Source organism: Bartonella massiliensis (assembly GCF_902150025.1).
Taxonomy (GTDB): domain Bacteria; phylum Pseudomonadota; class Alphaproteobacteria; order Rhizobiales; family Rhizobiaceae; genus Bartonella; species Bartonella massiliensis.
In genome coordinates this window covers 1-107,638 of the sequence record NZ_CABFVS010000039.1, presented here as the reverse complement: position 1 = coordinate 107,638, position 107,638 = coordinate 1, and the positions used below count along the sequence as shown (strand labels likewise).

At 38.0% G+C, this 107,638-nt stretch carries 87 protein-coding genes, 5 tRNA genes and 2 pseudogenes; 74 read left to right on the top strand and 20 right to left on the bottom strand.

Annotation, left to right across the window (positions count from 1 at the left end; translation table 11 throughout):
• Positions 1–854 precede the first annotated feature (854 nt).
• Complete coding sequence (locus FNZ60_RS08455; protein WP_142417150.1) at positions 855–2,744, bottom strand: peptidyl-prolyl cis-trans isomerase; 1,890 nt, start codon at positions 2,742–2,744, stop codon at positions 855–857.
• A gap of 155 nt (positions 2,745–2,899) precedes the next feature.
• Here FNZ60_RS08455 and tpiA point away from each other — a divergent pair, with 155 nt between their 5' ends.
• The 15 genes and pseudogenes from tpiA (at position 2,900) to FNZ60_RS08380 (ending at position 17,850) form a co-directional block, all read left to right on the top strand.
• Complete coding sequence (gene tpiA / locus FNZ60_RS08450) at positions 2,900–3,664, top strand: triose-phosphate isomerase (RefSeq protein ID WP_142417149.1); 765 nt, start codon at positions 2,900–2,902, stop codon at positions 3,662–3,664.
• Positions 3,665–3,746: 82 nt separating this feature from the next.
• The gene (gene secG, locus FNZ60_RS08445; RefSeq protein ID WP_142417148.1) at positions 3,747–4,214 is read left to right on the top strand and encodes a preprotein translocase subunit SecG; all 468 of its coding nucleotides are present in this window, start codon (positions 3,747–3,749) and stop codon (positions 4,212–4,214) included.
• 127 nt (positions 4,215–4,341) lie between these two features.
• Entirely contained in the window at positions 4,342–5,970 is a 1,629-nt protein-coding gene (locus tag FNZ60_RS08440) for a CTP synthase (protein WP_142417147.1), read from the top strand.
• Between the two features lie 34 nt (positions 5,971–6,004).
• Entirely contained in the window at positions 6,005–6,841 is an 837-nt protein-coding gene (kdsA, locus tag FNZ60_RS08435) for a 3-deoxy-8-phosphooctulonate synthase (protein ID WP_142417146.1), read from the top strand.
• 67 nt (positions 6,842–6,908) lie between these two features.
• Positions 6,909–8,177 (top strand): phosphopyruvate hydratase, encoded by a 1,269-nt coding sequence (gene eno, locus FNZ60_RS08430; protein ID WP_142417145.1) that lies wholly within the window; start codon positions 6,909–6,911, stop codon positions 8,175–8,177.
• A gap of 112 nt (positions 8,178–8,289) precedes the next feature.
• Positions 8,290–8,697, top strand: a complete 408-nt coding sequence (locus FNZ60_RS08425) for a TM2 domain-containing protein (protein WP_142417144.1) — start codon at positions 8,290–8,292, stop codon at positions 8,695–8,697.
• Positions 8,698–9,077: 380 nt separating this feature from the next.
• A complete protein-coding gene (locus FNZ60_RS08420) occupies positions 9,078–9,488 on the top strand; it encodes a TM2 domain-containing protein (RefSeq protein ID WP_142417143.1) in 411 nt (136 codons plus the stop codon).
• A gap of 371 nt (positions 9,489–9,859) precedes the next feature.
• A pseudogene (locus FNZ60_RS08415) lies at positions 9,860–10,261 on the top strand (TM2 domain-containing protein).
• A 186-nt stretch (positions 10,262–10,447) separates the two neighbouring features.
• Positions 10,448–10,765: an FtsB family cell division protein gene (locus tag FNZ60_RS08410; RefSeq protein WP_142417142.1), complete on the top strand. Its 318-nt coding sequence runs from the start codon at positions 10,448–10,450 to the stop codon at positions 10,763–10,765.
• 130 nt (positions 10,766–10,895) lie between these two features.
• Positions 10,896–11,936 carry a pyruvate dehydrogenase (acetyl-transferring) E1 component subunit alpha gene (pdhA, locus tag FNZ60_RS08405; RefSeq protein ID WP_142417141.1) on the top strand — a complete coding sequence of 347 codons (1,041 nt, stop codon included), beginning with the start codon at positions 10,896–10,898 and terminating at the stop codon, positions 11,934–11,936.
• A gap of 16 nt (positions 11,937–11,952) precedes the next feature.
• Positions 11,953–13,317, top strand: coding sequence for a pyruvate dehydrogenase complex E1 component subunit beta (locus tag FNZ60_RS08400; protein WP_142417140.1), 1,365 nt, complete (start codon positions 11,953–11,955; stop codon positions 13,315–13,317).
• A gap of 14 nt (positions 13,318–13,331) precedes the next feature.
• A complete protein-coding gene (locus tag FNZ60_RS08395; RefSeq protein WP_142417139.1) occupies positions 13,332–14,678 on the top strand; it encodes a pyruvate dehydrogenase complex dihydrolipoamide acetyltransferase in 1,347 nt (448 codons plus the stop codon).
• A gap of 216 nt (positions 14,679–14,894) precedes the next feature.
• The gene (gene lpdA / locus FNZ60_RS08390; protein WP_142417138.1) at positions 14,895–16,355 is read left to right on the top strand and encodes a dihydrolipoyl dehydrogenase; all 1,461 of its coding nucleotides are present in this window, start codon (positions 14,895–14,897) and stop codon (positions 16,353–16,355) included.
• A 68-nt stretch (positions 16,356–16,423) separates the two neighbouring features.
• Positions 16,424–17,386 carry a lipoyl synthase gene (gene lipA / locus FNZ60_RS08385; RefSeq protein WP_142417137.1) on the top strand — a complete coding sequence of 321 codons (963 nt, stop codon included), beginning with the start codon at positions 16,424–16,426 and terminating at the stop codon, positions 17,384–17,386.
• A gap of 2 nt (positions 17,387–17,388) precedes the next feature.
• Entirely contained in the window at positions 17,389–17,850 is a 462-nt protein-coding gene (locus FNZ60_RS08380) for a type II toxin-antitoxin system RatA family toxin (RefSeq protein ID WP_142417136.1), read from the top strand.
• Between the two features lie 798 nt (positions 17,851–18,648).
• On the opposite strand, the gene FNZ60_RS08375 is transcribed toward FNZ60_RS08380, so the two are convergent.
• The 3 genes from FNZ60_RS08375 to rirA are packed head-to-tail and all read right to left on the bottom strand — an operon-like array spanning position 18,649 to position 20,792.
• Positions 18,649–19,137, bottom strand: coding sequence for a CinA family protein (locus FNZ60_RS08375; RefSeq protein ID WP_142417135.1), 489 nt, complete (start codon positions 19,135–19,137; stop codon positions 18,649–18,651).
• Positions 19,134–20,324: a bifunctional 2-C-methyl-D-erythritol 4-phosphate cytidylyltransferase/2-C-methyl-D-erythritol 2,4-cyclodiphosphate synthase gene (locus FNZ60_RS08370; RefSeq protein WP_185913546.1), complete on the bottom strand. Its 1,191-nt coding sequence runs from the start codon at positions 20,322–20,324 to the stop codon at positions 19,134–19,136. The genes FNZ60_RS08375 and FNZ60_RS08370 overlap by 4 nt, the downstream gene beginning before the upstream one ends.
• Positions 20,325–20,357: 33 nt before the next feature.
• Positions 20,358–20,792: an iron-responsive transcriptional regulator RirA gene (gene rirA, locus FNZ60_RS08365; RefSeq protein ID WP_142417133.1), complete on the bottom strand. Its 435-nt coding sequence runs from the start codon at positions 20,790–20,792 to the stop codon at positions 20,358–20,360.
• Positions 20,793–20,965: 173 nt separating this feature from the next.
• Between rirA and FNZ60_RS08360 the strand changes: the two genes are divergently transcribed.
• From FNZ60_RS08360 to FNZ60_RS08325, 8 genes are all read left to right on the top strand, one after another.
• A complete protein-coding gene (locus tag FNZ60_RS08360; protein WP_142417151.1) occupies positions 20,966–23,230 on the top strand; it encodes a sensor histidine kinase NtrY-like in 2,265 nt (754 codons plus the stop codon).
• A gap of 1 nt (position 23,231) precedes the next feature.
• Positions 23,232–24,590 (top strand): nitrogen assimilation response regulator NtrX, encoded by a 1,359-nt coding sequence (ntrX, locus tag FNZ60_RS08355; protein ID WP_142417132.1) that lies wholly within the window; start codon positions 23,232–23,234, stop codon positions 24,588–24,590.
• Positions 24,591–24,594: 4 nt separating this feature from the next.
• A complete protein-coding gene (gene trkA, locus FNZ60_RS08350; protein ID WP_142417131.1) occupies positions 24,595–25,971 on the top strand; it encodes a Trk system potassium transporter TrkA in 1,377 nt (458 codons plus the stop codon).
• A gap of 10 nt (positions 25,972–25,981) precedes the next feature.
• Positions 25,982–26,788, top strand: coding sequence for a glycosyltransferase family 32 protein (locus FNZ60_RS08345; RefSeq protein WP_142417130.1), 807 nt, complete (start codon positions 25,982–25,984; stop codon positions 26,786–26,788).
• Between the two features lie 151 nt (positions 26,789–26,939).
• Positions 26,940–27,572 carry an ATP-dependent Clp endopeptidase proteolytic subunit ClpP gene (gene clpP, locus FNZ60_RS08340; protein WP_142417129.1) on the top strand — a complete coding sequence of 211 codons (633 nt, stop codon included), beginning with the start codon at positions 26,940–26,942 and terminating at the stop codon, positions 27,570–27,572.
• Between the two features lie 184 nt (positions 27,573–27,756).
• On the top strand, positions 27,757–29,031 hold the full coding sequence (clpX, locus tag FNZ60_RS08335; RefSeq protein ID WP_142417128.1) for an ATP-dependent Clp protease ATP-binding subunit ClpX: 1,275 nt from the start codon (positions 27,757–27,759) through the stop codon (positions 29,029–29,031).
• Between the two features lie 181 nt (positions 29,032–29,212).
• Positions 29,213–31,639 (top strand): endopeptidase La, encoded by a 2,427-nt coding sequence (lon, locus tag FNZ60_RS08330; RefSeq protein ID WP_142417127.1) that lies wholly within the window; start codon positions 29,213–29,215, stop codon positions 31,637–31,639.
• A 231-nt stretch (positions 31,640–31,870) separates the two neighbouring features.
• The gene (locus tag FNZ60_RS08325; RefSeq protein ID WP_012231443.1) at positions 31,871–32,149 is read left to right on the top strand and encodes an HU family DNA-binding protein; all 279 of its coding nucleotides are present in this window, start codon (positions 31,871–31,873) and stop codon (positions 32,147–32,149) included.
• Positions 32,150–33,316: 1,167 nt separating this feature from the next.
• Here FNZ60_RS08325 and trmFO read toward each other — a convergent pair.
• Positions 33,317–34,729 carry a methylenetetrahydrofolate--tRNA-(uracil(54)-C(5))-methyltransferase (FADH(2)-oxidizing) TrmFO gene (trmFO, locus tag FNZ60_RS08320; RefSeq protein WP_142417126.1) on the bottom strand — a complete coding sequence of 471 codons (1,413 nt, stop codon included), beginning with the start codon at positions 34,727–34,729 and terminating at the stop codon, positions 33,317–33,319.
• Positions 34,730–34,897: 168 nt separating this feature from the next.
• Between trmFO and FNZ60_RS08315 the strand changes: the two genes are divergently transcribed.
• The 6 genes from FNZ60_RS08315 (at position 34,898) to FNZ60_RS08290 (ending at position 41,336) form a co-directional block, all read left to right on the top strand.
• A tRNA-Leu gene (locus FNZ60_RS08315) sits at positions 34,898–34,980 on the top strand.
• Positions 34,981–35,115: 135 nt separating this feature from the next.
• The gene (tig, locus tag FNZ60_RS08310) at positions 35,116–36,543 is read left to right on the top strand and encodes a trigger factor (RefSeq protein ID WP_142417125.1); all 1,428 of its coding nucleotides are present in this window, start codon (positions 35,116–35,118) and stop codon (positions 36,541–36,543) included.
• 126 nt (positions 36,544–36,669) lie between these two features.
• Positions 36,670–38,169: an Asp-tRNA(Asn)/Glu-tRNA(Gln) amidotransferase subunit GatB gene (gatB, locus tag FNZ60_RS08305; RefSeq protein WP_142417124.1), complete on the top strand. Its 1,500-nt coding sequence runs from the start codon at positions 36,670–36,672 to the stop codon at positions 38,167–38,169.
• A 182-nt stretch (positions 38,170–38,351) separates the two neighbouring features.
• The gene (locus tag FNZ60_RS08300) at positions 38,352–38,750 is read left to right on the top strand and encodes an NADH:ubiquinone oxidoreductase subunit NDUFA12 (protein ID WP_142417123.1); all 399 of its coding nucleotides are present in this window, start codon (positions 38,352–38,354) and stop codon (positions 38,748–38,750) included.
• 107 nt (positions 38,751–38,857) lie between these two features.
• A complete protein-coding gene (locus FNZ60_RS08295; protein WP_185913544.1) occupies positions 38,858–39,283 on the top strand; it encodes a DUF2155 domain-containing protein in 426 nt (141 codons plus the stop codon).
• Between the two features lie 1,327 nt (positions 39,284–40,610).
• Entirely contained in the window at positions 40,611–41,336 is a 726-nt protein-coding gene (locus FNZ60_RS08290) for a rhomboid family intramembrane serine protease (protein ID WP_142417121.1), read from the top strand.
• Here FNZ60_RS08290 and FNZ60_RS08285 read toward each other — a convergent pair.
• A complete protein-coding gene (locus FNZ60_RS08285) occupies positions 41,333–42,163 on the bottom strand; it encodes a TrmH family RNA methyltransferase (protein WP_142417120.1) in 831 nt (276 codons plus the stop codon). The genes FNZ60_RS08290 and FNZ60_RS08285 overlap by 4 nt on opposite strands.
• 205 nt (positions 42,164–42,368) lie before the next feature.
• Between FNZ60_RS08285 and FNZ60_RS08280 the strand changes: the two genes are divergently transcribed.
• From FNZ60_RS08280 to rpoC, 12 genes are all read left to right on the top strand, one after another.
• Positions 42,369–42,452, top strand: a tRNA-Tyr gene (locus FNZ60_RS08280).
• Between the two features lie 31 nt (positions 42,453–42,483).
• A tRNA-Gly gene (locus FNZ60_RS08275) sits at positions 42,484–42,557 on the top strand.
• 201 nt (positions 42,558–42,758) lie between these two features.
• A complete protein-coding gene (gene tuf, locus FNZ60_RS08270) occupies positions 42,759–43,934 on the top strand; it encodes an elongation factor Tu (protein WP_142417119.1) in 1,176 nt (391 codons plus the stop codon).
• A gap of 62 nt (positions 43,935–43,996) precedes the next feature.
• Positions 43,997–44,072 (top strand) — tRNA-Trp (locus FNZ60_RS08265).
• 216 nt (positions 44,073–44,288) lie between these two features.
• On the top strand, positions 44,289–44,507 hold the full coding sequence (gene secE / locus FNZ60_RS08260; protein WP_142417118.1) for a preprotein translocase subunit SecE: 219 nt from the start codon (positions 44,289–44,291) through the stop codon (positions 44,505–44,507).
• A 20-nt stretch (positions 44,508–44,527) separates the two neighbouring features.
• Entirely contained in the window at positions 44,528–45,058 is a 531-nt protein-coding gene (gene nusG / locus FNZ60_RS08255; RefSeq protein ID WP_142417117.1) for a transcription termination/antitermination protein NusG, read from the top strand.
• 148 nt (positions 45,059–45,206) lie between these two features.
• Entirely contained in the window at positions 45,207–45,635 is a 429-nt protein-coding gene (gene rplK, locus FNZ60_RS08250) for a 50S ribosomal protein L11 (protein WP_142417116.1), read from the top strand.
• 4 nt (positions 45,636–45,639) lie between these two features.
• Positions 45,640–46,344: a 50S ribosomal protein L1 gene (gene rplA, locus FNZ60_RS08245; protein WP_142417115.1), complete on the top strand. Its 705-nt coding sequence runs from the start codon at positions 45,640–45,642 to the stop codon at positions 46,342–46,344.
• A gap of 357 nt (positions 46,345–46,701) precedes the next feature.
• A complete protein-coding gene (rplJ, locus tag FNZ60_RS08240; protein ID WP_142417114.1) occupies positions 46,702–47,220 on the top strand; it encodes a 50S ribosomal protein L10 in 519 nt (172 codons plus the stop codon).
• Positions 47,221–47,321: 101 nt separating this feature from the next.
• Complete coding sequence (rplL, locus tag FNZ60_RS08235) at positions 47,322–47,693, top strand: 50S ribosomal protein L7/L12 (protein WP_012231477.1); 372 nt, start codon at positions 47,322–47,324, stop codon at positions 47,691–47,693.
• Positions 47,694–47,981: 288 nt separating this feature from the next.
• Positions 47,982–52,133, top strand: a complete 4,152-nt coding sequence (rpoB, locus tag FNZ60_RS08225; RefSeq protein ID WP_142417113.1) for a DNA-directed RNA polymerase subunit beta — start codon at positions 47,982–47,984, stop codon at positions 52,131–52,133.
• Between the two features lie 171 nt (positions 52,134–52,304).
• Positions 52,305–56,516, top strand: coding sequence for a DNA-directed RNA polymerase subunit beta' (gene rpoC / locus FNZ60_RS08220; RefSeq protein WP_142417112.1), 4,212 nt, complete (start codon positions 52,305–52,307; stop codon positions 56,514–56,516).
• Positions 56,517–57,231: 715 nt separating this feature from the next.
• Here rpoC and FNZ60_RS10670 read toward each other — a convergent pair.
• Positions 57,232–57,664, bottom strand: a pseudogene (locus tag FNZ60_RS10670) (integrase); the annotation flags it as partial.
• A 705-nt stretch (positions 57,665–58,369) separates the two neighbouring features.
• On the opposite strand from FNZ60_RS10670, the gene FNZ60_RS08210 reads away from it, so the two are divergent.
• Entirely contained in the window at positions 58,370–59,059 is a 690-nt protein-coding gene (locus FNZ60_RS08210) for a nitroreductase (RefSeq protein WP_142417111.1), read from the top strand.
• A gap of 353 nt (positions 59,060–59,412) precedes the next feature.
• A complete protein-coding gene (locus tag FNZ60_RS08205; protein ID WP_142417110.1) occupies positions 59,413–60,804 on the top strand; it encodes an L-serine ammonia-lyase in 1,392 nt (463 codons plus the stop codon).
• A gap of 1,536 nt (positions 60,805–62,340) precedes the next feature.
• On the opposite strand, the gene FNZ60_RS08200 is transcribed toward FNZ60_RS08205, so the two are convergent.
• Both FNZ60_RS08200 and FNZ60_RS08195 read right to left on the bottom strand, forming a co-directional pair.
• Positions 62,341–62,619, bottom strand: coding sequence for a hypothetical protein (locus FNZ60_RS08200; RefSeq protein ID WP_142417109.1), 279 nt, complete (start codon positions 62,617–62,619; stop codon positions 62,341–62,343).
• Between the two features lie 32 nt (positions 62,620–62,651).
• A complete protein-coding gene (locus FNZ60_RS08195; protein WP_142417108.1) occupies positions 62,652–64,022 on the bottom strand; it encodes a D-alanyl-D-alanine carboxypeptidase in 1,371 nt (456 codons plus the stop codon).
• A gap of 233 nt (positions 64,023–64,255) precedes the next feature.
• Between FNZ60_RS08195 and clpS the strand changes: the two genes are divergently transcribed.
• Entirely contained in the window at positions 64,256–64,627 is a 372-nt protein-coding gene (clpS, locus tag FNZ60_RS08190) for an ATP-dependent Clp protease adapter ClpS (RefSeq protein WP_142417107.1), read from the top strand.
• A 6-nt stretch (positions 64,628–64,633) separates the two neighbouring features.
• Positions 64,634–66,985 carry an ATP-dependent Clp protease ATP-binding subunit ClpA gene (gene clpA, locus FNZ60_RS08185; protein ID WP_142417106.1) on the top strand — a complete coding sequence of 784 codons (2,352 nt, stop codon included), beginning with the start codon at positions 64,634–64,636 and terminating at the stop codon, positions 66,983–66,985.
• Positions 66,986–67,007: 22 nt separating this feature from the next.
• On the opposite strand, the gene FNZ60_RS08180 is transcribed toward clpA, so the two are convergent.
• Positions 67,008–67,430, bottom strand: a complete 423-nt coding sequence (locus FNZ60_RS08180) for an HIT family protein (protein WP_142417105.1) — start codon at positions 67,428–67,430, stop codon at positions 67,008–67,010.
• Between the two features lie 135 nt (positions 67,431–67,565).
• Entirely contained in the window at positions 67,566–68,027 is a 462-nt protein-coding gene (locus FNZ60_RS08175; RefSeq protein ID WP_142417104.1) for a RidA family protein, read from the bottom strand.
• A gap of 148 nt (positions 68,028–68,175) precedes the next feature.
• Here FNZ60_RS08175 and FNZ60_RS08170 point away from each other — a divergent pair, with 148 nt between their 5' ends.
• From FNZ60_RS08170 to lpxB, 13 genes are all read left to right on the top strand, one after another.
• A complete protein-coding gene (locus FNZ60_RS08170; RefSeq protein WP_142417103.1) occupies positions 68,176–69,012 on the top strand; it encodes an EipB family protein in 837 nt (278 codons plus the stop codon).
• A 165-nt stretch (positions 69,013–69,177) separates the two neighbouring features.
• Positions 69,178–69,957: a 30S ribosomal protein S2 gene (gene rpsB / locus FNZ60_RS08165; RefSeq protein WP_142417102.1), complete on the top strand. Its 780-nt coding sequence runs from the start codon at positions 69,178–69,180 to the stop codon at positions 69,955–69,957.
• Positions 69,958–70,059: 102 nt separating this feature from the next.
• Complete coding sequence (tsf, locus tag FNZ60_RS08160) at positions 70,060–70,983, top strand: translation elongation factor Ts (RefSeq protein WP_142417101.1); 924 nt, start codon at positions 70,060–70,062, stop codon at positions 70,981–70,983.
• Between the two features lie 155 nt (positions 70,984–71,138).
• The gene (gene pyrH, locus FNZ60_RS08155) at positions 71,139–71,858 is read left to right on the top strand and encodes a UMP kinase (RefSeq protein ID WP_142417100.1); all 720 of its coding nucleotides are present in this window, start codon (positions 71,139–71,141) and stop codon (positions 71,856–71,858) included.
• 38 nt (positions 71,859–71,896) lie between these two features.
• Positions 71,897–72,457 carry a ribosome recycling factor gene (gene frr / locus FNZ60_RS08150; RefSeq protein ID WP_142417099.1) on the top strand — a complete coding sequence of 187 codons (561 nt, stop codon included), beginning with the start codon at positions 71,897–71,899 and terminating at the stop codon, positions 72,455–72,457.
• Positions 72,458–73,227: 770 nt separating this feature from the next.
• Entirely contained in the window at positions 73,228–74,043 is an 816-nt protein-coding gene (locus FNZ60_RS08145; protein WP_142417098.1) for a phosphatidate cytidylyltransferase, read from the top strand.
• Positions 74,044–74,058: 15 nt separating this feature from the next.
• The gene (locus FNZ60_RS08140; RefSeq protein ID WP_142417097.1) at positions 74,059–75,207 is read left to right on the top strand and encodes a M50 family metallopeptidase; all 1,149 of its coding nucleotides are present in this window, start codon (positions 74,059–74,061) and stop codon (positions 75,205–75,207) included.
• 209 nt (positions 75,208–75,416) lie between these two features.
• Positions 75,417–77,819, top strand: coding sequence for an outer membrane protein assembly factor BamA (gene bamA / locus FNZ60_RS08135; protein WP_142417096.1), 2,403 nt, complete (start codon positions 75,417–75,419; stop codon positions 77,817–77,819).
• A gap of 65 nt (positions 77,820–77,884) precedes the next feature.
• Complete coding sequence (gene lpxD / locus FNZ60_RS08130) at positions 77,885–78,931, top strand: UDP-3-O-(3-hydroxymyristoyl)glucosamine N-acyltransferase (protein WP_142417095.1); 1,047 nt, start codon at positions 77,885–77,887, stop codon at positions 78,929–78,931.
• A 1-nt stretch (position 78,932) separates the two neighbouring features.
• Positions 78,933–79,400: a 3-hydroxyacyl-ACP dehydratase FabZ gene (fabZ, locus tag FNZ60_RS08125; RefSeq protein ID WP_142417094.1), complete on the top strand. Its 468-nt coding sequence runs from the start codon at positions 78,933–78,935 to the stop codon at positions 79,398–79,400.
• A 24-nt stretch (positions 79,401–79,424) separates the two neighbouring features.
• Positions 79,425–80,249, top strand: coding sequence for an acyl-ACP--UDP-N-acetylglucosamine O-acyltransferase (lpxA, locus tag FNZ60_RS08120; protein ID WP_142417093.1), 825 nt, complete (start codon positions 79,425–79,427; stop codon positions 80,247–80,249).
• A gap of 2 nt (positions 80,250–80,251) precedes the next feature.
• Positions 80,252–81,124, top strand: a complete 873-nt coding sequence (locus tag FNZ60_RS08115; protein WP_142417092.1) for an LpxI family protein — start codon at positions 80,252–80,254, stop codon at positions 81,122–81,124.
• Positions 81,117–82,313 carry a lipid-A-disaccharide synthase gene (lpxB, locus tag FNZ60_RS08110; protein WP_142417091.1) on the top strand — a complete coding sequence of 399 codons (1,197 nt, stop codon included), beginning with the start codon at positions 81,117–81,119 and terminating at the stop codon, positions 82,311–82,313. Before FNZ60_RS08115 ends, lpxB begins: the two co-directional genes overlap by 8 nt.
• A 20-nt stretch (positions 82,314–82,333) precedes the next feature.
• Here lpxB and FNZ60_RS08105 read toward each other — a convergent pair whose 3' ends face one another.
• From FNZ60_RS08105 to gltX (FNZ60_RS08075), 7 genes are all read right to left on the bottom strand, one after another.
• Positions 82,334–83,107 carry an amino acid ABC transporter ATP-binding protein gene (locus FNZ60_RS08105; protein ID WP_142417090.1) on the bottom strand — a complete coding sequence of 258 codons (774 nt, stop codon included), beginning with the start codon at positions 83,105–83,107 and terminating at the stop codon, positions 82,334–82,336.
• Positions 83,108–83,187: 80 nt separating this feature from the next.
• A complete protein-coding gene (locus tag FNZ60_RS08100; protein WP_142417089.1) occupies positions 83,188–83,895 on the bottom strand; it encodes an ABC transporter permease in 708 nt (235 codons plus the stop codon).
• Positions 83,892–84,614 (bottom strand): ABC transporter permease, encoded by a 723-nt coding sequence (locus FNZ60_RS08095; protein ID WP_142417088.1) that lies wholly within the window; start codon positions 84,612–84,614, stop codon positions 83,892–83,894. The genes FNZ60_RS08100 and FNZ60_RS08095 overlap by 4 nt, the downstream gene beginning before the upstream one ends.
• Before the next feature lie 79 nt (positions 84,615–84,693).
• Entirely contained in the window at positions 84,694–85,446 is a 753-nt protein-coding gene (locus FNZ60_RS08090) for a transporter substrate-binding domain-containing protein (RefSeq protein ID WP_142417087.1), read from the bottom strand.
• 460 nt (positions 85,447–85,906) lie between these two features.
• A complete protein-coding gene (locus tag FNZ60_RS08085; protein ID WP_142417086.1) occupies positions 85,907–86,659 on the bottom strand; it encodes a transporter substrate-binding domain-containing protein in 753 nt (250 codons plus the stop codon).
• A 902-nt stretch (positions 86,660–87,561) separates the two neighbouring features.
• The gene (gltA, locus tag FNZ60_RS08080; RefSeq protein WP_142417085.1) at positions 87,562–88,857 is read right to left on the bottom strand and encodes a citrate synthase; all 1,296 of its coding nucleotides are present in this window, start codon (positions 88,855–88,857) and stop codon (positions 87,562–87,564) included.
• Positions 88,858–89,118: 261 nt separating this feature from the next.
• On the bottom strand, positions 89,119–90,549 hold the full coding sequence (gltX, locus tag FNZ60_RS08075) for a glutamate--tRNA ligase (RefSeq protein WP_142417084.1): 1,431 nt from the start codon (positions 90,547–90,549) through the stop codon (positions 89,119–89,121).
• A 112-nt stretch (positions 90,550–90,661) separates the two neighbouring features.
• Here gltX (FNZ60_RS08075) and FNZ60_RS08070 point away from each other — a divergent pair, with 112 nt between their 5' ends.
• From FNZ60_RS08070 to gltX (FNZ60_RS08040), 7 genes are all read left to right on the top strand, one after another.
• On the top strand, positions 90,662–92,950 hold the full coding sequence (locus FNZ60_RS08070; RefSeq protein WP_142417083.1) for a ComEC/Rec2 family competence protein: 2,289 nt from the start codon (positions 90,662–90,664) through the stop codon (positions 92,948–92,950).
• Between the two features lie 307 nt (positions 92,951–93,257).
• Positions 93,258–93,962 carry a ribose-5-phosphate isomerase RpiA gene (gene rpiA, locus FNZ60_RS08065; RefSeq protein ID WP_142417082.1) on the top strand — a complete coding sequence of 235 codons (705 nt, stop codon included), beginning with the start codon at positions 93,258–93,260 and terminating at the stop codon, positions 93,960–93,962.
• Between the two features lie 96 nt (positions 93,963–94,058).
• Positions 94,059–94,616 (top strand): DUF2059 domain-containing protein, encoded by a 558-nt coding sequence (locus FNZ60_RS08060; RefSeq protein ID WP_142417081.1) that lies wholly within the window; start codon positions 94,059–94,061, stop codon positions 94,614–94,616.
• A 196-nt stretch (positions 94,617–94,812) separates the two neighbouring features.
• The gene (gene gor / locus FNZ60_RS08055) at positions 94,813–96,204 is read left to right on the top strand and encodes a glutathione-disulfide reductase (protein WP_142417080.1); all 1,392 of its coding nucleotides are present in this window, start codon (positions 94,813–94,815) and stop codon (positions 96,202–96,204) included.
• 69 nt (positions 96,205–96,273) lie between these two features.
• Complete coding sequence (locus FNZ60_RS08050; RefSeq protein ID WP_142417079.1) at positions 96,274–97,653, top strand: class II 3-deoxy-7-phosphoheptulonate synthase; 1,380 nt, start codon at positions 96,274–96,276, stop codon at positions 97,651–97,653.
• Between the two features lie 119 nt (positions 97,654–97,772).
• Positions 97,773–99,434, top strand: coding sequence for an NAD+ synthase (locus FNZ60_RS08045; RefSeq protein ID WP_142417078.1), 1,662 nt, complete (start codon positions 97,773–97,775; stop codon positions 99,432–99,434).
• A 10-nt stretch (positions 99,435–99,444) separates the two neighbouring features.
• Entirely contained in the window at positions 99,445–100,818 is a 1,374-nt protein-coding gene (gene gltX / locus FNZ60_RS08040; protein WP_142417077.1) for a glutamate--tRNA ligase, read from the top strand.
• Between the two features lie 59 nt (positions 100,819–100,877).
• Here the strand turns inward: gltX (FNZ60_RS08040) and FNZ60_RS08035 are convergent, their stop codons facing one another.
• Complete coding sequence (locus FNZ60_RS08035; RefSeq protein WP_142417076.1) at positions 100,878–102,281, bottom strand: DEAD/DEAH box helicase; 1,404 nt, start codon at positions 102,279–102,281, stop codon at positions 100,878–100,880.
• A gap of 145 nt (positions 102,282–102,426) precedes the next feature.
• A complete protein-coding gene (locus tag FNZ60_RS08030) occupies positions 102,427–103,200 on the bottom strand; it encodes an NAD kinase (protein WP_142417075.1) in 774 nt (257 codons plus the stop codon).
• A gap of 271 nt (positions 103,201–103,471) precedes the next feature.
• On the opposite strand from FNZ60_RS08030, the gene FNZ60_RS08025 reads away from it, so the two are divergent.
• The 9 genes from FNZ60_RS08025 to FNZ60_RS10665 all read left to right on the top strand — a co-directional run bounded on the left by FNZ60_RS08025 (position 103,472) and on the right by FNZ60_RS10665 (position 106,857).
• Positions 103,472–103,548 (top strand) — tRNA-Arg (locus FNZ60_RS08025).
• A 459-nt stretch (positions 103,549–104,007) separates the two neighbouring features.
• Positions 104,008–104,316: a YbfB/YjiJ family MFS transporter gene (locus FNZ60_RS10490; RefSeq protein WP_281280256.1), complete on the top strand. Its 309-nt coding sequence runs from the start codon at positions 104,008–104,010 to the stop codon at positions 104,314–104,316.
• Between the two features lie 7 nt (positions 104,317–104,323).
• The gene (locus FNZ60_RS10485) at positions 104,324–104,524 is read left to right on the top strand and encodes a YbfB/YjiJ family MFS transporter (RefSeq protein ID WP_281280255.1); all 201 of its coding nucleotides are present in this window, start codon (positions 104,324–104,326) and stop codon (positions 104,522–104,524) included.
• A 94-nt stretch (positions 104,525–104,618) separates the two neighbouring features.
• Positions 104,619–105,170, top strand: coding sequence for a YbfB/YjiJ family MFS transporter (locus tag FNZ60_RS10480; protein WP_342774761.1), 552 nt, complete (start codon positions 104,619–104,621; stop codon positions 105,168–105,170).
• 25 nt (positions 105,171–105,195) lie between these two features.
• A complete protein-coding gene (locus FNZ60_RS08015) occupies positions 105,196–105,411 on the top strand; it encodes an FAD/NAD(P)-binding protein (protein ID WP_142417074.1) in 216 nt (71 codons plus the stop codon).
• Between the two features lie 45 nt (positions 105,412–105,456).
• Positions 105,457–105,975: a hypothetical protein gene (locus FNZ60_RS08010; RefSeq protein WP_246054762.1), complete on the top strand. Its 519-nt coding sequence runs from the start codon at positions 105,457–105,459 to the stop codon at positions 105,973–105,975.
• Between the two features lie 234 nt (positions 105,976–106,209).
• Positions 106,210–106,419, top strand: coding sequence for a hypothetical protein (locus FNZ60_RS09770; RefSeq protein WP_185913548.1), 210 nt, complete (start codon positions 106,210–106,212; stop codon positions 106,417–106,419).
• 2 nt (positions 106,420–106,421) lie between these two features.
• Positions 106,422–106,559, top strand: a complete 138-nt coding sequence (locus FNZ60_RS09765) for a hypothetical protein (RefSeq protein WP_185913540.1) — start codon at positions 106,422–106,424, stop codon at positions 106,557–106,559.
• A 163-nt stretch (positions 106,560–106,722) separates the two neighbouring features.
• Entirely contained in the window at positions 106,723–106,857 is a 135-nt protein-coding gene (locus tag FNZ60_RS10665; protein ID WP_425456845.1) for a hypothetical protein, read from the top strand.
• Positions 106,858–107,638: the final 781 nt, after the last annotated feature.

The window sequence follows — 107,638 nt, the reverse complement described above, 5'->3', positions numbered from 1 at the left end:
AAATTTGATCCACACATTCGTCCCGCTTTTGACGAGCAAGGGAATGATTTTGATTGATTCAAGATAGATAAGTTTGAAATGAGAGAATCTTACGTTACTCGGGGTTCTCATTCAATATGAATAACGATAGATTATCATTATAAATCAATATTTTCTTCAATAAGACAAAACATAAGATAAAGCTTAATACATTGTTTTTTTAGATGAAAAATTTTTAAGTATTCTGAGTGTATTGAACGCATTTCATTTGTAAATGAAATATGATTCCTTCTTATGAGAGACGTTATCTTAGCTTTCTATAAACCGATAAAAAACGCTCATTTTTGAGAAATTAAAATGATGAAGTGATAATTGATGACTGTTATGATATATAAAAAGATTAATTGATCATGAGAGTTTTTTCATTCATATTGAATGAAAGCCTTGAAGAGAAGAAGATTTTCTCATTTTCAATCATGTTTAGAATGAATTTAAAAGTGTTTTTCCATATTATAAGTTGGATATGCCAACGAAAATTATTTAAGGAAGAAGCAATAGGTTCCTTATAAATAAATATTAAGAGTAGCAATATGATAAGCTGTAAATGAATGACAATAGGGATGATATTGAGAGCTGAATTGGTGACAACCTTTACAGCTTTTGGATATATAATATTGCTTACTGCGTTGAAAAAAAATGCCTTTACATTCCATTGTCCATTCTCTCGCAAATCCATGAATGCACTGGCTTGCGAGAGGGTTAATTATAATGCCGATCTTAAGATACAAGAAATTTATCTTAACCTTTTCAAGGACAGATGAAATGGTGTGATAGAAACGCTATCAAGTAAGCTCTTTAACTTATGTCCACCTTTTTTATTGAGGAGCATTAAAGATCTGATTATAATTCGTACTATTAATTTTCAAAGGATTTTCCTTATTGGCAATTTGTAGCATTTCTAACTTGAGATCTTCTCTTATCATCATATCTATATTGGTACGGATATCAGGTAAAAGAGTATGAGGTGTGATGTCTTTAGGCATCGTTACAGTCTTTACTTGATAAATGATACGGTTTGTTGCAACTGGACCCTTTATGATGCCATAATGATCTTTGGGACCAGAAAATAATGCTCTCACCCCTTCAACACCAAGGGTTTCAGACGAGTCTTGACGTCGGAGGGCTTGTGTTGTGTGCTTTGTAACACCAAGTGTACGCGCAAGAGCAACAAGACTTTTTCCTTCCCGAAGCTGTTTAAGAGCATTTTGGGATTTTTCATCAAGAAGGCGTTGAGTTTCTTCACTTTTCCATTGAGAAAGAGCATCTATCTTAGCTTCTTCAAGTGTTTTATCTCGAGCAGGGATAATTTTATCGACTTTATACCAGAGATATCCACCCTGTTGAAAAGAGAGAGGATCGAGATCAACACCTTCATTTGCTTGATAAATAGCATTCAGTAAAATATCTTTTTCAGGTAAATCCGTAAGTATGCCACCTTCAAGTGTTTCCCCCTTTTTATCAACGGTAATTGTGCGCAAAGATAATTTGTATTGGTCTGCAAGTTCTTTGAGAGAAGCACCTTCAAAACGAGCATTTTCAATGGCGACATAATTATTACGAATCTCATCAGTAGCACGATTTTTGGCAAGCGTTTGGCGAATATTTTCTTCTACATTTTCAAAAAGAAGAGAACTTGCAGGCTCAATATGTGTGACGCGAACGAGAACAGGTCCCTGTAAGTCATTGATTACAGAGCTGATTTGCCCTTGTTGGAGTTCAAAAATTTCAGATGCGAGATGGTTCGGAAGTTCATTTGCTGCAAGTGGCCCTTTTTTTATGTCATTAAGGGTCTTTTTTTCAGCTTTTACCAGCTCATCAAAACTCAATCCATCGGCTATTTTTTTGGCTGCATTATCAGCTTCTTCGCGTGTGGAAAATCGCAGTTCTTCGAATGTACGTTTTTCAGGCGTTACAAAACGTGAAGCATTTTGGGTATAATAGGCTTTTGTTTCATCTGTTGAGATATCTTGAGGTTTTATGAAATCATTAAGTTCCATAGAGAGTAAAGAGACAGTACGGTATTCTGGAGTACGAAATTCACTTTGATATGTTTCAAACCATTTTTGTAGTGTTTCGTGATCAGGATCAGCAATTGTTTGCTTTTCTTTTAGATCAATAACGAGATAATCAGCACTCCGCATTTCTCCTTGATAAAGAGCAAAGGCTTTATAAAAGAGATCAGGTGCTTTCATATCAGAAAGTAAAGCTGCAATAAGTTGATTACGCTTTTCTTGTTTGGTATAATAATCAAGAAAGGCACTTTCACTGATACGTAAATATTGAAGATAGTTATAAAATAAATTTTTATTAAAAGTGCCATTTACTTGGAACATATTATCAGAACCAATTGTATGAGCTATTGTATCTTTTGAAAGACTTATTTTCATTTTACGAACTTGCTCATCAAGCAATACATTTTGTTGTAATTGATTAAATACAAAAGCGGGAATTTGGTATTGCTGCATTTCATTTGGTGTAAACATTCGTCCAAGATGAGCTGCTTGTGCTAAACGTGCACTTTGATCGGCAAGTGCGAGACGATAATCATCGATAGTTACAGTGGACTTTCCAGAAGTAATGAGATCTCTTTCGCTTTTTGTGTGTATGTGTGGTATTCCCCATAAAAGAATGAAGCATAAGAGTAAAATAGCAAGGAAAGTTCTGGAAATCCAAGAGTTTGTAGCACTTCTTATGACGTCAAGCATTGTTCAATTCCATTTTTAACATAAGTTCTTACCAAAGCAGTAATGGAATTTGCAATAAAGAGACAAAAGATGCAAGCTTTTAAAGACTTGCTTTCGTTTTATAATTTGATACTACAGATAAATTAAAGTGTTATAAGAACTCTTGAGGTAAAAATATGTCTCCAAATATTCGGCCTTTTCTTGCTGGAAATTGGAAAATGAACGGAACGAAAGAATCGCTTGGAGAGTTGCGTGCTATTGCTACAGGTATAAGCTCTGATCTTAGTCATCTCTTTGAAGCGCTCATTTGCGTTCCAGCAACGCTTCTATCGCGTGCTTCTGATACGCTGGATGGTGCAAATCTCCTTTTAGGAGGACAAAATTGTCACTTTGATGATCATGGTCCTTATACGGGAGATATTTCAGCTTTTATGCTTAAAGAAGCCGGAGCAAGTCATGTTATTCTTGGGCATTCAGAGCGTCGTACAGTATATCAGGAAAATGATGCAACTGTTTGTGCTAAAGTGCAAGCTGCGTGGCGTGCCGGTCTTGTGGCTCTTGTGTGTATTGGAGAAACATTGGAGGAGCGTAATAATAATAAAGTGTTGGATGTTCTTGCGCAGCAGCTTGCAGGATCTTTACCAGATGATGCAACAGCAGAAAATACCATTATCGCTTATGAACCTATTTGGGCGATAGGTACTGGCAATACGCCGACTTCAGAAGATATTGCAAAAGTGCATCATTTCATTCGTGATGAGATGTGTGCTCGTTTTGGTGATGAAGGAAATAAGATACGTTTGCTTTATGGTGGATCCGTAAAACCATCCAATGCCTTTGAGCTTTTAAGCCTTGCACATGTTAATGGTGCTTTGATCGGTGGAGCTAGCTTAAAAGCGATTGATTTTTTAACTATTTGCGATGTTTGTCGTAAATTATAGCAGAGAAATTTGAGTTCCCTCTTGGATTGTGTGTTATTTATGTGTAAATAACCATGAAAGAGTTATTTGAAGAGCAGGGTTTATGCAAACAGTACTTATTGTTATTCATCTATTGATTGTGATTACTTTGGTTGGGGTTATCTTAATCCAACCTTCAGAAGGTGGTGGGCTCGGTGTGAGTAATAATAGCTCAGGGTTGATGAAAACCCGTGGGTCTCAGAATCCTTTAACACGTTTAACGGCTATTTTAGCCTGTTGTTTTTTTGTTGTATCCATTGGGCTTAGTGTGGTGGGAAGTATATCAAATTCTGGTTCTGATATTTTAAAACGTATACCTGCTAATTCACAGCATAATTCCACCAATCAAAGTTCAGAATCAGCCCCATCGTCAAATGGTGAGTCTTCACCCTCTATTCTTGAACAGCTTGGAGGAACTTCGGATTCCACGTCGGAACAAAAGCAAGAACGAAAACAGTCTACAACGCCTGAAGCGGAAAGTCCGGTCCCACCTGTTCTTGAAAATACAGTTCCAGATAACAGTAAAAAATAGTTTTTTTAGAAAATGTAGACTTTTTAAAAAGGTGATTTTTTCACCTTTTTTATTGTAGAAGAAAAATTGTTTCTTTTTGCATTTTTTACTGGAAAAATCATTATAAATTGCTTATCAGCATAAGCCCATGGCTCGTTATGTTTTTATTACTGGTGGTGTGGTTTCTTCCCTTGGAAAAGGCATCGCAGCAGCGGCGTTAGCAGCGTTATTACAGGCGCGTGGTTATCGTGTACGCCTTCGCAAACTTGATCCTTATTTAAATGTTGATCCAGGGACGATGTCACCTTATCAACATGGTGAAGTGTTTGTGACCGATGATGGTGCAGAAACGGATCTTGATCTTGGTCATTATGAGCGTTTTACAGGGCGTTCTGCAAATAGCCAAGATAATATTACAACAGGGCGTATTTATCGCAATATTATCGAACGAGAGCGGCGGGGGGATTATTTGGGGGCAACAGTTCAAGTTATTCCGCATGTTACGGATGAAATTAAGCGATTCATTACGACGGGAAATGAAGAATTTGATTTTGTTTTGTGTGAAATAGGGGGAACGGTTGGTGATATTGAAGCTATGCCTTTTCTAGAAGCAATTCGTCAGCTTGGTAATGAACTCTCTCGACAAAATGTCGTTTATCTGCATCTTACATTAATGCCTTATATCTCTTCGGCAGGTGAATTAAAAACCAAACCAACACAACATTCTGTCAAAGAATTGCAATCAGTTGGTATTTCTCCTGATATTTTGCTTGTGCGTGCAGATCGCTCTATTCCAGAAACCGAGCGGTGCAAGTTATCACTTTTTTGCAATGTTCGTTCCAATGCCGTTATTCAGGCATTAGATATGCCAACAATTTATGATGTTCCCATGGCCTATCATAAAGAAGGGTTAGATTCTGAAGTTCTTTATGCTTTTGGAATCGATTCGGCACCTTCTCCTCAGATGGATCGTTGGGAAGATATTACGCATCGCATTCATCATCCTGAAGGAGAAGTTACGATTGCTGTTGTAGGAAAATATACAGGCTTAAAGGATGCTTATAAATCTCTTATCGAAGCGATTGCGCATGGTGGTTTAGCGAATAAAGTAAAAGTTAAGATTGAGTGGATTGATTCGCAACTTCTTGAAAAAGAAGATACCGTTTCAGATTTACAAAAAGCGCATGGAATCTTGGTTCCTGGGGCTTTTGGGGCACGAGGAGCAGAAGGGAAGATTCGAGCAATTCAATTTGCACGAGAGCGTAAAATTCCATTTTTAGGGATCTGTTTTGGAATGCAATTGGCTTGTATAGAAGCTGCACGCAATATTGCAAAGATTGAGAATGCTTCATCAAGTGAGTTTTGCGAAACAGAAAATCCCATTGTAGGTTTAATGACGGAATGGCTCAAAGGGGATGTTCTTGAAAAGCGGACAAGAAATGGTGACCTCGGCGGATCTATGCGCCTTGGTGCTTTTGCTGCTGAATTAAAAGAAGAGAGTCATATTGCCAAAATTTATGGAATGACAAAGATTGTTGAACGGCATCGCCATCGTTATGAAGTTAATATTGATTATAAAGATCAGTTAGAACAGTGTGGTTTGATTTTTTCTGGCATGTCTCCCGATGGTATTTTGCCGGAAACAATAGAATATGCAGATCATCCATGGTTCATTGCTGTTCAATATCATCCAGAACTAAAATCACGCCCGTTTGATCCACATCCGCTTTTTTCTTCTTTTATTGAAGCTGCTGTAGAACAAAGTCGATTGGTTTAATACATAAGTTTTGTTACTTTTTTTGAGGGATAAAATGACGAAACCAAATGCTCGTGTAAAAGTTGGAAATATTATTTTTTCAAATGAAATGCCTTTTTCATTAATTGCAGGGCCGTGTCAGATGGAAAGTCGTGATCATGCTTTTGAAATGGCTGGTCGGATTAAAACAATTACTGATCAGCTTGGTATTGGTTTTGTTTATAAATCAAGTTATGATAAAGCCAACCGGACCTCTTTGAGTGCAGCACGTGGCATTGGTCTTGAAAAAGCAATGGCTATTTTTTCTGATTTAAAAAAAGAGTTTGATTGTCCGATATTGACTGATGTGCATACAGAAGAGCAATGTACAATTGTCTCTTCTACCGTTGATATTTTACAAATACCGGCTTTTTTATGTCGTCAAACAGATCTTTTGGTTGCAGCTGCTAAAACAGGGCGTGTTATTAATATTAAAAAAGGTCAGTTTTTGGCGCCGTGGGATATGGAAAATGTTTTAAAAAAGGTTGTTTACAGTGGTAATCTCAATGTGATGCTTTGTGAGCGCGGCACGTCATTTGGTTATAACCGACTTATTTCGGATATGCGTTCGTTGCCTGTTTTACGTTCATTTGGGGCTCCTGTTATTTTTGATGCAACACATTCTGTTCAAGAACCTGGAGGGCAGGGGGATTCGTCTGGTGGACAGCGTCAGTTTGTTGAAGTTTTAGCGCGTGCGGCTGTTTCTGTTGGGGTTGCAGGTGTTTTCTTAGAAACGCATCAAGATCCAGATCATGCGCCTTCTGATGGCCCTAATATGATTAAAATTGATGATTTACAAAGACTGCTTGAGATTTTAATGGAATTTGATTATCTGTCAAAAAAGCTGAATTAAGAAAAAAATGTTCCATTAATAGGGCATTAGAAATAGACGCGACTTTATATTGAATAGGAAAACATAGATGACTATAATTGTCGATATCATTGGGCGTGAGGTTCTTGATAGCCGTGGTAATCCAACGGTGGAAGTTGATGTTCATTTGGAAAATGGAGCTTTTGGTCGCGCTTTGGTTCCTTCAGGGGCTTCAACGGGGGCACATGAGGCTGTTGAGCTTCGTGATGGTGGTTTGCGCTATCAAGGGAAAGGTGTTGAAAAAGCAGTTGCTGCAGTTAATGGCGAAATTCTTGAAGAACTTGGTGGGCGGGATGCAAGAGATCAAATCGCTATTGATCAAGCAATGATTGCTTTGGATGGAACGCCAAATAAATCCCGTCTTGGGGCCAATGCACTTCTTGGTGTTTCATTGGCTGTTGCAAAAGCAGCCGCAGACTCATTAAATTTACCTTTGTATCGCTATATTGGTGGTACGCAAGCACATATTCTTCCAACACCCATGATGAATATTCTTAATGGGGGCGTTCATGCTGATAATTTGATTGATTTTCAAGAGTTTATGATTATTCCTGTAGGGGCCCCTACCGTAAGAGAAGCCATACGTTATGGTGCTGAGGTTTTTCATGCATTAAAAAAGCGTTTAAAAGATGCGGGGCATAATACCAATGTTGGTGATGAAGGTGGTTTTGCACCTCAGTTTAAAAGTGCTGATCAAGCAATTGATTCTATTATGGAATCTGTCGTCTCATGTGGTTATAAACCAGGTGAAGAGATTGCCATTGGTTTAGACTGTGCTTCCACTGAATTTTATAAAAATGGTTCATATTTTTATAAAGGTGAGGGGAAAAGCCGTGACATTCAAGAACAGGTAGATTATTTGGCACACCTTGTGAAAAGTTATCCTATTGTTACCATTGAAGATGGAATGGCAGAAGATGATTGGGAAGGTTGGAAGCTCCTTACTGACACAATTGGAGAAAAATGTCAGCTTGTTGGCGATGATTTGTTTGTAACAAATTCAGCACGTTTGCGTGAGGGTATCAAAATGGGGGTAGGCAATTCTATTCTCATAAAAGTTAATCAAATTGGGACATTGAGTGAAACTCTTGATGCTGTGGAAGTCGCACATAAAGCAGGTTATCATGCCATTATATCTCATCGCTCAGGTGAAACAGAGGATTCTTTCATTGCAGATCTCGCGGTCGCAACGAACTGTGGACAAATTAAAACAGGTTCTCTTGCACGCTCGGATAGATTAGCAAAGTACAATCAACTTATTCGTATTGAAGAAATGCTAGGGGCCCAAGCATGTTATGCTGGTGATATATATCGTTGATCGTTGTGAGTACAAAATATGAAAGTACAATATCTTTAGATTTGAAATTAAGACTTTTTATCAAAAGCATAGAGCAATCATTTTATAGGCATTTAAATTTATAGGGATCAAGATGAGAGGTATAATTATTAGTCAAGATCAAGGAACATATCTCGTTTCGGGAGATGATGGTAAGCGTTATCAGTTTGCGACTTGGGATTGGTTGGGAAAGAAACCACCAAGGATTGGTGATGCGATTGATTTTGTCTGTGAAGGGGGTGTTGTCAGTTCTGTTTTTCCATTATTGAGACCAAGTGCAGAGAACTCAAAAATAATGTTTGCACTTCTTTGTTGGTTTGCAGGTATCTTTGGTGTTCATCGCTTTATGGTTGGAAGAGTTCGGACAGGTGCTTTAATGCTTGTTCTATCTTTATCATTTTTGGGATTGATAATTTCCGGTATTTGGGCAATTGTTGATTTTATACTCATTGTCGCTGGAAGATTTACGGATAAAAATGGGAATAAAATTACAGATTTGTGAGAATTTTATAATAATGTAACGGGCAGGGGGGGGGCTTTTCATTATTATCAATTATTAAATTCATAATGCCCAGTTATTATATTCTATTTCTCTAATGTGAGATATAAAAAGCTATGCGCAGTTAAATAAAAGTATTGAAAAGACTGTGCTATTTTATGGGCAAAACAAAGACAAAAATCAACTAAGTGTGTTTTGTGTTGCTGCTTATAGCAGTGGAAGACATTAGATTATTGGGGGGAGTTCTGGGCTATTTTAATTTCACGTTTATCACGGCTGCTACAAATTTTATTTACGCCGTGAGGTTAATCGATATATTCTCAAATTGAGAAATAATCTCTTTATGAATAACACATGAGGGACAGCTTTATAGGTGGGCAAGAATGAAGGGTAAGGTTATTGGTGAGGATCAAGGGGATTATTTCGTTTCAGGGGCTGATGGTAAGCGTTATCAATTTTCGAGTTGGGATTGGTTGGGAAAGAAACCGCCAAGTGTGGGTGATACTGTTGATTTTGTATATGAAAATAATGTTGTTAAATCTGTTCTTCCTCTGTTGAGTAAATCGCAGTCAGACAAATCAAGGTTGGCGATAGCACTTGTTTGTTGGTTTTTTGGTTTATTGGGCATTCACCGCTTTATGGCTGGTAAGGTTGGAACGGGTATTGTAATGCTTCTCATGACTATAACATGTGTAGGACTCTTGGTTACTATACCTTGGGCATTTATTGATTTTATAGTTATTTTATCGGGATATTTTAGGGATGATAATGGGGATAAAATTACAAACTGGTAAAATTTTTAGAATAATATAAAACATTAAAGAGAAAGGAACTCTCTTTACTTTTAATATTGTCGATATATCAGGTCCATAATGTTAAATTAATTTAATACATGTCTTTAAAGTGAAATATTATGAATATTTAAATAAAAATATTGAAAACTGAAGTAATATTTCATATAAAAAACAAAAGTGAAAATCGAACAGCGTGCTTTGTATTGCCACTTATAATTGCGGGAATTTTAAGTTGTGGGGGATTTTAAGCTTTTTAAATTGTCATATATCACGGTGAGTACAGATCGTATTCATACAGTGAGGTTTATCCAATATATTATCATATTAGAAGAAAAATTTCTTTATGAATAACAATTTTATAGGTGGTGAAGATAAAAGGTAAGGTTATTGGTGAGGATCAAGGGGATTATTTCGTTTCAGGGGTTGATGGTAAGCGCTATCAATTTGCAAATTGGGATTGGTCAGGAAAAAAGCCGCCGAAGATTTGGTGACGTTGTTGATTTTGTGTGTGAAGGGGATATCATTAAATCTATTTTCCCTATCTTGACTGAAGGTCAGTCACAACAATCAAAAATGACGTTAGCGGTCGTTTGTCTTTTTCTAGGTGGACTAGGGATTCATCGTTTTATGGTTGGTAAAACGGGAACAGGTGTTGTAATGTTTCTTCTAACTATAACACTCGTGGGGGCTCTGGGTTTTGGGCGTTTATTGATTTTATAGTCATTTTAACAGGAAATTTTAGAGACAAAGATGGGTGTAAAATCAAAAGTTAGTGGGATGTCCAATATTTGTCATATAAAAAGTGAGTGATTCAGCTTACTTTGATTATCTTAAAGGGGGATCAATGGAAAATAACAAATTGTTTGCGTATGTAGATTGAGTAATGAGGCGTTAATTAAAATCGTGCATAGTTAGGCAGAATATTAGAAAAACTTGTGCTGTAGAGACTGTGCTATTTTATGTGGACAAAGCAAAAACGTCGATCAATCAAAGTGCGCTTTGTACTCCCTCTTATGACGGTAGGAGTCTTAAGTTATTTCAGTTACCATATTTATCATGGTGAGTATGGATTGTACTCACGCAGTGAAGTTAATCAGCAGATTAGCGAACTAGAAAAGGAGCTTCATAAAATAGAAGCTGAGCGGGAATTCATTAAAAAGCGTATTTCTCTTTTACGCAATGGACATATCGAAAAGGATATGTTGGATGAGTATGTTCGAAAGAATTTAAACGTTTCTAAGCCAAATGAATTGACAATCTTAACACCTTGTAAATAATAACAAAAATGAATGAAAAGTCACTTAATTTGAACGACAATCAGTAATGATATTGTTTAAGCCGATTGATAAGGCTTGTAACTTTTGTTCGTAAAGGTTATTCCTAAATAATCATAAAAGGGAGTTTAATATGGCAGAAAGACTTAAAAAAAATTCTGCGTCGGTAGCGCACATTGCATTATCAAGCACCACAAAGAAAGCATCAATAGTAGATTTTACAAAAGAGGAAGAAATTGATGTTTATCGTGAAATGCTCTTAATTCGCCGTTTTGAAGAAAAAGCAGGACAGCTTTATGGGATGGGGCTTATTGGGGGATTTTGTCATCTTTATATTGGGCAGGAAGCTGTTGTTATAGGGACTTTAAAGGCAGCAAAAGAGGGGGATCAGGTTATTACGTCTTATCGTGATCATGGCCATATGCTAGCCGTTGGGATGAGTCCGCGTGGTGTTATGGCAGAATTAACAGGGCGTCAAGGGGGCTTTTCTAAGGGCAAAGGGGGCTCGATGCATATGTTCTCTAAAGAAAAGAACTTTTATGGTGGACATGGTATTGTTGGTGCGCAAGTTCCCATAGGTTCAGGTTTGGCATTTTCGAATCAATATCTTGGTAAAGATAATGTGACATTGGTTTATTTTGGTGATGGTGCTGCTAATCAGGGGCAGGTTTACGAAAGTTTTAATATGGCTTCTCTTTGGAAGTTGCCCGTTATTTATATTATTGAAAACAATCAGTATGCCATGGGAACATCCGTTTCACGAGCATCTGCAGAAACTGATTTTTCTCGTCGTGGTCTTTCTTTTGAAATTCCAGGTATTGTTGTTGATGGTATGGATGTTCGCTCCGTAAAAGGAGCTGCTGATGAAGCCATTTCTTGGGCACGTTCGGGTAAAGGACCGATCATTCTTGATATGCAAACCTATCGCTATCGTGGTCATTCTATGTCTGATCCAGCGAAATATCGTTCAAAGGAAGAAGTCCAAAAAATAAAAGAGGAACACGATCCGATTGATCAAGTAAAAAGTCGGATTCTTAAAAAAAGTTGGGCGAGTGAAGACGATTTAAAGTCTATCGAGAAAGAGGTTCGTGCAATTGTTGCTGATGCGGTAGATTTTGCACAAAATGATCAAGAGCCAGATGCTTCTGAGCTCTATACTGATATTTTAGTTTAATGCGAGGGAAGCAAGTATGTCTATTGATATTTTGATGCCGGCGCTTTCACCAACCATGGAAGAAGGTAAACTATCTAAATGGCTCAAAAAAGAAGGTGATAAGGTTAGCTCTGGCGATGTTATTGCGGAAATTGAAACGGATAAGGCAACAATGGAAGTAGAGGCTGTTGATGAAGGCACTCTTGGTAAAGTTTTTGTGCCTGAAGGTTCTGAAAGCGTAAAGGTTAACACTGTTATTGCGGTTTTATTAGAAGAAGGTGAGCGGGTTGAGGATATTTCGCGCCCTACTGATGCAACACAAAAATCCGAAGCGTCCTCTCCACCTCATTCTTCATCAGTTCCGCAGTCTCCATCTTTTGCACCGCCTCCTGATTTTGATATTCCAGCGGGAACACTAATGATGACAATGACAGTTCGTGAAGCGCTTAATCAAGCTTTAGCTGAAGAGATGCGCCGTGATGAAAAGGTTTTTCTCATGGGGGAAGAAGTCGCGCAATATCAAGGGGCTTATAAGGTTAGCCAAGGTTTATTGGAAGAATTCGGGGAGCGTCGGGTTATTGATACCCCAATTACAGAACATGGCTTTGCTGGGTTGGCTGTTGGTGCTGCTTTTGGAGGGTTACGTCCTATTGTCGAGTTTATGACATTTAATTTTGCGATGCAGGCAATGGATCAAATTATTAACTCAGCAGCAAAGACACGTTATATGTCTGGGGGACAAATGAGCGTTCCTATGGTTTTTCGCGGTCCCAATGGTGCTGCTGCCCGTGTTGGTGCTCAACATTCTCAATGCTATGCTGCATGGTATAGTCATATCCCAGGTCTGAAAGTTGTTATGCCTTATAGTGCAGCAGATGCAAAAGGTTTACTAAAAGCGGCTATTCGTGATGATAATCCTGTTATTTTCCTTGAAAATGAGATTTTGTATGGGCATCAATTTGAGGTTCCTCAACTTGATGATTTTGTTTTGCCTATTGGTCAAGCGCGACTTCATAAATCTGGACAAGATGTGACGATTGTTGCATATGGGATTGGAATGCATTATGCTGTTCAAGCGTTACCAGAAATTGAAAAACTTGGTATTGACGTTGAATTGATTGATTTACGAACCATTCGTCCGATGGATCTTCCAACAATTCTTTCTTCCGTTAAAAAAACAGGTCGTTTGGTAACAATTGAAGAGGGGTTTCCTCAGTCATCGGTGGGAACTGAAATAGCAACGCGTGTTATGCAGCAAGCTTTTGACTATCTTGATGCACCAATTGCGACGATTTCTGGAAAAGATGTTCCAATGCCTTATGCTGCGAATCTTGAAAAATTGGCTTTGCCTGATACTGCTGAAATTATTGAGGCCGTTAAGGCTGTGACGTACAGAGCATAACGGAGGAAAGCACAATGTCCATTAAAATTACAATGCCAGCGCTTTCCCCTACGATGGAAGAGGGAAATTTAACAAAGTGGAATATTAAGGAGGGCGATAAGGTTTCCTCTGGGGATGTTATTGCTGAAATTGAAACGGATAAGGCGACAATGGAAGTCGAGGCCGTTGATGAAGGTACAGTTGCCAAAATCGTTGTTCCTGCTGGAACACAAGGCGTTAAAGTGAATGCTTTGATTGTTGTTTTAGCAGAAGAAGGTGAAGATTTAGCCGAAGCTGCAAAAGTTGCAGAAGAAACCTCTTCTTCTATAAAACAAGAACCAGAGGGCATAAAACAACAGCCAGATTCTCTAAAACAGACGGATTTAAAGGGAACAGAAATGTTTCATGAATCATCGGCTCAGCAATCCATACAGCAAGATAAAAAGGAAACGCGTATTTTTGCTTCTCCCTTAGCGCGGCGATTAGCTTCTCAGGCGGGACTGGATTTATCCCTTATTTCTGGAAGTGGTCCCCATGGACGTATTATCAAGCGCGATGTAGCAAAAGCTGTGAGTGGTGATCTCTCTCAAACTTCTTATTCATCACAGGTCGGAGAGCCTATTGCAGCAGGGGCTTCTGACAAACAGATATTGCAACTCTTCAAAGAGGATGAATATATCTTCACACCCCATAATAATATACGTAAAACGATCGCTACGCGTTTGGTTGAATCAAAACAAAGAGTCCCACATTTCTATGTGAGCGTAGATTGTGAACTTGATGCGCTATTAGCGTTGCGTACACAATTGAATGCTGCAGCACCAATAGTTAAGACGCAAGAAGAAGCTAAGCCTACTTATAGGCTTTCTGTTAACGATATGGTGATCAAAGCTGTTGCACTTTCTTTGAAGGCGGTTCCTGATGCAAATGTCTCTTGGCTTGAAGGTGGTATGCTTCATCATAAACATTGTGATGTTGGGGTTGCTGTTTCTATTCCCAATGGATTAATTACACCGATTATTCGCCATGCAGAGGAAAAGCCATTATCGCTTATTTCCAAAGAGATGAAGGATTTTGCAAAGCGTGCGCGTGAGCGCAAGTTAAAAATGGAGGAATATCAGGGTGGAACAACAGCTGTATCAAATATGGGGATGTATGGTATAAAAAGTTTTTCTGCTATCCTTAATCCCCCCCATGCGACAATTTTTGCGATTGGTGCAGGAGAGCAACGCGCCGTTGTTAAAAATGGTGCATTAGCCGTTGCGACAGTGATGTCGGTGACACTTTCTGTTGATCATCGTGCTGTCGATGGTGCTTTAGCAGCAGAGTTGGCACGGACTTTTAAGAAGATGATTGAAAATCCATTAGCAATGTTGGTTTGAACGACAGTTCTTCACATAAATTATGAGAAAGAGTATTGAGAAAGTGAGAGAAAATTTAAAAAGTTTGAAGAGTGAAGTTATTGCTGTTTCTGGTTTGGGTAAGACATTTATGTGAAGCTTAGAGTAAAAAACATAAGACAATTTTATAATGTTGGTTTTCAATCTTAAATTCAAAAAGTGCATATCCATTTTATATATATCCATGGAGGAATGACTGTGGCAAATCTTTATGATGTAATTGTGATTGGATCAGGTCCAGGCGGATATGTAACCGCAATTCGTGCCGCGCAATGTGGCTTTAAGACGGCAATTGTTGAGCGTGAACATTTGGGAGGGATTTGTTTAAATTGGGGCTGTATTCCAACAAAAGCCCTTTTGCGTTCAGCGGAAATGAAACATTTTGCTGAACATGCGAAAGATTATGGACTAAAAATCAATGGTCCAATTGAAGCAAACATCAAAGATGTTGTAGCACGTTCGCGCGGCGTTTCAGCGCGTTTAAATGCGGGTGTTGGTTTTTTAATGAAAAAAAACAAAATTGATATTATCTGGGGTGAAGCAAAGCTTACGAAGGAAGCAAAAGGAAGTCAACCTGCGGAAATTATAGTTTCTTCACCTTCAAAATCGGTTATGCAACCGCAAAATCCGATTCCTAAAGGAACATTAGGGGAGGGAACTTATCAAGCAAAGCACATCATTATTGCAACGGGAGCTCGTCCTCGTGTTCTTCCTGGTATTGAGCCAGATGGAAAGCTCATTTGGACTTATTTTGAAGCGATGATACCGCCAGAAATGCCGAAATCGCTTTTGGTCATAGGGTCTGGGGCCATTGGTATTGAATTTGCTTCCTTTTATCGTGATATGGGGGCTGAGGTCACTGTTGTTGAAATGATGCCTCATATCATGCCGGCTGAAGATATTGAAATTTCAACATTTGCGCGTAAACAGTTAGAGAAAAAAGGTTTGCGCATTCTTTGCCAAGCAAAAGTAACAAAGGTTGAAAAAGCTCTCAATTCTGTGACTGTACATATTGATGTTAAAGGCAAAACACAGACAATGACGGTTGACCGATTAATTTCTGCTGTTGGGGTGCAAGGTAATATTGAGAATCTTGGGTTAGAGACGTTGGGTATAAAAACCGATCGTGGGTGCATTGTAACCGATGAATGGAGTTGGACAGGGGTTGCGGGTATTTATGCTATCGGTGATGTGGCAGGTCCTCCTATGTTAGCCCATAAAGCAGAAGAAGAAGGTGTGATGTGCATCGAACGCCTTGCGGGTTTAAAGAGTGTTCATCCGCTTGATAAGAAAAAAATTCCAGGGTGCACCTATTGCACACCGCAAGTTGCTTCTGTAGGCTTTTCAGAAGCAGCAGCAAAAGAAGCAGGTTATGATATCCGTGTTGGTCGTTATTCTTTTTCAGCAAATGGCAAAGCGATTGCTTTGGGTGAAGATCAGGGGTTAGTCAAAACGATTTTTGATAAAAAAACAGGACAGCTTCTTGGCGCCCATATGGTAGGGGCTGAGGTAACAGAACTGATACAGGGTTTTGTTATTGCCATGAATCTTGAAACAACAGAGGAAGAATTGATACATACTGTCTTTCCACATCCGACCTTATCGGAAATGATGAAAGAAAGTGTGTTGGATGCTTATGATCAAGTTTTAAACGCTTGATGATTGGATTTGTGTGAAAGATCTTATATTTTTCATGATACCTTCGTATTTATAAGGCAAAGGCTTAAATGGTTACGGTTGTTGATAGAGTTACAAATAGACGTTTGCGTCATCCTGAAAAGGCCCATCGTCCGGATACAAGCGTTCAGAAAAAGCCAGATTGGATTCGTGTAAAAGCACCAACATCACCGATCTATAAGGAAACGCATGGGATTGTCCGCACACATAAGCTAGTGACTGTCTGCGAAGAAGCAGGTTGTCCTAATATTGGGGAATGTTGGAGCCAGCGGCATGCCAGCTTTATGATTTTAGGTGAGATATGTACGCGTGCTTGTGCTTTTTGTAACGTTGCAACAGGTATTCCGCTTGCCGTTGATGATAATGAGCCAGAACGTGTAGCCGATGCTGTTGCTCGAATGGAATTAAAGCATGTTGTTATCACATCTGTTGATCGTGATGATCTTGCTGATGGTGGTGCTGAGCATTTTGCAAAAGTTATTTATGCGATTCGTCGAGAAGCGCCTAAAACGACAATTGAAGTTCTTACACCTGATTTTCGTCATAAGGATGGTGCTTTAGAAATTGTTGTTGCTGCTAAGCCTGATGTTTTTAACCATAACTTAGAAACAGTTCCTTCTAAATATTTGAAGGTTCGTCCAGGAGCACGTTATTTTCATTCAATTCGTCTGTTACAACGCGTTAAAGAGCTTGATCCAACAATTTTTACAAAATCGGGAATTATGGTTGGCCTTGGAGAAGAAAGAAATGAAATTCTGCAATTAATGGATGATTTACGCGCTGCAGATGTGGATTTTATGACCATTGGACAATATTTACAACCTACACGAAAACATCATCCCGTTATTCGTTTTGTACCTCCTGAAGAGTTTGAATCTTTTGCCAAAATTGGTAAAGCAAAAGGTTTTTTACATATGGCTTCTAATCCGCTGACGCGTTCATCTCATCATGCAGGAGATGATTTTGCCATTTTACAAAAAGCGCGTGATGAAAAATTTGCCTTACAGAGATAATGATGCCAACTTTTTCAACACATCGGCAAGTTGCTCATAGTGCTCGTGAGATGTTTAATCTTGTATCAGATATTGAACGTTATCCTGAATTTTTACCCATGTGTGAGGCTTTAATCATACGCTCTCGCAAGGAATGTGAAGAAAAAACATTGCTTCTTGCCGATATGACCGTTGGTTATAAGGTTATTCGCGAAACGTTTACGACCCAAGTTTTTTTGCAGCCGCAGAAAGGCTTGATAGAGGTTAACTATATTGATGGTCCGTTTAAATATCTTGAAAATCGTTGGACTTTTCACGATATTGAAAATACCAACGCTTGTAATGTGGAATTTTTTATTGATTATGAATTTAAAAGTAAAATACTCGGACGCGTGATGGGCTCAATGTTTGATATTGCGTTTCGTAAATTCACCGATGCCTTTGAAAAACGTGCTCATCAGATTTATGGCTCTGCAGTCACATAATCTATTGCGTTATTTTTTTACAATACATATTGCTATAAAGGTATAAAGATGAAAATTAATTTTCATCTTTATACCTTTTTCAGGAGGGGGGCGAAAGCATATCAAAGAAATATCACTTTAAATAATGAAGACGATTCATAGATTCATGCTTTTGTTTTTTTCTTTTTAGGGGCACGTTTTTTTACAGAATATCCCAATATTATTAGATAATATATTGAATCAATCAAAATTACTCACTTGTACGTTACAAGTAGCAAGAGCCTTATAGATAAAAATGATTAAAGAAAGAACTCTTATGTCTCTTATGAATCGCTTAAGTGCTAAGGGTTGTCATGATATTGGGAGCTGGCAAAGTGTATGATGATGCCGACTTATAACACAGCCATATGTTTATTTTTAAGAAATATCTTTCAGCATGCAACATCCATTTCACGACTAGCGCTCATAAATGGGACCCTCAGTGTATAAAACCCATTTTACAAAAGAATCTTTATACTTATGAAGAAGTAGTTTGCACTATTGTTATCTCTTAGATGTTGCAGCAATTCTTGGCACTTTATAGAGGCACAAATGTTTCTTTTTTTAGTAATTATCATCCACACGATTTTCCTTGCTTGTAAAGTGCAAAAAACGAGAGGTTTTGTTTAATTCAACATAAAAAAAGGACTGGAGATAACTTGAGGATATTCGGGTCTTTTATTGCCAAGTTGTGATATAATAAATTATTTTTTCAAGATGTTGATGATGATAAAGTCCAATACGGATGGAATAGGGAGTTTTGAAATTGCTATAAGGAATTCAGTGGAGTAATTCCAAAATCATTTTTAAAGCATTTTCAACAGTTGCACGGCGGATAGCACTACGATCAAGAGAACCAAAGTGCATTTCTTTATGCAGGGGAGAGTGATTTTTGTAAGCAACAGCACAATGTACCAGTCCTACAGGTTTGTTCAGACTTGCGCCTCCTGGACCTGCAATTCCTGTTACAGAAACTGCAATGTCAGCTTGTGAATGTTTTAATCCACCCTCAGCCATTGCAAGAGCAACGTCTTTTGAAACGGCACCATAGGTTTTTATAAGTTCAGCGCATACACCGACAAGGCGTGTTTTGGATTCATTTGAATAAACAACAAATCCACAATCGAGCACATCGGATGATCCAGCAATATTGGTGAGGTTTGCAGCAATGAGTCCTCCTGTACAGGACTCTACAGTTGTTAACAGCAGACCTTTTTGACGACAGATATTAAGAACTTCACGCGCTTGTTTTTCACAAAAATATGTCATTTTGGAATTTCTCCTGGATAAAGAACACTCGCTGTTGCCAAAGCCGCAATGCCTTCGCCACGACCAATAAATCCGAGTCTTTCATTTGTTGTTGCTTTGATGGAGATTCGATCGGATGAAATTGTAAGAATACGCATAAGATTTTCTGTCATAGCATGACGATAGGGACCAATTTTAGGGTTTTCAGCGATAATTGTGATATCTACATTAGTGATACGACCACTCGCTTGTATAACAATATCAAGAGCATGGCGAAGAAAAATTTCTGATGATACATTTTTCCATTGAGGATCAGAGGGAGGAAAATGTGTACCAATATCTCCTGCACCTTGGGTTGCAAGAAGGGCATCTGTTAATGCATGAAGAGCAACATCTGCATCGGAATGTCCATTTAATTTTTTATGAAAAGGGATTTTTATACCACATAATATAAGACAATCTCCTTCCTCGAAAGAATGAACATCATAACCATTGCCAGTACGAATATCAGGAAACATTTGCATTTTTTTCTGGAGATATAAATGGGCGGTATTAAAATCTTCTTGCCATGTAATTTTTATATTATAAGGATCACCTGGAACAGTAAGCATAGGAATCCCAAACCATTCGGCAATTGCACAATCATCAGTAAAGTCTTTTTTACACACTTTTTGGGCTTTTTTATGGGCCGCTAAGATATGTTCAAAGGGAAAACACTGTGGCGTTTGCGCACGGTAAAGATCGGTGCGAGGAATTGTTTCTGAAACATGCTGATGGTTGACACGTTTAAGGGTATCAGAGATGGGCAGAACAGGAAGAACACCTTTTTGAGGCGTAATCGTATTATGAATATGATCAAGGAGTTTATTTTCGATAAAGGGACGTGCTCCATCATGAATATGCACATATTGAGGGGTAAATTTTTTAAGAGCCTGAAGTCCATTTAAGGTAGAAATTTGACGTGTATGGCCTCCTTCAACAATAATAAGGCGTTCTTTAAATTCGGCGAGTACTTGCTCACAGATTTGACGATCTTCTGGATGAATAACAAGGATAATTATTGTGATAGCTGGATGCTGCAGAAAACAGTGCACGGTATGATAAATAATCGGCTTTTGTCCTAGAAGCCGATATTGTTTTGGAATTTTATCGGGAGATCCTGCTCTTTCACCACGTCCAGCGGCTAATATTATTGCTGCAATAGAAATACTAACATCTCCTTGTACTATAACTTAGTTTACTCATTTATCGTTAATTTTAAAATGATTTTGAAAGGATGATCGCTGTAAATCCGCAAGGGATATCACGGATAATACCTCAAAAAAAGCATTTAATGCTTTTTGGAGTGCAGTATTTAAACCACAAAAATCAATCAGTGGGCAAGTCGATTCTGTCGTATCGAAACATTCTGCGAGGGAAAAGTTATCTTCTGTGACTTTCACAACATCAGCAACTGAAATTTCTGCTGCGGGTTTAGCCAATTTAACACCACCATTGCGTCCACGCACTGTTTGTATAAAACCTGCTTGAACAAGGGGTTGAAGGATTTTAAATAAAAAAAGTTCTGAAACAGCATATGTTTTAGCAATTTCCGGAACACGACTGAGAGTTCCTTGGTTATCCGCACAATACATGAGCATTCGAAGAGCATAATTTGTTTGTTTTGTTAATCGCATCTCATTTCCTTTGTAAAGTATTATTGAGCGCAGTTTATTTTAAAGATTTTTTTAAATGGAGAAGCTTTTTCCATTGACTATATTTGTTCTATTTTAAATGGAGTATTAGTATTGTCAATTTTTGTCACAAAAGGTTATATGATAATAATGGGATAAGGATCTGTAAGCTCATGATGAATGCAACGTCTGTGACGAATCTTCAAGACATGGATAAAAATACTTATAACGATGATTTGTATCGTTTAAATAAGGTATATATCTTTTTAGGGATTGCTATTATTGTCTTGGCTTTACTTACAGCCTCTGCTTCGTTTATTATTCTTATTGGATTAACTCCTGTTGTTCCCAGTAGAACGGTCACCCTTATTCTTATAGGGATTAATAGTTTCTGGGTTTTAGGGCTTGTTGTCATCGTTTTTTATGAAATGATTCCCATCATTCGTGCTTGGCGTTCAAGACGTGCAGGGTCACGCCTTCATGTGCGCCTTATTTCATTGTTTGCACTTGTTGCAACGATGCCAGCTGTTGCTGTCGCTCTTGTATCTGGACCAGCACTCAATTTAGGGCTTGATCGATGGTTTGATACAACAACGCGGCAAATTGTAGGTTCTTCTATTGATTTAGCAAATGCTTATGCAGATGAAATGCTTCAAAATCTAAAAAACTTATCCTATGCTATGGCGTTTGCACTTGATAACAAAAAACTTTTAGAACGTAATCCAGCTGAATATCGGATGCAATTGACGCGTCATGCTCTAGGGCGCAATTTGCGTGGTGCATTTTTGTTAAGTTCTAGCGGAACTATTTTTATATCGAGTGCTCTTGGTGATGAGGATAAACTACCAATCCCTCCCTCGCATCTTATTGAACGTGCGACCAGTGCGAAGCCTTTTTCTTTTCAGCCAGGTGTCCATGATTATTTTGGTATTATTTTAAAATTTACCAATATTCCAAACACATTTTTATATTTGGTGCGTGATGTTGATAAAGGCGTTTTATCGGCTTTGCGTTTGACAGAAGTCAATACAGATCGTTATCGCGATTTAAATGAAAACCGCTTGCTGACGCAAATTGCATTTGGTATGCTTTATTTATGTCTTTTTTTTAGTTTGTTCTTATCCGCTATTTGGGCAGCTATTGCTGTTGCTGATCGCTTAGTTCGTCCTATTCGTCTTCTTATTAGTGCTGCTGATGATGTCGCTTCTGGGAATATGGAAATTTTTGTTCCAGTACGAGCAAAAGATGGGGATATTGGGCAGTTATCTAAAACTTTTAATTACATGGTCAGTGAATTGAAAAGTCGGCGCAATGAATTGATTGCCGTGCGTGATCAAATTGATGAAAGACGGCGTTTTTCTGAAGCTGTGTTATCGGGTGTAACAGCGGGAGTAGCCGGTATCGATGATAATGGTGATATCACAATTATTAATCGGTCTATTGAAACGATGTTTGACATTCGTTTTGAGCAGGTTGTTGGACAAAGCCTTTTATCTTTAAGTGCTGAAATCTGGCAGTTTTTTCAGTTTGCACGTTCATTGGGGCGTAAAAATCATCATGAGCAGGTCACTTTAAATGTTGCTGGAAAAGAGCGTGTCTGTAATGTTCAAGTTACGATGGAAGAGGATGATGGACAGGGGCAGTCTTGGGTTCTAACAGTTGATGATATTACAGATCTTGTTGCAGCGCAACGTACAGCGGCATGGGCTGATATTGCACGGCGTATTGCACACGAAATAAAAAATCCCCTTACACCTATTCAGTTATCGGCTGAACGTATTCGTAAACGTTATAACAAAGTTATTACACAAGATAGAGAAGTCTTTGAGCGGTGTGTTGACACAATTATTCGACAGGTTGGAGATATTGGGCGTATGGTTGATGAGTTTTCTTCTTTTGCGCGTATGCCCAAACCACAAATGCATATTTTAGATATACGTGAATTGTTGCGTGAAGCATGTTTCTTGATAGAAGTAACGCGACATGATATTCATTTTGAGCAAGACTTAGGAAGTCATCCCCTTATGGGGGCATTCGATAATCGTCTCATTGTACAAGCTTTTTGCAACGTTATCAAAAATGCCAGTGAGTCCATAGATTCTGTTATGCGAGAGGAAAATATTCATGGTCATATTCTTATCCGTTCTTACCGTCAAGAAGAATGGGTGATTGTGGATGTTGTTGATAACGGGAAAGGACTTCCTAAAGAGCAAAGACAAAAGCTATTAGAACCCTATATAACAACGCGGGAAAAAGGAACAGGACTAGGATTAGCCATTGTGCGCAAAGTTATAGAAGATCACGGTGGCTCCATGGAGCTTCATGATGCACCAGAAAGTTTTTATGAAGGTCGTGGTGCGATGATCCGTTTGATGTTTCCGGCGCAGGGGGAAAAGCAGGGTCGTATTATACAAGCTATAAATCATAAGATAGGGGAATAGTATGGTATCAGATATCTTGATTGTTGATGATGAAGCGGATATTCGTGAGCTTGTTGCTGGTATTTTAGATGATGAAGGTTATGAAACGCGTGTTGCTTGTAATTCTGATGAAGCATTGGCTCAAATTAGTGAGCGTATTCCAAAACTCATTTTCTTAGATATTTGGTTACAGGGAAGCCGTCTCGATGGTCTTGCACTTCTTGATGAAATTAAAACGCAATATCCAGCACTTCCGGTTGTTATGATTTCTGGTCATGGTAATATTGAGACCGCTGTTTCTGCTATAAAGCGAGGGGCCTACGATTTCATTGAAAAACCTTTTAAAGCTGACAGACTTGTATTGGTTGCTGAGCGAACACTTGAAAACTCAAATTTAAAACGTGAGCTTTTAGAATTGCGAAAACGTTCAAATGAGACATTGGAGCTGCTTGGCAAATCAACAGTTATTAAAAATTTGCGCCAAATTATAGAAAAAGTAGCGCCAACCAATAGTCGTATCATGATAACAGGTCCTTCAGGGGCGGGAAAAGAAACTGTTGCACGAACGATTCATGCGCTCTCAACACGTTCAAATGGGCCCTTTGTTACAATAAATGCTGCAATGATTACGCCGGAAAGAATGGAAATAGAATTGTTTGGTAGCGAAATGGAGGGAAGAGAGCGCAAGATCGGCGCTTTAGAAGAAGCTCATGGTGGAATACTCTATCTTGATGAAATTGCTGATATGCCGCATGAGACTCAGGGTAAGATTCTTCGTGTGTTAACGGGGCAGACATTTGAGAGAGTTGGCGGTACAAAACGGGTTAAGGTGGATGTTCGTATCATTTCTTCAACCGCGCAAAATCTTGAAAACCTTATTTCTGACGGGCGCTTTAGAGAAGATCTTTTCCACCGTCTTTCTGTTGTTCCTATTGTTGTTCCACCCCTTTCAGCCCGTCGTGAAGATATTCCAGAACTTGTCCATCATTTTGTAAAAACAATATCGCAGCAGGTTGGAATTAAGCCGCGTGAAATCAGTGATGATGTCATCGCTATATTGCAAACGCATGCTTGGCCGGGTAATGTACGGCAATTGCGCAACAATATTGAGCGTCTTCTCATTCTTGTGCGAGAGGGTGAAGGCCCTATAACAGCGGATTTTCTCCCCAGTGAAGTGAGTGATTCTTTGCCACGTCTTCAAATGGATTCAGATGAAAGTATAATGGATTTACCGTTGCGTGAAGCACGAGAATTGTTTGAAAAGAAATATTTAGTGGCCCAGATTGGGCGTTTGGGTGGAAATATATCCCGTACTGCTGAATTTATAGGCATGGAACGTTCAGCTTTGCACCGTAAGCTTAAAGCACTTGGAGTTTCTTAAGGCTATGCGTGTTATTATTTGCGGTGCAGGACAGGTTGGTTATGGGATAGCAGAGCGTCTTGCTGCTGAAAATCACGATGTGACTGTTATTGATATTGAAACCAGATTAATTGAAAAAATTCGCGACACGTTGGATGTAAGAGGTTTTGTTGGTCACGGTTCACGACCTGAGGTTCTTTTAGCAGCTGATGCGGACAAAGCTGATATGCTGATTGCTGTTACTTTGTTTGATGAAGTGAATATGGTTGCTTGCCAGGTCGCTCATTCATTATTTAATGTTCCCACAAAAATTGCGCGTATTCGCTCACAATCTTATTTAGAACCACGCTATAAGACACTTTTTTCCAGAGAGAATATTCCCATTGATGTGGTCATTTCGCCAGAAGTTGAAGTTGGGGAAATGGTTTTACGTCGTATTGCTCTGCCTGGTGCCATAGATGTTCTTTATTTTTGTAATGATGATGTTGTTGCGCTAGCCTTAGAATGTATGGAAGATTGTCCTGTTATTAATACTCCTTTGCGTCAATTAACAGAGCTTTTTCCAGATCTTCATACAACAGTTACCGCTATTAAACGTGGTTCGGAATTATTGATTGCACATTCAGAAACGCAATTACGCGTTGGTGATATAACCTATCTTGTTGTTGCTCGTGAGCAGATGCGTCGTGCTGTTGGGCTTTTTGGGCATAAAGAACAAGATGCTCATCGCATGATTATTGCAGGGGGGGGGCATATTGGTCTTTATGTTGCTCAGGCGATTGAGAAGCGTCTCCATAAATTAAAATTGAAGATTATAGAATCTCAAAGAGAAAGAGCTCTTACAATTGCTGATCAGCTTGAAAAAACAATCGTTTTATATGGAAATGTCTTAGATCCGGTGATTCTTCAAGATGCAGGGATTGATCAGGCCGATTTAATGATTACATTGACCAATCAGGATCAGGTTAATCTCTTAAGTGCTATTATTGCTAAAAGATTGGGTTGCAAAGCCAATATGGTGTTGATTAATAATGTTGCTTACCAAGAATTTAGCCGTACCGTTGGGGTGGATGCCTATCTTAATCCCCATAGTGTTACAATATCGAGAGTTTTGCAACAAATGCGTCGTGGACGTATTCGTTGTGTTCATTCAGTTTTTAATGGTCGGGCAGAAATTATTGAAGCTGAAGTGATGCAAACCTCTTCATTGGTTGGTAAGTCATTGTCAGAGCTTAATTTATCAGATGGTTTGAGAATTGGGGCAATTTATCGTAATAAAACAATAATACAACTTTCAGCGGAGACGCGTATTTTGTCTGGTGATAGAATAGTAATTTTTGCCCTTGCTGATAGAGTTCGAGATGTTGAACAACTTTTTCGCGTAAGTTTGGAATATTTTTGATATATTATTGATGGATATTTGTACTTTTTGGTATAGTGGACAGTTAAGATTGGTGGATAGGCTTTGTTTGTCTTCAATGGTCAAAACTGGACAGCGCGTTAAGCTTTTTAGTTATGATAAGGAAATAGGCAATCTCCCTGCTGGTGTTGAGTTGCATGAAGCCGAATCAATTTTACCGCGTTCAGCAATTTATCGCCTTGATCCCTATTTTTCTGAGGATAAACCAGGATGTACAATTGTTCAGTTCTCGGATTTTTTTCGTGTTATGCTGATGAAATATCAACAAGGTGTTTGGTTAGATACAGATGTTTACCTCGTTAAACAATTCCATCCAGATGCGAATAAGGTTTGGTTAGCAAGAGAAAATAATGTAAGAGTAGGCGTTTCTGCCCTTTATTTTCCTCCAGATAACCCTATTATAAAAGTGTTTGAAGATTATTGGGCAGGGACAGAAATTATTCCTCCTTGGCTTGGTTTTAAGCGTCGTGTTTGGAGACCATTCTGGTTAAAGAGAAAAAAAATACCAGTTTTACCGAGAAATCTTGGTGTTACGATATTTGGCAACGATGGTATTTCACGATTAGCAAAACAGTATGGTTTTTTTCATGAGGCAAAGGAAAAGGAAACTTTTTATTATTGGACTGGGCGAAAAACTGAGTACATCTTTGAACCAGCTTTTGGCGTAAAACCACTTACAGATTCACGCTTGATAGGATTGCATCTTCACAGAAAGGCCAAGACCACGCAAAGACCTCAGGAAGGAAGTTTTTACCATTGGGCAGTCTCTCGCATTCCTGAAGTTCATGATTTGTTTTAAGTAGAGTTATTATCGCTATTTTAACCATTGGGATTTTAATCTACCCTAAACGGTTCTTGATTGTCGCTTGCACAAGAGAGTAATGTTAGCTTATGGATAAAAATATTGAATGTGTAAAGAGCGATTGTTATATGACAAGGAAAGTGAAAATATGAGTGATACAATGAAAACAGCCTTAAGCCTTGTTCCTATGGTTATTGAACAAACCAATCGTGGCGAACGGGCCTATGATATTTTTTCCCGTCTTTTAAAGGAGCGGATTATTTTTATTAATGGTCCTGTTGAAGATGGTATGGCGATGCTTGTTTGTGCTCAATTGCTTTTCTTGGAAGCGGAAAACCCCAAAAAAGAAATTAGCCTTTATATTAATTCTCCAGGGGGAGTCGTGACATCTGGTATGGCGATTTATGATACTATGCAGTTTATTCGTCCTCCTGTTTCTACGCTTTGCATGGGGCAGGCGGCATCGATGGGGTCGTTATTGTTAACGGCTGGGGCAAAAGGTCATCGTTTTACATTGCCAAATGCACGTATTATGGTGCATCAGCCATCTGGTGGTTTTCAAGGTCAAGCGTCAGATATTGAACGACATGCACAAGATATTATAAAGATGAAACGGCGTTTAAATGAAATTTATGTTCAACATACAGGTCAAGATTATGAGGTTATTGAGAAAACGCTCGATCGCGATCATTTTATGACAGCAGAAGAAGCTAAAGCATTTGGCTTAGTTGATGATGTTATACATTATCGTGCCGAGACTGAAAAAGAAGAAAAAAATTAAGAATTTTTATAGAAAAAACAGCTACTTTAAATAAAGAGTTTTATAGAAAATATCGCAAAAATTAAGAGAAATACCTAAAAATATTGGGACATTTATGATTTTCTATATGTCTTTTAGTTTTCATGATGAACAGCTTCCTTTGAAAAGGCGAAGTATTCATATATCGTGGTGAAAGGAAAGAAAAATGAGCAAAATTAGCAATAGCGGGAACGAGTCAAAGAATACTCTCTATTGCTCGTTCTGCGGCAAGAGTCAACATGAGGTGCGTAAGCTTATTGCGGGGCCTACTGTATTTATCTGTGATGAATGTGTAGAGCTTTGCATGGATATTATTCGGGAAGAAAACAAATCTTCAGGGGTTAAAGTACGTGATGGTGTTCCTACACCACAGGAAATTATAACAGTTCTTGATGATTATGTTATTGGTCAGCAGCATGCAAAGCGTGTTCTTTCTGTTGCAGTCCATAATCATTATAAACGGCTGGCACATCAGTCAAAAAGCAATGATATTGAGTTAGCTAAATCAAATATTCTTCTTGTTGGTCCAACGGGCTGCGGTAAAACTTATCTTGCACAAACATTAGCACGTATTATTGATGTTCCTTTTACAATGGCGGATGCGACCACTTTGACTGAAGCCGGCTATGTGGGTGAAGATGTTGAAAATATCATTTTAAAGCTTCTTCAAGCAGCAGATTATAATGTTGAACGTGCGCAGCGTGGTATTGTTTATATTGATGAGGTCGATAAGATTTCTCGTAAAGCTGACAATCCTTCTATTACAAGAGATGTTTCTGGAGAAGGGGTTCAACAAGCGTTATTGAAAATTATGGAAGGAACGATTGCTTCCGTTCCCCCGCAAGGTGGACGTAAACATCCACAACAAGAGTTTCTTCAGGTTGATACCACAAATATTTTATTCATTTGTGGGGGAGCTTTTGCAGGTTTAGAACGGATTATTTCAGGGCGTGGTGAAAAAACATCTATTGGTTTTTCTGCGACCGTTAAGGCTCCTGATGAACGTTGTGTTGGTGAAATTTTTCGTGATTTAGAGCCTGAAGATCTTATAAAGTTTGGTTTAATACCAGAGTTTATTGGACGTCTTCCTATCGTTGCTACCTTAGAGGATTTAGATGCTAACGCTCTCGTGCAAATTTTATCACAACCTAAAAATGCCTTAGTCAAACAATATCAGCGCCTTTTTGAAATGGAAAATGTTGAGCTAGCATTTCATGAAGATGCTTTACGTGTTATTGCGAAGAAAGCCATTGAACGTAAAACTGGTGCCCGTGGTTTACGTTCTATTATGGAGAAGATTCTTCTTGAGACGATGTTTGAGTTACCGGCTCTTGAAGGCGTTCAAAAAGTAGTTATTTCGAGTGATGTTGTTGATGGAAAAGCACGTCCTCTTTATATTTACTCAGAACGTACAGAAGATAAAGAAAATGTATCAGCATGACATTGTGCGCTGTACAATATAAAAAGTGTTTATAAACGATATGAATAAGTTTTCTAATAATATCGTTATAATGCTTGATTTATGTGTTAGAAACTACCATTTCATGTATTGTGGAGAGCTGAGATTTTCTAAGAGTGGGCTTTGTGTTATAGATAGCTCATAGGCTCCAGAAAGGAGAGTTATGCAATATATTAATGAAAAGACAGATGAAGCAAGAGATGGGGTTTATGCTGTTTTACCTCTTCGTGATATTGTTGTCTTCCCCCATATGATTGTTCCACTTTTTGTGGGCCGTGAAAAATCAATTCGCGCTCTTGAAGAAACGATGGCGGTTGATAAGCAAATACTCTTGGTAACACAAAAGAATGCCTCTGATGACGATCCAAAAGCAGAGGATATTTATCATATTGGTACATTTGCAAATATTCTCCAACTTTTAAAGCTTCCTGATGGCACTGTAAAGGTTTTGGTGGAAGGAATAGCACGTGCAAAAATTAGTCAGTTTGCTTTAAGTGAAGGTTATCATCAGGCTTTTGCAACTGCCACAGAAGAACCTGGAGAGAGTGATGTTGAAATTGAAGCTCTTTCAAGATCGGTGATTGCTTATTTTGAAAATTATGTAAAGCTTAATAAAAAAATCTCTCCTGAAGTTGTCAATGCGATTGGCCAGATTGATAATCCTTCTAAACTTGCTGATACGATTGCCTCTCATTTGATGATTAAACTTGCAGAAAAACAGGAAATATTAGAGCTCTTACCGGTGCGGTCCCGTCTTGAACGTGTTCTGTCTTTCATGGAAGGGGAAATTTCTGTTTTGCAGGTTGAGAAACGTATTCGTTCCCACGTTAAACGGCAAATGGAAAAAAACCAACGGGAATATTATCTCAATGAACAAATGAAGGCCATTCAAAAAGAGTTAGGAGCAGGTGATGATAGCCGGGATGAGCTCTCTGAACTAGAAGAGCGCATTAAGAATACAAAACTTTCCAAGGAAGCACAGGAAAAAACTGGGGCAGAGTTGAGAAAATTACGAAATATGTCTCCTATGTCTGCAGAAGCAACAGTTGTCCGTAACTATCTTGATTGGTTATTAGCAATGCCTTGGGGCAAAAAATCTAAGATTAAAAACAATTTAGATTTTGCTGAAAAGGTCATGAATAACGAACATTTCGGTCTTGAAAAAGTTAAGGAGAGAATTATTGAGTATTTGGCTGTACAAAGTCGTGCGTCAAAGATAAAAGGTCCCATTATTTGTTTGTTAGGTCCTCCTGGTGTGGGAAAAACATCATTAGCGCGTTCTATTGCAAAGGCGACGGGACGTGAATATGTCCGTATCTCGTTGGGAGGTGTGCGGGATGAAGCAGAAATTCGTGGACATCGCCGAACATATATTGGTTCAATGCCTGGAAAAATTATCCAGTCTATGAAAAAAGCAAAAAAATCTAATCCGCTTTTCTTGCTTGATGAAATTGATAAAATGGGACAAGACTTTCGTGGAGACCCTTCCTCTGCTTTGTTAGAAGTTCTTGATCCTGAACAAAATGGTACATTCATTGACCACTATCTGGAAGTTGAATATGATCTTTCTGATGTCATGTTTATCACAACTGCCAATACGCTTAATATCCCAAGTCCGTTAATGGATCGAATGGAAATTATTCGTATTGCTGGTTATACTGAATGTGAGAAAATGGAAATTGTTAAGCAGCATCTTTTACCAAAGGCCCTAAAAGAGCACTGTTTGTCTAAAAAAGAACTCAGTATTTCTGATGGAGCAGTAAGGTCGATTATTCAGTTTTACACACGTGAAGCAGGTGTTCGTAACCTTGAACGTGAACTCATGAAAGTTGCTCGTAAATCTGTTACAAAAATTCTCAAAACGCATCAAAAATCTGTAAAAGTTACCGAAAATAATATTAATGATTTCCTAGGTGTTAAACGTTACCACTATAATCAGATTGAAGGAGAAAATCACATTGGTGTTGTGACAGGCCTTGCGTGGACAGAGGTTGGGGGAGAGTTATTGACCATTGAAGGTGTGATGATGCCCGGCAAAGGCAAGATGACTGTCACTGGAAATTTGCGTGATATTATGAAAGAGTCTATTTCCGCGGCAGCATCTTATGTCCGTTCTCGTGCTGTCGATTTTGGTATTGAACCTCCACTTTTTGAAAAACGCGATATCCATGTTCATGTTCCAGAGGGAGCGACACCCAAAGATGGTCCTTCTGCTGGAATTGCAATGGTGACAGCAATTGTTTCGGTCCTTACAGGGATAGCTGTGCATAAAGATATTGCGATGACTGGTGAAATTACTTTACGTGGACGTGTTTTACCCATTGGTGGGTTAAAAGAAAAACTTCTAGCAGCGCTTCGAGGAGGGATAAAAAAAGTACTCATTCCTGAAGAAAACGCAAAAGATTTAGTTGATATTCCTGATGATGTTAAAAATAACATGGAAATTATTCCGGTAAATCATGTGAGTGAAGTTTTAAAACACGCTTTAGTTCGTTTTCCAGATACTATTGAATGGAAAGAACCTTCTACAGTGGCTGTTCCCATGCGGTCAGAGAGCAGCGATAGTGAAGGAATACAGATTGCGCACTGATTCACTTATCTCCTTGTAACGGTATTTTTTAAGGGACAGAAGGTGTTTTCACGGTTATGATTTTGTTTTTTGTTGAAAAAAAATAAAAAATTCCGTGAATAACTGTGATTATTGCTAAAAAAACAATGTTTTGGATAAAAATAAGACTTCTGTTTACTGTACTTTTCAATAAACTAACCAATAACATGATTAGGTCATGTTGTCAGGTAATATAGGGAAAGGAAATATCTCATGAATAAAAGTGAATTGGTTAGCTCCGTTGCTGAAAAGGCAGGTGTTTCAAAAGCGCAAGCAGGGGCTGTTGTGGATGCTTTTATGGCTTCTGTAACAGAAGCTTTGGCTTCAGGGGGCGATGTTCGTCTTCCAGGTTTTGGTTCTTTTGAAGTTTCTCATCGTGCTGCAACAAAGGGGCGTAATCCTTCAACGGGTGCTGAGATCGATATTCCAGCACGTTCTGTACCTAAATTTTCTGCAGGAAAAAGCCTTAAAGAAGCAGTTAATAAAAAATAAGTTAGACGATATTAAAAAAAACCCGATTATGAATAAATCGGGTTTTTTTAACACGATATATATCGTACGCGTTTTTCATATAAAAAATTTTTAGATATGTACGCTATTTTTCTCATTTCATGAATTGCTAATATTTTTGAAAATAATTTTAAATATTGTATAAAGTACCATAAGCTTAAGATGTTTTGTCTTTAGCTTATTTCAATAAATATTCCTACTTTAATAATAGGCATTGTATAGCGTATAAATATGACATTAACTTTTGTGATGTGGAAGTGCTACGGTGTTTATTTCAAAATAACACTCATCAATAATATAAGATAAAAAAAACTCTGTGAAATCTATAAAAGTTATTATGAGTTATCATTTTACGCTTAATATAAAGTGCACGTTAGTGTCCTAACATTATTTTTCCAGTTTCTGCAATATTGCGACGAGCATTCAGCATTTGAGGTGGGTGTATAAGAGGCTGTTTTATTCCTTGTCTTTCATAGTTTTCTTAATTTACAAGAACAACTTCGCTTGTGAGGTAGCAATTGATTGGCTAAGCAGATGATTTTTATCGATAGACTATGGGAGGATTTGAGATAAAAGAGTTTTACAATATTGAGGTTTATCATTCACCATAGATAAGAGATAAATTATGATTATAAGTCAATGTATTAAAAATTTGTAAAGTGGCATCATCATTTCAATATTGTGATTTTTCTTGGCACTTGAGCTGGAAAAGATAACATTTAGCTCTGTTTTAAATATTTTGGGTCCATATTTCATTTGCGTTATGCAAGCGAGTATATTTTCTTCATTACACAAAAGTTAAAATGAGAAGGTTTCATAACGATTAAGAAAGAAACTTTAGAAATAAAAAAAATCTATTATCAAATAGTATTATAGTATAAATTATAAATATTTATAAAATTAAATTATTATTTTAGTGTTTTCTATCTACATATTTGTATTACTATAATAAATTTATATTATTAATTTATTTTTTCTCATTGAATTATATTAAATTATTTCATATCTTTTATAATATTAAATAAATAATGAAGTGTAGAATAGCATTTATTGATTAATAACAGCATTTTACACGAGTCTTTAGAATGATTTTTTCAGGAGGGTCATAAAGAGATCTATTTAGCAGATGAGAGGCGGAGCGCATGTTTTTTATAAACAGGAGCTCTTTGATTCTTTATCTGTTAACCACTGAATACAATCATTAAGAGCTCTTGCTGTTATAGCTTGCTTTTTTGCTAATTTTTTCTCTTTACTTGGTAAACGCTTTCCTGAATGTTTAAGAGAAGCAATGGGAGGAAAAAGCCCGAAATTGATATTCATTGGCTGAAAGGACTGTCTTTCTGCTTCTTCATCTATAATATGTCCCCCTGTAATATGATTTAAAAGAGCTCCGAATGCTGTGGTTTGTGGGGGAAGACAAGGACACTTATGATGATAGTCGGCTGCAGAAAAACGTCCAGCAAGAAGGCCTATTGCTGCTGATTCTACATAACCTTCACATCCGGTAATTTGTCCTGCAAAGCGTAGCTGTTTTTTTTGTTTTAAGCGAAGAGTTTGATCAAGAATAATCGGAGAGTTGAGATAGGTATTGCGGTGAAGACCACCAAGACGTGCAAATTCTGCTTTTTCAAGACCGGGGATCATTCTAAAAATGCGAACTTGTTCACCATATTTCAGTTTTGTTTGAAAGCCGACCATATTGTAAAGCGTTCCAAGTTTATTATCTTGGCGCAATTGAACGACAGCATAGAGTTTAACAGTGGGATTATGGGCATTGGTTAAGCCCATAGGCTTCATCGGTCCATGTCTTAAAGTTTCCAGCCCGCGCTCAGCCATAATTTCAATGGGGAGGCATCCATCAAAATAGGGCGTTTTTTCAAAGTCACGAAACTCTGTTTTTTCTGCATTTTTTAATGCTTCAACAAATGATTCATATTGTTCTTTGTTAAGAGGACAATTAAGATAGTCTTTTCCTGTTCCCTCAGGACCAATTTTATCGTAGCGAGATTGATACCAACAAATATTTATATCAATACTATCCCTATGAATAATAGGGGCAATAGCATCAAAAAAAGCAAGAGCTTTTACATCAGTTACTGCTTGTAATGTTTGAGAAAGTGCAGGCGAGGTAAGGGGGCCCGTTGCAATGATAACATGTTGCCAAGTTTCAGGAATCTCTTGAATTTCTTCACGTTTTATTGTTATAAGGGGGTGGCTTTCAAGTGCGGATGTCACGGTTTTTGAAAATCCTTCACGATCCACAGCAAGAGCACTGCCCGCGGGGACTTTGTTGGCATCAGCTGCTTTCATAATCAACGATTTTGCTAATCGCATTTCAGCATGTAAAAGCCCTACGGCATTTGTTGATGAATCATCAGAGCGAAAGGAATTTGAACAAACCAGTTCTGCCAATTTATCGGTTTTATGGGCATCTGATTTTTTTTGGGGACGCATTTCATGCAAAATAACGGGAATTTCTGATTGAGCGATTTGCCAGCTTGCTTCACACCCCGCAAGACCGCCACCGATAATATGAATTGGAGTATTAAATGTCTTTAACATAGTCGACTTATTAGCGTAAGTCGCCGTATATGAAAAGCCTAGATTTTGTTTTAATTCTTAGTAAGAAAGACGTATATTGAGTTTTTTTAATATATTTGTTTGCTTTTTTTCTATAATTAATGGTATAGAAACGCCGCTTGTATAAGGTTATTAGCTTGCTAAGTTTGAGCGGATGTGGCGAAATTGGTAGACGCACCAGATTTAGGTTCTGGCGGGAGACCGTGGGGGTTCGAGTCCCTCCATCCGCACCACAGCAATCCCTTAAGTGCTACGGATTTCTACGTGTCTGGAATTCCGCTTCATGGTAATGTAACACTAAAAGTGTTAGAATGTAATGATGATTAGAGTGGGTTTATCCCTCTCCTTGAGAAAAATGAAGGTGTTTAATGCAGGTTACCGAGACGCTTAATGAAGGACTGAAGCGCGAAATTAAGATCGTGGTTCCAGCGGAAGATTTAGAAGAAAAACTGAATGAACGATTGGACGATACCAAGGGTAAGATTAAGCTTAATGGTTTTCGTCCCGGTAAAGTGCCTAGTGGACATTTGCGAAAAATGTACGGTAAATCTTTTATGGCGGAGATTCTCAATGAGATACTCTCTGATGCGCCACGTTCTATCTTAGCGGACCGAAATGAACGTGCAGCGATGCAGCCGAAAATCGATATAGATGAAGATGAAGAAATTCTAGAGGGAAAAGCCGATTTTACTTTTAGTTTAAAGTATGAAGTTTTACCAAAAATTGAAATTAAAGACTTTGAACATATCGAAGTTATTCGTGAAATTGCAGCTATTCCTGAAAAGGACATTGATGAGCAAGTTAATCGCGTCCTTTCTTCTACGCGTAATTATTCCCTAAAAGAAGGAATTTCTGAGGAAGGTGATCGTATTACTATAGATTATCTGGGTAAGCTTGAGGGGGTTCCATTTGAAGGTGGGGCCGATAATGATGCACAACTGATTCTTGGATCAAAACAATTTATTCCTGGTTTTGAAGAGCAATTGGTTGGTGTGAAGGCTGGGGATGCAAAAACGATTTCTGTTCAATTTCCTGATAATTACAGTGCAGCACATTTGGCAGGACGGGAAGCAGAGTTTGACATTACTGTCAAGGCTGTCTTTAAACCAGATGAATTGAAAATTGATGATGAAGCAGCGCAAAAAGTTGGTTTGGAATCTCTAGATCGTTTACGTGAGGTTGTTCGTGGGCAGATTGAAAGTCAATATGGTTCAATGACACGTCAAAAAGTTAAACGTCAAATTCTTGATGCTTTAGATGCTGATTACAATTTTGAAATTCCTGAAGGTCTTTTAGAAATTGAGTTTAACAATATATGGGCGCAGGTTAATGATGATTTGAAAAAGGCGGGGCGCAGTTTTGAAGATGAAGGTATTACGGAAGAAAAAGCACGGGAGGAATATCACGTCCTTGCACAACGTCGTGTCCGTCTTGGTTTGGTGCTTTCTGAAATTGGAATGAAGGTTGGTGTTAAAGTTAGTGAGGATGAGCTAAAAGCAGCTGTTTTTGAGCAAGTTCGTCAGTATCCTGGACAAGAAAAGGAGATTATGGATTTTTTCCGTAAGACACCGGAAGCTGTTGAAAATCTACGTGCTCCAATTTTTGAAGAAAAGGTGATTGATCATTTGTTAGCGAAGATAAAAGTCACAGATAAAGAAGTGACGGTTGAAGAATTGATGAAAGAATATGACGAATCAGATGCCCCTGAAGAAAAGCCAGCAAAGAAAAAATCTTCAGTAAAAGAAAAGTCTGCAGAGAAAGCATCAGCTAAGAAAAAGGCTCCTAAAAAAGCATAGATTTAAGTGAATAGAATAAGTCCGATTCTATCGGGCTTTTTGTGAGATTTATATCCTAGGCTTAGATTGGGAATAGTTTTAGATAAGCCATAAGATATGTTTTAAAATATTGGTAGTGGATTGGCAATGAGCATCATTGATACGCGTATTCCTGATTCTAAGCGTTTTATTTCTGGCGTTACAGGTGATTGGGAAGTCATCATTGGCATGGAGGTTCATGCGCAAATCATATCAAATTCGAAGCTTTTTTCGGGAGCATCAACTAAATTCGGTGCAGAGCCGAACAATCATGTATCACTTATTGATGCGGCTATGCCAGGGATGTTGCCAGTTCTTAATCAAGAATGTGTTCGTCAAGCGATTCGAACGGGTTTGGGATTAAAAGCGCATATTAATTTAAAGTCTGTTTTTGATCGCAAGAATTATTTTTATCCAGATTTACCGCAAGGGTATCAGATTTCTCAGTTTCGCTATCCCATTGTAGGGGAGGGGAAGATTATCATATCTGTTGGTCCAGATTCGAATGGTCAATTTGAGGATATTGAGGTGGGAATTGAAAGATTACACCTTGAACAGGATGCTGGAAAATCGATGCATGATCAACATCCAACAATGTCTTTTGTGGATCTTAATCGTTCTGGTGTTGCTCTTATGGAAATTGTTTCCAAACCTGATATGCGTTCATCCGATGAAGCCAAAGCCTATATGACAAAATTGCGGACAATTGTTCGTTATTTAGGAACTTGCGATGGCAATATGGATGAAGGTTCTATGCGTGCAGATGTTAATGTATCTGTTCGTCGTCCTGGTGAAGGTTTTGGAACGCGTTGTGAAATAAAAAATGTTAATTCTATTCGCTTTATCGGTCAAGCAATTGAATATGAAGCGCGTCGTCAGATCGCAATTTTAGAAGATGGAGGCATTATAGAGCAAGAAACACGGCTTTTTGATGCGACTAAAGGTGAAACACGCTCTATGCGCTCAAAGGAAGAAGCGCATGATTACCGTTATTTTCCAGATCCCGATCTTTTACCATTAGAATTTGATCAAGCCTTTGTGGATGCTTTGGCCGCGGATTTACCAGAATTGCCTGATGCTATAAAAGCACGTTTTGTTAAGGAAATGGGATTAACAGTGTATGATGCTTCCATTCTTGTGACAGAAAAAGCTATTGCTGATTATTTTGAAGAAGTAGCGTATGGTCGTGATGGAAAAATAGTTGCCAATTGGGTGATTAATGATCTTTTGGGGGCTTTAAATAAAGATAATCGTGAAATTGCAGAGTCACCAGTATCGCCAGATCAATTGGGAAGTATTGTTGATCTTATAAAAGAAGGCGTTATTTCTGGAAAAATTGCCAAAGATCTTTTTGAAATTGTTTGGAATGAGGGGGGAGATCCACGCCAAATTGTAGAAGAGCGCAATATGAAACAGGTAACAGATACAAAGGCTATTGAAAGAGCTGTTGATGAGATCGTTGCCAATAATTCTGATAAAGTTGCGCAAGCAAAGCAAAAACCTGCTTTAGCAGGTTGGTTTGTTGGACAGGTCATGAAAGCAACAGGTGGTAAGGCCAATCCTCAAACTGTTAATGAATTGGTTAAGAGAAAACTTGGCATAGATTAAATTTTATGGGGTAGAGAAAAATCCATAAATATGATATCTTGCTGGAATTAAGAGATAGTAAGTTATCCGATAAATTGAGGTGTGTCTGGTTTACCAGTCGCTTTTTTGCTAATTTCAAGCATTACTAAGTTTATTCCAGCGCTTGATTTTATTATGAGCATACTGAAGAAATGGAATAGAAGATGGCTCGTTTTTTTAAGCAAGTATTTACCTGGTGGAATGGGAACACCATCGGTACACGTTTTTTTACATGGCGCAAAGGTAAGCGGATAGGGGAAGATCAATTTGGAAATACATACTATGAAGGGGGGCTTCATAAAGATGGTTATCCGCATCGTTGGGTTATTTATAAAGGCTATTCTGAAGCTTCTACTATTCCACCAGGTTGGCACGGTTGGATTCATCATCGCTTTGATAATCCACCAACACAGGAAGATTATCAATCTTATGAATGGGAAAAGCCTCATGTTGCAAATATGACAGGAACAAGCGAGGCTTATCGACCAAAGGGAGCTATTCCTTACAATGATGAGCGTCCTTTTGTGCATGAGGATTATGATGCTTGGTCACCTAAAAAATAACGTAGCCACTAAAAAATAAAATGTTTTAATGGGCGGGTATATTTTCATCTTATTGGGCTCTATGTTATGGTAAGTATTATTTTAAAGGTGCGATTGATTTTGAGATGATGAGCTTTTTTTTATTGTTGAGGTTGAGGCGTTTTAGATATATTTTTTTTATGGGAATTTTAGTGTTTTTATCCTTAAATAGTGGGGTGCGTGCTGAACGTATTAGCAATGGAATTGCTGTTTTTGCAGGTCTTGATAAAATTACGGGGCGGACGACGCGTTTTGAAGTTGCTCTTGGTGAAATTTATCAGTACGGTGCATTACAGGTGACGCCCCGTGCTTGTTATACGAGCTCTAAAGATGAACCAACGCGTACAACAGGTTTTGTTGAAGTCAATGAAGTAACATTAGATAAAAAAATACGGCGTATTTTTACAGGATGGATGTTTGCAGATAGTCCTGGTTTAAACGCTGTTGAGCATCCTATTTATGACGTGTGGTTGAAAGATTGCAAGCAGAGTTCTCAAGACTTACCTCTTCAATGATTACGGTGTTATCTTTTTGTAATACATTGATTTGTAATGATGATTTGTCATTTTGCAATTTGAATGGGAAGTTTGAATTTTTATAATTTTCTCATTCTAAACTTTCTTATATTGAAACGAACAAAACTTATTGCCTTATTCGTTACAAGCAGTCTGCTGTTTTAAGATAAGGAATAAAAGTTTCTCTCATGAATCTTTGAATTTCAAGGATGCACTATGCAAATCAATGTATTGTGTTTTAGAGTATTCCATAGAAGACAATTCTTGGATTATATTTGTTAGAAGTTGAAGTAGAAGTAAAAGACTTGTTCATATTTGTTAATTATGAAGAAGTGAATTGATTCTTGAGCCTTTAATAAGATTAAACCTCTCATGAAGAACAGGACATCATTGTGTTGCATATTTACTGGCTTGTTTTAAAGAGACTGCTCTTAAGGCTCGTCACATTCATTTCGCGACGACACTCATAATGCTATAACGATAAATCCATAAAATATTCCCCATTTTTACATTTGTGGAGGAGCAAGCAGACACCATCACATAATTTGGGACCGCCCCCAATGTTGCTAACAGTCCTTGATATTTAACTCTTCATAAGAGGTATTTTTATTCCTCTCTTGTATCGTTTTATCAACACAACTCCTTCTGCTTGTAACGTGCCGATAATGTGCCGAGCGAATAGTTTTAGTTGATTCAATATAAATGGGTTTGAGATGAGAGAATTTCACGATATTGAGAGGTTTAACTTAATATGAATGAATCAAATATTGCCTTTATGGGGAAAAAAGATTGTCAAATGAGTGATTTATGAAACATCAATGATTATATCGAGAGAACACAAATATATTGGTAGACTTTTATTCTCATGGAGATTCCTTTTTTCATTTAAAAAGTAGAAGTAATTCAAGCTCTTTCTGTTGGAACAATTAAGCTTTAAGATTATTTAAAGCTATAATTGAAATATAACATGATTTAAAAAATGCAACAATTGGTGTATTTCTCGTAAAAAGCAACATTTATGTATTTTACATTTTTATGATAGAGAGCACTCATAAGTGCGTTTGTTTATTCACGAACTCTTGTATATTACGTTGACAAACTTCACCTTTTAATTAAGCAGGATATTACTAATTTTGTAAAGAATATTTTTGATATCCATGCTTTTCAAAATTTTTTTATATAAGAGACACGTATTTTACAGTGAGCTCTTGAAAATTTAAAAAAGGGTCTCGAAGAGTCGTTAAAAGATTCCGTATAACGGGGGAGGGGGGCCTTTATTTTGTACGAAGAATGCTCCGTTATTCTAAAGGATAAGAGATTTTATAGAATGAAAGTTTCTAGTCATCAGAATGTTTCTCGATTGCCGAGAAAACCTAAAGAACCTTTATTGAATGTTCCATTTATTATTGTTGTTTTGATCGTATTTTGTTTTTGTTTTTATTGCATTCCTCAGTATTTTTTTTCTCATCAGCTTTATATTGAAAGTCTTGAGTTTTTTTCATTTACACCTGCATTGTTTAAGACGGATCCTATCGCATTTTTTTATACCATGGTGAGTTATTCATTTATGCATGGTAGTTTTAAACATGTTGCTCTTAATATGGTTTGGCTTTTGGTTTTTGGTTCTCCTTTAGCAAGGCATTTTGGTATTTTACGTTTTTTAATTTTTTGGGTGTTAACGACTGTTATTTCTGTTTTGACTTATTTTATATTTCATCAAGAAAGTGTCATCTCACTTGTTGGAGCATCAGGGGCCGTATCTGGCATGATGGGGGCTATTGCACGTTACGGCTTTCCTCGCTATTATTTAGGGGCCAATGCGCAGAATGAAAAACCTTTGGGGGCTTTATTATCCATCAAAAAAGCCCTTTGTTCTAAGGGGGTGCTTATTTATATAAGTGTATGGCTGGCGGCTGATTTTATTATAGGTATTTCTTCTGTTCTGTTTGAAGAAAATGGTATCTCAATAGCATGGGAAGCACATATTGGCGGGTTTCTTGCGGGTTTTTTGTTGGTTAGCTTTTTTGATGTTTCACAAAAAATTAAAAGCTAGAATCTAAGATATCGATGCGCTACATAAAGTGCTATTGTTGCGGCGTTTGAAACATTTAATGATTTAATATTTCCAGGCATATCAAGGCGTGCTAAAGCGCAAACGGTTTCACGGGTTTTTTTACGTAAGCCTTTTCCTTCTGCTCCTAAAACAAGAGCAACTTTATTCCCTGTTAATGTTGTTTCTAGAGGTTGATCTCCTTCTGAATCCAGACCAAAGCTTATAAAACCCGTTTGATGAAGTTCTTGAAGAGTTTCAGCAAGGTTTCGTACGGTAATGTAATGAATCATTTCTAGGGCTCCAGATGCCGCTTTCGCAAGAACGCCGCTTTCGTGGGGAGAATGCCGGCAAGTAGTAATAAGTGCCTTAGCTTTAAATGCAACGGCAGAGCGCATAATAGCGCCAACATTATGGGGATCAGTAATTTGATCCATAACAATGACCAGATCAGTATTGGTTAATTCCGATAATTTACATGGTTTGAGAGGAAGAGTTTCCAAAACAATCCCTTGATGAACGGCCTCACTTCCAACGAGCGAATCAAGATATTTGGGGGTGCATAATGTAACAGGGCAAGGATAATCTGATTCGGATATATTTAATCGTTTTAAGGCATTTTGGGTAACGTAAAGACATTTTAAACTTCTTTTTGGATTTTTTAAAGCAGCCTGAACGGAATGAATACCATAAAGACGGATTAGTCCTTGCTGTAAGGCAGCAGTTTCCTTTTTTAGGTGTGTAGAAAATCGAGAAGGAGAGCCTTTTGTATCACGATATCGGCGACGCAAACGAGCATAATGAGAATTTTGTGATGTTTTTTCTTTCATAACTTCTTTATAGCGTTTTAAGAGGAAAAATAGCTAGAAAAAATCTATGATTTAAAGTTATGAGCAGGAAATTTGTACAGAATTGTATTTATTCTGTTGACAGATACAATCGTAATCGTCATAACCACTTCGCAATCAGATTGAATTGGATGGGTATTCAAGATGATTGTCGTGATGCCTTATCGCGCGACTTTGCCGGTGTAATGGAGGGGTGCCCGAGTGGTTAAAGGGGGCGGACTGTAAATCCGTTGCGTATGCTACGTTGGTTCGAATCCAACCCCCTCCACCATTCATCGAAGGAGAGTTAGTCCATGGGTCATGCGGGTATAGCTCAATGGTAGAGCAGCAGCCTTCCAAGCTGAATACGCGGGTTCGATTCCCGCTACCCGCTCCAGATGGTTGTTGATGATTAGGCAGTTCGGTGTGATGTATGATGGAAGATGTTCCATTGTTAAGGTAGACGGAGTTTTCCGTCTAGGGGTTGTGATGACTGGGCTGGTATCCCAGTTGAATTCAGTTCTGTAGACCTGCTTCTAAGGGACAAAGATTAGAGAATAAAAAAGATACAGAAGAATAGAACAAGAGATTAATAGCGATGGCGAAGAGCAAATTTGAACGTACGAAACCGCATGTTAATATTGGTACGATTGGTCACGTTGATCATGGTAAGACTTCGTTGACAGCAGCGATTACGAAATTTTTTGGTGAATTTAAAGCCTATGATCAAATTGATGCGGCACCAGAGGAGCGTGCGCGTGGAATCACCATTTCTACAGCCCATGTTGAGTATGAAACGGAAAATCGTCATTATGCCCACGTTGACTGCCCCGGACACGCTGACTATGTGAAAAATATGATCACTGGAGCAGCACAGATGGACGGTGCTATTTTGGTTGTTTCAGCCGCTGATGGTCCTATGCCACAGACTCGTGAGCATATTTTGCTTGCTCGCCAAGTTGGTGTTCCAGCGATTGTCGTTTTTCTTAATAAAGTTGATCAGGTTGATGATGCAGAGCTTTTAGAGCTTGTAGAACTTGAGGTTCGGGAGCTTTTATCCAAATATGATTTCCCAGGTGATGATATCCCTATTGTTAAAGGTTCTGCGTTGGCAGCGCTAGAGGATAAAGATAAAAGCATTGGTGAGGATGCGGTTCGTCTTCTCATGAGTGAAGTTGATAGTTATATCCCAACCCCTGAGCGTCCTGTTGATCAACCATTTTTGATGCCAATAGAAGATGTCTTTTCGATTTCAGGTCGTGGAACGGTTGTTACGGGTCGTGTTGAGCGTGGTATTATTAAAGTTGGAGAGGAAATCGAGATTATCGGCATTCGTCCAACGTCTAAGACGACGGTGACAGGTGTTGAAATGTTCCGCAAGCTTTTAGATCAAGGTCAAGCGGGTGATAATATAGGGGCTTTGCTTCGTGGTGTTGATCGTGAAGGAATTGAGCGTGGTCAAGTTTTGGCGAAACCTGGTTCTGTTACACCACATACGCGTTTTAAAGCAGAAGCTTACATTTTGACGAAAGATGAAGGCGGTCGTCATACGCCCTTTTTCACGAATTATCGTCCTCAGTTTTACTTCCGTACAACGGATGTTACAGGTATTGTTACGCTTCCAGAAGGAACAGAAATGGTTATGCCAGGCGATAATGTTGCGATGGATGTGTCTCTGATTGTCCCGATAGCGATGGAAGAGAAGTTGCGTTTTGCTATTCGTGAAGGTGGTCGTACAGTTGGTGCTGGTATCGTCTCTAAGATCATTGAATAAATAATGCTTATGGAAGAATTGCTGGAAGGGTTACTAAAGGTGTTATAGTTTTTGATAGAGTTAGGGGTATAGCTCAGTTGGTAGAGCGGCGGTCTCCAAAACCGCAGGTCGCGGGTTCAAGTCCTGCTGCCCCTGCCAAAAGGAGAATGGGGTTTTAGATATGGGGGAACAGATTTTACTGCCTCTTTCGCTTTTTTTTATATGGGGCTTGTTTTTTTGTGTGTGAAACGCTATTGAATAGGGAGTGAAAAAATTGCATCAGTCTGGAAGTTGGCTTTTGCATTTTTTGTATTTGTTTTTGTATAAAACACAATGGGATTAGAAGAGAGTATATAGGGCGAGAGAGAGTATAGTGTGACGAAGGCATCTAAAAACAATCCGATTACCTTTTTAAAGCAGGTTTATGCAGAAACAGCTAAAGTAAAATGGCCAACGCGTCGCGAGACTGTTATTTCTACTGTTATGGTTTTGCTGGTGACTGCGTTAGCTTCAGCTTTCTTTTTTGTTGTGGATCAGGTTATGCATTTTAGTGTTTGGCGGGTTATTGATCTTCTGAAATATCTTTTTAGTTGAGAATGTAAGGAAGTGTGACTGTGGCGGTTCGTTGGTATATTGTTCAGGCATATTCAAATTTTGAAAAGAAAGTAGCGGAAGTTATTGATAAGGAGGCGAAGCAAAAAGGACTTGACCATTTATTTGAAAGGATTTTTGTTCCAACGGAGCGCGTTGTAGAAGTTCGTCGTGGACGAAAGGTTGACGCTGAACGAAAATTTTTCCCTGGTTATGTTCTTGTTCGTGCGGAATTAACAGATGAGGTTTATCATCTTATTAAGAATACACCTAAAGTAACAGGTTTTCTAGGGTCGGATGCGCGTCCTGTTCCTATTTCTGATCGAGAGGTTGAGAAAATTCTCAAACAAGTTCAGGAAGGGGTTGAATCTCCGAAATCTTCTGTATTGTTTGAGGTTGGAGAGCAAGTCCGCGTTGCTGATGGTCCTTTTGTTTCGTTTAATGGAATTGTTCAAGAGGTTGAGGAAGAGCGCTCTCGTCTTAAGGTTGAGGTGCTTATTTTCGGACGTCCTACGCCTGTTGATTTGGAATTTGGTCAGGTTGAAAAACTCTGATTACTTAGAGTGATTTTAAATGACTTTAAGGAAGACGTGGGAGGTGATTTATAGCTTTTGTCGGCTTAATGATCCGAACCACATGACTGCAGCGGGTAGCAAGCAAGGTTAATTGTTAGTATACCAGTGAATTTAAAGGCAGATTGTTATGGCAAAAAAAAGTATAGGTCAGCTCAAGTTGCAGGTTCCTGCAGGGGCTGCTACTCCATCTCCACCGATTGGTCCGGCTCTTGGGCAACGTGGTATTAATATCATGGAATTTTGTAAGGCGTTTAATGCAGCAACACAAGAAATGGAAAAGGGAGCACCGATTCCAGTTGTTATTACGTATTACCAAGATAAGTCTTTTACGTTTTCTCTCAAGACACCTCCTGTATCGTTCTTTTTAAAGAAGGAAGCACAACTGAAGTCCGGTTCAAAAGAGCCTGGAAAAGTGTCTGTAGGCAGCATTTCTCGCGATAAAATTCGCGCAATTGCGGAATCAAAGATGAAAGATCTTAATGCGAATGACATTGAGGCAGCGATGCGTATGGTTGAAGGCTCTGCGCGCTCTATGGGCTTAGAAGTGGTGGGCTAGTATTATGGTAAAAGTAGCAAAGAGAATAAAAAATATACGGAAAGATATTGATTTTAATCAACTTTACGCTTTAAAAGATGCTGTTTCAATGGTTAAGGAGCGTGCTGTTGCTAAATTTGATGAAACAATTGAAATTTCAATGAATTTGGGTGTTGACCCTCGTCATGCTGATCAGATGGTTCGAGGTGTTGCTCATTTGCCAAACGGTACAGGACGAAATATTCGTGTTGCTGTTTTTGCTCGTGGGGATAAGGCTGAGGAGGCTAAGGCAGCAGGAGCTGATGTTGTAGGTGCTGAAGATTTGTTTGAAAGCATTAATGGGGGAAAAATTGACTTTGATCGTTGTATTGCAACGCCAGATATGATGCCTCTTGTTGGTCGTCTCGGTAAGATTTTGGGTCCAAGAAGTTTGATGCCAAATCCGAAAGTTGGTACTGTAACACTTGATATTGCTGGTGCTGTCAAAGCTTCTAAAGGTGGTGCTGTCGAGTTTCGTGTTGAAAAAGCCGGTATCGTGCATGCTGGTATTGGGAAGGCTTCTTTTGGCGTTGAAAAAATCGTAGAAAATATTAAAGCCTTTGCAAGTGCAGTTATTAAGGCAAAGCCACAAGGTGCGAAAGGTGAATATATTAAGCGTGTTGCTGTTTCTTCAACGATGGGGGTTGGTATTAAAGTTGATCCAGCAACAGTTCGTTCAGAGACAGTATAAATCTGATTTGTAATTTTTTGAGGTATGTGACGATCAACATTATATTTTAAATGTCAGTTTTGACGGGCATTTAGCTATCTAAGCTTTATAAGGCTTAGGTTATACCGGAAGAAATTCCGGAATATCCTGTCCGAGATTGTAGGTGATGCTTTTAAGTATCTTAATCAAGAAAAACCTGCATGAGACTGGGGTAAAAAACTGAGAGTTAAAAGACTTGAAGGATTTGAGCCAGGGTTGCCTTTGAACGCTGTGCGTGAAAAAGGGGACAGGATCCTCATCGATAGCATAAGAGATTTTATGCTATCAAAGGTAACCAACAGATTTGTTTGAAGCAAATTTGTTAAATGGAGAGAGACAGTGAATAGAGCGGAAAAACGCGAATTTGTTACATGGCTTAACGAGGCTTTTCAGAAGTCTGGTTCTGTTGTTGTTGCACATTATTCCGGTCTGACAGTTTCGCAGATGAATAATCTTCGTTCAAAAATGGGTGAAGCTGGCGGTGCCGTTAAAGTCGCCAAAAACCGTCTTGCTAAAATCGCTCTTCAGGGCACGGAATCTGAATCGATAGCAAGTTTGTTTACTGGGCAGACGCTTATTGCTTATTCAGAAGATCCAATTACAGCACCAAAAGTTGCTGTTGATTTTGCGAAAAGCAATGACAAATTTGTCATCCTTGGTGGTTCAATGGGTGCAACGAATTTGAGTGTAGACGCTGTGAAGTCATTGGCTTCATTGCCTTCGCTCAACGAGTTGCGGGCAAAAATTGTGGGTATGATTTCTACCCCTGCGACCCGTATTGCACAGGTTGTTAATGCACCTGGGGGGCAGGTTGCGCGTGTCATTGGAGCATATGCTCAGGAAGATAAGGCGGCTTAAGGCTGTTTGTATTCATATTTATGGGAAAGCTTTGCTGCTTTTCTGTTTTTTGAATAAGTTTTAAACAATGGTTCAAATCTTTTAATTGAAGGAATTTAAAAATGGCTGATCTAGCAAAGATCGTAGAAGACCTTTCTAATCTAACTCTTTTGGAAGCTGCAGAGCTTTCTAAGTTGCTTGAAGAAAAATGGGGTGTTTCGGCTGCTGCTCCTGTAGCTGTTGCTGCTGTTGCTGGTGCGGCTGCTCCAGCTGCTGAAGAAAAAACGGAATTTGATGTTATTCTCGTTGAAGGTGGCGCACAAAAAATTAATGTTATTAAGGAAGTTCGTGCTCTGACAGGACTTGGTCTTAAAGAAGCAAAAGATCTGGTTGAAGGAGCGCCTAAGCCTATTAAAGAAGGTGCTTCGAAAGAAGAAGCAGAAAAAATTAAATCTCAACTTGAAGCTGCTGGTGCTAAAGTTGAACTTAAATAAGTTTAATTGTATCGGCGGACATAAATGTTCGCCGATTTTCTTTCTCTTAAACAAAGAGGAAAAGTAATGAGTAAAAAACCTTTTTCCAACGGTTTCATAACAGTTATGGGTATAGGTTGGATTCCTCATTCCTCATCATGAGAGCCAAAGAGATGAATGGCTTGTATTGGTGAGAAAAGTTAAGATGCTCATTATTGGGTGTCAAGTGAACTGGTCTGCATATGCAGGTTAATGATGTAAGGCTTTCAAGGTTGGTCTATCTTGAAGAGTAAGGATCAAGGAGCGATGATGGCTCAGACTCACGCAATGATGTCTCAATTCAATGGTCGTAAGCGGGTACGCAAATTTTTTGGTAAGATTCCTGAAGTAGCAGAGATGCCGAATCTTATTGAGGTTCAAAAAGCGTCGTATGATCAGTTTCTCATGGTTGAGGAACCGAAAGGTGGGCGGCCAGATGAAGGTTTGCAAGCTGTTTTTAAATCGGTATTTCCTATTTCCGATTTTTCCGGCACAGCTATGCTTGAGTTTGTTGGTTATGAATTTGATTTACCAAAATTTGATGTTGAAGAATGTCGCCAACGCGATTTAACTTATGCCGCCCCATTAAAGGTCATATTGCGTTTGATTGTTTTTGATGTTGATGAGGATACGGGCTCCAAAGATATCAAAGACATCAAAGAGCAGGGCGTTTATATGGGCGATATGCCTTTAATGACGACCAATGGTACGTTTATCGTTAATGGGACGGAGCGTGTTATTGTTTCTCAGATGCACCGTTCTCCTGGTGTCTTCTTTGACCATGATAAAGGGAAATCCCATTCATCGGGAAAGCTTCTTTTTGCTGCTCGTGTTATTCCATATCGCGGCTCTTGGCTGGATATTGAGTTTGATGCGAAAGACATCATTTATGCGCGTATTGATCGGCGGCGCAAGATTCCTGTTACCAGTCTTTTGATGGCATTAGGTATGGATGCCTCAGATATTTTGTCAACATTTTATGATAAAGTAACTTATGAGCGTGATGGAGAGGGATGGCGTGTTCCTTATTCTGTTGATCGTTTTAAAGGAATGAAACTCATTTCTGATCTTATAGATGCAGATAGTGGTGAAGTTGTTGCGGAAGCTGGTAAAAAGCTAACAGTTCGTAGTGCAAAGTCTTTAGCAGAAAAAGGACTTAAGGCGGTTAAAGTTAGTGAAGATGATTTATTAGGGTGTTATCTTGCTGAAGATATCGTCAATTACGAAACAGGTGAGATTTACCTTGAAGCAGGTGATGAAATTGACGAAAAAGTATTGAAAACGTTGCTTGATGTGAGTGCTGATCAAATCAATATCCTTGATATTGATCATATGAATATTGGTGCTTATATCCGCAATACTTTAAAGGTGGATAAAAATGAAAGTCGACAAGATGCATTATTTGATATTTATCGAGTGATGCGTCCAGGTGAGCCTCCAACAATCGATACAGCAGAAGCAATGTTCCATTCATTGTTTTTTGATCCAGAGCGCTATGATCTTTCAGCTGTTGGACGTGTTAAAATGAATCTGCGTATGGATCTTGATTGTCCAGATACAGTTCGCGTTTTACGTCAAGAGGATATTCTTGCTGTTGTGAAGATGTTGGTTGAATTGCGTGATGGTCGTGGTGAAATTGATGATATTGATAATCTTGGCAATCGTCGCGTGCGGTCAGTTGGAGAGTTGATGGAAAATCAGTATCGCATTGGTCTCCTTCGTATGGAGCGTGCGATAAAAGAACGTATGTCATCCGTTGAAATTGATACAGTTATGCCGCAGGATTTAATCAATGCAAAGCCTGCTGCTGCAGCCGTTCGTGAATTTTTTGGGTCTTCACAATTATCACAGTTTATGGATCAAACCAATCCGTTGTCAGAAATTACGCATAAGCGCCGTCTTTCTGCTCTTGGTCCAGGAGGATTAACGCGTGAGCGTGCGGGTTTTGAGGTTCGTGACGTTCATCCTACGCATTATGGTCGTATTTGTCCGATTGAAACACCAGAAGGTCCCAATATTGGTCTTATTAACTCTTTAGCAACGTTTGCGCGGGTTAATAAATATGGCTTTATTGAAAGTCCATATCGAAAAATTATTGATGGTAAAGTCACTAAGGAAGTTATTTATCTTTCAGCGATGGAAGAAGCAAAGCATTATGTTGCACAAGCAAATTCTTCATTAGACAGTGAAGGTCGTTTTATAGAAGAGTTTGTTGTTTGTCGTCATGCGGGTGAAGTTTTAATGGCGCCACGTGATCATGTTGATTTGATGGATGTTTCACCAAAACAGTTGGTTTCAGTCGCAGCCGCACTTATTCCTTTTTTGGAAAATGATGACGCGAATCGTGCTTTGATGGGATCGAACATGCAGCGTCAGGCCGTTCCTCTTGTACGCGCGGAAGCGCCATTTGTTGGGACGGGAATGGAATCTGTTGTTGCACGCGATTCAGGAGCAGCTGTGAGTGCAAAACGTAGCGGTATTGTTGATCAAGTCGATGCTACCCGTATTGTTATTCGTGCAATAGAAGATTTAGATCCTTCAAAATCAGGTGTTGATATTTACCGCTTACAAAAATTTCAGCGTTCTAATCAGTCCACTTGTATTAATCAGCGCCCTCTTGTGCATGTTGGTGATTGGGTAGAGAAGGGTGATATCATTGCAGATGGCCCCTCCACGGATCTTGGTGATTTGGCTCTTGGGCGGAATGTTCTTGTCGCCTTTATGCCGTGGAATGGATACAACTACGAAGATTCCATTTTGTTATCTGAGCGCATTGTTGCGGATGATGTGTTTACGTCGATCCATATTGAGGAATTTGAAGTTGCAGCACGTGATACAAAACTGGGACCGGAGGAAATTACCCGCGATATTCCGAACGTTGCAGAAGAAGCGTTAAGGAATCTTGACGAAGCTGGCATTATTTATATTGGTGCTGAAGTTCAACCGGGTGATATTTTGGTTGGAAAGATTACACCAAAGGGTGAAAGTCCAATGACGCCGGAAGAAAAGCTCCTACGTGCAATTTTTGGAGAAAAGGCATCTGATGTTCGTGATACGTCTATGCGTATGCCTCCAGGGACGTTTGGGACTGTTGTTGAAGTTCGCGTTTTTAATCGTCATGGTGTGGAAAAAGATGAACGCGCTATGGCTATCGAGCGTGAGGAAATTGAGCGTTTAGCAAAAGACCGTGATGATGAACAATCGATTCTTGATCGCAATGTTTATGCGCGCCTTACGGATATGTTGACCGGTAAAGTCGCTGTAGAAGGTCCGAAAGGTTTTTCGGGGAGCAAAAAGCTTGATAGCGCGGTAATGGGGCATTATCCACGTTCACAGTGGTGGCAATTTGCCGTTGAGGATGAAAAGCTTCAAAATGAAATTGAAGCTTTACGCAAGCAATATGATGAAACAAAAGAAGCATTACAACGTCGCTTTATGGATAAAGTTGAAAAGGTCCAAAGAGGTGATGAAATGCCTCCTGGTGTCATGAAAATGGTAAAGGTTTTTGTGGCTGTAAAGCGCAAAATCCAACCAGGTGATAAGATGGCGGGACGTCACGGCAATAAGGGTGTTGTCTCACGTATTCTTCCCGTTGAAGATATGCCATTTCTTGAAGATGGAACCCATGCTGATATCGTCTTAAATCCACTTGGTGTGCCTAGTCGTATGAATGTTGGGCAAATTCTTGAGACTCACCTTGGTTGGGCATGTGCAGGGATGGGTAAAAAGATTGGCGATTTGTTAGAATTATATCAAGAGACCGGTGATATACTGCCTCTGCGTCAGCGTATTGAAAATCTTATGCCTGATGATAATCATAATGAACCTGTGCGTCAGTATGATAACGAAAGCCTTTATAAATTGGCACTTCAGATGAAGAAAGGGGTTTCAATTGCAACGCCTGTTTTTGATGGAGCCCATGAGTCTGATATTAATATGATGTTGGAAGATGCAGGATTAGATAGCTCGGGGCAAGTTACGCTTTATGATGGTCGTACGGGAGAACCTTTTGATCGTCCAGTAACGGTGGGCTATATTTACATGTTGAAATTGCATCACCTTGTTGATGATAAAATTCACGCACGTTCTATAGGTCCTTATTCACTAGTTACGCAGCAGCCATTGGGAGGTAAGGCACAATTTGGTGGTCAGCGTTTTGGTGAAATGGAGGTGTGGGCACTTGAGGCTTATGGTGCAGCATACACTTTGCAGGAGATGTTGACAGTAAAATCGGATGATGTTGCTGGTCGGACGAAAGTCTATGAAGCGATTGTGCGTGGTGATGATACATTTGAGGCCGGCATACCTGAAAGCTTTAATGTATTGGTGAAAGAAATGCGTTCACTTGCTCTTAATGTAGAGCTTGATGATGCGCGTGAACTTATTGCACAGCGTGTATTATCTGATACAGCAGAACAATAATTAAAGGAGCGCACTAGAAAATGAGTGCGCTCTGATTACTTATACGAGGTTCAATAAACCTTATTAAAGTGATACAGATTATTTTTAAAAGTAAATGTCTTTTAAAGAAGATCTGTTATAAAATGGGTGAGATATTACAACAGGTTCTAAGAATCTTTGAAGGAGACCAGCATGAACCACGAGGTCATGAATCTTTTCAATCCTCAAGCGCCAGCGCAGACATTTGACTCTATTCGTATTTCTATAGCGAGTCCTGAGAAAATTTTGTCTTGGTCGTATGGTGAGATTAAAAAACCTGAGACGATTAATTATAGGACTTTTAAACCAGAGCGTGATGGTTTGTTTTGTGCACGTATATTTGGACCGATTAAAGACTATGAATGTCTATGCGGCAAATATAAACGTATGAAATATAAGGGTATTATTTGTGAAAAATGTGGTGTAGAGGTTACTCTTTCGCGCGTACGTCGTGAGCGTATGGGGCATATTGAGCTTGCAGCACCTGTTGCGCATATATGGTTTCTTAAGTCGTTACCAGGCCGCATTTCTACACTTTTAGATTTGACTTTAAAGGATATTGAGCGCGTTCTTTATTTTGAGAATTATATTGTAACCGAACCAGGGCTGACATCTCTTAAGCTCCACCAGCTTCTTTCTGAAGAAGAATATATGCTTGCTGTTGATGAGTTTGGGGAAGATCAGTTTACAGCTATGATTGGCGCTGAAGCTATTTACGAGCTTTTAGCTGGTATGGAGCTCGATAAAATCGCCAATGAATTGCGTCTTGAATTAGCTGAAACAACTTCAGAGTTAAAACAGAAAAAACTCATTAAACGACTTAAGATCGTTGAAAATTTTCTTGAATCTGGAAATAAACCAGAGTGGATGATCATGAAAACAATTCCAGTTATTCCACCGGATTTACGTCCACTGGTTCCACTTGATGGTGGGCGCTTTGCGACATCAGATCTCAATGATCTTTATCGGCGTGTTATCAATCGTAATAACCGCTTGAAACGGCTGATTGAATTACGTGCTCCTGGGATTATTGTGCGCAATGAAAAGCGTATGGTACAAGAGGCTGTTGATGCATTATTTGATAATGGGCGCCGTGGGCGTGTGATTACGGGAGCCAATAAACGTCCGTTAAAATCTCTTTCAGATATGTTAAAGGGTAAACAAGGTCGTTTCCGTCAAAACTTACTTGGAAAGCGTGTTGATTACTCGGGGCGTTCTGTTATTGTGACGGGGCCTGAATTAAAATTACATCAATGTGGTCTTCCCAAAAAAATGGCCCTTGAATTATTTAAGCCTTTCATTTACGCGCGACTTGATGCAAAAGGCTATTCTTCAACTGTAAAGCAAGCAAAAAAGCTTGTTGAGAAAGAGCATCCAGAAGTTTGGGATATTTTGGATGAGGTTATTCGTGAACATCCTGTTTTACTCAATCGTGCACCAACGTTGCACCGTTTGGGGATCCAGGCTTTTGAACCTATCTTAATTGAAGGAAAGGCTATTCAACTTCATCCATTGGTATGTACTGCTTTTAATGCGGATTTTGATGGCGATCAGATGGCCGTTCACGTTCCGCTTTCTCTTGAAGCACAGCTTGAAGCCCGTGTTTTGATGATGTCGACCAATAATATTCTTCATCCAGCCAATGGTGCCCCCATTATTGTTCCATCACAGGATATGGTTCTTGGTCTTTATTATCTTTCGATTGTTTCTGAAAAAGAACCAGGTGAGGGAATGGCTTTTTCCGATATAGGTGAGCTTCATTATGCCTTGGAAAATAAAGTTGTAACGCTTCATACAAAGATTAAAGGTCGTGTTAAAAACCTTGGTAAGGATGGAAAAGAAGTTGCGAAACTTTATGATACGACACCTGGTCGTTTGATTATCGGTGAGCTTTTGCCGAAAAATCCTGACATCTCATTTGATATTGTCAATCAAGAAATGACGAAAAAGAATATTTCTAAAATGATTGATCATGTTTATCGCCACTGTGGACAAAAAGAGACGGTTATTTTTTGTGACCGTATTATGCAGCTTGGTTTTTCTTATGCTTGTCGTGCAGGAATTTCATTTGGTAAGGATGATATGGTTATTCCTGATAGCAAGTCACGTTTGGTTGCAGAAACAGAAGCGTTGGCTAAGGAGTACGAACAGCAATATAATGATGGTTTGATTACACAAGGTGAAAAATACAATAAGGTTGTTGATGCTTGGGGTAAATGTACCGATCGTGTTGCAGATGAAATGATGAAACGGATTCAAGCTGTTGATTTTGATCCCAAAACAGGTCGTCAGCGGCACATGAATTCGATCTATATGATGTCGCATTCTGGGGCTCGTGGTTCTGCTAATCAGATGAGACAATTAGCTGGTATGCGTGGATTGATGGCAAAACCATCGGGTGAAATTATTGAAACACCTATTATTTCAAATTTTAAGGAAGGTCTAACTGTTAACGAATACTTCAACTCGACACATGGTGCGCGTAAAGGACTTGCTGATACTGCGTTAAAAACGGCAAACTCTGGTTATCTCACACGGCGTCTTGTTGATGTGGCACAGGACGCTATTATTTCAGCTGTTGATTGTGGTACAGCAAAAGGGCTTACTATGCAGCCAATTGTTGATGCAGGACAAATTGTTGCCTCTCTTGGGCAAAGAATTCTAGGTCGTACAGCACTTGTTGATATTTTACATCCTGTTTCTGGAGAGGTTATCCTTGAAGGTGGAGCGATGATTGAGGAGGCTGATGTCGTCAAGATTGAGGAAGCGGGAATTCAATCTGTTCAAATTCGTTCTGCTTTAACATGCGAAACACGTCTTGGTGTTTGTGCTAAATGCTATGGCCGTGATTTGGCCCGTGGAACACCTGTTAATCAGGGAGAAGCCGTTGGTGTTATTGCTGCTCAGTCAATTGGTGAGCCGGGAACACAGCTTACTATGCGTACTTTCCACTTAGGAGGAACAGCGCAGGTTGTTGATTCATCGTATTTAGAAGCATCTTATGAAGGTCGAGTGGAGATTCGTAATCGTAATGTGGTTCGCAACTCTGAAGGCCATTTGGTTGTTATGGGGCGTAATATGGCTATCCTTATCAAGGATGAGTTAGGAAAAGAGCGCGTTGTGCATCGTGTGAGCTATGGTGCGCATATTTTTGTTGATGATGGCGATGTGGTTAAACGTGGCCAGCGTATAGCAGAATGGGATCCTTATACACGTCCAATTTTAACGGAAGTTGAAGGTTATGTAGGTTTTGAAGATATGATTGATGGTTTATCGGTCACTGAAACAGCTGATGAATCTACAGGGATTACGAAGCATTTGGTGATTGATTGGCGAGCTAATCCACGTGGTGCAGATCTTAAACCAGCTATTATTATCCATGCAGATAAAAAAGGTGAATCCATTGCTAAATTGTATAAGGGAGGTGAAGCCCGTTATATGATGTCAGTGGAAACAATTCTTTCTGTTGAGCTTGGTGCTCATGTTAAAGCTGGTGATGTTATTGCTCGTTTGCCCATGGAAAGTGCCAAGACGAAGGATATTACGGGTGGTCTACCACGTGTAGCTGAACTTTTTGAAGCACGTCGTCCAAAGGATCATGCGATTATTGCTGAAGTCAGTGGTACGATTCGATTTGGTCGTGGTTATAAGAATAAACGTCGTATTATTATTGAACCAAATGATGAAACTCTTGAGCCAGTAGAATATTTGATTCCAAAAGGTAAGTTATTTCACTTCCAAGAAGGCGATCAAATTGAAAAGGGGGATTATATTCTTGATGGTAATCCAGCCCCTCATGATATCTTGGCGATTAAGGGTGTTGAAGCTTTGGCATCTTACCTTGTTAATGAGATTCAGGAGGTTTATCGTTTGCAAGGGGTTCTTATTAATGACAAGCACATTGAAGTGATTGTTCGTCAAATGTTGCAAAAAGTTGAAATTACTGAATCTGGAGATTCTGGTTATATTCCAGGTGATAATGTTGATCGTATTGAACTTGATGAAATCAATGATAATTTGATTGCAGAAGGGAAGAAACCCGCATCTGGTAATCCTATCCTTCTTGGAATTACAAAAGCATCTCTTCAAACGCCTTCATTTATTTCGGCTGCATCGTTTCAGGAAACTACGCGAGTGCTTACTGAAGCAGCTGTTTCTGGTAAAATTGATACTTTACAAGGTCTTAAAGAGAACGTTATTGTTGGTCGTCTTATTCCTGCCGGTACAGGGGGGACGATTTCTCAAATCCGTCGTATTGCAGCAGTTCGTGATGATTTGATTGTTGATGAGCAACGTAAGTCTAGTAAAAACGAAATAGCTAAGGCTATGTTGACAAATATGACAACTGAAGCCGTTGCTGAATAATTTTAGTGTAATATTCCCTAAAAATATAAAAACGTCTGAATAGAAAGTTCAGACGTTTTTTTATCTCGAAATGGAGAAGTTGCATATTTTTCTGAACAATATTAAAAAATTATAGGGTAATAGTTATTTAAAACATCTTTAATAGCTTATTATTTGATAAGGATGCTTATCTTTTTGTTGCTTCATTTTAAAGTTTTTTAATTTTTGAAAGCAGTGAAGAAAGTTTTTTCCAAGATATGTGAAGTTTTAAATCTATGTTTAAGGAAAAAAGACTTCTCTACAAATGTGACTGATTTCGAATTTTAAGAAAATTTTTGATTGATATCTTCTATAAAAATTTAAAAAATTTTATAGTAAATAATCAGTAACTTTTCCTGTAATATAAAAAATGATTGGTTTTTTACTGTACAATGTTTGTATGATAGGAATGCATTTCTTTATATCTTAGAGTGTAGTAAATTGGAGGTTAAAGGGTTTACTCAAGTTTTATAAAAAATAGACATATTTCTTATAACAATGCGATCGATGAAGACAGAATAATAAAATGTATGAATATTATTCAGTTGGATGAATTGACACGTAAATTTTTAATAACAGCTCGGATTTTGTGTTATTATAAAGAAGGGGAATTCCTTATTCCTTTCTGGCGTGGAACTACATGGTTTTATACAAAAACGGATCGTCATAAGAGAGCACGTGCTTTTGTCGTTGCTTATAAATCAGCATTCAATCTTAATGCAACCGCATGTTTGAAACAAAGTTTGAGACGGATAAGAGCTCTACGAACTGTTCCAACTTTTGTATGCCAAATGGGAGCAAGCGTATTGCGTATCTTTGGTCTGTTTAATCTCTGAAACCAGCAGACAGCCTAATTTGAAAAAAATATGAAGGCATAATGGTAAAAAATGATGTCCCTCTTTACCATTACCTTACGCTTTTGTTTATTACATTCTTTAATAAGGCACGCCCTCATGTAAAATAGAACGTCATTGGTCTGCCAATTCACGGGTTTGTTTTAAAGAGAGATCTTTCAAAGCGCACCCAAAACCATTTCACGGTACCGATTGCAAATGATATAACGGTAAAGCCCCCTTGGAATAATATAAAAGTCATCTCACACCGCCATCTTTACGCTTGAGAGAGAGCACGGCGGCACCATCACATTATTTGCCAGCTCTAGAATGTTGCAACAGACTTTGGTACGTAAGATGGTTCATGAAAAGGCATTTTGAGTCTTTTCTTATACAGTTTTTATCCACACACTAACTTCGCTTTTTATGTGCAAGGGAATGATTTTGGTTGATTCAAGATAAACAGATTTGAAATGAGAGAATCTTACGTTATTTGGGGTTCTAATTCAATATAAACAACACAAGATATATGATTATAAATCAAAGTGTTATTGTCATAAGTTAAAATAAAATACGGCGTGCTAAAAAAGTTCAATTTTCATTTTTTGCAATATCTGACATATTGATAATAGCGAGAAAACCACTTAATGATGAGAAAACGTTTCAGAAATTAATTGCAGGAGTTTATAAAAAACGAACTAATTTAAAGCAGATTCAGCATGATATTGATGATCTTTTTCAGATTTAAAAAAGGCTTAAAAAACAAATTGAAGAGACCTTTTTTGAGAGCTTAGCGACGTTAGAGGTGAAGCATTGATTATGAAAATTATTTCATCTTCTTTTAGATAATTTCCTTTCTATTAAAAGAGAGAGATTGTACTATCTTTATGGGAGTCTTAACACGGCGTGATTTGAAGAAATAGAGCATTTCAAAAAAGTTACAAAGGTATTTGCGCAATATATTGTCCTTGATAGGAAAAAATCATAAAGAAAGTAAAGATAATGCCGGATTCTCCTATGAATATTTTTCAATCTATTTTGTCACGAAAGTCAATTCGTGCTTTTACTGATCAGTCAGTTAGTTTGGAAACAATCAAAGAAATCTTAAAACTTGCAGCACGGACACCATCTGGAACAAATATTCAGCCTTGGCAAGTAATTGTGCTTACGGGAAGTATATTACAAAGAGTAGGGCAAGAACTTTCCCAACTTGTACTTTCAGGTGTAAAGGGAGAGCGTGAATATCATTATTATCCACGTCAGTGGCGTGAGCCTTATATTTCAAGGCGTCGAAAAGTTGGTTTGGATCTTTATCAGAGTCTTGGAATTCAAAAAGATGATGAAGAAAAAATGCTTCATCAAAAAGCGCGAAATTTTTTATTTTTCGATGCACCTGTAGGACTCTTATTTACAATGGATCATGATATGGAAAGGGGAAGTTGGCTTGATTTGGGGATGTTTATGCAGACCATTATGTTAGCAGCACGTGGATTTGGACTAGATACCTGTCCTCAAGCAGCTTTTGCGGATTATCATAAGCAGCTTCGCAAGCTTTTATCCATCCCTTCTGATCGCCATATTATTTGTGGTATGGCACTTGGTTATCGCGATACGAGCGCTCCAGAAAACAATTTTGAGACAGAACGAGAATCTTTAGAAAGCTTTGTACGTTTTATTGAAACATATCCATAGAATATTTTATATAATGAAGCATAGGTTGTGAAGAGCCTTGGCATGATAAAAAATATCCTTGGTTAAGAATCTCTCATTTTAGTTGAATTCTTACTATTGTATATTAACTCTTATTTTACTACGTTTAGAAAATGAAGAGAGTAAAGTGATGACTCTAGGAGCGTTGTCCGTTTTGAAGGTTGGCTAATAATGGAAAGCACTATAGAAAGAAAATGTTGGGTGGTAGCAAGGCGAGCGACATTTGTGTTTATTGCTGTTATTTTTTTAGTTTATCTCGCAATTTGATTCTAAATGGGATAAACGTTATAAAAAGGCGTGTATGCTCAAACTGTGCTGTAGTTTTGGGGTGATGCATGTTTTTATCTGTTTTTGAACTTTTTAAAATTGGAATTGGTCCTTCTAGTTCACATACGATGGGGCCGATGACAGCTTCTAATATGTTTTTGCAAAAGATACGAGACTTTTCTCAGTCATCTGATATTCAAGTTTCTCGTATACGTGTTTATCTCTATGGTTCTTTAGCTTTCACAGGTATTGGACATGCGACAGATAGGGCTATCATATTAGGACTTTTAGGAGAAAAAGCTGCTACTGTTGATCCTGATAGCATGGTATTCCTGTTAGAAAAAGTTATCCGTGAAAAAAAAGTACACCCCGAAGGTCATCCTGCTTATCAATTTGATTCACAAAGTGACCTTATTTTTGAGCGAAAGGAAATCTTACCTGGACACACCAATGGACTAGCGTTTGAAGGACTTGATACGGATGGGAATGTTTTGTTGCGGCAGATTTATTATTCTATTGGTGGTGGTTTTGTGGTGACTGAGGATGAATTAAGCCATATGAGTGATAATGTACAACCAGAAGCGTTTGAGGTGCCATACCCATTTGATTCTGCGCGTACAATGTTATCAATGGCAGAAAAATCCGGACTTTCAATTGCTGAAATGAAGCGCTTAAATGAAGAGACAAAGATAGAGCCCTCTTCTCTGGATGCAGGGCTTGATGAAATTTTTTCGGCAATGACAAACTGCATTGATAGAGGTCTTTCACAAGATGGTGAGTTGCCTGGTGGGTTACATGTTTTAAGGCGTGCTAAAAAGCTGCATGAAACGCTTTTGGAAAATCAAAAGAAAAATTGTAATTATCCACTGTGGGCAAATGATTGGCTTTCGGTATATGCTATGGCAGTTAATGAGGAAAATGCAGCAGGTGGTCGTGTTGTTACGGCACCAACAAATGGGGCAGCTGGTGTTGTTCCTGCAGTTTTGCGTTACTATCTTCAGTTTAATGATGATTCAAATCAAAAGGGGATACATAATTTTCTATTAACGGCAGCAGCTATTGGTGGTGTTATCAAACATAATGCCTCTATTTCTGGTGCAGAAGTTGGGTGTCAAGGTGAAGTTGGAACGGCATCTTCAATGGCTGCGGCGGGATTGACCGCAGCGTTAGGTGGAACACCGGCGCAAATTGAAAATGCAGCGGAGATTGCGCTTGAGCATCATTTAGGAATGACGTGTGATCCTGTTGCAGGTCTTGTACAAGTTCCTTGTATTGAGCGTAATGCAATGGGTGCTGTTAAAGCCGTAACGGCTTCTTCTCTTGCATTATATGGTAATGGAAATCATTTTGTTTCTCTTGATGCTTGTATAGAAACAATGCGCCAGACGGGGCATGATATGAGTGAACGCTATAAAGAAACAAGTAAAGGTGGTCTTGCAGTCAATGCAATATCTTGTTAAGAGTGCGCTCTCTTGTTGGGGCTGGAATATTTTTTGTAATCCATGATTGCTATCTTTGTGGAAGGATCACATTGTTATTCCTAAAAAGGCTGAGTTTTTTGCTTATAAATCAAAAGACAAATTTAATTCACCAGCATGCTTGAAGTAAATTGGAGGTGTATTTTATGTTTTTAACAAGGAATAACTTCTGCTAGCAAGATTTGAGGGAGAGTATTTCTTGTGTCTGTTTGATTTGTCTCCTGAAATGAAAAAACAGTCTCATTGGGAAAAAATAAAAGAGCGTAAAGTAAAATAAGGGTTCAATCTGTCATTACTTTCTAGCTGAATTTTATGGCTTTTAAAAATTTCTGTAATAATATCTTTTAAGGAATGAAAGATTACGCCTTGGTATCTAGGGCAATTTCTTTAAAACTGAATGATTATGATGGGGTGCGAGAGAACTTTAAAATTTTTATTTTTTTTAAATGAGATTCTTTTAAGCATCTAATATGGTAAAAAGTACCTTAAAAAAAACTCTCATTCGCAATAATTAAAAGGTATATTATAAAATCTTTGTGCTTCAACTTTTATTTTGTAAATCCAGTAGCGTCAAAAAAATTAAAATAAATAATAACGTATACATTAAAAATAGTTATCAAAACTTTCATGAAGAATAGATACAATAGAGCACTATCTTATGAGTGTGTTTTAAAGAGACATCTCTCAATACTCATCACAGTCATTTCGAGACGGTACTTTGAATGGTTTAACGGTAAATCCATTAATCAACTTTATTTTTATGCTTATAAAAAAGCAAGCCTACACAGATTTTGTTAATCCCAATGTTTGTGTGACAAATCTTGGCATTTTAAGAGGGGTAGAGGTATTTTGTTTTCTTTTTTAATAGTTTATATGCCAATCCTTTTCGTGATGAGCAAACGAATAAGTTTTATTGATTCAATATAAGAAAATCTTACAAAAACTTTTCATTGAATATGAAAAAAATAAATTATCATTTTCCTCTAAGTTTTTTTCTGCCGGCGCTTCATCAAAGAAAAATTGTCGAAGCAGTTCATTATTATAAATTATAACTTTATGGAAATCGTATCATGATCTTTAATCTGATATTTTTTTTCATTTTTTATCGATAGTGTTTGTATGTCTCAATTTGCTTTGTCTGTTGAAAAAAAATACAAGAGAAAAGGCTTGGATTATTTTTACAACATTTATGTTGCAGGAGGAATCGTTATTAAGAGGAATTTTCTTGATTGAACTTTTACAAAAATCTCTAAAGTGATAAGTTATTCATCCCATGTAAGCTCATTTTTTCCAGAAAGATATCAAGGATAGTTTTTGCTATTAAAGCAAAAGTGGGAAAATATTTTGTATGTCCTTAAAAATGGCTTGATTGGAAGCTTGAAGATATCTACTGGGATTCTTATTAAAAAGCTATCAACATAATCTTTACGACCTAAGAAAGATGTCCCTACTCAAAGTTTTTTTAAGATGTAGATAATGATGCATAATAAAATCTCTTTTTAGAGAGGATTGGTAGAATTAAATATTTGTTGCTCCTAAACGGATTTTAATAGGCACATTACCAGTTTGGCTCGCAACGCGTAAATGAATACGTACAGGGGGCATTATAAGACGACGGTTGCGCATTGTTTGGCAAATGAGAAGATTAACAAGAGATTGTGTATCTAATGTAGTTGAATGATATTTTAAACCAGCAAGCTTTGCAGCAGCATCATGAAGAGAACGCAATGAAAGGAGGGATGATTGCTTCAATAAAATTTCTTTTTTATAGAATGAAGCAAAAGCATTATCTGTCATAATACTATCCTTAACGCAGAATTCAAAAACTTTTAGTAGGCTACAGTATAGCAGTTAAAATTTGCTTTCTTTAATGTAGAACAAGCATCAAATGCTGCTTTTTTTGATTGAAATCCTGTAAAACGGGCTCGGTAATAACGCTGTCCCTTTTTTTCAAACAGTTGCATATGTGAAGATGCGTTCTTTAAAGTAGAAAAAGCTGTACTTTTTGCTTTTACAAGCAAAGTCTTAGCTTGTTCTTTACTAGGAAGGGAACCAATTTGGATAGCCCATCCGGCGTTTGTGGACAAAGAGGCGGTTAGAACTTTATGAGTCTCAACAGGTATAGTTTTTTGAGGGTTAGGTATTGGTATAATTACCTTATTTACAGCCGTTATCGCGATATTGGAGCTTTTAGGTTGTTCTGCAAATGCTGTCAACAGAGTTGAAATGTCATCATCAAAATTATTTGGATCAGCTTTAATGGTCGGTATAGGAGTATTGGCGCCATTGGGTAAATGATAATGTACAGAGGCCATTAAATGTTTACCACTTTTCATTTGGCTTGCTTTTGGTAAATAGTGATTTAATAAGCTAGCCATATGTTCGTCACGTGCAGTAGATGATTTTCCTCCCATAACAACAGCGACAATAGAACGCCCTTCAAGACGCATTGAAGTTGCTAAATTAGAACCTGACATTTGTGTATATCCTGTTTTAATTCCATCAACACCTTTCATTATTTTGACGAGTTTATTATGGCTGTTAATGGTATGTCCACGGAAATTAAAGCTTTTTATTTTGAATAATTTGTATTGTTTTGGAAAATGTTTACGGAGGGCTAATGACAAAGTAGCTATATCTCGTGCTGTAGAATAATTGTGCACATCCGGCAGTCCTGAAGCATTGGCAAAATGCGTATGTTTCATGCCAAGTTTACGGGCTTTTGCGGTCATCATTCGAGCAAATTTTTTTTCACTGCCTCCAAGATATTCAGCTATAGCTGCAGCAACATCATTTGCCGATCTTGTAATGAGAGCTTTAGCGGCAGCTTCTGCAGAAATTGTTTGGCCTGCTTTAAATCCAATTTTTGTTGGTGGGCGCATGGCTGCATAATGTGAAACAGGAATTGGTGTATTGGGTGTCACACGACGCATCTGCATTGCTTCAAATAGGAGGTATAATGTCATCATTTTTGTTAAAGAAGCAGGATAACGCTTTAGTGTCGCATTGGCTTGAAAGAGCGTTTTTCCTGTAGAGGCATCTATAACAATGGCCGCATACTTATCAGGATAGGCTCCTTGAGGTGTCGCTGACGCCCAACAAGGTGTCGCTAACGCCCAACAATAAGAAAAAGCTAACATAACAAAAGAAATTGCTATTTTTTTATAGCAGCGCATAATTTTCTGACCATTAATATACACTTGCAGTATCCTATTTCTCCATTTATCTTAAAAAAACTTCTGTAAAGCTTTCTTTTCTGTGACGTGTTGATGCAGTTTAGACGAATGGTATTACTAATTTGTTTACAGAAATTATTTTATGAGTGATTTAAATCTAACCATAGGGGAAAGTCTTTTCTTATACGAAAGAGCTATTGCAATAGTTGTGAAAGAACTTAAAATTAGTAAAAAAATGTACTGCATGGAAAACGATAATGGGACAAACACTCATAATAAACCCTATGTCTCATATTATGCATGATGAAAAGGGCAAGAATTGGGATGAAGGTAGGCATGATGTGGTTATAATACCTAAGGCTAGACAAAAGCTCCAAAAACCTAAATTATATCGTGTCCTTTTACTTAATGATGATTACACACCTATGGATTTTGTTGTTTTCATTTTGAAAAACTTTTTTAAAAAAAGTTTCGAAGAAGCAACACAGATTATGTTAGAGGTTCATTATAATGGGATAGGCGAATGTGGAACCTATACTTATGAAGTCGCTGAAATGAAAATAGAACAAGTAAGGGAGTGTGCGCGTCAAAATGAACATCCGTTACAATGTGTAATGGAATGGAAGTGAGGAATTATGCCATCTTTTACACCTAGCCTTGAAGAAGTTTTGCATCGTGCATTAACCATTGCTACTCAAGCGCGGCATGAATATGCGACATTAGAGCATCTTCTTCTTGCGTTATTAGATGATGCTGATGCAAATTCGGTTATTCAAGCATGCCAAGTAGATGTGGAGGAATTGCGAGAGCGCTTAACCAACTATCTTCGCTCAGAGTTAGATGAACAAATTAAAGCTGATGAGGATACAAAACCTACGGCTTTTTTTCAGCGTGTTATCCAACGTGCGGTGATACATGCTCAATCAGCAGGAAAAGATGAAGTATCGGGAGCAAATGTTCTTGTTGCCATTTTTTCTGAACGTGAAAGCCATGCAGCCTATTTTCTTCAAGAGATGGGAATGACACGCTATGATGCTGTACGTTTTATTTCACATGGTATCACACGTGATGATGGGTTATCCATGTTACTTGAAGGACTTGAAGAGCAATTAGATCAGCAGATTTCAGACAATGGTGAAAGGGTAACAAGTGCTTTAACGAGTTATTGTGTTGATCTCAATTGTAAAGCACGGAATGGAAAAATTGATTTATTAATTGGCCGTGAAAGAGAAATTTCACGCATGATTCAGATTTTATGTCGAAGATCAAAAAATAATCCGCTTTTGGTTGGGGATCCTGGAGTGGGAAAAACGGCTATCATTGAGGGATTAGCGAAGCGTATTGTTGATGGACAAGTGCCTGAAATTTTATCAAATACCACGATATTTTCTCTTGATATGGGGGGGCTTGTTGCTGGTACCCGTTATCGCGGTGATTTTGAAGAACGATTAAAGCAAGTGATTAAAGAATTTGAGCTTTATCCAGGTGCTATTTTATTTATTGATGAAATTCATACCTTAATTGGAGCAGGGGCAACATTAGGGGGAAATATGGATGCAGCAAATCTTTTAAAACCTGTATTGTCTTCTGGAACTATGCGATGTATTGGGTCAACAACTTACAGAGAATATCGTAAATTCTTTGAACAAGACCGTGCTTTAGAGCGCCGTTTTCAGAAGATTGATATTAATGAACCTTCTGTGTCTGATGCGATTAAGATTTTGCAGGGGATGAAACCTTACTTTGAAGATTTTCATCAGATCAAATATACAGATCAGGCGATGAAGGCATCCGTAGAACTATCTTCACGCTATATGGTTGATCGTAGATTACCTGACAAAGCAATTGATATTATTGATGAAAGTGGTGCAGCACAAAAGCTTTTGCCACAAAAACAGCGTAAAAAAACGATAGGTGTTAAAGAAATCGAAGCGATTGTTGCGACAATTGCCAGAATTCCCCCAAAAACAGTTTCGCGGAATGATCAGAAGATATTGAGTAAGCTTGAAAGAGAACTCAAGCATGTTGTTTATGGGCAAGATCAAGCAATTTCTGCATTAGTGTCATCCATTAAATTAGCGCGAGCAGGTTTACGCGAACCAGATAAACCAATAGGAAGTTATTTATTTTCAGGACCAACAGGTGTAGGAAAAACTGAAGTTGCAAAACAGCTTGCATCATCTTTAGGCATTGAACTCTTACGTTTTGATATGTCAGAATATATGGAACGCCATACAGTAGCGCGCTTAATCGGTGCTCCTCCAGGTTACATAGGGTTTGATCAAGGAGGTCTCCTTACAGATGCAGTTGACCAGAAGCCGCACGCAGTCTTATTGCTTGATGAGATTGAAAAAGCCCATCCAGAGCTATTTAATATTTTATTGCAAGTCATGGATTATGGTCGATTAACAGACCATAATGGCAAGAAAATTGATTTCCGTAATATTATTTTAATTATGACAACCAATGCTGGTGCTTCAGATATGACAAAATCAGCGATTGGATTTGGAAAAGTCAATCGTGATGGTGAGGATATAGAAGCAATCAATCGATTATTTACACCAGAATTTCGTAATCGGTTAGATGCAATTATTCCGTTTGCACCTTTATCGCATTTAACGATTAATCAGATCGTACAAAAATTTATTTTTCAGCTTGAAGCCCAGTTAGCTGATCGAGGAATTTCTTTTGAATTAAGTCCTTCTGCAACTTTATGGCTTTCCAATAAAGGGTATGATTCTCAGATGGGAGCACGCCCATTAGGCCGTGTTATACAAGAATACATTAAAAAGCCATTAGCGGATGAAATTTTATTTGGAAAGTTACGCAACGGTGGCATCGTTCGCGTATTGACACAAAAATCAAATGGCGAAAAAGAAAGGTTACAGTTAAAAATTTCCTCTTCCGATATATCTGTTGGCCCAAAGAAAAGTAAAACAAAGAATTTTAATAAAAAAGCTGTAGGAAAGAAAAGCACAACATCTTAAGAATGTTTTACAAGAGGGCATATTATAGGGCAGCACGAATTTTTTTGGCATTCTCTTCAAGTATTTCTGTAGGTGTTATTACTTCATTGTGAGGGGTAAGTTCTATTCCTTCCATACGTGGTATAATATGGAAATGGAGATGGTAAACGCTTTGTTGACTAGCCGCTTCATTAAATTGCATGACCGTTATGCCGTCTGCTTGAAAAGCTTTTTTGACAGCATTGGCAATTTTTTGAACAGCTTTAATAACAGGAAATAACGTTTCAGGATCGGCATCAAGTAAGTTTCTTGAGCCTTTTTTAGGAATGACCAGCGTATGACCTGGTGCTTGTGGCATGATATCCATAAATCCAATAACATCATCATCTTCGTAAACACGAACGGAAGGGATTTCATTGCGAATCAATTTAGCAAAAATATTGTTACTGTCATAAGCTTGTTTCATACAAATATTTCCTTATTATTGTAAGTTTAGAATTTTAATTTTAAAACCAAAAAACGCAAGTCTTGTCAGAGTGTAAGACAAAAAACATTTTGACGTCAGTTATATTTTAAGGAAAACAATGTCTTTAATAAAAATTTAAATTTCTATGATGGCTTCAATTTCTACAGGAACATTCATAGGAAGAGAAGAAACACCGATAGCAGAACGGGCGTGTTTTCCAATCTCACCAAGAATATTAACAAATAAATCAGAAGCGCCATTGGCAACAAAAGGGATATCGGTAAAATGAGAATCGACAGCCACAAAAACAGTAATTTTTACTACGCGTTTTATTTTATTTAAGTCCCCTAGAGTTGTTTTAAGTTGAGCGAGAATATTGAGAGCACAAGCTTCGGCTGCTTGTTTAGCTTGCTGAGTATTTACAGTTGCACCAACTTTACCAATGGCTGTAGGTTTTCCATTCGTAAGAGGAAGCTGTCCAGAAATAAAGATTTGATTGCCACTTTGTGAAGTAGTAATATAATTGGCAAGAGGTTGCGTTGCTTCAGGAAGAGTGATACCGAGCTTTTCTAAGTTTTTTTCAATCACATTGGTCATAGTTTAAACTCCATAGCTGTTCTATATACATTCATTCATTGCATAACTTATTTTTTGATTGAAGGAAATGTGTGGTTAATCGAGAAATGAGCCTTTTTTGCTTTATTGTATAATGTTACGCAACGGGAATAAAGTTTGGAAGTTAGGAATGATTAGATTATTATTTATAATAATTTTATATAGTGTTTTTTTATGTACTGCGAGAGCTGAAGAGCCTGTTTTTATTGTGCCTCATCGAGCAATTTATGATTTTCATCTTGATAACGTTTCTCATGAAATGGCAATTTCAGGGATGTCAGGGCGAATGGTTTATGAGCTTACAGGTTCGCCATGCCAGGGTTATAACACACGTTTTCGTTTCATTAGCCGTATTCACATTGATGATATGCCAGTACGTTTAACAGATCAACAGACGACGAGTTATGAAACGGGGGATAGCCGTACATTCCATTTTAATATTACCGATCAAGAGGGAGAAGAGGTTGCACACCGCGCTGAAGGGGTAGCTAGACGTACTGAAGATGGACTTACAGTTACCTTAAAAAAGCCAAAGGAAAAAGAGTATAAGCTTGAAATGGCTGAATTTCCAATAACGCAGCTCAAGAATATTATTCGCCATGCAAAAGCAGGCAATCACTTTTATAATGTTACTGTATTTGATGGGACTAATAAAGCCGATAAAGTTATAAAGGAGAGTATCGTCATCGGGAAAAAGACGGCGCTTTTATCTGATAGCGAAACGGAAAAAATGAAAAAATTGAATGAAGAAGAATATTGGCCTATTATAATCTCTTATTTTGATGATGGAGAAAATAAAGATGGTTTGCCGGTTTATCAAAGCAGCTTTCTCTTAAATGAAAATGGTGTCATGCGTGATCTTCATATCGATTATGGCACTTTTTCAGTGCGTGCAAAATTGAATAGTCTTGAATTCCTCGAGCTTGGAAAAAATCTTGATCAATGTGAAAATGAAAATATTAAATGATTGAAGAAAATGACTTGAAAAAGAATCAAATATTAGTATGTTTGCGCTATTCCACACGCGGAGTTTGGGTGTTTGTAAATGATCTTTAAAGAGAGTCTAGCAAGCATCCGCCGGTAGTAGGTTTTCCTGCTTTTTCCGCGGAGGTTAAACCGGAAAGGATAATTTATGGCACTACCCGATTTTACGATGCACCAGCTTTTAGAAGCAGGTGTGCATTTTGGTCACCAGACACATCGCTGGAATCCTAAAATGGCCCCCTATATTTATGGTCAGCGTAATAATATTCATATTATTGATCTTGCTCAGACCGTTCCACTTTTACATCAATCGCTGAAGCTTGTTTCAGATACTGTTGCGCGGGGTGGTCGTATTTTGTTCGTTGGAACGAAAAGGCAAGCATCTCACATTATTTCTGATGCGGCGAATCGCTCGGCTCAATATTATGTTAATGCACGTTGGCTTGGCGGTATGTTGACGAACTGGAAAACAATTTCTAATTCGATTCATCGTTTGCGTAAGCTTGATGAAATTCTTGCAGCTGAAGCCCAAGGCTTTACCAAAAAGGAACGTTTAAATCTTGAACGTGACCGTGAAAAACTTAATCGTGCGCTTGGTGGTATTAAAGATATGGGTTCTGTTCCAGATCTTATCTTTGTTATCGATACAAATAAAGAAAATATTGCACTCCAAGAGGCAAAGCGTCTCGGTATTCCGGTGATTGCTATTATTGATACCAATTGCGATCCTGATGATGTAACACATCCAATACCAGGGAATGATGATGCGTCACGTGCAATTTCGCTTTATTGCGATCTTTTTGCTCGTGCGGCTCTTGATGGTATTGCACGCCAGCAAGGTGCAATGGGTGTCGATTTAGGAGCTCAAGTTGAAGCTCCTGTGGAACCTGTTTTGGAAGAAAATGCGGTTTCAGCAGTTTCTGAGTAATATAAAACGCCTAATTAAGGTATTTTTATTATCGAAAGAAAAAGTTATAGGCGTGCAGAGGAAATTTGCACGCTTTCACTGTTACAGAATAAAGAGGCAAATATGAGCGTTACTGCTGCACAAGTAAAAGAACTTCGAGAATTATCAGGCGCCGGTATGATGGACTGTAAAGCTGCTTTAGCAGAAACCAATGGTGATATAGAAGCTGCTGTTGATTGGCTTCGTAAAAAAGGAATAGCTAAAGCAGATAAAAAGGCTGGTCGTACGGCGGCTGAGGGATTAATTGGAGTCGTATCAAAAGATTCACATGCAGTTTTGGTTGAAATTAATTCTGAAACAGATTTTGTTGCACGCAATGATGGGTTTCAAGATATCGTGCGCAATGTAGCAACTGCTGCCTTGGATACGCCAGGTGATGTTGAATCTGTTTCTATTTCTCTTTATCCAGGTTCTGAGAAGACTGTAGAACTTACGATTAAAGATGCAATTGGTACTATTGGCGAAAATATGACGTTTCGTCGTTCTGCTAAATTGTCTGTTGAGAATGGTGTTGTGGCGACTTATATACACAACAGTGTGGCTGAAGGGCTTGGAAAACTTGGTGTTTTGGTTGCTATTGAAACAACGGGAAATAAAGAAGCTGCTCTTGCTTTTGGGCGGCAGGTTGCCATGCATATTGCAGCAACCAATCCATTAGCGCTTACAGCACAAGATGTGGATGCTGGTGCTGTTGAACGTGAAAAAGCAATTTTTTCAGATCAAGCACGTCAGTCTGGAAAACCTGAAAATATCATTGAAAAAATGGTAGAAGGGCGTATGCGTAAGTTTTTTGAAGAGGTTGTTTTGCTTTCTCAAGCTTTTGTTATGAATCCCGATATGACCGTTGAAGCTGCTTTAAAGGATGCTGAGAAATCAATTGATGCTCCAGCAAAGATTACAGGCTTTATTCGTTTTGCACTGGGTGAAGGTGTGGAAAAAGAGGAGTCTGATTTTGCTGCAGAGGTTGCGGCAGCTGCAAAAGGCTAGTTATTGCAAACTCTTAATCAGAGATTTAAAATCATTATTGGTTTTAGGATCTCTGATTGAAACAATATAATTGTTAAGAGGGCGTCACATGAAAGAAGTGGTGCCCTTCATGGTGTCAAAAGCAAAAAGATAATGTGCTTTTGGGGAGATTATGAATGGCATTAGCGCTTCCGTATAAACGTATTCTTTTAAAGGCTTCTGGTGAAGCTCTTATGGGGGGGCAGAGTTTTGGCATTGATGTTTCTGTTGTTGACCGTATTGCCGCTGATATTGCAGAAGTGCGGGCAATGGGGATAGAAGTTGCGGTTGTTATCGGTGGGGGAAATATTTTTCGTGGTGTTGCTGTTGCTTCACATGGTGGTGATCGTGTGACAGGTGATCATATGGGAATGCTTGCAACCGCTATTAACTCTTTAGCATTGCGAACATCATTAACAAAATTAGGGGTTGAAACCGTAGTTCTTTCTGCGATTGCTATGCCACAAATTTGTGAAAGTTTCTCACAACGTAAAGCAATAGCTTATATGAATCAGGGAAAAGTTGTTATTTTTGCGGGTGGTACGGGAAATCCATTTTTTACCACTGATTCTGCTGCAACTTTACGTGCAGCGGAAATTGGTGCAGATGTCCTTCTTAAAGGAACACAAGTTGATGGTATTTATTCAGCAGATCCCAAAATAGATCCTACGGCTAAGCGTTTTGATCAATTAACGCATGTTGAAATTTTGCAATGGGGATTATCGGTGATGGATTCAACGGCGGTTACTTTAGCTCGTGAGAATAATGTGCCGATTATTGTGTATTCCATTCATGAAAAAGGCGGTTTAGCTAAGGTCTTGAATGGAACTGGACGCTTTACAATAGTATCAGAATAAAGGTAATCTTCAAAAGATAAATTGAAGGAGGCATAAATATGAATATTACATCAATTATGGATGATCTGAAACGTCGCATGGATGGTGCTATTACAGCTTTTAAACATGAATTGGGTGGTTTGCGGACGGGACGAGCATCGGCCAGTTTATTAGAACCATTGACTGTTGAATCTTATGGTTCTGTTGTGCACATCAATCAGGTTGCAAATATCTCTGTTCCCGAACCACGGATGCTTTCCGTTTCTGTATGGGATAAAACAATGGTAGGAGCTGTGGAACGTGCTATCCGTGATTCTGGTCTTGGTTTGAATCCCATAACCGATGGTACAAATTTACGTATTCCTTTGCCTGAATTGAATGAAGAGCGTCGTAAAGAGCTTGTAAAAATTGCGCATCAATATGCAGAGCAAGCGCGTGTTGCTACACGTCATGTTCGTCGCGATGGTATGGATAATTTGAAAAAGTTAGAAAAAGATGGTGAAATTGGACAAGATGAAGCCCATAATTTATCTGAAAAAGTTCAAAAACTCACAGATGAAACGATTGCTGATATCGATAAAATTTTAGCCGTGAAAGAATCTGAAATTATGCACGTTTAGGACCGTTTTGCATTAAAAAAAGATATTATACGCCCAGAGTGTAAGTTATCTTTATAGATAAGAACAGGGGGTATGCGCATTATGATAGCAAGTGTGGTGTGATACAGGGGGCATTTTGTCATCTTTATAGAAGAAAGATTGCATTTAGCAAAGGCTTCTGCTTTTATTCTTTAACCTGTGAAGTGAATCATATCCTTTGCTGGAGAATACTCTTAACAGTGTGGTGAGATTTTTGTTTAGTATGCCTTTGTTAAACTGCGTAAAAACATTATTTAAAGACTACTTCAATATTCCAAAATGGAATTTGGAAAAAATATAATGCAAAAAATAATGCATTGTTCTTACATTCAACGATAAAATCATGCGCATAGGATGGATTAAGCGGATGTTATGGGGGGGGGGCTTATTTTTTTTGTGGCGAAGCGTTGATAGAAAAGTTTTTAAAAGCAATGAAATTTCAGCTTTAAATAATCGTAATGCTATTAAGAAACCTATGTGAATTAGTTTATGTAGGGCGTAGATAGCTGCTTTTTCATTTTATGTTTGAAAAAATATTTGAAAACTTATTTTAGGATTAACCTTAATAAGGAAGATTTTGATCTACTCTCATTGATTATTTGTCTTGTAAGCGCTATCTTGGTAGGCGAGATCATTTATGATAAATTATAAGAGAAATTTGTACAAGTGTGCAAGAAAGATACTGTGTAGGGGATTTTTATTGCATCAATTTTAGAGTTTGTATTTTTTACTTTTATTGTTTGGATGTTGTTTTGTCTAATTTGGTCTATCGTACTCTGACAGCTTTTGTGTTTGGTGTTATTGCTTTGTATCTAACGTGGTTGGGAGGAATCACCTTTTTTGTATTTGCATGGTGTATTGGTGGTTTTATTCTTTATGAGTGGATGCGTATTACTCAAGAGAAGTGGTGTGCTTTACAAAAAATACTAGCAAGTATTTTTTATTTTCTCTTTGGCTTTTTTTTAGTGTCGAGATTATCTGCTTCATTGGTTTTTTGTGGTTTAATTTCTTTGGCCGTGGTTTTGGCTATTCTCTCTATAAAAAAGAGTGGTTGGGTTTTTTGTGGTTTTTTATATGCATCTCTTCCTGTTGCAGCTTTATGCTTTTTACGAGATCATGAGATGTTGGGGTTCCAAGTTGTTATTTTCTTATTTACGATAGTGTGGGGAACAGATATTGGTGGATATTTTATCGGCCGTGCATTGGGGGGGGCTAAATTAGCACCACAATTTTCTCCTAATAAAACATGGTCAGGAGCACTTGGAGGTACATTTTTCGGTGCTTTGGGTGGTATATGGGTTGCTTTTGGATTTTTTGATATAAATTTAGCAAGTTTTTTTGTGCCACTCCTTACACTCGTTTTGTCAATTGTTTCACAATTAAGTGATTTAGGACAATCATGGCTTAAAAGACGGTTTTCTGTTAAAGATTCAAGTTCGTTATTGCCTGGACACGGTGGATTTATGGATCGTATGGATGGGCTGGTAGGAGCGACTTTTCTTCTTTATTTAATTGGTTCTTTTATGTCTGATATGGACACACCTTTTAATCTTTTTAGCATGGCTTAATGGGGAGAATATATTTTGGGATTTTTAAATCATATCGTCACTATGGGTGACTTTCTTTTAAGAAGTTTGAGTATTCTTTTCATCGTTATGATTATTATTTTTGTGCACGAACTTGGTCATTATCTTATTGGGCGGTGGTGTGGTATTAAGGCTTTGGTTTTTTCACTTGGATTTGGGCCACAAGTCGCCAGTTACACAGATAAACATGGCACGAAGTGGCGCTTAGCGCTTATTCCCTTAGGTGGTTATGTAAAGTTTGTTGGCGAAGAGGAAAAAATCGATGCCGTATCCTCCCAATCATCTCCGATTGTTGAGGGTTCATTTGCGCGTGCACATGCTTGGAAAAAAGCAGCAACTGTTTTTGCTGGTCCTTTCTTTAATGCTCTTTTGACTGTTGTTATTCTAACATTTTTTTTTCTTATTTATGGTCGTGTTATCATTGAACCGGTTGTTGGTTCTTTAGTAAAAGATAGCCCTGCTGTTCAGTCCGGTTTGGAGTTAGGGGACCGTTTTATTGAAATGGATGGTCAACGGGTTGAAAGTTTTACAGATTTGATGAATTATGTCGCTTTGCATGGAAAAAAACCGATAGAATTTAAAATAGAACGCATGGGGCGAGAATTTACAACGGTCATTACCCCGAAAGTCGTTGAGCGAGATGATGGGTTTGGTAATCAAACACAAAGTGCTATGATCGGTGTGGGGGGACCTGTTGATTTAAGTAATCCTGCACGTTTAGATCCAGCTTATATAAAGCATATTCGCTATGATTTTGTAAAAGCTGTAAAAGAAGCATCAAACCGTACCGTGTTTATTGCTACTCAAACCGTTCTTTTTATGAGTCGTTTAATCGGGGGGAAAGAAGATCGTTGTCAACTAAGTGGGCCTTCTAAAACCGTTAAAATTGCTTGGAAAGTAAGCGAGACAGGTTTTATCTCTTTGTTAAATTTGGCGGCTCTTCTTTCGATCAGTGTTGGGCTTATTAACCTTTTTCCGATTCTACCGCTTGATGGTGGGCATCTTTTATTTCATGTCATTGAGGTCATCACGAGGAGGAAGATATCTGCTAAAATTCAGGGAATGGCTGTTCGTTTAGGCTTTTCTCTTCTTTTCCTTTTTATAATTTTTGTCTTTTTTAATGATTATTTTTGTTGGTTTAGCTAATTAAATTATGGAAAAGACTTTATAAATTGGGTAATAATAGCAAAAATAAATTGAAGGTTGTTTACCATGTCTGCAAAATGTTGTGGCGTTGTATATTATAATGAGTAATTAAGGGATAAAAAGTCTCGCAGTAAAAAGGTTGTTATAGCAATAGCATAAGCTTTTTAAGGCATCATGTCTAAGGAACAAGAGTAAGGTAAAAAAAGCCAATGACTACGAATTCAAAGTTTTTAAATGCAGCATCTGTGTTGGTGTTAAAGATGGGGATGATTGCCCCAGCAGCGGTCTTTATGTCAATTGCTGCGGTTGGAGAAATACAAGCGTCTGTAGTTCGTTCTATTGAGGTTCGTGGGAATAAATTTGTAAGTTCTCAGGCGATTCGGGATAATATGGGGATTAAGGTTGGACAAGGGATTGCCAGTGGTGATGTTGATCAGGCTGTGAAGAATCTTTTTGCATTAGGTTTATTTTATGATGTTAAAATAAATCAAGTAGGGAATAAATTGGTTGTATTCGTAAAAGAATATGAGGTTGTCAATCAAGTGTTATTTCAAGGAAATAAATCTTTTAAAGACCCAGATCTTAAACGGTTTATTTCTTTAAAACCGAATGAGCCTTTTAACTCTGCTAAGCTTTCTGCTGATATAAATACAATTCGTGAAGCTTATAAAACCCTTGGTCGTAATCATGTCACGGTTCATGTTCAAACGATTAACCTTGGAAAAGGGCGTGTTAATGTGGTATTTAATGTCGTTGAAGGACAAAAAACAAAGATTGGTGATATCACTTTTAGGGGAAATAGTGTCTTTGCAAGCCGTCGTTTGCGTGATGTGATTTCAACAAAATCTTCAGGAATTTTTTCGAAGTTGTTGGGAGGCGATGTTTATAGCGAAGAGCGTCTTGCTGCTGATGAAGAAGCTTTACGTCGCTTTTATTATAATCGTGGTTATGCAGATTTTCGTGTTGTTTCTTCTAAAGCGACTTTTGATGCTGCAAGCAATACATATAAAATTTCTTTCCTTCTTGATGAAGGTCCGCGCTATAAAATTAGTGATATTCAGGTTGAAAGTGATGTTGATGGAATTGACATTCAATCCGTGAAAAGCAAGCTTAAAACGCAGCCAGGTAATGTTTATAGTGCAGAGGATATTGAACAGTCTGTCGCAATTATTAATAATAAGGTTGCTGATTCTGGATATGCTTTTGCTAAAGTTGAACCGCGGGGAAACCGTAATTTAGCAAATCATACAATTTCAATTTTATATAATATTGAACAAGGTACACGTGCTTATATTCAGCGTATTGATATCCGTGGCAATGAGAAAACCCGTGATTACGTTATTCGCCGTGAGCTTGATTTAAACGAAGGAGATGCCTACAACCAAACTTTATTACAGCGGGCAAAACGTCGTCTAGAAAGTTTAGGTTTCTTCAAAGCTGTTAATATTTCAATGGTTCCTACCGATAAGCCTGATCAGGTTGTTTTGGTGATAGATGTGGTTGAATCTTCAACAGGAGATCTCTCTCTTTCTGGAGGATATACCACGGGGGGAACAAGTCCTGGTATGTCACTTGAAGTTTCAGTTACTGAGCGTAATCTTGGAGGACGCGGCCAGTATGTTCGTTTAGGGTTAGGAGCGGGGCAAGAAAAATCTCGTAATTATAATTTATCATTTGTTGATCCTTATTTCTTAGGGTACCGTTTATCGGCGGGTGTCGATGTTTTTCGGAGTACTTATCGTGCTGATAAAGCTTATGATGTACGACAGACAGGGGGATCATTACGGTTTTCGTTACCTATTAATAATCAATTATCTGCGAATGTCGCTTATTCGTATGTCCAGGAAGAATATGATTTTGGCGGCGAATATGATTTCGACAAAGAGAGTGATATAATAAAATTATATGGGAAATATTCTGGTGCGATTGTTCAAGCGGCAAAGAACAGCCCTTGGAAACGTTCATCAATTAGTTATGGTCTGACCTATAATACGATTGACGATATGAGAAATCCCCATGATGGATGGTACGTGCATCTTCTTCAGGAATATGCAGGACTTGGCGGGAATGCAAAGTTCTTGAAGACCACGGGTAAGGCGATGATGTACAAGACTCTTTCTGATCAAAGAGATATTGTTGGTCTGCTTTCCTTTGGGGGTGGTTATATCCATGGAATGGGCAAAGGCAAAGAAGGTATGCGTATTTTCGATATGTTTAAAGCCAATACTGATATGATCCGAGGGTTCAAATACAATGGAATAGGTCCACGTCAGATTTCCAGTCAAGGTGAAGTTTATTTCTTAGGGGGAACGACATATATGAATGCGACTGCTGAAGTACAGTTTCCTATTCCTGTTGTGCCTGAAGGGTTTGGATTACGCGGTGCTTTGTTTGCGGATGTTGCTACGCTTTATGGCAATAATTATAAAGCCGTTTTTAGTGGGGAACCGCCTGTTACCAATACCAAAAGTGCTTGGCGCTCATCTGCTGGTGTGAGTTTGATGTGGGAATCTCCGTTTGGTCCTTTGCGTTTTGATTATGCTTGGCCAATAACAAAGCAGGAGGGAGACCGTTTGCAGCAATTGAACTTTGGTATTTCTACGAAGTTCTAATTTGAGTGGTTTTAAGAAGGAAAAACTTAAAGAGAAGAGCTTAAGCTGGGAGAGAAAGTGTTTTGATGGCGGATACATTTTTTTTTACGCCGTCCCGGCAATTGACAGTTGCAAATGTTGCTGAGTTGACGGGTGCAAAGCTTCTTAATCCAGAGTTTTCTCATAAAGTTATCAATAATCTTTCTTCGCTTGAGAGTGCTGTGGAAGGTTCTCTTGTTTTTGTAGAGCATCGGAAGTTTTCCGATGCTTTACTGGACAGTTCTGCTGTTGCTGTTTTTTGTACGAATGAGATTGTTTTTAAAGTTCCTGAAACGATGGCAATTTTAGTGACGTCTACACCACAGCGGGATTTTGCTCAGATTGGTCGTATTTTGTTTCCTGATTCTGTTAAGCCAATGCCTTGGTTTGGGCACAAGGGCATTTCACTGCATGCCCATATTCATCCAACGGCTAAGTTTGCCCATGATGTGTGTATTGAAGCGGGAGCTGTTATCGGTAAAAATGTTGAGATTGGTGCGGGGACTCTTGTTTCATCTACAGCTGTTATCGGTGAAAATTGCCGTATTGGATGTGACTGTTATATTGCTCCTAAGGTAACTGTTCAATGTTCTTTAATAGGTGATAGAGTCCAGCTTTATCCTGGCGTTTGCATTGGACAAGATGGTTTTGGTTATGTGGGAGGGGGCTCTGGAATTGAGAAAATTCCACAGCTTGGTCGTGTTATTATTGAGGATGATGTAGAAATTGGTGCGAACACCACGATTGATAGGGGAACGTTTCAAGATACTGTTATTGGAGAAGGAAGCAAGATTGATAATCTTGTACAAATTGCTCACAATGTAAAAATTGGTCGTTATTGCCTTATTGCTGCTCAATGTGGAATTGCAGGAAGTACATCGATAGGGGATATGTCTCAGCTTGGTGGAAGTGTTGGAGTAGCGGATCATATTGTTATAGGTAAAGGTGTTCAGATTGCAGCACGCAGTGGTGTTATGAATGACATTCCGGATGGTGAAAAATGGGGTGGTAGTCCAGCGCGACCATTTAAACAATGGTTTCGTGAAGTAGCAACATTACGCAGTATGGGAAAAGTTAAAAAGGAGAAAAGCTGACATGATCAGCATGGAAGGAATAAAAAAATTAGAGGCTGTTGATATTGAAAAACTGCTATCGATATTACCGCACCGTTATCCGTTTTTATTAATCGATCGTATCGTTGATATTGATGGTGAACAAGAAGCGATTGGTATTAAAAATATAACGATTAACGAGCCACATTTTACGGGACATTTTCCCGCAAAGCCTGTTATGCCTGGCGTTTTGATTTTAGAAGCTATGGCACAAACGGCAGGAGCAATAGCACTTTTAAATTTAGGCAATAAACAAACAAATTTAGTTTACCTTATGACGGTTGATAATGCAAAATTTCGTAAGCCTGTTATGCCTGGTGATCAGCTCAAGATTCATGTTCAACTTTTGAAAAAGAGATCTGGCATGAGGCGTTTTTCGTGTATTGCAAAAGTAGAAGATGTCCGCGTCGCTGAAGCAGAAATTGCTGCGATGATTGTTGAAGAAAAATAAACGATATTTGATGGGAATTTTAAAATGTCCGGTACGAGAATCCATCCAACTGCCCTTGTAGAGAAGGGAGCACAGCTTGGTGAGAATGTACGCGTTGGGCCATTTTGCCATATTAGTTCAGAGGCTGTTATTGGTGATGAATGTAGTTTGACAAGTCATGTTGTAATCATGGGAAAGACGACCTTAGGAGCCAAGAGTAAGGTTTTTTCTCATGCCGTTTTGGGAGCAGAGCCGCAAAATAATAAACATAAAGGGGGAGATACAACTCTTTCTATTGGTAAAAATTGTACGATTCGTGAAGGCGTAACAATGCATAGAGGCTCCGATTCAAGTGTGGGAGTCACTGTTGTTGGTGATCATTGCCAATTTTTTTGTTATGCGCATATTGCTCACGATTGTCATGTAGGCAATCATGTAACATTTGCCAATAACGTAATGATTGCTGGTCACGTTACGATTGGTGATTATGTGATTATCGGTGGTGGTGCTGCTGTTCACCAATTTGTTCGTGTTGGACATCATGCATTTATCGGCGGTGTCTCTGCACTGGTAGGTGATCTAATTCCTTATGGAACAGCTGTTGGTGTGCAGGCAAAACTTGCCGGACTCAATATTATAGGTATGAAGCGTGCAGGGCTTAAGCGTCAAGATATTCACGCACTTCGTCATGCGGTTTCTATGCTTTTTGATCATAGCAAGCCATTTAAAGAACGTGTCAATGATGTTGCTTCTTTCTATTCTTCTTCTCCATCGGTTGCTGACGTTGTTAATTTTATTAGAGAAGAAGGAAAACGTTTTTATTGTACACCAAAATTTGAAGGTGATAGAATAAAAGAACATAAGGATTAAAAATGCCTATTTGGGGTGCCAGAAATGTTCTTTCCGGCCGTACTGCTATTATAGCAGGAAGTGGTGTTCTACCGATTACTGTTGCGCAGGCTCTTGAGAAGAATGGAGAGAATCCTTTTCTTGTGCTTTTGCATGGTGAGGCTGATTCTGTTCTTTATCGCTATGAGCATTGCGAGCTATCAATTGTAGAGTTAGCGCGACTCGTTAAAATCTTAAAAGAATCTGGCGTTTATAATATTGTTTTAGCAGGTGGCGTGAAAAAGCGACCACTTCTTACACAATTGCGACTGGACTGGACAACATTTTTAGCTCTTCCTAAGTTAATCGGAGCTTTGAGGAGGGGGGATGATGCGTTATTAAAAGCTTTTATACGGGTTATTGAAGCGCACGGCTTTCGTGTTATCGGTGCTCACGAAATAGTCTCAGATCTTTTAGCGCCTATAGAATTTAATTTAACAGTAAGGCGTGCGACGCAGAAAGAGAAAAAAGATATTCTTTTAGCAGCACAAGCAGCAAAGCTTTTAGGTCAATTGGATGTTGGGCAAGCCGTTGTCGTTGTCCAAGGAAGGGTGGTTGCCCTAGAGGGCGCTGAGGGAACTGATAATATGTTATGGCGTGTTTATGAAATGCGAGAAAGAGGGCAAATTCCCCCTAAAGGTGGTGTTCTTGTAAAATGTGCAAAACCACAACAGGATCATCGTGTTGATTTGCCATCAATTGGTCCTGTGACAATAATGAATATTGCAAAGAGTGGTTTATCTGGTATTGCGGTGGAGGCAAATAGAAGTCTAATATTATCAGTGAAAACAACAATAGAAAAAGCCAACAAATATTCTCTATTTATAGAAACATTTGAAAAGTTTGGTCATGAATGATTGTTTTTTTAAGATTGCTGTGGTTGCAGGTGAGGAATCTGGTGATTTACTTGGGGCGGATTTAATTTCTAGTCTATCACAACAGATAGGATGCAACATTCATTTGATAGGTGTTGGAGGAACACATTTAAAGGCATTAGGTTTAAAAAGTTTTTTTGATTCTCATGATATTGCTTTAATAGGTTTAAAAGAAGTATTGAAAAAATTACCGTTGTTGTTGCTTCATATTCGCAATTTATCCAAATTTATCGCGCAAGAACAACCTGATTGTTTAATTATTATTGATAGTCCTGATTTCACGCATCGGGTTGCAAAAAAGGTACGCGCTTTAGCGCCTTCTATTCCGATTATTAAATATATTGCACCAACCGTTTGGGCATGGAGGCCAGAGCGTGCAAAAGCTATGCGCGGCTTTATTGATCATGTTTTAGCGGTTTTTCCTTTTGAAGAAAAGGTTATGCAGGATTTGGGAGGTCCTTCTACCACCTATGTTGGACATCGTCTTTTGACATATCCTCCCCTTTTGAGAATACAGTCAGAAAAAAAGCGCCAGGTAGAACAAAGAAATTTGGGTGCTCAACAAACATCATCGCCTACATTGGTTATTTTACCAGGATCACGCAATTTAGAGATTCGTTCTTTAATGCCTATTTTTCAAGAAACAATAGAGATTCTTGTACAACGTATTCCTCATTTACAGATTATTTTACCAACTTTACCCCATTTGGTAGATAGAATCCGTGATTTTGTGCAGAGCTGGAAAAGTAAAGTAGAAATTGTTGTTGGTGAAGATGAGAAATGGCGTGTTTTCGCACAAGCAGACGTTGCTCTTGCAGCCCATGGGACGGTTTCTCTTGAATTAGCCTTAGCAAAAATTCCTACGGTTCTATGCTATAAACTTGATTTTTTTTCTAAATTATTCATTTTTCCTAAAATGATGTTATGGAGTGCTGCTCTTCCAAATATTATTGCTGATAGACCTATTGTTCCGGAATATTTGAATGAATTAATCCGTCCTGGCATGTTAGCAAGACAGATAGAGCAACTTTTATCTAATTCTTTATTGCGCCAAGCGCAACTCGATGCTTTTGAGGGAGTGGAACAGAAAATGAAAACTGAAGTTCCATCGGGGGTTGTCGGCGCACAAACAATTATCACTCTTTTAAAAAGTAAAACTAAAATTATATAAATAAATCAATATGTTGATGTTTAATGTTTAATTTTAGCAAGAAAATCACAAGCACGTTGACTTTTAGGGTTGGTAAAAAATATTTCAGAGGCTGTATCTTCAACAATTTTTCCATTTTCTAAAAAGAGTATCCTTTCTGAGGCTTTACGTGCAAAGCCCATTTCATGGGTTACACAAAGCATTGTAATCCCTGTATCGGCCAATCGCGCCATCACTTCCAAAACTTCCCCCACACTTTCTGGATCAAGAGCTGAAGTGGGCTCATCAAAAAGCATGATTTCAGGTTCCATACAAAGTGCACGAGCAATCGCAACACGCTGTTGTTGTCCACCAGAAAGTTGTAAAGGATATTTTTCACAGTGTTTTTCAATACCGACATGCGTTAAGTAACGAATTGCCCGTTCTTTTGCTTGTTGTTTGGAAAGCCCTTGAACTGTCATAGGGGCTAAAATACAATTCTGTATAACACTCATGTGGGGAAATAAATTAAAATTCTGAAAAACCATTCCTATCTTTCGCAGAACATTTTTTTGTTGTTGTACAGGAGCGGTATTGATATCAACATTATGGACACAGATTGAACCTTTTTGTGCTTGTTCTAACTGATTAATACAACGAATTAATGTTGATTTTCCTGATCCGGATGGTCCACAAATAACAATACGTTCACCAGCTTGAACATCAAAGTTGATATCATGGAGGACCTGAAAGTTGCCATACCATTTATTAAGATTTTGAATGGAAATCACAGGGTTTTGACTGGAAGAGAGCGATCGATTATTTTCTAAATTCATCTTGTTTTATTCTTTCATTGATGAATAAATTGATTAATTCAACATTTGGGTTTGGTAAAGTTTTTTTATAATCATTTTATTTATCGTAAATATCGAGAAAGGTATTGTTCGATAAAAACAATAAAACGATGAATGAGTTCAACAATAAAGAGATAGATAAGAGCAGCCCAAACGTAAACTTGAAAATCGAATGTACGTGAATAAGTGAGTTTGGCAATCCCCATTAAATCATAAACAGTAATAAGTGAGGCAATGGCACTGGATTTAATCATTAAAATCAATTCATTTCCTAAGGGGCGTAATGCTACAATCATTGCTTGTGGAAGAATAATTCTAAAAAATGTGACAGAGTTGCTTAAACCTAAAGCTTTTGATGCTTCACGTTGTCCAGTTTTTACGGATAGAAAACTTCCTTTAAAGATCTCAGATTGATAGGCAGCAGAATTGAGTGTGAAAATAAAAAGACAACAATACCACGCGCTTTGAAAAAAACACCACAACCCCATCTGCTGCCAAAAGCTATTCATTGAACCAAGCCCATAATAAAAAAGGAAGAGTTGGGCTAACAAAGGAGAACCGCGGAAAAAATAGACATAAGCATTTGCAAGATATTGTAAAAATTTATTCTTTGATAAGCGCGCAAAAGCGATAAGCATACCAAGAAAAAAACCAAGAGAACAAGAAATAGAAACAAGCTCAATAGTAACAATAAAGCCATCAATAAATCTTGGCCCATAATGGTTTAAAAGATCAGGATTGAAAAGGAAATAAAGCCACTCAGGAATCATTGACTTAGCACCTTTTTATAGCCTATTTGAGTGTATGTTTCCAAATGGCGTAGGATTGCAGAAAAAAACGCCGAAAATAATAAATAGAGTAAGCAAGCGACAAGATAAAATAACATGGGTTCATTGGTTGCAGCGACAGCTAAATTCGTTTGTCGCATGAGGTCGACAAGTGCGATAGTTGAAACGAGGGATGTATCTTTCAGTAAAGTAAGCCAATTATTAGAAAGTCCTGGTAAGGCATTTCGGATGAGTTGAGGGAAGACAATACGGAAAAATGTGGTTGGCCGTGAAAGGCCTAAAGCTTTAGCCGCTTCGTATTGACCTTTATCAAAAATGTTAAATGCTCCAAGCCAAACTTCACAAGAAAAGGCAGCAAAAACCATACTGAGTGCAAGAACACTAGCAACAAAAGCATTAATACTGAACATGACTTCAAGATTAAAATAGTCAAAGGCATTTTGAATAAGGCTTTGTAATCCATAGTACACTAAAAATAAGGTCAAAAGCTCTGGTAGCCCACGAAATACTGTTGAAAAGAGACGTGCCATAGTTTTGGCTATCTTAATATTGGATCGAATCATCATTGCATTGAGAAGCCCTAGAGGAAGTCCTAGAAGGCCACAACATAATGCTAATGACAATGTCATTCCTGCACTAGAAAGTATAACCATTCCCCATCCCCCATTGCTAAATGATAGCAATGCTAAACTTTCAATCATTTTTGTGTTCCTCTTGAAAGAGTTAGATAATATTTTTTAGAAATAGCCAGCGGATTTCATTTAAATATTATAGTGATATTTAATCGATATCGAAGGTAAAATATTTTCTCATAATTTTCTCATAAGTTCCATCCAAACGGATTTCTTTTATTGCTTCATTGAACTTATTTTTTAAATTATTATCATTTTGACGCAGTGCAATTGCAACAGGAAATTTTGTTTCCTCTAGGGTTCCTAGGAGGAAACAGCACTCTTTTCCTTCATTTTTAAGCCAATTTAATGCTTGTAATTTATCAACAATAATCGCATCAAGTCGATGATTTAAAAGGTCACGGTTCACTTCTATTGTGGAAGGATAGAGTTTTATTTTCACCTCTTTCGAGGCATAATGGTCTTCTGCATAGAAAGCCTGTGTTGTATTTGATTGCACACCAAGATTCTTGCCTTTAAGGCCTTGTGTCGAAAGTTCTTTGATTCCTGAAGTTTTGGTAACAATCACAGCCAGTGCTGTGTCGTAGTAGGGGGCTGTAAAGTCAATTTTTTGTAAGCGCTCTTGTGTGAGAGAAAGGGAAGCAACGATAGCATCATATTTTTTCGCAATAAGCCCAGGGATCATTCCCTCAAAATCTTGCGTGACAATCGTACATTCAACATTCATTTTTTTACAAAGAGCATAAGATATATCAATATCAAATCCCTGTAGTTTGTTATTTGAATCAATATAACTAAAGGGAGGATAAGTGCCTTCACTGGCGATTTTTAATGTTTTCGCATCAGCCAATGGGGTGAATAGCGCAGCGCTTATTATAAGAGCTCCTGCTAATAGTTTCATGATGTTCTCCTATTGGATAAGCAGGCAAATATGAAATCGTCACGTTTTTATAATCTGTAAGCTTTTCTGGAGCAATGCAAAAAATTTATCACGATTATTATGCTGGATATTATTATCAAAAAAATTATCTTTTTATTGATTTAAAGAAGAATAAATATCTTATTGCTTTTATGATAGCTCAATTTGCATGAAATAATCGATTTGAATCACTTCATGAGTAAAAGCTGAGAGTTTCTCTCGAAAAATAAGGCTATTCAATTTGAACCTAAAAAAAAATCTTGATAGGATTGAAGATAAAACTCTATTGTCATCCTCAGATTCTATATAATGTCTCATTATCGAGAAACAATTAGAAATTATTTTTTTATAAATGTGAGTTCTCTTGATAAGAACTCTGAATTTCTAACGATCTCTTCTACACAACAAAAAGTTAAAAGATGTTTCTTGAAAAGATTCAATTTTAATCGATATTGAATGTAAAATATTTTCTCATAATTTCCTCATAGGTTCCATCGGCGCGTATCTCTTCTATTGCTTTATTAAAACTATTTTTAAGATCATTATTATTTTTATGCAGTGCAATTGCGACAGGGAATTTTGTTTCTTCCAAAGTTCCTAGCAGTTTACAGCAATCCTTTCCTTCATTTTCAAGCCAATTTAATGCCTTTACTTTATCAAAGATGATGATATCAAGCCGATGACTTAAAAGATCACGATGAACTTCTATTGCTGTAGGATAGAGCTTGATATTTGCACCTTCAGAAGCATAGTGGTCTTCTGCATAGGCAGCTTGTGTTGTATTCGATTGTACACCAAGATTTTTACTCCTAAAACTTTTTGTTGAAATGTCTTTAATTTCTGAATCTTTGGTAACTATGACAGCCAGTACTGTGTTGTAGTAAGGATCTGTAAAATCAACTTTTTGTAAGCGTTCTTTTGTAGGAGAAAGGGAAGAAACAATCGCATCGTATTTTTTGGCAAGAAGGCCAGGAATCATTCCCTCGAAGTCTTGCGTGACAATGGTACATTCAACATTCATTTTTTTACAAAGGGCATAAGATATATCAATATCAAATCCTTTAAGCTCATTATTTGAATCAATATAACTAAAGGGAGGATAAGAAGCATCACTTGCAATCTTCAGCGTTTGAGAATTGGCTGATAAGGTAAACAGTGTTGCGCTTATTATAAGAGCTCCTGCTAATAATCTCATTATGTTCTCCTATTCAATAAGCGGGCAAATATGAAACCACCATGCATTTGTATAATCTGTAAGCTCTTTTGGAGCAATGTAAAAAATTTATTGCTGTTTATTTTAGATTATTATGCTGGATATTATAATCAAAAAAATGATTTATTCGTATCCAATATGGGAAAAGAAATACAAAAAAGAAGGAAAGTTTTTGTTTATGATAGGATGAGTTTTAATAACTCTATTTAAATCAATAATTGCTCTTTAAAAGAAAAATTATTGATTTAAATATAAAGATAATTTCAATTCTTAACTTTTGTATAAAATATTTCAATATTAATGATATAAAAATAAATTTATTTTCTAATATTCGTGAAATCTTTTGTAAAAAAGCACAATTTTAACCGATTATGTTAAGGTGAATAGTTGCACAAGACACAATCATTATCGAAATGATTTTTTAAATGATTCCTATCAAAAAATATCATTTTGTATAGAAAACTTTAAGAGTATATTTCATTTCTTTTTCATTGTTTTTAAGAAGGATAGGAAGTTTTTGGTAGATAAAAACACACTTAAAGTAAGCCTTTTTATTTTGGGGAAGATAGAGAGTGAAACTTTAACATTGCTCAATTTAAATATGTGATTAGTTTTTTATACGACACAATAAATATGCTTATCTAAAGGATAATGAGAATTATAAAATCAATTTTTTTGCTAAATGTTTGGCTTGTTTTTTTAATGAGTACTCTCTCAGTTTACGCATTGAGTCAAAAGTTAGAATTTTTTTATAAACTTTTATAGTGATGTTATCTCTGTAAAAAGAGTTTTAAAATAAGGTATTATAAAAATTCTTAAAGGACGCTTTTGCTCACTTTCAATAAAGCTTCAGGAAATTGAAGCTTTATTGAATGATTTATTTTTTAGTTTGTACGTTTATCTATAGAAACATAGTCACGCATAGCATGACCTGTATAGAGTTGTCGAGGGCGACCAATTTTTTGTGCAGGGTCTTCAATCATTTCTTTCCACTGTGCTACCCATCCGACACTGCGTGCTAATGCAAAAAGAACAGTAAACATTTCAGTTGGAAAGCCTAGAGCTTTTAATGTAATACCGGAATAAAAATCAACATTGGGATAAAGCTTTTTCTCAATAAAATATTCATCACTTAAGGCAATTTTTTCAAGTTCTATTGCAATATCAAGAAGCGGATCATCTTGAATGTTGAGCTCTTTTAAAACTTCATGACAGGTTTTTTGCATGATTTTTGCACGGGGGTCATAATTTTTATAGACACGGTGTCCAAAGCCCATAAGTCGGAAAGGGTCATTTTTATCTTTTGCACGTGCAATAAATTCAGGAATTCTTTTAATAGAACCTATTTCTTGCAGCATTTTTAGACATGCTTCATTGGCACCACCATGTGCTGGTCCCCAAAGGCATGCAACACCGGCTGCAATACAAGCAAACGGATTAGCACCCGATGATCCAGCGAGACGAACCGTAGATGTAGAAGCATTTTGTTCATGATCTGCATGAAGAATAAAGATTTGATCCATCGCTCGCGCAAGCACAGGGTTTACTTTATATTCTTCACAAGGAACAGCAAAGCACATATGAAGAAAATTTGCAGCATAACTAAGATCATTGCGTGGATAAACAAATGCTTGTCCAATACTATATTTATAGGCCATAGCAGCAAGTGTTGGAACTTTTGAGATAAGACGAACAGAAGCGATCATTCTCTGTTGAGGATCTGTAATATCAATAGAGTCGTGATAGAATGCAGACATAGCGCCAAGGCAGGCAACCATGACGGCCATAGGATGCGAGTCACGACGAAAGCCGTGGAAGAAGCGTGAAAACTGTTCGTGGACCATGGTATGCTGCATGATACGTCGATCAAAGTCATTTTTTTCTTGCTGTGTTGGGAGTTCCCCATAAAGGAGCAAATAACAACTTTCGAGAAAGTCTCCCTTTTCAGCCAATTGGTCGATAGGATATCCACGATAAAGCAATATCCCTTTATCGCCATCAATATAAGTAATTTTTGATTCACAAGAAGCCGTGGAAGTAAAACCAGGGTCATAAGTAAAAGTATCGGTTTTTTTGTAGAGAGAAGCAATTTCGATGACATCAGGTCCACTCGTGCCTTTACGCAGGGGAAGCTCTACTTTTTTATCATTCACAATAATATGTGCGTTATTCTCAGACATTCGGTATTCCTTTCAGATCCTTCTCTTTCTAAAAATTAAGACTCTGCTTCATCAGAGTGGAGATGTATAATTGAAGCTTTTCTTACTTATATTAAAGGTAGATTGCCTCTAAAAGTGAGCATATGCAATCTAAAATATTTTCTTATCGATCATTATTACTCAATAAAAACTGTATTTCAATGATATAACATAAAAAAATCTTTTAGATCGCGTTGAGATATCTCCATAGATACCTATTTGAGAAGATATATTCAGAATACATCATAAACCTATGGTTGTAATAAGCTGGTCTTTGATGCGATGAAGAGATTCATCACGTCCCAATAAAATAAGCACATCCAAAACACCTGGCGATGTAGTACATCCTGTAAGAGCTGCACGAAGTGGTTGGGCGATAGATCCAAATTTGAGATTCTGTGTTTGGAGATAAGAGCGAAGAGTTTCATCGAGGACTTTTGTATCCCAAGAAGGGCAAGCTTTTAAGGCAAGATAAAGATCGTTTAAAATGGTTTGTCCATTTTTATCTAAGAGCATTTGTGCTTTTTCATCAAGTTGTAATGGCCGTTGCGTAAAAATGAAGGAGGCATTATCAATTAGTTCGCACAGGTTTTTTGAACGTTCTTTCAAATGTGGGATTGCTTTGAAAAATTGAGCACAGCGTTGTTTATCAAGTCTTTCAATAATCTGTGTCCCCCTATCTGTTTCTGGTAAAATATCAAGAGCGGCATCAAAAAGTTCTTGATCCTTACTCATGCGCATATAGTGTCCGTTGATGGAATCGAGCTTTTTGAGATCAAAACGAGCAGCACCTTTGTTAATATCTTCAATATCAAACCAAGAAATCATATCTTCAAGTGACATAAGTTCGTCATCACCATGACTCCATCCTAAACGGACAAGGTAATTGCGCAAAGCAGCAGGAAGGTATCCCATTGTTCGATAAGCATCAACACCGAGCGCACCATGCCGCTTTGATAATTTTGCACCGTTTTCACCATGGATAAGGGGAATATGGGCCATAACAGGAATATCCCATCCCATCGCTTTAAAGATGATCGTTTGTCGGGCAGCATTGGTTAGATGATCATCACCCCGTATGATATGGGTGACCCCCATATCATGATCATCAACGACAACAGCATGCATATAGGTAGGCGAACCATCAGAACGCAAAATAATAAAGTCATCTAAATCTTTATTAGGAAAACGAATATCCCCTTGAACACGGTCATGTACAATCGTCTCTCCATCTTCAGGGGCTTTGATACGAATAACAGGTTTGACACCTTGAGGAGCTTCAGAAGGATCACGGTCGCGCCAACGCCCATCATAACGTGGTGGGCATCCTTCTGCACGGGCTTTTTCACGCATTTCAGCTAACTCTTCAGGTGAGGCATAACAATAATATGCTTTGCCATTTTTGACCAACTGTTCGGCGATTTGGCGGTGACGTTCTGCACGTTCGAATTGTGAAATAGGGTGACCATCATAGCTAAGCCCCATCCAGTGCAAGCCATCTATAATAGCTTTTACAGCGGCTTCTGTTGAGCGTTCTCGGTCTGTATCTTCAATGCGTAAAAGCATTTTTCCACCGGTATGTTTTGCATAAAGCCAATTAAAAAGAGCCGTACGAGCGCCACCAATATGAAGGAAGCCTGTGGGTGAGGGGGCAAAACGAGTAATAACAGACACGAATATTTTCCTTTAAATTGAGATATTACTTATGGAACTTTATAGAAAGGTTATGTTAGCATAGGTGACGCGGTGTGCAATAGCTGCATTGCGAGTTAAAAGTGGGGGGCGGATGTTTCATCAAAGTAAAAAAGAAGGGTTATCCGCAAAATCTGTTACAGAAAGAAAAAAGCTGTGTCAAATAGGGCGGGGTATTTTTTCTAGATGCGATGATGCCAAGAATGGCCGTTATAACCAACAAAAGCTTTTTTTATTGGTGTTCTTAAAATTTGTTAGAGAATGGTTAGTGGATTGTGTTAATAAAGAAGTTTCTTTTGGTATCCTTTTTTCGCTAACTTTATTCTTTTTTTCCCTAGGAATCATTTTTTATTTTCATTTAGAACAGGAGCCAAGTTGGGGACAATTGGGGACGTTGGTCAGTATTTTTTTGGGAATATTCTATATTGCACATTTTTATCGAAAAATGTGGATTCCTACGATTTTTTTGTTTTGTCTCGTATTGGGGGCTTTGGCTGCCAAAATAGAAACCTGGCGTATTGCAACACCCATGTTAAGCAGTGATATTGTCACCACATTGACGGGAAGAATTGTTTCTATTGAATCAGGAACCAAAGGGGAATTTCGTTTAGTTTTGGATGTTTTGAATACAGAAAAGCCTATATTACGCCGTAGTCTTCATCGTGTTCGTTTATCGGCAAGATATTTGCCATCTGGATTAGCAATTGGTGATGGCCTGTATGGAAAAGTTAAGCTTCGTGCGTTCTTTGGGCCGGTGCGTCCAGGAGGCTACGATTTTAGTTTTCATAATTATTTTAAAGGAATTGGGGCTCAAGGCGTTTATTTAGGAAAACCAAGAAAAATATCCGTTGCAACGCCTGAAGCAATATTCGCTATCGTTCTACAGAAAGTTGAAAGTTTACGTACAAAGATAACACAAAGAATCCGATTGGTTCTTGAGGGAGAAAAAGGGAGTGTTGCAGCGGCTCTCATAACAGGACATCGTGCTGGCATTTCAAATGAGACAAATGAAGCGTTACGTACGGCTGGATTGGCCCATATTTTATCAATATCAGGTTTGCATATGGCTCTGTTGAGTGGCATAGTTCTTTTGAGTATCCGTAGTTTTTTGGCACTTTTTCCAGTTTTTTCTTCTTATTATTCCAGTAAAAAATTTGCTGCTATCGTTGCGTTTATGATAACAGCTTTTTATTTGCTCTTGTCGGGTTTAGCAATATCAGCACAAAGAAGTTTTGTGATGATTGCGGTTATGTTGATTGCTATATTGTGTAATCGCTCTGCTGTAACATTGCGTAATTTTTCTATTGCTGGGTTGATAACTCTAGCGATTAGACCCCATGAAATATTAGGCCCTAGTTTTCAAATGTCCTTTTCAGCAACAGCTGCTTTAATTGCTTTTTTTGATTGGTGGAGTGGACGGTCATTTTTTCGTAAAAGAAAAACAGCCCCTTCTTATGTTGAAGGAGGAATGATCAATTTTACTTTCTTATCGATACTTTCAATATGTGTATCTTCGTTTATTGCAGGGAGTGCAAGTGGAATTTATGCTGCTTATCATTTTTCTAATACGGCATCTTTGAGTATTCTTAGTAATGCTTTCGCTTTGCCTATCATCTCAATTTTGGTTATCCCTTTTGGGTTGATGGCAGTTCTTGCAATGTTAGGAGGATTTGAATGGTTCCCTCTTCAAATTATGGGGTTTGGCATTGATCTTGTAATAAAGATTGCACAGACTATCAAGGCTATTTCTCCTGATTTAAATCCTGGTTTTATGCCGTCATCTGCGTTGGTTTTATTAAGTATAGGTTTGGTTGGATTGACTTTTTGCAAAACACTTATCAGACTCTTTTTTAGTCTTTTTATCTTAGCTGGTATGTTTATTTGTGTAATGCATTCACCTATACAATTGATTATAGCCGATAATATGCGTCTTGTAGGCGTTATCCATGATAAAAAATTATATACTGATCGTTACCATATTTCTAAATTTACGACATCCATATGGAAAAAGTCGTTTCGTTTGAATGAAACGATTAAACCCACAAAATATGGTCCTTCGTTTCACGGACAATTTATTTGTGATCGTTATGTATGTACGTCTTTATTAGAGAATGGATTAAAAGTTATGGTTTTACAGAGAGAAATAGATCAATGCTTAGAGGCAGATATTCTTATTCAGACACGTTTAATGCATAACCAAACATGCAACAACAAGGCAAAAATAATATTTATGCCTCAACAATTGCGATCAAGAGGAAGCGTTATGATGACTAAAGGTGGAGATATTATTTGGTCTTCGCTAGGGTTTTATAGACCATGGAATATGCACAGACAGTATTCACAAAAAAACTATAATTTGTCGCATTTTTTTATATCTGGATAATTGATCAAACAAAAATAATGGAAGGTTTTTCTGATATATTTTTGCATTTTTAAATTGATCAGTTTATCCATTTCATTGTGAATTTAGGAAAATACCAACAAATTTGCTTAAAGAAATAGAAAAGATAATTGTTGATTATTCTATTTTATTCTTATCATATATTTCTATAATAGGTAGCATCTATCCAAAAAAGTGGTGGTTAAGTTGCAATAAATTGTGTCAAAAGATTGCCTTTTATTATCATTATCGTTGATGGTAATGGGGTGGTGTGTGTGTTGCTTGCAGATAATAAAAGGTAAAGTTATTCATGGATGTTCAGCAGTTAAAAAAAATGGCAGCTGTTAAAGCGCTTGAATTTATTGAAGATGATATGCGGCTTGGTATAGGATCTGGTTCAACCGTTAATGAATTTATTCGTCTTCTTGGTGAACGTGTTGCGGAGGGGCTGCGAGTAACTGGTGTTGCTACTTCACGATATTCTGAACAACTCTGTCGTCAGTTTGGGGTACCTGTTCGTACTTTAGAACAAATACCTGAACTGGATCTTGATATTGACGGAGCAGATGAAATTGGTCCTCAGATGTCTCTTATTAAAGGGGGAGGTGGAGCGTTGTTGTATGAAAAAATTGTAGCATCGGCATCTCGTGCAATGCTTGTTATTGCTGATGAGACAAAGATAGTCAAAAAACTTGGTGCTTTTGCGCTACCGATAGAAGTGAATTCATTTGGTATCCATACAACACGCAAAGCCATAGAAAAAGTTGCTGAAGATTTAGGACTTTCTGGAGAAATTTTATTGCGAATGAATGGAAAAAAGCCTTTTGAAACAGATGGTGGTCATTTTATTCTTGATGCGTTTTGGGGATGTATTTTGCAGCCAAAATTATTATCAGACGCGCTTCTTGCCATTCCTGGCGTTGTTGAGCATGGTCTTTTTTTGGGGTTGGCGTCACGTGCAATTGTCGCTATGGCTGATGGTCAAATAAAAATTTTAGAGCCATTTGATTTTTAGAAAAGACATTTACATAGTGATGTGTTAGCACAATAAAAAAGATTTTGGGTAGAATAACGAATTTAAATTATAATTAGCAATTGGGGTAATCATTAAATGAGAGTGGTCTTTTCTTTTCAGCGTTTTTTCGTATACTTAGCTGCAATTACCATTTTTTTTGTGAATATTGGAATGGTGCATGCGCAAGGTGTGAGTGATCAGCATTTGGATTCTGCACGAAAGGCAATCAGAGCTATTCATGCAACAGATCAGTTTGATAGTTTTTTACCAAATGCAGTCCACGATTTCAAAAATGAACTGATCAGTGATGATCCGAATTTGGCAACAACTATTTCTGATATCGTTGATAAGCAGGCGCTTGCTTTAATTAAAAGGCGCTCTGATCTAGAAAAAGAGGTTGCTCATGTGTATGCAAAATATTTTACGCAAAAAGAGCTTGATGCAATCACAGCATTTTATAATTCTGATACTGGTAAAAAATTTTTGACAGAAGTTCCTAATATTGCACGTGATTCCTATTCTGCATTTGATGTATGGCGTTCTGCTCTTATGCAGGATCTTGTAGAAAATGTAAAAAAAGAAATGTCTGAAACACTTAATTTGAATGATTCTGCGATTCCTACAAAATCAGAATCTTCAGAAAATAAAAAATAGCCTGATGGATATCATAACAGCAATGGGCAATTTCTGATTTTTAAAGAGCGGCGGTTTTTCCGCCGTTTTTAATATTTTAATTTCATAGTCTGTTCTTTTAGATTACAAAAATGTTCCTTCAAAAGAAAAAAGATTTTCATTTGAAAATAAATGATCTTAGCTTATTGTTGCAAATATAATTAAGAAGGAATGGTTCGTGGGCTCTTTTGATTTTGATTTATTTGTTATTGGAAGTGGTTCTGGTGGGGTGCGTGCAGCGCGGCTTGCAGGAGGTCTTGGTAAGCGTGTTGCTATAGCAGAGGAATATCGCATAGGGGGAACTTGTGTTATTCGTGGTTGCGTTCCCAAAAAACTTTATGTTTATGCTTCACAATATACAAAAGAATTTAGGAAAAGCGTTGGTTTTGGGTGGGAATATGCGAATCCGATTTTTAGCTGGAAAAAGTTGGTTGAGGCTAAAAATAAAGAAATATCAAGATTAGAAGGGCTGTATCGTCAGGGATTAGAAAATAGCAATGTACATATTTATGAAAGTCGTGCTACTTTTATCGATGATCACACATTAGAGCTTTCTGCTACCGGTGAGCGCGTAACTGCGGAAAAAATTTTGATTGCAACGGGGGCGAAAGTTGCATCAAATGCGACCATAGAAGGCGCTGATTTTTGCTTGACATCTAATGAGATTTTTGATCTCGATGAACTTCCAAAATCAATAGTTATTGTTGGTGGAGGATATATTGGTGTTGAATTTGCAAATATTTTTCATGAGCTAGGTGTAAAAACAACACTCCTTCACCGTGGTGATTTAATTCTCCGTGATTTTGATCATGATTTGCGGCAATTGCTCAGCGATTCAATGATTGAAAAAGGGATTTCTATTCTCTATGGCGTAACAATTTCTAAAGTGCAGGCGGTGGAAAATTGTTATGATGTTGTTTTATCCAACGGACAAACGATCAAGACCGATCAAGTTATGTTAGCTATGGGGCGTATACCCAACACAGTTGGTTTAGGACTTGAGAGGGCGGGTATAGAAGTGAATGCGTTTGGTGGCATTATTGTTGATGAAAAAATGACAACAAATATCCCCCATATTTGGGCTGTGGGGGATGTAACGGGTCATATTCAATTAACACCTGTTGCGATACATGATGCAATGTGTTTCGTTAAGACAGCATTTGAGAATATTCCTACAAAACCTGATTATGATTTAATTACAACAGCTGTTTTTTCACAGCCTGAAATTGGAACAGTCGGTCTTTCAGAAGAAGAGGCCATACAGCATTATAAGCGTCTTGAAATTTATCGTACTGTTTTTCGTCCTATGCGTAATGTTCTTTCCGGTAGTTCAGAGAAAATGTTTATGAAGCTCATTGTTGATGGTGAAAGCCGTATTGTTGTAGGCGCTCATATTTTAGGAGAAAATGCTGGTGAAATGGCACAGCTTATCGGAATATCTCTCAAGGGTAAGCTGACGAAGGATATCTTTGATGAAACGATGGCGGTGCATCCAACGATGGCAGAAGAATTTGTAACGATGTATAAACCAAGTTATATATATGAAAATGGGAAGAAGATAGAAAGTTAAACAGCCTTTAGTGTGATAAAAAATTTTTGATATGCCAAGCTGGAAGCTTAATTTTTTAGAGAGAGCGTAATGATAAAGGAATGGGCGCCTGACTCTTGGAGAGAAAGGCCAATTAAACAAGTTCCGACTTATCCAAATAAGTCGATGTTAGAAGATGTTGAACAAAAACTAAGAAGCTATCCTCCTTTGGTTTTTGCTGGTGAAGCACGTGATTTAAAAAATGAATTAGCGGCTGTTGCGAAAGGCAGGGCTTTTTTATTGCAAGGAGGAGATTGTGCCGAAAGCTTTGCAGAACATGAAGCTGATAATATCCGTGATTTTTTCCGTGTATTTTTGCAAATGGCGATTGTTTTAACCTTTGGTAGTTCTAAACCCGTTGTTAAAATTGGTCGTATTGCTGGTCAATTTGCAAAACCTCGCTCTTGTGATATTGAAAGCAAAGAAGGCGTTGAATTTCCTGCTTATCGGGGGGATATTATTAATGGCATTGAATTTGGAGCCGATTCTCGTACTCCAGATCCACAGCGGATGTCTATGGCTTATCGCCAATCTGCGGCAACACTTAATCTATTGCGTGCTTTTTCACAAGGAGGGTACGCGAATTTAGAAAATGTTCATACATGGATGTTGGGTTTTGTTTCTAACAGTCCGCAGGGGGAACGTTATGAGTTATTAGCAGAGCGTATTTCTGAAGCAATTGATTTTATGCGTTCCATAGGGATTACATCCAAAACACATTCTTCATTACGTGAAACATCTTTTTATACCAGTCATGAAGCACTTTTGCTTGGTTATGAAGAGGCTTTAACACGGATTGATTCAACTTCAGGAAATTGGTATGCAACGTCCGGCCATATGTTATGGATTGGTGACCGTACACGTCAGATTGATCATGCTCACGTTGAATATTGCCGCGGCATTAAAAATCCGATAGGCTTAAAGTGTGGTCCTTCCATTGAGCCTGATGAGCTTTTAAGATTAATTGATATTTTGAATCCTGAGAATGAACCTGGGCGACTTACGCTTATTACGCGCTTTGGTTATGATAAGGTTGAAAATTATCTGCCTCAACTTATTCGTGCCGTTGAACGGGAAAAGCGTGAAGTTATATGGTCATGTGATCCAATGCATGGCAATACAATTACTGCCAATGGTTATAAGACGCGTCCCTTTGATTATGTTTTAAAAGAGGTAGAGAATTTTTTTGCTGTGCATCGTGGAGAGGGAACCTATCCAGGTGGCATTCATATTGAGATGACAGGTCGTGATGTAACTGAATGTACGGGGGGGGCGCATGCTATTTCGGTTGATGACTTATCTGATCGCTATCATACGCAATGTGATCCACGATTAAATGCAGATCAAGCATTAGAATTAGCTTTTCTTGTTGCTGAACTCCTTAAAAAGAATCGTGCCACTGACCCATTAGCACTGGCTGCTGGTAAGTAGATAAATATCTTCCTAATATCTTTTATTTTAGATCATTATGGTAATTTTAAAAAAATAATATTTTCAATGATGAAGAATAAAGTTGTGGTTGCCAAACTGATAAAGTGATACAAAAGCTTATGAAAAATGATTTTCGGATAGCAGTTGCTCAATTAAATCCTATTGTCGGTGATATTGAAGGGAATTTTTCTCTTGCTGTGATAGCGCATCAAGCGGCCAAAAAAGAGGGGGCTGATCTTGTTTTATTCACGGAGCTTTTTATAAGTGCTTATCCGCCGGAAGATCTTATTTTAAAACCTGCTTTTACAAAAACATGTGAAGAGGCTGTTGAGAAATTAGCAAAAATAACCGTAGGCGGACCAGGAATTGTTATTGGTCTCCCATTAAGGCGTAATGGCCATATTTACAATGGTGTCATGCTTTTTGATGAAGGGCGAGTCATTGCCAAAAGCTTGAAGTTTGATTTACCTAATTATGCTGAGTTTGATGAAAAGCGTCTGTTTTCTCCTGGACCACGTCCTGAGCCGATTAATTATCATGGGATAAAATTGGGAATAGTGATTTGTGAAGATATTTGGAATGATTCCTCTTTGTGTAAAGAACTTGGCACTAAAGGGGCTGAGATGATTCTGGTCCTTAATGGATCTCCCTATTATCGTAATAAAACACAAAAGCGGATAGACGTTGTTCGTGCACATGCACTTCAATCTGGGCTGCCAGTTATCTATGCTAATCAAGTTGGCGGTCAGGATGAACTGGTTTTTGATGGGGGATCTTTTGCCTTGAATGGACAAGGCAAAACGGTATTTCAAATGAAACATTTTGACAGTCATCTTTCTTTAAGTCATTGGCAACGAACAACGATGGGATGGCACTGTGTTTCAGGTCCTAATGAAAGTCTTTTCAATGAATTAGCCGCTGATTATCAGGCTTGTGTTTTAGGTTTGAAAGATTACGTTAATAAAAACGGTTTTAAGGATGTTATTCTTGGTCTTTCAGGAGGAATTGATTCAGCCCTTTGTACGGCAATGGCGGTGGATGCTCTGGGTGCTGAGAGGGTTCGCACCATTATGATGCCCTATCATTATACTTCGCAAGAATCATTACAAGATGCTAAAGAATGTGTTGATCTTTTGGGGTGCCATTATGAAATCATACCGATTGAGCAAGCTGTTGAGGCTTTTTTGAATATAACATCGCCTCTTTTTGTAGGCTTGTCCTTTGATGTGACGGAAGAAAATCTTCAAAGTCGTATACGTGGTACACTTTTAATGGCTCTTTCAAATAAATTTGGGGCAATGGTGGTAACAACAGGCAATAAGTCAGAAATGGCTGTGGGATATGCAACATTATATGGTGATATGAATGGCGGATTTAATCCTCTTAAAGATATTTATAAAATGCAAGTGTATGCATTAGCTGAGTGGCGCAATAAAAATCACTTACATAATTTTAAAGGACCAAAAGGAATTGTCATTCCATCCAATATTATAGAAAAAGCACCTTCTGCAGAGCTGCGAGAAAATCAAAAAGATGAAGATTCTCTTCCCCCTTATCCTATTCTAGATGATATCTTACAATCTCTTGTAGAAAATGACATGAGTATTTACGATATTGTTCAACGTGGGCATGTGCGGGAAACTGTTGAGAAAATTGAACGGCTTCTTTATGGTGCTGAATATAAAAGGCGACAATCTGCACCCGGTGTAAAAATCAGTTACAAGAATTTCGGACGTGATCGTCGTTATCCTATTGTCAATCATTTTCGCGATAAAAATTGAGTATTCTTTTATGGTTAAAGTTCGTTTTGCTCCCTCTCCAACAGGTTATATTCACATTGGCAATATCCGTAGTGCGCTTTTCAATTGGCTTTATGCGCAAGCGCATAAGGGAAAGTTTATTTTGCGCTATGATGATACAGATATTGAGCGTTCTAAACAGGAATATATCGATGCTATTGCTGTTGACCTTGAGTGGCTTGGAATTCAACCAGATGCAATTTATTACCAATCTAAGCGATTTAATCGATATGATGAAGTGGCTGAAATTCTCAAACAACGTGGTCTTCTTTATCCTTGTTATGAAACAGCGGAAGAATTAGAACGGCGTCGTAAAATCCAGCTTTCACGCAGATTGCCTCCCATTTATGACCGTGCAGCATTGAAGTTGACAGCAGAAGAGAAAAAAAACTTTGAATCACAAGGTCGCAAACCCCATTGGCGTTTTCTTCTTCCTAATTTTGAAAATAATCCTTTGCAAACAAAGCGAACAGAAGTTTGCTGGAATGATGCCGTAAAGGGCAAGCTGACGATTGATTTGGCTTCTCTTTCAGATCCTGTTCTTATTCGTGAAGATAAAACCTATCTTTATACATTACCGTCTGTTGTGGATGACGTAGATATGGCCATTACACATATTATTCGTGGCGATGATCATGTTACAAATACAGGTGCTCAGATTGCTCTTTTTAAAGCTCTGGGTGCAGAATTACCGGTTTTTGGTCATTTCAATTTATTAGCGACAGTTTTAGGAAAAGGATTTTCAAAACGTAACAATGATCTTTCTATTCGTTCTCTACGGGAAGAAGGATTTGAATCGATAGCAGTTCAATGTCTTGCTGTTTTGATTGGAACATCACAAAATGTGCATCCCTATCCTCATCAAGCAGCGCTTTTAGAACATTTTAATTTACAAAATACATCAAAATCGGTGGCAAAATTTGATATTGCTGATCTTTATACTTTAAATAGTCACCTTGTTCATGAATTAAATTATGAGGACGTTAAAATGCGTCTTCAAAATCTTTCTATTGAAGGAGAAAAGGCGGAGTATTTTTGGAATGTGATAAAAGGCAATATTGATAAAGTTAATGATGCTGTCTTGTGGTGGAAAATCATTCATGATGAACAGAGTTTTGATACCGTTGCACCAGAGGATCGCGCATTCGTACAGCAGTCACTTGATTTCTTACCTGAAGGTGTCTTGAAGGATGAAAGTTGGCAAGTTTGGACGACAGCTTTAAAAGAAAAAACAGGTCGGAAAGGAAAGTCTCTATTTATGCCATTGCGTCAAGCACTTACAGGTATGAATCATGGACCAGAAATGGGAAAGCTTTTACAGCTTTTAGGGCGCCAAAAGGTAATAGAAAGACTCTCTGGAAAATAAGAGAAGCTTTTTTAAAAAGCATTTTGTTTATTTTACTTTAAAAAAAGGAAAGCGTGAGTTTATTTACGCGTTTTTATCAGCATGAATGCAGGAACATCATCCCCAAATCCAAGGGGTGTGTGATTCTTATTTTTTCGTGGGCGTTGTTGCTCAGATGGGGTTTCTTTACTCTTTGCATTTTTTATATAGTCTGTTTTATGCTTTTTTACAGACTTTTTAGGGGGGGCAACAGGTTCTTTAGGAGCAGTTTTCTTTGATGATTTTAATGATTTTTTCTTTACAACACTATCTTCTGTTTGATCATCGGTTATTAAAGTCGAGAGATCTCCATTGAGCCATTCAATTTTTTCATGACTCATTTCCTCAATGGCATTGATGTATTTTTGATCAGCGTCTGTAACGATTGTAAAAGCTTTTCCGCTACGATTTGCACGACCTGTACGACCAATTCGATGGATATAGTCTTCAGCATGTGTAGGAACATCATAATTAAACACATGACTTACCGCGGGGATATCGAGACCACGGGCAGCAACATCAGAAGCAACCAGAAGCGTAAGTTTATTATTTTTAAAATCAGCGAGCGTGTTCATGCGTGAATACTGATCCATATCTCCATGAAGTGCCCCGACATTAAAGTTATGTTTAACGAGCGATCTAAAAAGTTCGGAGATATCTCTCTTTCGATTACAGAAAATAATCGCATTTTGCAGCTCAGCCCCTTCATTTTGGATGAGCTCTCGTAAGACCGCTCTTTTATCCCATGACTTATTTCCAGATTTGACAAGCCGTTGTGTAATTGTGGTCGCTGTTGAGGATGCTTTTGTAACTTCAACAGATACGGGAGAATGTAAAAATTGTTTCGTTAGCTTTGTAATTTCTGGCGCCATTGTTGCTGAAAAGAACAAAGTTTGACGCGTAAAAGGGGTTAGTTTACAGATACGTTCAATATCAGGAATAAAGCCCATATCCAACATGCGATCAGCTTCATCAATAACAAGGATTTCAACGCCCATCAGGAGTAATTTACCACGCTCGAAATGATCAAGAAGACGCCCTGGTGTTGCTATAAGAACATCCGCTCCTCGTTCAAGTTTACGATCTTGGTGTTCAAAAGAAACCCCCCCAATTAAAAGAGCAACATTTAAACGATGATTTACGCCATATTTATCGAAATTTTCTTCAACTTGGGCCGCAATTTCCCTTGTTGGCTCCAAGATGAGCGTACGGGGCATTCGTGCTCTTGCACGACCTTTTTCAAGGAGAGTAAGCATAGGCAATACAAAAGAGGCAGTTTTACCTGTTCCCGTTTGAGCGATTCCTAGAACGTCTTTTCTTTGAAGGACATGCGGAATTGTTTCACTTTGAATAGGTGTTGGCACTGTATATCCCACTGATTTTACCGCTTTAATAACCTTTGCGGAAAGACCTAAATCATCAAAATTGTTTAAAGATGGTACCATTTTTATCAATTGCTCTGTGATTTTAACTGCGCACTCTCAATGATAAGTACAACTAATATTTTACACTCTTAAAAGAGTGTTAAGATGCTTTCACAAAAAATTAAACTATAACAATCATATACATATAAAGCGCATAATACAATCATTAATAGCGAAATTGTTCTGATAAAATGCGCTCATCCCATGAATGACTTGAGTCAAAAAGGATTGAAGCTGTTACTTCTGTTGCCATTGAAATCGTCACTGAATGGACAGATTTAACTTCAACATTATCAGCAGCAGCATTAACAGGGCGTTTGTCGGATTCGAGCATATCAAAACGCACCGTTACTGTATCGGGAAGCAATGCGCCATGCCAACGCCTAGGGCGAAAAGGGCTAACGGGAGTAAGGGCCATGAGGGGGGCCATAAGGGGGAGAATAGGCCCTTGTGCTGATAAATTATAGGCGGTTGATCCTGCTGGTGTTGCGACGAGGACACCATCACAACTTAATTGTTCCATGCGCACGTTATTATCAATACTGATGCGAATTTTTGCTGCTTGATAAGATTGTCGAAAGAGAGAAACTTCATTAATTGCAAGCGCTTCTATAGATCCTTGACATTCAGCTTGTGCAATCATGCGCAAGGGATGAATTTCTTTTTTATGGGCAATGGCAATACGATTGGGCAATTTTTTTTCATGAAATTCATTCATAAGAAATCCTACAGAACCTTGATTCATGCCATAAATAGGTTTTCCAGTATTCATAACGTCTCGTACGGTTTGTAACATTGTTCCATCACCGCCAATAGCAACAACAATATCAGTTTCTTCCAGAGAAGAATGACCATAAACGGAAATCAATTTATGAGTAGCTTTAATAGCTTCCTCAGTCTCTGCAGAAATAAAATGAAAGCGGCTTGGTAATTTAGTCATTTAAAATTATCCTGATACTTGTAATTTATCTTGTAACGTATTTTTTGAGAGTTTTGAAGTTGCAATAAAAGCCCTTTTTATAATAAAAAGAGTATTGAAGACAAAAAGAGAAGCTATTTCAAGATAAAGTATCATCGTAGAAAAGAAAGAAGATTGTATCGTTAGATAATTTACAAATAAGTGATTTTTTTATTAAAATGGTCATTTAAATATTGAAGCTGAGAGTACCATTAGTTAAAAGACTACAACTGATTTTAGTAATTAGCGTGAAGCACCCGTAGCTCAGCGGGATAGAGCGCTGCCCTCCGAAGGCAGAGGTCACAGATTCGAATTCTGTCGGGTGCACCAAACTTTTCAACTCCATATTACATCTCAATAACAATATTCCTTAAAAGAATTGAGTTACCTCTTTATGAAAATGACTATTTGAGTTGTTTATTAAGCTTTGTAGTAAATAAGCAAACAACTTTAAGAGCAGTAAAATTGACGACTGCATCTCTATTTTTTACCTAAGCATTTGGGATATCAAAATAAAAAAGCAAGATTCACATATATACCATAAAAATTCATTTAATTCAATCAGTTATGATGTAACTGATTCAGTGATGTTGACACTAAAACGTTAAATATGTTGTGATGATTGTTAAAATAGATTGATCTGCTTTTTATTCTCTGAGCTAAAGGCTGTGATGGTGAGATGGGATGAGGATGGGAATATAAACAGTTAAGGGAATAATAAAGAGTGGGGGAAAAAGTAACTATCCAAATTTAAATTCTTTAAAAATCTCTCTCTTCGGTATGGTTATCATGGTTTTTGGGATGGGGATTGAGCGGTTTCTCTATACATCTATATTTCCAGTTATGTTGGATAAGGGATTGTTTACCTTTAATCAGCTTTCTTATATAGCCAGTACTAATTATGGTGGTTATTTAGTTGGGAGTATGTTCTTTACGTTTGGTAGAATTGGGAATACATTTTTTGCTCCTCGCATGTTATTTGCTGCAGCCATAGTGACGAGTGTACTTATTATCTCCATGGCGTTAACAACAAGTTTTTACTTAGTTGTTTTGATCCGTTTTGCTGCTGGAATTGCGAGTGCAGCAATGATAGTTTGATTCTATTATGGTTATGCAGTATAGCCATAATGGGCGAATTATTGCTTCGCTTTATGCAGGTGTAGGAGTGGGGCTTCTCCTGGGGAATGAATATGTTATTATGGGGTTGAGCAAGGCGCTTGACGCGGACAATATTTGGTTTGGAGTCGGCTTAATGTCTTTATATATTGCTGCTCTTGTTATTTCTTCTGTTCCCACGGCGTATTGATGAATCCCAACTTTCTGTTAATGTACCGTTCGCGCATGAAAATATTTTTTGGTAACAACTTGCTCTCCTTTATGGGCTAGCCGGATTTGGTTATATTATTGTCGCGACATATCTTCCTCTAATGGCTAAAACATTTAATTTCCAACTCCTTTCCAGTTACTTATGGTCGCTTGTTGGAAGTGCCATTGTTCTCAGTTGTTTTATCTGGGTTATGGGCGGCACATCGGTGGAGAGTATTACATTGTCTTATGCTCAATTTGCTTATCATCCAAGGCGGGTGCATTTTAATTTAACACTCTTCAGCCAATTTCCGGTTTTGGTAATTTTCAGTTGCCTGGGGTTTGGATTCATTTTTATGGGAACGACCTCTTTGGTTATGCCGCTAGCCAAGTATTTACGTGTACCGCATGGCGTAAATCTATACGGATTTGTTGCATTAACTTACAGTTTTGGCCAAATACTGGGACCTTTATTGAGGGGTCTTATGCGATTTGGTTCATATACTGTTATATTTTCAGTTATCTGTGGTGCCGTAGCACTCTTTGCAGCTGCTGAAATTTGTCAATATTGTCTTTGTAAAAGATGGATGGCGCTGATAAATTTTCAACCTTCACTAAAATTTTTGAAGTATTTTTATGAAGATTGAGCTGTTTTAATAGAGAGATAAGAATATGCTTCACTCTACAGTTGCTATTTTGGGCGTTGTCCCTTGTGAGATCAATATTCTCGAACGTTTTCTCATGCTTTATTGCCATTATCCATTTTCTGAAGATATTGATATTTTATTGATTGATCCCAACGAGATGGGAATTGGCGTGCATAGTGTGCACCAGCCCGATTATTTGTTAGTTAACACAACCAGCCTGCCAAATTACTTTATTTGTTAATGATACCTTGAAGGAGATAGGTCCTATTCGTAAAGGGCCCAATTTTTGGCTCTTCAACAAGGTTGTCGTAATATTAACGATGCTTTTTCTCGTACAAAATATGATGGGAGAGAGATCAAAGAAAATGATTATTTATCACGTTGTTTGTTAGGCATCTATCTTGGGCTTACAGAGAGTTCACGCAGAATTTACCTTCCTATATTCGTATTAAGGAGATCCGACAAAGAGCTGAAAATCTTCATCTTTGTCCAGAAAACGGTTGTTCTGGCAGACGGCTATCATTACAGTGCAGATTTCGTTTATATCACGACAGACCGTGGTAAGAATGTATATTCTCAGCATGATGATAGCTTGCAACAGTTTGTGACTGCTCATCAAATGAGAAACGCGCTTTTAGACTATTATTCAATGCTTCATTTAATCGAACAGCTGGACTCTGTAGCGCTTCAATCTCGTATGTTGATGCAAAGGATCGGATTAAGCGCCTATGGTGTCTTATCGCAATTGATTTACGGTCGCGGTGGTAATTTTACTGAAGATGCAGGTCAGTTACACTATATATAAAGTGGAAAAGAGCCTACGATAGCTCTGTTTTCTCATCAAACATTGCCTTTTAGTCGTCGTGGCGTTAATCAAAAAGGTGATGGTGAACAATATGTGCCTTCATTCCTTATTCTTGATGCGATACATCATCAGCAAATGCAGCAATAGCATTACTACCGGTTCGTCACAGTTAAATTTTGAAACGCAGATTTTGCTACTGCTGCTTAAAGAAAAAAGAAGTCTTTACTCAGTGATGTGGAATTTTCTTCAGCTATTGGCAGAAATGATAAGACGAGTATTGTAGGAAAGAAGGCACCTTCTCCTAAGATTTCAGGTGGTCACGTTGATACGGCAAAACGTTGTATGATCTCTCATATAGGCTGTGAAGGTGGTTGCGGTTATGTTTGGCAGTTTTTATCCGGAACATTTCCTATGCAAATAACGAATAGGAGCAGTCTAGGCTAGAAATGAGGTGGTTATCAGGAGGCGGAAGTTGGAGTCATGGTGCAGAGAGTGGACATTTTGCACGTGCTAACGTCTCTTCTGCTAGAGACAAAGAACAATTAGGCACCCGTGGATGTAGCCGTCTTCGTCATTTTGTTTAGGAGGGGTAGATGATCGATTATCCAGAGCATTTAAATACAAAGCAAGATTATCTGAACATGCTTGAATTTAATAAAACTGAAACAGTGCGTTTTTATTGAGTCTTTGTTAAAGAGCTTCAAGAAGGAGAAGAGGGGGGGAGAAGATGATACGTATAGGGTTTGTATGACAACCGAAATGCCGTCTGATCTCAATGGAGATTTTGTAGAAAAGCGTTGTCAGTATGAATTACAGGCAAGCGAATATGCGCCGCTTTTTCAACTTGGCTTTAGCGTTGAAGAAGTTGATCAAAGAGCATAGCCAATAGAGATTATAAAAAAAGATTTTAATCCAGCCTCACGTTTGTGGGGCTTTTTTATGGAAGATTTAGATGAGAAAGATATCCAAAGAAGGGTTAGAACTTATCAAGCAATGGAAAGGTTTGTGTCTAGAACGACTTAAAAGATATAATATCAAAAAATGCAACAAAGTCAATATGTTGTTTGCAATTATTTGATATGAGTCCACTTAAGAATCCATCCTTTTATGCATGATTCATTTGACCATTTTGTATAAACAATTGCCATGTATGAATAGACCATAAAAAGCAAATCATGATGTAAATATTATAACGCATGTGTGTATTCAAATGAAATGAAAAGCAGTTATCATCCATAACAGTTCATAAATTTTATGATACGTTTTTATCACTCAAAATCGCATTGTTAAAAACGCAATCGTTTGAAATTTTCAATACCATACGTTTAAAGAAAACAGCTTATTTTAATGATTGGATTCTTAATCGCATAACAAAGAACAAATTAACATTTACCAAACTTGCGAGCGCAAAATCTAAGGATGTTATAGTAACATTAGATTATCCTATAAGAAGATAATCGTTTAAAACTGTTATAAGCTTATAGGTTTTCATTTATAAGATTGCATAAAAGATTTAAAGATAAAATCGTTTTTAAAAACGCTTTTTAAAAATTTAGAAAATGATAGGTCAGGCATTATACAAACATATCATCACAACGATATGAAATTCAAAACGTTATATCTTATGATAAAAAATGCTTTTTTTGAACATATGCAAGCAAGC

Bases quoted from the DNA above. Each gene is read 5' to 3' on its own strand.
- FNZ60_RS09765 (WP_185913540.1), top strand. From the start codon at position 106,422: ATGAGGTGGTTATCAGGAGGCGGAAGTTGGAGTCATGGTGCAGAGAGT.
- clpA (WP_142417106.1), top strand. From the start codon at position 64,634: ATGCCATCTTTTACACCTAGCCTTGAAGAAGTTTTGCATCGTGCATTA.
- FNZ60_RS08030 (WP_142417075.1), bottom strand. From the start codon at position 103,200: ATGACTAAATTACCAAGCCGCTTTCATTTTATTTCTGCAGAGACTGAG.
- frr (WP_142417099.1), top strand. From the start codon at position 71,897: ATGAATATTACATCAATTATGGATGATCTGAAACGTCGCATGGATGGT.
- FNZ60_RS08170 (WP_142417103.1), top strand. From the start codon at position 68,176: ATGATTAGATTATTATTTATAATAATTTTATATAGTGTTTTTTTATGT.
- FNZ60_RS08380 (WP_142417136.1), top strand. From the start codon at position 17,389: ATGCCAACTTTTTCAACACATCGGCAAGTTGCTCATAGTGCTCGTGAG.
- lon (WP_142417127.1), top strand. From the start codon at position 29,213: ATGCAATATATTAATGAAAAGACAGATGAAGCAAGAGATGGGGTTTAT.
- clpP (WP_142417129.1), top strand. From the start codon at position 26,940: ATGAGTGATACAATGAAAACAGCCTTAAGCCTTGTTCCTATGGTTATT.
- bamA (WP_142417096.1), top strand. From the start codon at position 75,417: ATGACTACGAATTCAAAGTTTTTAAATGCAGCATCTGTGTTGGTGTTA.
- FNZ60_RS08035 (WP_142417076.1), bottom strand. From the start codon at position 102,281: ATGGTACCATCTTTAAACAATTTTGATGATTTAGGTCTTTCCGCAAAG.
- trkA (WP_142417131.1), top strand. From the start codon at position 24,595: ATGCGTGTTATTATTTGCGGTGCAGGACAGGTTGGTTATGGGATAGCA.
- FNZ60_RS08090 (WP_142417087.1), bottom strand. From the start codon at position 85,446: ATGAAACTATTAGCAGGAGCTCTTATAATAAGCGCTGCGCTATTCACC.
- rplA (WP_142417115.1), top strand. From the start codon at position 45,640: ATGGTAAAAGTAGCAAAGAGAATAAAAAATATACGGAAAGATATTGAT.
- gatB (WP_142417124.1), top strand. From the start codon at position 36,670: ATGAGCATCATTGATACGCGTATTCCTGATTCTAAGCGTTTTATTTCT.
- rirA (WP_142417133.1), bottom strand. From the start codon at position 20,792: ATGCGATTAACAAAACAAACAAATTATGCTCTTCGAATGCTCATGTAT.
- tpiA (WP_142417149.1), top strand. From the start codon at position 2,900: ATGTCTCCAAATATTCGGCCTTTTCTTGCTGGAAATTGGAAAATGAAC.
- rplL (WP_012231477.1), top strand. From the start codon at position 47,322: ATGGCTGATCTAGCAAAGATCGTAGAAGACCTTTCTAATCTAACTCTT.
- FNZ60_RS08375 (WP_142417135.1), bottom strand. From the start codon at position 19,137: ATGACATATTTTTGTGAAAAACAAGCGCGTGAAGTTCTTAATATCTGT.
- FNZ60_RS08115 (WP_142417092.1), top strand. From the start codon at position 80,252: ATGCCTATTTGGGGTGCCAGAAATGTTCTTTCCGGCCGTACTGCTATT.
- clpS (WP_142417107.1), top strand. From the start codon at position 64,256: ATGGGACAAACACTCATAATAAACCCTATGTCTCATATTATGCATGAT.
- rpiA (WP_142417082.1), top strand. From the start codon at position 93,258: ATGGATGTTCAGCAGTTAAAAAAAATGGCAGCTGTTAAAGCGCTTGAA.
- FNZ60_RS10485 (WP_281280255.1), top strand. From the start codon at position 104,324: ATGGTTATGCAGTATAGCCATAATGGGCGAATTATTGCTTCGCTTTAT.
- lpxD (WP_142417095.1), top strand. From the start codon at position 77,885: ATGGCGGATACATTTTTTTTTACGCCGTCCCGGCAATTGACAGTTGCA.
- rplK (WP_142417116.1), top strand. From the start codon at position 45,207: ATGGCAAAAAAAAGTATAGGTCAGCTCAAGTTGCAGGTTCCTGCAGGG.
- gltX (WP_142417077.1), top strand. From the start codon at position 99,445: ATGGTTAAAGTTCGTTTTGCTCCCTCTCCAACAGGTTATATTCACATT.
- FNZ60_RS08105 (WP_142417090.1), bottom strand. From the start codon at position 83,107: ATGAATTTAGAAAATAATCGATCGCTCTCTTCCAGTCAAAACCCTGTG.
- FNZ60_RS08060 (WP_142417081.1), top strand. From the start codon at position 94,059: ATGAGAGTGGTCTTTTCTTTTCAGCGTTTTTTCGTATACTTAGCTGCA.
- FNZ60_RS08175 (WP_142417104.1), bottom strand. From the start codon at position 68,027: ATGACCAATGTGATTGAAAAAAACTTAGAAAAGCTCGGTATCACTCTT.
- FNZ60_RS08325 (WP_012231443.1), top strand. From the start codon at position 31,871: ATGAATAAAAGTGAATTGGTTAGCTCCGTTGCTGAAAAGGCAGGTGTT.
- FNZ60_RS08210 (WP_142417111.1), top strand. From the start codon at position 58,370: ATGCCGGATTCTCCTATGAATATTTTTCAATCTATTTTGTCACGAAAG.
- lpxA (WP_142417093.1), top strand. From the start codon at position 79,425: ATGTCCGGTACGAGAATCCATCCAACTGCCCTTGTAGAGAAGGGAGCA.
- FNZ60_RS08345 (WP_142417130.1), top strand. From the start codon at position 25,982: ATGGATATTTGTACTTTTTGGTATAGTGGACAGTTAAGATTGGTGGAT.
- FNZ60_RS08425 (WP_142417144.1), top strand. From the start codon at position 8,290: ATGAGAGGTATAATTATTAGTCAAGATCAAGGAACATATCTCGTTTCG.
- FNZ60_RS08440 (WP_142417147.1), top strand. From the start codon at position 4,342: ATGGCTCGTTATGTTTTTATTACTGGTGGTGTGGTTTCTTCCCTTGGA.
- FNZ60_RS08200 (WP_142417109.1), bottom strand. From the start codon at position 62,619: ATGACAGATAATGCTTTTGCTTCATTCTATAAAAAAGAAATTTTATTG.
- FNZ60_RS08295 (WP_185913544.1), top strand. From the start codon at position 38,858: ATGAGCTTTTTTTTATTGTTGAGGTTGAGGCGTTTTAGATATATTTTT.
- rpsB (WP_142417102.1), top strand. From the start codon at position 69,178: ATGGCACTACCCGATTTTACGATGCACCAGCTTTTAGAAGCAGGTGTG.
- kdsA (WP_142417146.1), top strand. From the start codon at position 6,005: ATGACGAAACCAAATGCTCGTGTAAAAGTTGGAAATATTATTTTTTCA.
- rpoC (WP_142417112.1), top strand. From the start codon at position 52,305: ATGAACCACGAGGTCATGAATCTTTTCAATCCTCAAGCGCCAGCGCAG.
- FNZ60_RS08360 (WP_142417151.1), top strand. From the start codon at position 20,966: ATGAATGCAACGTCTGTGACGAATCTTCAAGACATGGATAAAAATACT.
- FNZ60_RS08300 (WP_142417123.1), top strand. From the start codon at position 38,352: ATGGCTCGTTTTTTTAAGCAAGTATTTACCTGGTGGAATGGGAACACC.
- FNZ60_RS08420 (WP_142417143.1), top strand. From the start codon at position 9,078: ATGAAGGGTAAGGTTATTGGTGAGGATCAAGGGGATTATTTCGTTTCA.
- ntrX (WP_142417132.1), top strand. From the start codon at position 23,232: ATGGTATCAGATATCTTGATTGTTGATGATGAAGCGGATATTCGTGAG.
- FNZ60_RS08050 (WP_142417079.1), top strand. From the start codon at position 96,274: ATGATAAAGGAATGGGCGCCTGACTCTTGGAGAGAAAGGCCAATTAAA.
- clpX (WP_142417128.1), top strand. From the start codon at position 27,757: ATGAGCAAAATTAGCAATAGCGGGAACGAGTCAAAGAATACTCTCTAT.
- FNZ60_RS08400 (WP_142417140.1), top strand. From the start codon at position 11,953: ATGTCTATTGATATTTTGATGCCGGCGCTTTCACCAACCATGGAAGAA.
- pyrH (WP_142417100.1), top strand. From the start codon at position 71,139: ATGGCATTAGCGCTTCCGTATAAACGTATTCTTTTAAAGGCTTCTGGT.
- FNZ60_RS08085 (WP_142417086.1), bottom strand. From the start codon at position 86,659: ATGAGATTATTAGCAGGAGCTCTTATAATAAGCGCAACACTGTTTACC.
- FNZ60_RS08180 (WP_142417105.1), bottom strand. From the start codon at position 67,430: ATGAAACAAGCTTATGACAGTAACAATATTTTTGCTAAATTGATTCGC.
- FNZ60_RS08205 (WP_142417110.1), top strand. From the start codon at position 59,413: ATGTTTTTATCTGTTTTTGAACTTTTTAAAATTGGAATTGGTCCTTCT.
- FNZ60_RS08095 (WP_142417088.1), bottom strand. From the start codon at position 84,614: ATGATTGAAAGTTTAGCATTGCTATCATTTAGCAATGGGGGATGGGGA.
- FNZ60_RS08410 (WP_142417142.1), top strand. From the start codon at position 10,448: ATGTGGACAAAGCAAAAACGTCGATCAATCAAAGTGCGCTTTGTACTC.
- FNZ60_RS08070 (WP_142417083.1), top strand. From the start codon at position 90,662: ATGTTTCATCAAAGTAAAAAAGAAGGGTTATCCGCAAAATCTGTTACA.
- lipA (WP_142417137.1), top strand. From the start codon at position 16,424: ATGGTTACGGTTGTTGATAGAGTTACAAATAGACGTTTGCGTCATCCT.
- pdhA (WP_142417141.1), top strand. From the start codon at position 10,896: ATGGCAGAAAGACTTAAAAAAAATTCTGCGTCGGTAGCGCACATTGCA.
- FNZ60_RS08395 (WP_142417139.1), top strand. From the start codon at position 13,332: ATGTCCATTAAAATTACAATGCCAGCGCTTTCCCCTACGATGGAAGAG.
- rpoB (WP_142417113.1), top strand. From the start codon at position 47,982: ATGGCTCAGACTCACGCAATGATGTCTCAATTCAATGGTCGTAAGCGG.
- secG (WP_142417148.1), top strand. From the start codon at position 3,747: ATGCAAACAGTACTTATTGTTATTCATCTATTGATTGTGATTACTTTG.
- trmFO (WP_142417126.1), bottom strand. From the start codon at position 34,729: ATGTTAAAGACATTTAATACTCCAATTCATATTATCGGTGGCGGTCTT.
- tsf (WP_142417101.1), top strand. From the start codon at position 70,060: ATGAGCGTTACTGCTGCACAAGTAAAAGAACTTCGAGAATTATCAGGC.
- FNZ60_RS10665 (WP_425456845.1), top strand. From the start codon at position 106,723: ATGACAACCGAAATGCCGTCTGATCTCAATGGAGATTTTGTAGAAAAG.
- tig (WP_142417125.1), top strand. From the start codon at position 35,116: ATGCAGGTTACCGAGACGCTTAATGAAGGACTGAAGCGCGAAATTAAG.
- eno (WP_142417145.1), top strand. From the start codon at position 6,909: ATGACTATAATTGTCGATATCATTGGGCGTGAGGTTCTTGATAGCCGT.
- gltA (WP_142417085.1), bottom strand. From the start codon at position 88,857: ATGTCTGAGAATAACGCACATATTATTGTGAATGATAAAAAAGTAGAG.
- FNZ60_RS08045 (WP_142417078.1), top strand. From the start codon at position 97,773: ATGAAAAATGATTTTCGGATAGCAGTTGCTCAATTAAATCCTATTGTC.
- FNZ60_RS08455 (WP_142417150.1), bottom strand. From the start codon at position 2,744: ATGCTTGACGTCATAAGAAGTGCTACAAACTCTTGGATTTCCAGAACT.
- FNZ60_RS10490 (WP_281280256.1), top strand. From the start codon at position 104,008: ATGGTTTTTGGGATGGGGATTGAGCGGTTTCTCTATACATCTATATTT.
- tuf (WP_142417119.1), top strand. From the start codon at position 42,759: ATGGCGAAGAGCAAATTTGAACGTACGAAACCGCATGTTAATATTGGT.
- FNZ60_RS08100 (WP_142417089.1), bottom strand. From the start codon at position 83,895: ATGATTCCTGAGTGGCTTTATTTCCTTTTCAATCCTGATCTTTTAAAC.
- lpxB (WP_142417091.1), top strand. From the start codon at position 81,117: ATGAATGATTGTTTTTTTAAGATTGCTGTGGTTGCAGGTGAGGAATCT.
- FNZ60_RS08290 (WP_142417121.1), top strand. From the start codon at position 40,611: ATGAAAGTTTCTAGTCATCAGAATGTTTCTCGATTGCCGAGAAAACCT.
- FNZ60_RS08015 (WP_142417074.1), top strand. From the start codon at position 105,196: ATGCTTCACTCTACAGTTGCTATTTTGGGCGTTGTCCCTTGTGAGATC.
- fabZ (WP_142417094.1), top strand. From the start codon at position 78,933: ATGATCAGCATGGAAGGAATAAAAAAATTAGAGGCTGTTGATATTGAA.
- FNZ60_RS08285 (WP_142417120.1), bottom strand. From the start codon at position 42,163: ATGAAAGAAAAAACATCACAAAATTCTCATTATGCTCGTTTGCGTCGC.